Here is a 112,831-nt window from a genome sequence, read left to right as displayed (position 1 = left end):
CCCAGTCGACGGTCGTCGACGCCTGTGCGTTGCCGTTCGCGTCGGTGGTGACATCGAGCCAGATCTCGTTCTGGGGATTCGCATAGGCCGGATCCGACGACGGAGCATTCGGCGTGGCCTTCGGGTCGACATCGTTCTGATAGTGCGGCCCCGAATCCGACGGCTGCGGCCCACACAGTGCCGTGTGCGCGTGGACACCGAAGTCGCGGTTGGGGGCAAGGCCGGTTGCGTTGAACGTGACGGTGGTGCGGCCACCCTCCTCCTCGGATTCAATGTTCACGGAGGAACCCACCGGAACAGCGGCTTCGCCATAGGTGAAGGCGTTGTCGTCGCCGGCGCTGTCGCCCGGCAACTGGAAGGCTCCTTCAGACCCGGGCAAGATAGGCATGCCGGTGGTCGTCGTTTCGACAGAGTCGGGGGGCGTCTGCACGGTGGCCGAGACATCCGTCGATGAATCGTCGTTGCCGCATCCGGCTGCGGCGAGGACGGTGAGGGATACGCCGACGATCAGGGTTACGTGTCGTGTGTGCATGATTCGGCATTACCCCCAGGGTGGGGTGCTGAATCACCCACGACAGGGCTCAGTCCCCCGACGCTGCAGGTTCTCGCCGAGAGGGTCAACCCCGTACGGGGTTGAACTGCGGTTCTCTGCGTTCTGTCAACTCAGACAGCATTTCGACGTTGCTCCGATACTCCTGCCGGTCGCCGTTCTGATCACCTGACGTTGCTCTGTTGCGGCGGCCCATCGTCGTCCTCGGCCGCGGAACCTACTGGTACATCACGGCGCTGCCATCAGTTGGACTCGGACCCGCGCAGCGGACTGCGGTGCGGGGTCGGCAGTCGGTCCGTAGGCAGCCGGACGATTGGCGGGGCGGTACGGCAGGGTATTCGGTCGTCGTGAGTCATGAACGGGGTCTAAAGGTCGTCGGCAGCCGACCGGCAACGTCGGAACTGGTGTCGTTGCGGGGTCGAGCACAGACGCTGCTGTCGCCGAGGCCGTCGGTGCCTCGCGGTGCTGCGCCGGGTGGGTTGGTCCCAACACAACCTTTCGCCGTCGTCGATGTCGCCGCTGACGATGTCCCCACGAAAATTCATCCGAGACCTTCGAAGGGAGCACCACACCCATGTCGACCAGGACGATCGATGGGCACCGACTGCACCTGACGCATCTCGACAAAGTTCTGTACCCGTCCGTGGGAACGACGAAGGGCGAGGTGATCGACTACCTGGCGGAGATCGCTCCCGCGATGGTGCCGCACCTGGCGCAACGCCCGGTGACCCGGAAGCGGTGGCCGGACGGTGTCGACTCGGACTCCTTCTTCGAACGCAACCTCCCCTCGTCGACGCCGAAATGGGTTCCGCGACTGACCGTGCAGCACAAGGACCGCAGCGTCGACTATCCCCTCATCGACTCCGCCGCAGGTTTGGTGCTGATGGGGCAACTCGCCGCGTTGGAATTGCACGTGCCGCAATGGACGGTGGTCGACGGCAAACCGGGACCGGCAACACGATTGGTGTTCGATCTCGATCCCGGTGAAGGTATGGACCTTTCCGACTGTGCCCGTGTCGCCCTGGCGGTCAAGGAGCAACTCGACGACGCCGGGCTGACGTCGTTCCCGGTCACCAGCGGCAGCAAGGGTATTCACGTCTACGCGTCGCTCACCGCGAAGAACGACATCGACCCCTCTCCGTTCGCCCGGACGCTCGCAAAGAGACTCGAGAAGGACTCGCCGGAATCGGTGACCGCCACCATGGCCAAGACCGACCGCCGGGGAAAGGTCTTCCTCGACTGGAGTCAGAACAACGTCGCCAAGCCACCGTTACTCCGTACTCGTTGCGCGGGCGCTCCGAACCGACGGTCGCCGCGCCACGGGAATGGAAGGAGCTCGAGGCAACCGATCTGCGTCAATTGCGGTTCGACGAGGTACTCGACCGATACCGCAGCGAAGGCGACCTACTCTCGGCGTCCCTGGACTCCCTTCGGACGTACCGATCCAAACGAAAGCGCGGCAAGACACCCGAACCGGTCCCCGCTCCCACAGCCGATTCACCATCAGCGGACTCGGGCCGGGCCCTGAGCTTCGTCGTCCACGAGCACCACGCGACCAACCTGCATTGGGATTTCCGCCTCGAACGCGACGGGGTACTGGTCTCGTGGGCGGTACCCAAAGGCGTCCCACGTTCTGCGTCGAAGAATCGCCTCGCCGTCCAGACCGAAGACCATCCCCTCGACTACCGCACGTTCTCCGGGACCATCCCGAAGGACCAGTACGGCGGCGGCCGAGTGGACATCTTCGACGAGGGAACCTACGTCCCCATCAAGTGGGAACGCGACGAGATTCTGTTCGAACTCCGGGGCCGACGCCTTCACGGGCAGTACGTGCTGATCCGCACCAAAGACGACCAGTGGTTGATGCACAAGATCAAGAAGGACAAGGAACGGCCGCTGCCGCACAGCGAATCCGACCAGGAACCCGCGAGCGCCTCGTCGAAGCCCGCCGACGAAACACCGATGCCGCGGGACCTGAAACCCATGCTCGCGACACTCGGATCCGATCAGGATCTCCCCGACATGCCCGCCGACCTCTGGTCGTTCGAGGGGAAATGGGATGGGATACGGGCGATTGCCGAGATCTCCGACGGGAAGGTCCACCTGCACAGCAGGTCCGGTCGCGACCTCACCGCGACTTACCCGGAACTGGCCTCGATCGGGGACACACTGGCCGATCACGATGTCGTCCTCGACGGCGAGATCGTCACCCTCGACTCGGCGGGCGTGACGAGCTTCGCCGCCCTGCAGAACCGGTCCGGGCTGCAGAAGCCGGCGGCGATCACCGCTGCCGCGCAGAAGTATCCGGCCGAGTTCTACGTGTTCGACGTGCTCTACCTCGACGGCGCCTCGCTGCTGCGTCACGGGTATGCGGATCGGCGCCGGGTGTTGGAGGAATTGGCGTCGAGCACCGGTCTCACCGTCCCCGCCCGTTTGCGCGGCGATGCCGCCGAGGCGTTGGCGGAGAGCCGTCGACGCGGGTGGGAAGGAATCGTCGGCAAGAAGAACGACTCGACCTACTTGACCGGCCGGCGGGGCAAAGCCTGGATCAAGGTGAAGAACCAGCGCACTCAGGAGGTGATCGTCGGTGGCTGGCGACGCGGCAAGGGATCACGCAGCGACACGCTGGGATCGCTGCTGCTCGGCATCCCGGACACGGACGGGCTCCGGTACGTCGGCAGGGTCGGCACCGGATTCACCGAACCGATGCTCGAGTCCTTGACGCGAAAACTCGAACGGCTCTCACGGAAGACGAGCCCGTTCACCGACACCCTGACGACCGCCCAACGCAAGGACGCGAATTGGGTCACTCCCCGGCTGGTCGGCGAGGTCGGGTTCACCGAATGGACCACGGCGAACCTTCTCCGGCACCCGACCTGGCGTGGCCTGCGCACGGACAAGAATCCCGAGGACGTGCGGCGGGAATGATCATCGGGCGGCGCCCGAAGGGGAGACCGAACTCAGTCGAAGACCCCGACGATATCGAGCACCAGCAGGACCGCGATCGCCACGAACACCACGACGATCACACCGATGACCACCATCGTGGCAATGCCTGTCGGTGGAAACGACCAACTGGTGCGCGGTTCGTGCTCGGACAACCCCGACGTCTGGGCGGAGTCCGGAGGCGTCGAACCTGGTCGGACACCGCCGCCCGATTCGAGATCGGGAGTGTTCGCCGGATCAGGGTCCGGAGGTTGAGCGGTCATAGTAACGGCCCTCCGTGGAATACGGCTGCTCGGCGTTCGAGCGGACGGCTGTGACATGCGGGTACCCGGATTTGCCACACCCACACGGCGGACGCGTATACCGAGTTTCGCGCCAAGGGGTCAGCTGGTGGCGAGAAGTGCCACCGCGGACGCGGCGGCGAGAAGGCCGACCGACTGTTTCGGGATCAGGCGTTCTCGAAGAACGGTGACACCGAGCACGACGGGGACGACGGGGTAGAGGGAGGACAACACGACGGCGACGACGGCGAGTTGCTCCCTCGTGGCGAGCAGATACGCGATGAGCGCAAGTGTTGCTGCCGCCCCGGTGACGGCTGCCGCCGGCACGGTGTGAAGAGACCGCCGCATGTGTGCGCGTCCCACGGTCGACAGCAGCGGCACGATGGTGAGGATCGCCGCGACCCGCCCGGCGGCAACGGGCCACAATCCTGCCCCCGACCCGGCCTGCGCCAGCGAAATATACTGCACGGCAATGCCGATTCCTGCGATGAGACCATCGAGAGCGGCTGCCGGCAGCGCGGGTCCAGCGCGAGTACCGGTGTCCGCGACAAGCCACAGTGCGGGAACCGAGATCACGATGCCGAGCCAGGACAGCGTGGACGGGCGCTCACCGAGAGCGGCGACTCCGATCAGGACCGGCAAGGCGATACCGCAGACCGCGCTGATCGGAACCACCACACTCATCGCCCCATGACTGAGGCCACGGAACAGGAACAACATCCCCACTCCGGTACCGACCCCCGACAGGGCGCCCCAGGCCAGGTCGACCGGCGCCGGCACACCGGAGGAGCCGACCGCTGTGGCAGCGACGACGGCGAACAGGAGCCCACCGACCTGACCCACGGCCGCGACAACCAGGAAATGGGCGCGACGGGACAGCAGACCGCCGGTGAAGTCCGAGATGCCGTAGAAGAGTGCCGAGGTGAGCGCGAGGAGAGGTCCCATCCGGATTACTTTTCGGTCGCTCTTTCGGCGTTGCCGACCGGACAGACCGCGTCGGTGGTGCATGCCCGGCGATCACAGAGCCGGCAGAGCAATTCCGAGTCACGGACATCCTGGTAAATCCGGGCCAACAATTTGTCCAGCACACCGGCCAGCGCCTCGCGTTCTTCGTCGTCGAGTGCCGCCAGCAGCGAGGCCAGTCCATCCCCGCGGGCCCCGAGGGCGGCACGCGCTGCCCGCTGCCCTTCCGAAGTGAGGGCGACAGCCCTTTCCCGTCCCGCACCGCGTTTCCGTTGCGCCAAGTTCTTGCCCTCGAGTGACTCGACCATGCGTGCCGCGGCCGATTGAGTCAGGCCCACGCGCCGGCCGAGTTCTGTCACGCTCAGGTCGGGGGTGGCCGACAAGACCACCAGCGCGGCAGCACCGCTCGGGCTGACCTGGCTGACGCGGGTGACCCTCGTGAGAACGAGATCGCTCACAGCCAGCGCCGCGGCCCCGAGGAGGTTGGCCGTGCGACTTCCATGCATGACTCATGCATACCATTCGGTGAGGGTGGCCGTCCAGACCTCACGACGGGGACGGTGTCGCGATCTCGAGAGGGGTCCACAGACCTACCCGGTTGTTCCACAACGTACTGATGCACCTATCCGAGACCGGGCGGGCTTGCGCAGTTCTGCCGCGCAAATCGGGTTCGGCGAGACCGTGCGCGCACTCCCGACCTCGTGCACCGGACCGCAGGACCCCGACGCGTGTGCAGGGTTTCCTTCCGCGCGAAGACGCGTTATCTTCTGATCAGAGGTTGAGATCACAGCCTGGCAGACAACGCCGCCACCGGTTTGGGATCGCCGACTTGTGTGTCGAAGACCCTTCATTCCAGGGTTTGGTTCGGTTCCGCGGCCGGTCACACACCGGGAGCCACCCATGGCCAATTTTCGCACCATCTTCGATTCTCCCGGTCTGACGCGGTCATCGTTGTCCGGGACCGACCTGTGCAGCAACGCCGATCACGGCTTCCGCATCGACATCGACGAACCCACCGGCGGCCCCGGGGTGCTCCGGGTGCGCGGCGACGTCGACGTCGTCACCGCCCCGGTGCTGAGCGCGTGCCTCGCCGAGGCGGTGCTCACCGGCCACAGCGTCGTCGTCGACCTTCTGCGCGTTCCGTTCGTCGGCTGCGCCGGACTGGCTGCACTCGACTACGCCGCCACCCGATTGTCCGAGCAACGATGCCGTCTGACCGTCGCCGCTCCGGCCGGCCTGCACGCGGTCCTGGACCGAATCGGGCTCAGCACGGCGGCGCCCTGCTTCGACACCGTCGCTGAAGCGTTCCACGCAGCACTCGCCTACTCTGCTTCCACCGCAGATCACACACCGACATTTCCGGTCCTCGACCGATCGCGTTCGCTGCATTGCTCTCTCGCGACCCTCCCCTCCCCTACAGCGCTCAACCGGAAAGGCATCGCCCGATGACGAACCAGTACTCAAACCCGCCAGCGTGGTCGACCGCATGGATCAAGCACCACCTCGATCGCATGGAGCACGGCGACGGCGGCAGCGAGGTCGGGAACATGGAAGCGGACGCGGCACGACCCTCGCAGAAACTGCGATAACCGTGGGAACCACTGCGGTGAATCGGATGGTGGCGTTCGAAGTTCGGTGGTGCGCCCTGGGCGGAGGCCCCGCTGAGACGATCATGGCCGACTTCGGCATGGACGCCGCGGCGTTCTTCCGATACCTGGCCGAATATCTGGAACTTTCCCCGCCCACCCCCCTGCGCCCCGACCTGCTCGAGCGGATGAAGGCCGTCGCGCGACGACGTGTGTGGCTGGCCACCTGAGAAGCCTCGCCGTGGTTTGAGGTGCCCGGGGCACGGGCAGGCCACTCGAACGAAGGAAGGCGACCCACGTCTCCAATGCTGCAGCGAGTCGTGGCCGCAAGAATATCGGACAGTCACAATCCTCCGAGGACTGGGCGGTCGACGACCCGAAGAAGCGTGCCAAAGATCTGGATTGGAAGGTTATTCGAAGCTGAACAAGAAGTATCTCATCGACGAGCTTCGCAATCACTAGCCGGGCGAGCGTACATCAATCCACCTGAAACAGAGAACGACGACCGACCACATCGACATGAACTTCGGTCGGTGCCCTCGGTCGCCTCTCACCTGCGTCGGCGATGACCATTACCCGATCCGCGGAGCGTCAATCATTGACGCCGGCACCAGGGTTGGTGCGGAGCGTTCGCTGCTCGTCCGGTTGCCGGACCTGAATCCGTCCGCCCCGCACCCGGGCCTCGAACACCTGCCGCGGTCGGGGCGCAGGACCGCGCATTACCCGTCCGTCCACGACACGGAAACGGGCCGGTTCAGCAGAGGGCTCCGTCCATCAGTGCACTCGAGCCCCGAGCCCCGAGCCCTGCCGTATCCAATCGAATTGTGAATCGTCTGGAGCCAGAGGTCGGCCATGACGTGCACCCTGCGGGCACACGTGGAGGGTGTGCAGTGCGTTGGGCCGTATCGCGGAGCAAAACGGCGGTGCTGGTCGGCACGGCCGGCGTTCGGTCAACGCCGAAAGCGAGCGCGGGCAGCAGCGCTGAAGGCCAGGATGTGAGGTGTGCCCACACCGCGAGACTATGACGCCGACCCTGGCCGGTTTCGGCGCCCTGTCCGTCTCACCGCGGCCCATGTCCGGCCCGGAGCGGACCTGCACGCCCGGATCGTGCGTCTGCTGCTCGACGCCGGGGCCGCTCGCGTGCTGGACATCGGCTGTGGTGACGGGGCATTGGCCCGGTCCGCGGTCGGCAGCGCGTTACGGGTGTTCGGCATCGATGCCGCGACGGCGATGACAGCAGCGGCGGTGCGGCGCTGCCCGGTGGCGCGAGGCGATGTCATCGCACTGCCCGTCGCGGACGCCGCAGCCGACGCCGTCGTCGCGGTCAACGTCTTGGACCACCTCGACCGGCCCGAGCTGGGCCTGCGCGAGGCCTACCGTGTGTTGCGCCCGGACGGGCTGTTCATCGCCGGCACGATCTCCAGGGTGGATTCCCCGGAGTTGGCGCCGTTCTGGCAACCGGAGCCGACACCGTTCGATGCAGAGGACGCTCAACAGCTGGTCGCCGCCGCCTTCGGGGCGGCTGAGACCGAGCCCTGGGACGCGTCGCTCATCACGCTGCCCGACCGGGACGCTGTGCGGGACTTCCTTCAGGCACGCCTGGTGCCGCACCACCGGGCAGAGCTTCTCGCCGATGCGCTGGCCGACCGCGGGCCCCTGCCGCTGCCGTTGACCAAACGCTGAGCACTCATACTCGCCCGACGCGCATCGTGACCGCCTCATGCGACAGATTCATGACGACGTGCTGTCCCGCAAGGGATCGTCATCCGGGTGTTAGTCGTGTCGCTCTGTGAGGAAGTATCCGAGGGCGAGGACGGGCAGGACGGCCCCGGTCAGTGCGGCGGCTGTCCATCCGTGGTGGGCGTAGACGAATCCGCCGAGTGCTGAGCCGACTCCGCCCCCGACGAAGAATATGGCCATGTAGAGGCCGTTGAGGCGGGCCCGTAGTTGGGGTCCGAGGCTGTAGATGGCGCGTTGTCCGAGCACCACATTGGTCATGACACCGAAGTCGAGCAGAATTGCCGCACCGACGAGGATTGAGAGCCCGAGGGCGGATCCGGCGGGGGCGAGGGCCGCGGCCAGCAGTGCAATCAGGACGCAGCCGATGGCGATCCGCGTCCATGACCGGGTTCGGTTGCGGTCGGCCATTCTGCCGGCGATCGGTGATGCGATGGCTCCGGCGGCTCCGGCGAGGGCGAACAGTGCGACTCCGCTCTGGGACATCTCGAACGCGTCGCTGGTCAGCAGCAGCGGAACGACGGTCCAGAAGAGGCTGAACGACCCGAACAGGCAGGCGTGGTAAAGCGCGCGGCGACGCAGGACCGGGATGTCGCGCACGAGGCGAGGTAGGGATGCCAGCAGTGCGCGGTAGCCCGCGGTGTGTTCGGGCCGCCGGGCGGGCATCGTGAATCGGATCGCGGCGCCGATCATCACGACGAGGAGGGCGGACAGCACGTAGACGGCCCGCCAGGACCACAGGCTCGCAATCAGGCTCGCGGCAGGGCGGGCCAGCATGATTCCGATCGTGAGTCCGCCCATGACCGTGCCGATGACCCGGCCGCGCTGGTGTTCGGGGGCATAGTGCGAGGTGAAGGGAACCAACACCTGGACTGCGACCGCGGCGAGCCCGATGAGTGCGGAGATCACCAGGAAGACAATCGGCGCCGTCACGAGGGCCGCTGCGATGAGGACCACCGTTTCGGCGGCCAGCAGGACCGTTACCAGGGTGCGGTTCTCGTAGAGATCACCGAGTGGCACGACGAGGAGAAGCCCTACGCCGTAGCCGATCTGGGTGAGTGTGACGATCAGCCCCGCTGACTGGGCAGGTAGGCCTAGCGATGCACTGATCTCGCCGATCAGGGGCTGCGAGTAGTAGAGATTGGCGACCACCACTGCGCAGGCAGTCGCGATCAGCAGCACCAGCCAGGTCGGCATGGCCGCACGGGTCCCGGTGGCCGGGGTGGTATCGGCTCGGGGCATCGAGGTTCCTCTCGGCAGCGACAGGTGTGCACGCCGTCGGACAGTTATTCACGGAAGGTGGTGCGCGCACCACGCAGCCCAGAGGTCGCCCTCAGGGGGCGGTGCAGGCGACTCACCGGCAGGCAGCGATCAGGCGGAGGTGATCGCCGGGGTGTTGGGGGGACAGGCTGGCGGGTTTACCTGAACGTGGGCAGATGGGTGCGGCCCTGGCCGCTGCCGTTGGCGGTTCGCATCGCGTCGAGTAGCGATTTGACGTCGGCGGTGTGGGTCGCGCTGTCGAAGACGAACCAGACGCCGCGGGCGGGAACCGTGCCCGGGTTGTAGAACAGGTGTGGCCGGCTCGAGTCGAAGCAGAACGAATCGCCGGGGCCCAGATCGTGTTCGTCGAAGTCGAGCCGGAGCCGCAGCGTGCCTTCGAGGATGTACGCGAACTCGGCTCCGTCGTGGCGCATCTGTTTGCCGTCGACCGAGCTGGAGGCGCCGACCTCGTAGGTGACGTAGAGCGGTTCGATCTCGGTGCGCCCCCCGGTGGCCAGCCGCTGCCAGGTGACCCCGTTTTCCATTTCGAGGACGGGATTGTCTGCGGCGCGCTGGATACCGGCCGCCGCGTCGCGGTTCTGCGGGAGCTCGACGTCGAGACCGCTGCGACCGGACACTATTTGGTCGAGGGAGACCTCGAGCACGGTCGCGAGACCGAAGAGCGTTTTCACCGACGGCTGGGTTTTTCCGTTCTCGACCTGCGAGAGCAGGCTGGTGGAGATGCCGAGCTGATCGGCGATCTGGCGCAGTGACAGTTTCTTGTCCAGGCGGGCCCGCTTCAAGGCCACGCCGATTTCCTCTTCCACCACTGTGCCCCGTTCTGTGTGTCTGACGCTCGATATCCACTCTGGCTTAACTCCGGCAGTGGTGCAACACCGCAGTTCATCGCCCGATGTTGACATTCACACTACACGACTTGCATGATTGGAGTCACAGATTTAAGCCAGGATGAATTATTGAGTTGGTCGGTCTGGCATCGTCGTAAACCTGCGCTACGTCGCAGGATGCAACCCATCCAACCCCCTCTGGAAGGAAGAATTGATAGTGAGCAAGATCGAATTGATCGCTGGAACGTGGACGACCGCTGGTGACGCCGACGCCGGCAACGCTGAGAACGATCGCAGTCCGCACAGCTTCCAGGAGCGCATCGAGGTTGCCGCGAAGGCCGGATTCACCGGCGTGGGCATTGGTTACCTGGATCTTCTAGACGCCGAGCAGCAGTACGGGTTCCCCACCGTCAAGACCATGCTCGCCGACAACGGCATCGCTCACCTCGAGCTCGAGTTCCTGGAGAACTGGTTTCTCACCGACGACCGCCGGGCGGCCGCGGACGAGATTCGCGCGAACATGTTCCGGGCCGCCGAAGCCCTCGGCGCCCGCCACATCAAGGTCGGCGGCGACTTCAGCGGTGGTGAATTCGATGCGGACCACATGGCGGCCGAGTTCGTGAAGCTCTGCACCGACGCTGCAAATGCCGGTACCACGGTGGTGTTCGAGCCGATGCCGTTCGTGAACATCAAGACGCCGCAGCAGGCACTCGAGTTCATCGCCAAGGCCGATCATCCCGCTGGCGGGTTGTTGATCGACATTTGGCACGTCGCCCGCGCCGGCGTCGACTTCGACACTCTCGCCGACATCCCGGCGAAGTATATCTTCGACGTCGAACTCGACGATGCTCCATTGACGTTCGAAGGTGACCTCATCGCCGACACCTTCAACGGTCGCCGGCTTCCCGGTGAGGGCGAACTCGACATCCAAGGCTTCGTCGACGCCATCCGTAAGACCGGCTACGACGGAATCTACGGCGTGGAGATCCTGTCCGCCGCGTACCGCAAGCTCCCGATCGGCGAGGCCGTTCCCGCCGCCTATGAAGCGTCGATGAAGTACCTGCGCTGACCTGGCCTGATACGGATCGAATACCGAAAGAAGAGGACATCGCAATGGCGCGGTTGGATCAGAAGGTAGCTATCGTCACCGGCGGAGCTCGCGGTATCGGCCGCGCCACGGCGGAACTGTTCGCCGAGGAAGGCGCGAGGGTGGTGGTCGGCGACCTGCGCGAGCCGGAGCCGTTCGATCACCCGAACATCACCTTCACGCCCCTAGACGTCACCCAACTCGACAGCTGGCAGGGGTTCGTCGACTCGGTGATCGCCGCGCATGGGCGGATCGACATCCTGGTCAACAACGCCGGCCTGGTCGGCTCCTACGAAGCGATCGCCAAGATCGACCTCAACGACTGGCACAACATCATCGCGGTCAACCAGACCGGGGTCTTCTACGGCATGCGCTCGGTCCTGCCGACGATGCAGGCCCAGCACGCCGGCTCGATCGTCAACGTCTCGTCGATCTGGGGCATCGTCGGCGCCGCCGGAGTCTCGGCCTACCAGGCCAGTAAGGCCGCGGTGCGGATGATGAGCAAGAACGCCGCCCTGTCGTACGTCGACGACGGCATCCGGGTCAACTCCCTGCACCCAGGTCTGGCCAGCACCCCGATGATCGACGCTCAGGACGAGGCGATCACCGCCGACGTGATCGCCGCCACCCCGATGAAGCGTGCCGCCAATCCCCGCGAAATCGCCTACGGCGCACTGTTCCTCGCCAGCGACGAGGCCAGCTACGTCACCGGCATCGAACTGCCGGTCGACGGCGGCTACACCGCACCGTGAAAGGAGTTGAACCGATGACCGATCGTGGACTGTTCACCGAAGGCCGCTCAGCCGAGGTGGTGATCGACAGCCTCGGAGCCGACACCGATCCCCGGCTGCGGCAGATTCTGACCTCCCTGATCCAGCACCTGCACGACTTCGTCAAGGACGTCCAGCTCACCGAGTCCGAGTGGGAGAAGGGCATCGAGTTCCTCACCCGCACCGGGCACACCTGCAACGACGTACGTCAGGAATTCATCCTGCTCTCCGACGTCCTCGGGGTATCGATGCTGGTCGAGACGATCAACCACCGCGCCCTCGATCACGCCACCGAGCAGACCGTTCTGGGCCCGTTCCACATGGTCGACTCCCCGCCGCGCGAGCTCGGCGACACCATCGCCCTCGACGACGGTGGTGAGCCGTGCCTGGTGACCGGGCAGGTCCGCAGCGCGGACGGCACCTCCTTGGCCGGGGCGAGCGTGGACGTGTGGCAGGCCAACGCCGAAGGCTTCTACGACGTCCAGCAACCCGGCATCCAGCCGGAACTGAACCTGCGCGGGTTATTCACCACCGACGACGAGGGCAAGTTCTGGTTCCGCTCGATCGTTCCCCGGTACTACCCCATCCCCGACGACGGACCGGTGGGGGAACTGCTGGCGATCACCGGACGCCATCCCAACCGGCCGGCGCACGTGCATTTCATCGTCACCGCACCCGGCCACGAACCGGTCACCACCCACCTGTTCGTCGACGGCACCCCCTATATCGACTCCGATGTCGTGTTCGGGGTCAAGGAAAGCCTGATCCGGGAGTTCCCGGTGGTCGATGACCCGAAACGGGCCCGCGAGCTCGGGTTCGGCAATCCTTTTCGCACGGTCCATTTCGATGTGACCTTGCTCGAATCCGAGGTACGAGAGGCGGCCGGACTGTGACCTTCACCAGCTCCTTCCACTATCAGGCCCTGCCGATGCGGGTGAGCTTCGAAGTCGGCGCGGTGACCAAGGTCGGGGAGGAACTCGACCGACTCGGGCTGAGCCGGGCGCTGGTGCTGTGCACCCCCGAGCAGAACCACCTGGCCGATCTCGTCATGGATCACCTCGGTGACCGCGGTGCCGGCATCTTCGACCAGGCCCGCATGCACGTGCCGGTCGAGACCGCGGACCGCGCCCGGGACCGGGCCCGCGAGCTCGGCGCGGACAGCTGCGTGGTGATCGGCGGTGGTTCCTCGATCGGCCTCGGCAAGGCGATCGCCCTCGAACACGGGCTACCGATCATCGCGATCCCCACCACCTACGCCGGATCGGAGATGACCCCGATCTGGGGTCTGACCCGCGACGGGCGCAAGCAGACCGGGCGCGACGCGAAGGTACTGCCGCAGAGCGTCATCTACGACCCACAGCTGACCGCCACGCTGCCGGCGGAGATCTCGGCCGCCAGCGGTCTGAACGCGGTCGCGCATGCCGTCGAGGCGCTCTATGCCCCGGACGCCTCGCCGATCATCTCGCTGATGGCCGAAGAGGGAGTACGCGCCTTCGCCGAATCTCTGGCTGCGGTAGTCGCCGACGGCAACGATCTCGACGCCCGATCGAAAGCCCTCTACGGAGCATGGCTGTGCGGCGCCTGCCTGGGGGCGACCACGATGTCGCTGCACCACAAGCTCTGCCACGTCCTCGGCGGATCCCTCGACCTGCCGCACGCCCAGACGCACGCGATCGTGCTGCCCTACGTGCTGGCCTACAACGAATCCCACGCCCCGGCAGCGCGGGCCGCCTTGCAGCGGGCCCTGGGCACCGACGGTGATCCGTCGACCGCGTTGTGGGACCTCGAACAGCAACTGCAGATCCCGCACTCGCTCGAAGAACTGGGCGTGCGCGAAACCCAACTCCCTGCCGTCATCGACGAGGTCCTGTCCAACCCCTACTCGAACCCGACCCCGGTCACCGAGGACGGGCTGCGCCACCTCCTCGGCCAGGCTCTGCGCGGCGATCGGCCCACCCGCCGATGACCCGGTACGACACCCACCCTCACCCACCCTGAACAGCACAGGAGCCGACGTGACAGCTACCCACGACGCGACGACTACCATCCGGGATCTCGAAAACGCCCGGTACCGGGCGATCGTCGACCAGGACCTGGCCCGGTTCGCCGAGCTCAGCCACCCCGACCTGGCCTACTCGCACTCCTCCGGCGACACGGACAGCCTCGACTCCTACCTCGACAAGGTGCGGTCGGGCTACTACGTCTATCACGACATCGACCACCCGATCGAGTTCATCCGGATCGTCGACGACGTCGCGCTCGTCATCGGTGAGATGAACGCCAGCATCACCGCCGGCGGACGCGAGAAGAAGCTGCGTAACCGGTGCCTGGCCGTATGGAAGTACACCGATGATGCGGGCTGGCGATTCCTCGCCTACCAGCCCACCCCGGTGCCCACCGCGTAAACCCCCTCACCCGACTCCCCCGTGCACCGGTGTGCCGGCGGAGCTCACCCCACCCGAACACCAGATTGGATTCCCCATGTCCACCCTCGAGAACAAGATCGCCATCGTCACCGGAGCCAGCCGCGGACTCGGTGAGGGCATCGCCGTCGAACTCGCCCGGCGCGGGGCCACCGTCGTCTGCGCCGACCTGCACAGCGCCGAGGACACCGCCGCCACGCTGCAGTCCGCCGGCAGCCCGAAGAGCAGCTCCGCCAAGGTCGACGTGTCCAGCGCGGCGTCGGTGGACGAGTTGGTCGGTTCCACTGTCGAGACGCACGGGCGCCTGGACATCATGGTCAACAACGCCGGCATTTACACCTACGGTGCAATCGCCGACGTCACCGACGAAGACTTCCGCCGCACCATGGACGTCAACATCGGCGGCGTCTTCAACGGATCCCGTGCGGCCGCCCGGGTGATGAAAGAGCAAAAGTCGGGGCGGATCATCAACACCGCCTCCCAGCTCGGCAAGCTCGCCCGCCCCAACGAGGGGGTCTACTCCGCATCGAAGGCGGCCGTCATCTTGATGACGCAGGCCCTCGGGCTGGAACTGGCGCCCTACAACATCACCGTCAACGCCATCTGCCCCGGCTGCATGCACACCGAGATGATGGAGAAGTCGTTCGCGGAAATCGCTCAGAGCGAGGGAATTACGCTCGAGCAGAAGCTGCAGGACTACCTCGACGCCAAGATCCCCACGGGACGTTTCGGCACTCTCGAGGACATGGGCAGGATGGTCGCCTGGCTGGCCTCCGACGAGGCCTCGTTCACCACCGGTTCCGCTCTCAACCTCACCGGCGGCGAGCAGGTCTTCTTCTAGACCTGCGGCCGCCTCGGCGCAGACACCGCGGTGGTAACCGGTCGGGATCCACCCGATCGGTTACCACCGCGTCTGTATTTAGCGATAATGAACATTTATCGATATGACCCGAGCAATTCCGTGGTGTTGACAGTCACGCTGAACTAAATGCTATGGTAGGCGTCACACGTTTAAGTAACGATGAAAGCCGTCTGGGGCGTCTCCACCCCCGAGCCCCGCAGTACCACGTTATTTCCCAGCCTGTATCAGGAGCCCTCCGTGACCTCACAGATTCCCGCTTCGTCACCCGCTGCCATCGAGGCGACCGGGGTCAGCAAGCACTTCGGCGGTGTGCACGCGCTCAAAGACGTGAGCATCCGCATCGACTCCGGTACCTGCCACGCCATCGTCGGCGCGAACGGCGCCGGCAAATCCACGCTGATGAAGGTGCTCGCCGGCCTCTACAGCCCCAACGAGGGTCAGGTGCTGGTCTCCGGGCAACCGCTGTCCGGGGGAACCGTAGCGTCCAAGGCCGCCGGCATCGCACTGGTCCATCAGGAACTGAGCCTGTGCCCGGACCTCACCGTTGCCGAGAACATCTGCGTCGGAACCACTCCCACCAAACACGGACTCGTCGACCGCAAAGCCATGCGCTCGATCGCCGCCGCACTGTGCGCGCGGCTGGGCGTGAACATCGACCCCGACACCCTCGTCGGTCAGCTGCCGGCGACCCTGCAACAGTTCGTCGAGATCGCCAAGGCGTTGCGCCTGGACCCGCAGATCCTCATCCTCGACGAGCCCACCGCCTCCCTGACACCCCAGGAGACCGACCAGCTGCTCGAACTGCTCGAGTCCCTGCGCGATCAGGGTGTGACCATCGTGTACATCTCGCACCGGCTGCGGGAGATCTTCGAACTGTGCAGCCGCGCCACCGTGCTCCGCGACGGCCGCCTGGTCGAGCACCTCGACCTCGCCGAAACCACCACGGATCGGCTGGTCGAAAGCATGGTCGGGCAGAAACTGCTCGACCAGGAACAACACGAGCGGGAAGAGAAAACCGACTCATTCGGTGAGGTGGTGCTGTCCGTCGACAACCTCTGGGCGCCGGGGGTGTTCGGCACCAGCCTCGAGGTCCGTGCCGGCGAGGTCCTCGGTCTCGGCGGTCTGATGGGCTCGGGCCGCAGCGAACTGGTTCGGGCCATCCTCGGCCTCGAACCCCGCTCCCGCGGATCGGTCACCCTCAGCTACGACGGCCACCGCCGCACCATCAGTTCCTACCGCTCCGCGGTCCGGTCCGGCGTCGCCTTCGTCCCGGAAGACCGCCGCACCGAAGGGGTGCTGCTGGCCCGGTCGGTGCGCGAGAACCTGGCGCTGCCCTCGCTGACCGCGCTGAGCCGGTTCGGACAGATCCGCACCAAGGCACTGAAAAAGATGGCCACCGGCCTCGCCGGCGAGGTCAACCTGCGCCCCGCCAACACCTCGGCCACCGTGAAACTGCTCAGCGGCGGCAACCAGCAGAAGGTCGCTTTCGGCCGGTGGCTGCCCACCAATCCGCGATTGTTCGTCCTGGACGAGCCGACCGCCGGCGTCGACGTCGGAGCCAAGGCCGAAATCCACGAACTGGTCCGCAACCTCACCGCGAAGGGCACCGCCGTCATCGTCGTCTCCTCCGACCTCGAGGAACTGCTGTCGTTGTCGGACCGGATCGCGGTCCTGCGTGACGGCACGATCACCGGCGAACTGTCCGCCGCCGAGGCCGACCAACAGGCCATCGTCCGGCTCGGCACCCATCACGACACCACGCACCAACGCAAGGAAGCCGCACATGTCTGACACCCAGATCGCGCCCGCAGGGAAGGTCGCACCTTACGTGCCGCCCCTGCGGCGCAAATTCGATGAGAACCCCACCGCCATCGTGGTCACCGGGGCGCTGATCGCACTACTGCTGTTCGCCGCGGTCGGACTCGACGGTTTCTGGTCCGCACAGAACCTCGGCACGCTGCTGCGTAACAGCGCCTTCCTCGGATTCGTCGCACTGGCAATGACGTTCGTGGTCATCTCGGGCCTGATCATCGACCTGTCGGTGGTGCCGCAAATCGCCCTCGCCGCCATCGTCGTGATCGCGTTGAGCCCGCACGGCATCGCCGTGGCCGCACCGGCCGCGATCCTGGCGTGCCTGGGGTTCGCGATCGTCAACGGCATCGGCGCCGGACTGATGCGCGGCAACGGAGTCATCGTCACCCTGGCCACCGCCACCGCCGGCATGGGCGTGCTCAACTACATCACCGGTGGGGCCCAGTACTCCGGAAACACCACGCTGCTGTCGTGGATCGGCAACGCCTCCGTCGCCGGCATTCCGGTGGTGTTCCTGATCTTCGCCGTCGTGGCCGTGCTCGCCCACAACCTACTCTCCGCCACCAGCTTCGGGTACTCGCTGCGGGCCACCGGCACCAACCGCGGTGCCGCCCGGATCGCCGGCCTGAACACCACCCTCACCCTCACCCTCACCTTCGCCGTCTCCTCGCTCGGGGCCGCCGCGGCGGGCATGGCGCTGGCCGGCTACAGCTCGAGTGCTGTCTCGACGATGTCCGCCGGCTACGACTTCAACGCCCTCGCCGCCGTTGTCATCGGTGGCACCAGCCTCTTCGGCGGCCGCGGGTCGATCCTGGGCACCGTCCTCGGTGTCGCGTTCGTCCAGGTGCTGCTCAGTGTGCTGTCCCTGGCCGGGTTGCCGTTCCAATGGCAACAGTTCGTGCAGGGCTTCATCATCGTCGCGACCCTCGCGGCGGACGCCATCCTGCGCCGACGTGGAGGTCTCAAATGAACGGCCACACTCTTCTGACCCAGTTCAAGAGCTGGACCGCATTCCGGGCGGTGATCCTGCTGGCCCTGGTCGTCGTGGTGCTGCTGGCGGTACAGCCAACCGCACTCGGCTCCTACGGCATCGCCCTGTCCCGCATCGTCGACGTGTGGCTGGTGGCGATCGCGCTGGTCCCGGTCCTCGTCCTCGGCGAGATCGACCTCAGCGTCGGATCGACCATGGCCGTCACCGCGGCCGTCGCCGCGCAGGTCTCCGGCAACCTCGCCGTCTCGATCCCCCTCGCGCTGATCACCGGTGCGGTGGTGGGACTGATCAACGGTCTCCTCGTCGTCAAGGTCGGCATCAACTCCTTCATCACCACCCTCGGCATGCTGATCACCCTGCAAGGTCTCGCCCTGGCGATCACCGACGGCGCCCCGGTGCCGCTGCAGGACTCCACCCGGGCCCTGGAATTCAGCGTCCCGCTGATCGGGCAGATCACCCCGGACATCATCATTGCCGTCGCCGCGACCGCCGCCCTGTGGTTCTTCATGACCAAGATGCGTACCGGCCGTGAGCTCTACATCATCGGCGGCAACGCCGAAGCCGCGGCGTCGGGTGGGATCTCGATCGACACCCGCAAGATCCTCGCCTTCATCATCTGCAGCTGCGTTGCCGGCCTCGCCGGTGTCGTCGACACCCTCAACCTGGTCGCCGCCTCACCCACCCTGGGATCGACGGTGATGCTGCTGGCGATCGCGGCCGCCGTCGTCGGCGGTGCAAGCCTTTCCGGTGGCCGCGCCAGCGTGATCGGCGCCGTCATCGGGGCGGTCGCACTCGGCGGCATCAGCATCGGCCTGCAGATGAGCGGGCTGGACTCGAGCGTCGAGAGCATCGCCATCGGCGCGATCCTGTTCGCCGCGATCGTCTTGACCAAGGAGGGTGTGCGGGCCCTGCGGCTGCCGTCGCTGCTCGGTCCCCTCACCGGTGCATCCTCGGACCACACAGCTGCCGCAGCAGGAAAGGCACGATGATGGCGCACAAGAATTCACTGTTCCGCCGGGCCGCACTCGCGATCGCCGTCTGCGCGGCCACCGTGCTGACCGGCACCGCGTGCGGCGCTCCCGGCGCGGCAACCGACAACGAGGACTGGCCGACCATCGCTTTCCTCGTGCCGATGGACCGCAACCACGAGTACGGCCGCAACTACGTCTCGTCCCTGCGGAAGGCAGCCGAAGAACACCACGTCAACGCGTTCGTGATGAACTCGAACTACGACGCCTCGGTGCAGGCGTCGCAGATGAAGATCGCGATCGCCAAGAAGGTCGACGGCATCGTCATCTGGCCCGCGCTCTACGGCGCCGAACAGCCGATGCTGATCCAGGCCCAGCGGGCAGGAATTCCGGTCGACATCAGCAACTCCCAGCCCCCCGAGGACCTCGACACCAGCCTGTACCACGCGTTCACCGGACCGAACGACCAACGAATCGGCGAACTCCAGGGCAAGGAACTCGCGAAGCTGCTCGGCGGCAAGGGAACCTACGTCTACATCGGCGGCACCCCGGGCAACGCGGCCGCGATCAACCGTCAGATCGGCCTCGAACGCGAGATGGCCAACCACCCCGACATCAAGCTCCTCGGCTCCCAGCCGGGCAACTTCGACAAGAACCAGGCCCAGACCGCAGGGAGCTCACTGATCAGCCGATTCGGCAACCAGATCGATGCCCTCGTCACCCCGGACGACATCATGGCCTCCGGCGCCGCCCAAGCCCTCGACGCCGCGGGGATGGCCGGACAGGTCAAACTCCTCGGCCATAACTATGCCCCGGTCGCCCGGTCCCTGCTCGAGAACGGCTCCATGGCGACGACACTGTTCCAGTCACCATGCTGGGACTCCACCCACGCCCTGACCACCATGATGGACGTCCTCGCAGGCAAGGACGTGCCGCCGGTCAGCTACATGCCGCTGCCGGTGGTCACCAAGGACAACCTCGACGAGTTCACCCCCAACGGCTGCCTGCCCGAGGGGTACTCCGAACCCGCCACCAACTAACGACCCACGCCCGAGAGGAAACACGATGGAAACCGGACTAGGGGACAAGGTCGTCGTCATCACCGGCGCCGGCTCCGGAATCGGAGCCGCATCCGCACGCGCCTTCGCCGCGGAAAACGCCCGCCTCGCCCTGCTCGACCGCGACCGGCACGGTCTCGACATCCTCGTCAAGGAACTCGAGCAGGTCACCGAGGTGCACTACGCCGTGGCCGATCTGAGCACCGAGACCGGAGTGACCGGCGGCCTCGACGAGGTCCTCGCCCCTTACGACGGCCGGGTGGACGTATTGTTCAACAACGTCGGCGCCGGCAGCCTGGGAACCTTCGACAGCCTCACCGACACCGACTGGGTCTCCACCCTCGAACTGAACTTCCTCAGCCAGGTCCGCGCCGCCACCCACGTGCTGCCGGCCATGCGGGCCGCCGGACGCGGTGTCATCGTCAACAACGCCTCGGACCTGGGCCGCCAGCCGATCGCCGCCGGACCGGACTACGCCGCGTCCAAGGCAGCCATCCTGTCGTTCACCAGCTCGCTGGCCATCAGCGAAGGGCCACTCGTGCGAGTCAACGCGGTCGCACCCGGGCCGATCCTCTCGCCGATGTGGCTGATGGAGGGCGGCCTCGCCGACACCTTCGCCGCCGTCCACGGCGTGCACCGCGACGAGTCCATCGACGTCGAGATGAAACATCGCGGACTTCCCTTGCAGCGCATCGGAACTCCGGAGGAAGTGGCCAACGTGGTGGTCTTCCTCGCCTCCGACCTCGCCTCGTACGTCACCTCCTCGGTGTACGGCGTCGACGGCGGATCATTCCGCAGCATCACCTGACCCACAGCGCACACGCGCACCGAATCGGGGCCTGCCAGAACATCGACAGGCCCCGATTCGTCGTGTCGCCACCTTCCTGGGCTGGGTTCTGCGCTCCACGCCGCCCTCCCGATATCTACTCTCACTAAAGTTGTGTGCGCATGGCGAACCGGCTCGTCCGCTCGGTCCGTGCTACTCCGCGATGTCGTTTCGACCGCGTCCGCGTGAACGCGGAACCCCGCAGGACTGAACGATTTACGGTTCACGCAAACGTTGCTCGTCCATACCGGCTCGCTGAGCGCATCGACTGACCGACGGTCGAGGACGGGAGGGTCGGATTCTTGCCAGGCGTGACCTGCACGAGAAGTGTGTTGACAACCACGGACGCACCCGCGCCATTGCCGCCGCCATCAGCACCGGTCTCGCGCGCGGTGACGATCCTGACAGTATCGAGGAACCGATCCGGTGCGCCGAACCGGCTGGCCTTCCCCTCACACTCTGGCAAGGCTGGCAGCCGTCTTTCGTTTCCGCCGTTGCGGCGGATCGGGTCTCGGTGCTGCCGTGTTTGCCCTACTCAGTCAGGGATGGATTCACCACCGCCCGTCATCTGGTCGAGGATCGCCTGCTGCGCCTGCATCTCCTCTTCCTCGGTGATCTCACCACGTTCCCGGGCCTCCTCGAGTTCCTCGAGCGCCCGGCGGGCACGCGCCGGATCGTGCAACTCCTGCTCGACCTGCCGCTGGATCAACTCCGCCAGCGAGATCACCCCTTTGACCGGTTGCAGCGGCAAGGTGACGATGAATGAGAACAGACCCATGCCTTCAGCCCTGCCCCTCAGGCTTCGGGGTGACCACGAAGTCGTATGCCGCTTGCGGTCCGAGCAGTTTCATCTCCACCCGCCCGTCCCACTCCTGGACCAGCTCACTGAGCACCTGTTCGAGCTCGTCCTGACGCTCGACGTCGGCGAGCAGCGCCACCTGCACGGCCTCCTCCTCGTGCGTGGGTTCGCGCACGTTCACGGAAGAGGCGAGGTCGTCGAGCGCCTCGACGACCCTGCGGGTGTCCTGTTCGCGTTTGGCTGCGATCGCGTTGCTCACCAGTTCCCCCAAGGCCATCCGTGCCTGCCGGCCCGCGTCCTCCGACTTGTCGCGGATCTCCTCGCGCAGCGCCGCCGCCTGATCGTCCTCGTCGAGGATCTCCCGCAGGATCGCCTTCTCCACGTACCGGCCCTTCACGATGTACTGGGCCTTGCCCGCCAATTGCTCGAGCGCAGAACTGAACTCGTCCGCGTGCGCCGAGAGCAGTTCCTCCTGCACGGCGTCGGCGCCACTGAGCACCGCACCGAACCGCAGCGGTAGCACCGGTGCCACCCCGGCCACCCCGTCCAGCAGGTCCGCATGCGCCCGCAGGTCCCCGGGCGCCCCGAGCGCCCGATCCACCGACAGGCCGCTCACCAGGGCGGCAATGTCACCCTGAGTGATCACCTCCACGGTGCCGTCCGCGACCCCGGTCGCATCCTCGGCGACCTCGACGTCGGCCGGGACGATGCCGTAGACATACACGCCGGTCGTCTTCTTCGTCTGCTCCGAGGTGGCCATCACCGGTCACCTCGCGTCGACCTGCGCGACACTCGTTCTCGCTCTGGTTCTTCCTCTTCCTCCCCGCCCCCGAGGAGGCCGCCGAGCTTCTCCCCCGCCGATTCGAGCGCCCCCTTCGTCTTGTGCTTGGCACCGCCCTCGGTGGCACCCGAGACGATCTCGGACAGCCCCTTCGGCTCGCTGCCGATCTCGAGCCGGTTCACCGCCTCCGCGAACCGCAGGTAGGTGTCGACGCTGGCGACGACAACGCGGGCGTCGATCGTCAGCAGTTCGATGCCGACCAGCGAGACCCGCACGTACGCGTCGATCACCAGACCCTTGTCGAGGATGGTGTCGATGACGTCGGCGAGACTGCTCGAGCTGGGTCCACCGGCCGTGGTCATGCGCGTGCTCCTCTCCTACGCCGCGGCGTTGCCTTCTTCGCTGCGGTCTTCTTTGCAGGGGTCTTCTTCGCTGTGGTCTTCTTCGCTGCGGTCTTCTTCGCTGTGGTCTTCTTTGCGGGGGCCTTCTTTGCGGGGGCCTTCTTCGCGGGGGCCTTCTTCGCGGGGGCCTTCTTTGCTGCGGCCTTCCGGGGACGACGCCGCCGCGGCTCGGGACGCCGGCGCGGCGCGGGCTCCTCCTCGGGTTCTTCCTCCTCGTCCTCGGCGGTCTCTTCCTCCGGCTCCTCGTCCTCGTCCTCTCCGGTCTCGTCCTCCGGCTCCTCCTCCTCGTCCTCCGGCTCCTCCTCCGCCTCGGCGGTGTCTTCCTCGGGTTCGTCCTCGTACTCGTCGGTCTCGTCCTCGGGTTCCTCCTCCTCGTACTCGGCGGTGTCTTCCTCCGGCTCCTCCTCCGCCTCGGTGGTGTCTTCCTCGGGCTCCTCCTCGTCCTCGTACTCGCCGGTCTCGTCCTCCGGCTCCTCCTCCGCCTCGGCGGTGTCTTCCTCGTACTCGCCGGTCTCGTCCTCCGGCTCCTCCTCCTCCTCGTCCTCGCCGGTCTCCTCCTCCGGCTCCTCCTCCTCGTACTCGTCGGTCTCGTCGTCAGCTGGTTCCTCGTTGTTGTCCTCGGCATCCTCGGGTTCGACTACCTTGCCGTCCCGGATCTCCCCGCGCCAGCCCTCCACCTCGTCAGGATGGAGAACGGCCTGCGTCATGACATGGCGTGCAAAGTGTTTCAATTCCAGCCGTGCTCGTCGCCCCTGTGCACGCCACAGGTTTCCCGTCTTCTCGAACAATCCCTTCGGGTGATACTCGAGGATCAGAACGATGCGGGTGAGATCGGGAGTCACCTCGTGGAACGTCACCGCCCCGTCGATGAAACCCTTGGCACCCTTCGAACGCCACACGATCCGCTCATCCGGGACCTGCTCGATGATCGACGCTTCCCAGGTCCGGTGCGACAAGAAGATCTGAGCCTTCCACTCGAGCTTCTCGTCCGCCTCCTGCTCCACCCGCTCGACCTTCTTCATGAAGGAGGGAAAGTCGGCGAATTGGGTCCACTGGTTATACGCCAGTTGGACCGGGACACCGACATCGATCGTTTCGACGATATTGGTCAACTTGAGCTTCTTGCCCTTACCGCCACCGCCACCACCGGTGACCGCGTCCTTCACATCCGACGCCCTCTCCTTCACCTTGTCGGTCAGCCCGGAGAACAGTGACTTGCCGTCGCCCTTCTCGTCCCCGTTGCCGTCACCCTGCTGCTCTTTGCCGGTGACCGCGGACAGCAGGCTGCCGCCGCCGCCCTCGGCGTAGTCGGTGAGCCGGCCGGACGCACCCTGCACCTTGTCGGACACGGTGGACATCGCCTTGTCGGTCACGGTGCCGAGCAGGCCCTGCGCCGCCTTCTTCAGCGGTGACAGCGATGCGGCCTCACCGGACGCACCGGACACGTTCTGGCGCAGCTTCTTCGCCGCGCTGTCGAGATTCGAGGTCATCGCTGATCACTTCCGGGTGCGTCGTCGTACGGGTACAGAATCGGTCGTCGCCTTCGCGCGCGTCCTGCGGGCCCTGGCTCGGGCCAGATCGTCTTCCTCGTCGTCGTCCTTCGACGACCGCGACCGGGACCGGGTGGGCCGGGAACTACCGCCACTCGACGAGCGGCGGCGCGGGGCCGGCCGCCTCCGGCCGCGGGGCGCCTGTTCGGAATCGTCGTCACCGGTCTCGTTGTCGCCCTCGTCATCGGGTTCGCCTTCGTCTTCCGCGTACGCCTCGCCCTCGTACTCGTCCTCGGGTTCCTCGACACGGGCCCGCTTGGACTTCTTCTTCCCGCCCACAGCCTTGCCGAGGCCGCCGACCAGGTCCTCACCCGACTCCAGCCGGGTGTTGAGCGAGTCGATGCGCTGGCTGGCCGCAGTCACCGCGGCCGCCTTCACCGCGTTCATCAACTCCTTGCGCACCGTCACACCGAGCTTGGCGACCTCGGGAGAATCGGCGAGCAGCTTGCGGCCCTCGTTGAGAACACCCAGCGACCCGGTGGGAAAACGTCTGCTGGCTCCGAACCCGGCGAGCATCAACGCCAGCTTCATCTTGTGCGTACGGCCCAGCATGTAACCGGCACCCACCGCCATAGCCATCTGACCCTTGCCTGTCATCGCCCAACCCCTTGTTGTCGAGAAGATGTGGTGCACCTCGGCGCCGGCGTCGGCGAAAAGGATGGGGGCCGTGGTCGGTGGGTGGTGCCTTCGTTCCCGCCGACTACCCCGGGCTGGCGACACTCAATCTGCGCGAAGCCCTCGAGTTCCGGGAGGGCGGAGGCGAACGCGCCGTCGTGTTCGGCGAGCAGTTCGTTTCGTCACCGCGTCACGATCGGACAGGACCGCACCGAATGACCGTGGGATCTGCCGGTCCTCGGGATACCCGTGTACCGCGGTTGTCTGTGGGTACCCGCTGAATACGCTGCCCGCGCCGCGAAGGCGGACCGGGCAGCCAGCCCCGCTCCGGCCGCCGAACCCCTTCGGCCGGCGGGGCGCCCCGTCGCGAGCGGACCGAGGTCGAGTGCTCGCCCACCCCGACCTCGGCCGCGCGCGGCCACGGCCCTCTCACGTCGTGGATCACGCAAATACACGCGAGAAGCACATGCGCCGACTTTTGAAGTCACCCCCATTTCCTAAATCGATTGCCCAGGAACATCATGGGCGGTTGTTAAATTCATAATGTGATAAATTCGCTTTTCGCGAAACGCTCCTCGTTCTGAGCGCGATAGGCATCGCAAGCGGGGATCGACGATCCCGTGGATTCAGCACCAGGAAAGGCGCGGATTCTTATGGGTTTGCAGGAATCGACTTCATCGTCCCGTTCGAGGTAGGTGGCTGAGCGCCGCCTTCGGCGACGGCATCGGACCGAGTAATCAGGCCGCGGTGGCCCGGCTCACCTGAGGGCGTCCGGGCCACCGCCCTGATCAGCACGATCACCGGCCAGGTCCCCCTGTCCTGACCGCCATCCTAGGCCGTGAGATGGGGCTCGGTCTGCGGGGGGTGCTCGGTCGGCGGGCGACCGGGCAGTCGAGTCGACATTGCCTCCCCGAAATCGGGCCGGTCGAACACGGAATAGCCTTGCGCGAAGCGTGGTTCGAGAAGGTGGGCCTCCTAATGTCTACACAAGTTTTGCCAACATCGGATATCCGAGAGTCCCGTGTCTGCATATTCATCTCACCGTGCACGAGAGTGACCGGTCTCGGAAATTCCCGGCCGCATGGACAAAGGAGGTGAACACCGACTCTTCGAATCCTGCACGCCGGAGATCCTTCGTCAGTCCTCCCGCTTCGGTCTCACCACAAAGTCGTAGGGGGCCGTGGGACCGAGCACCCGCATGGTGACCCGGTTGTCCCAGCGTGCGGCCAGGTCCCCGACCGTCTGCTCGAGTTCCTCTTGTCGGTCGACCTCGAAGAGAACCGCGATCTGCACGGCATCCTCGTCGTGGGTGGGTTCGCGGACGGTGACGGTGTCGGTCAGCGGTGACAACGCCTCGAGCGTGGTGCGGGTGTCTGTCTCCCGCGTGTCCTCGAGGCTGTGGCCGATGAGCTCGCCCAGAGGAATCCGGGCATCGCGGGTGAGCTCCTCGGGCTGGTCGCGGATCGTTTCGAGCAGTGCGGACGCCTCCGGGCTCTCGTCGACGATCTCCCGCACGATGCTCTCCTCGACGTAGCGGCCCTTGATCATGTATTGGGCGAAGCCCTCGAGCTCATTGAGGGCGGAGGCGAACTCGTCGTGATGTTCGGCGAGCAACTCGCGGATTACCGCGTCACGATCTGACACGACTGCACCGAACCGCAGCGGCAGCACCGGGGCGACGTGCGCGGTGCCGTCGAGAATGTGGGCGTGGGCCTGCAGGTCCGCGGGGGCGCCGAGGCGTTGGTCCGGGTCGATCTCGCTGACCAACGCCGCGATGTCGCCGTGTTTGACGATCTCGATCGGGGCATCGTGGACGCCGGCGGCGTCCTTCTCGGGTTGCACGTCCGCGGGCACGATGCCGTACACGTAGATCACGGCCGCCGAAGCACCCTCGTCGGTGTCGTGGTCGGCGGTGTCGTCGGCGGAGGTCATTTCCGCCTCCGGCGGGGTGCCGGTTCGCGGTCGCTTCCGGATCCGCCGAGCAGCTCACCGAGCGTCTCCCCCACGCCCTCGAGGACGCCCTTGGTCTTGGACTTCGTACTGCCGCTGCCCTTGACGTCGGACACGAGGTCGGACAGGCCCTTGGGTTCGCTGCCGATCGCCAGTCGGTTCGCCGCCTCGGCGAAACGCAGGTAGGTGTCGACGCTCGCGACCACGATGCGGGCGTCGATGACCAAGCCCTTGTCCAAGATGGTGTCGATGACGTCCGCCAGGCTGCTCGAACTCGGACCGCCCGCTGTGGTCATCGCTTCGCTCCTCGCTCCCCGCCACCACCCACCCCGGAACTTGTCGTGTGCGGTCCGCTCGGCGCCCCGGCCGGGCTCGCCCCCGCGCGGGCATACCCCGAAAACGGATGCCCGCGCGGGAACTACCGGACTTCCCGCAACGGCCGCAGTTCGATCCGCCAAAACCGCTGGAGCCTGGGCGATTCGGCCCGTGCGAAACGGTCCGACCCCAACCGAGACTGGTAGCCGCTGCCGATGACCACGCCCCCACGGGGCCGTGGCGGTTTGGAGGGAGCACCTCTTCCGGGTGTTGTCAGGGGGTGGGGCGGTCGACGTCGCCGCGCCAGCCGCCGGTTTCGGCGCCGCGCTCTTCGATGAAGTGCTTGAACTTCTTCATGTCGGCCTTGACTCGGTGGCTGAGGACGCCGAGTTTGTCGGCGGCGTTCTCGACGAACCCGTCCGGGTCGATGTCCATCTGCGCGGTCACCCGGGTGTGGGCGTCGTCGAGACGGTGGAAGGTGATCACCCCGGCATGATCAGGGCCGGCGTCCGAATGCCATGCCACCCGCTCGTCCGGATGCTGTTCGGTGATGGTGGCATCGAACTCACGGATCTGCCCTGCGATATCGAGAACCCAATGCGTGTGGGTGTCGTCGAGCTGACGGATCTCTCGCACGCCCTCCATGAACTTCGGGAACGTCTCGAATTGCGTCCACTGGTCGTAGGCGACCCGGACCGGAACATCGACGTCGACCTCTTCGGTGATTGTGCTCATGCCCCCTCGCGTACCCGGCTCTCGCCGATCCCACACGAAAGCCGCGTGCATTCGGACGGACTGGGTGCCCACGGGGACGCCCACAGGGTTGGCGTGGAAAGCGGGCGAGTACCGACCAGGTCGGCGGCGTGGTTACCGGACGGTGGCCGCGCCAACTAGCGTGAACGTATGTCGGTGTCGGTGATTCTCGCAGGTCGGTACGAGCTGCGTGAGGTGCTGGGCCGCGGCGGAATGGCCGACGTGTACGACGGGTGGGATCAGCGCCTGGTCCGGGCGGTCGCGGTGAAGGTGCTGCGCCCGGAAATGGCCTCGGTACCGCAGACCCGGCGGCGTTTCGAGTCCGAGGCGCGCCTCGCCGCGACACTGAACCACCCGAACGTCGTCGCCGTCCACGACAGCGGCGACGACCACGGTGCCCCGTACATCGTGATGGAACGCCTGCCCGGACGGACCCTGCTCGACGACCTCCGCGCCGGCCCGCTCCCCGCACCGCGAGCGCGGACCATTCTCGCCCAAACCCTCGACGCCCTCGGTGCCGCACACGCGGCGGGAATCCTGCACCGGGACATCAAACCGGGCAACATCCTGTTCGACGCCGACGGCACCGTGAAGGTCACCGACTTCGGCATCGCCAAAAGCGCCGACACCGACCACACCACCGCCGGAGAGGTCCTCGGCACCGTCGCCTACCTGAGTCCCGACCGCATCACCGGACACCCCGCCACGGTGACCGACGACCTCCACGCGGTCGGTGTCGTCGGCTACGAGGCCCTCGCCGGACACCGCCCCTTCACCGGGGACACGATCATGTCGCTGGCTCACGCGATCGTCAACGGTCAATACGAACCGCTCGCCGCGGTGCGCCCCGACCTCGATCCGACGCTGATCGCCGTGATCGAGCGCGCCCTCAGCCGCGACCCCCAGCAGCGGTTCGCCAGCGCGGCGCAGATGCGTGCGGCCCTCACGAATCCGCGCAAGATTCCCCCAACCCGGGTGTTCACCCCCGTCCCGGTCGCCGCTGATCCCCCGCCTCCACCCGCACAGCCGCGACGGTCACCCGGTACCGGGGTGATCATCGCCGCGGTCGCGGCAGTACTGGTGGCTATCGCGCTGCTGGCACTGGCCGTCGCGTCGCAGGACGAGGGCAGCACCATAGGGTCGACCTCGGTCCTGTCGCCGTCCGCTCCCACCCCGAGCAGCAGCCTCGCCCCGGCAGCGCCGCCGCCGGCCACGATGATCAGCACGGAACCGATCGCCCCGGCACCGGACATTGTCGCGCCGGACGACACCGCACCGGGCGGAGGCGCGGGCACCGGCGGCGGGAACGGCAACCAGGGCGGCGGCAACCGAGGCAACGGCCAGGGCGGTCCGGGCAACGGGAACCAGGGAAACGGCAACGGAAACGGCAACGGGGGCAACAACGGTGGCGGCCGCGGCAACGGCGGCGGGAACTGAACGGACCGCCCACGCACTTGCCTCCACCACGAGGAATGGACATCGCCGCTTGCTGGGGCGTCAGAATGGAAGATGAAACCTCATCGCACCCAAGGTGACGCCTGGCCTGACCCTGGCCACCGAATGGCACCGACGCTCGGGATCCACACGCTCATAGGCGATTCCCTCACGGTCGTCGTGCTGACGTATCCTCACCCGTCCCCCGGACATCGACCAACCCCCGTTTTCGGGCACACCGTTCCACCATCGACGAGCACAAAGGGTGGGTCGTCGAGTCTCGTCGATTTTCTACATCGGGCGGCACTCCACCCGGACCCGCCGGACGCCCTCGGCGCATCTCACCAGTGGCCGAGATTGCCTTGCCAGAGTGCCACGAGGATGTACAGCGCAACAGCCAGTGGATAGTACAGATTCAGATTGCTCATCAACGATCACCTTCACGAGGGGCCTCTCGACATTCCCTTGCCCCACCCGGATCGGGTACCCGCGTCGATGCGGCGGTACGCCTGCCACGCCGCTCACCTCACTGGTCAATCCCGCCGCCGCATCGGCGGCTTCCTTCCCACGTCCGAGTAGAAGTACCGCGTGCAACGAAGGACGCCGATGGGCTCGGTCCGGGTTGGGGCGCACGTGAGCTGGGCGTATTGGGTGGCACACCGAGCGTCGAGGTGCGCCGCATGGCAAACGACCGACACGGAGGTAACGATGAACAGACCGCTGAGCGGCCCGGGACGCGATGAGGACCCGCGGCGCATAGAGCCTAGGGTCGACGAGCGCCCTGTCGACGACCAGCCTGCCGCTGTCGAGGAACGCGTGGTCACCAGGCGGGCGCGCACCAGCGCGGCCGCGGCCTTCGCGCTCGCCTTCGGGGTGGCCGCGTCGTGTGTGTGCTGATTGTGATCCTGTCCCCGGTCGGGCTGCTGGGCATCATAGGGTTGATCCTCGGAGTGATCGGCCGGCGGGCTGCCGCCAGGTGGGGATCACCGGCAAGGGGGTGGCGGTCGTCGGCCTGGTGCTGAGCGCGCTGGCGATCGTCATCTCGATCGCCTTGCCGCAGGGGTGGTCACCGTCCTCAGCAACGACAGCGCCGTCGACCGGATCGAGCAGGAAGTGGACAAGATGCGCGACAATCTCTCCGACAACGTCGAGGTCCCTCAGCCCTGTTACCGCCCACCACATCGTGAACCGAGTACCGACTCGAGCAGTCCACCGAGGAGTGAGGACTCATCTGCCCTCGATCCCTTTGTTATCCGAACGCGCGTCGGCAGCGGTCGATCATGTCATCGGCACGGCGCCGGAAATCGGTCACGTCCGCGCCCTCGAGTAGCTCACCGAGGACGTCGAGTTCGGTGAGCCACCAGCCCTTCTCTTCGATGCCGCCCTCCCGGCTGGGGCAACAGTGGCTGAACTGCAGAACCGACCGCGAGCGACCGTCGCCGGTGATGTCTCACCGCAGCACGATTGCCCCGCTCGCATACTCGAGCAGACTGGGCGCCTGAAGACGGCACGCCATGTCCCCTGTCTGCGCACGCGGGATGCAGCAGGCAGAGGACCCGCCACACCTCGTCACGCTCGTGGTGCAAACGGCGCTCGAGATAGCCGACAGCGCCCACTTTCGGTGACGGTGACTGTATCGGTCATCGGTGGACATCTTCCGCGCCCGGCCTTCGGATCAAAGCAAGTCTTTCGTCGCGACTACCCAGGTACGCACACGCTTAACCGAGCTCTGCCACGGTCTGGTCGACTTTCAGGGCGGGTATCTTCCAACCCGAAGTGATCGCCCAATTGCCTGTAGCGGTGCGCGCCGCGCAGGACAGTAGCTACAGCGTGGGTTGTGTGCTGGCCGACACGATTTCGTCGCGACGTCGATGGTCGATGGCTGATAATTTCAGCTCCCGAGTTCTGGATGTGGGTGTTCGACCTCGTTACCGCCGCTCCGTTGCGGTATGCCGACTTGGCGCACACGCAGGCGATCCTGGGGACCCGGCGGGGACCGACGAGCAGGCGTTCAGAGGAACGGCTTTGTAAAGGAATCAGTCAACCGATTGGGAGGCAGATCGAGCCAAGATTCAGTCCGGTTGCCACGGTGACGGCTGTGCTGCCCTCCGAGTTGTTGAAGCCTGCCGCTGCTTTGAATTTTGCGCTGATGACGTGCGCGCCTGGCGCGTTGAAGGTGTGGTTGGCGGTCGCGGTGCCGTTCATGACGACGGCGGCGGGAACGATCACGGTGGGGCCATCCTTGAACTCCACCGTGCCAGCGGCGTTTACAGGCGTTACCTTCGCGGTCAGCGTGACCGGACAGGTGGTCGCGACGGTCCCCTGCACGGACACAGTCGTCGTGGTATCGGCCGCTGCTGCGGCGGGTGGAGCCACCAGCACCATCACCGAAGCAGCGGCTCCCAGGGTGAACATTGCCGCTCTCCCCCGTGGGGCCGGGCGGCGTGGCATGTGCGTGCCCTGCCCTGCCGAACCCGAACCGATACTTGAACTTACGAATGTGATCATGACCGTGCTCCTTCAATTCGCGCTTGTGTGACACGCGAAGCGGACGACCACGCATCCGAAGTTTTGACGGCCGCCCGGACCGCTGATTTTGACGCTACTCGTAGCAGGCATTTGCCATCAATACCCGACAACAGACTGCTTGGCCGCCAGAGTTTCGGCCCACACCACTTCCGTGGTTCACCGAGGTGTTATCCGATCGGGCGCCCTCACCGGCCCGGTGCATGGCGGGGTAGGCCCGATTCGCGCCAGCAACGCTGGCACAGACGATTCGGCGGCGCGCGCCCAGTCCACCAGGGGTCTCACGCCACGCCGGATCGCCCCCTTCCCCTCCCTGAAGCACCGGGGGGATCACACATTTTGAGCAGTCGTCCATTTTCCTTTTTGATCGCTCGTCCACCTGAATTGGTCTTTTGTTCAGTGTGAAGGGGTGCAGTCTCCCGGACTTTCCATGCGATATGCAGCCTGCTTCTGATTTCGGCTCGAGCTCAACTTCCAGACCGCTGCGTTTGGGCCTGAGGGTACGGAAAAACGCCCACGGGGTTCGGGATGGGAAGCGCGATCGCCTTCTGCTTCGGCGCACGGCCGTTCTTCTTCCACCGGCAGCATGGCGGTGAGGTAACCCAAATTCAGTCGGACCCACAGGGACAAGGTCTCGGAATGGTCCTCTTGCCTCCAGAGTCAGACTACCCGGCAGATCCTGGCGTGCGCGGGTCGGCGCTGAAGTCGTCGGTGTCGGCAAAGATCGGCGTCAAGAGCGACAGTCCACGATGCACCAGCGCCCAGGCATGCCCGCGCTGCTCCGTGTCGGGCAGCTCGTGACACCACGTCAGGCGAAATCCCCGTCCCCGATATCCCGATGCACCAGTTCGAACCATGCACTGGTTCCGCCGCGGATGTGCGGATCCGGGTAACGCAATGCCAGGCGTTGCCCGTCGAATGCGGTAAACCATTCATGCCAGGAAATGTGCTCGAGTCCCACCGCGTGACCGGGGACGGCAATGCGCAGGACACCGGCGCTACCGGCGGTGGCCGTGTACGCCGTCCGCGCCGGTGAGCCGTGGTGCCCTTCGACCAACGGCGAATCTCGTCATGATCAGTGGTGATGTGGCGGTGTGAACTCTGTATGGTCATCGATCGGTTCCTGGTTGGCAGCCCCCGGCAAGGGTTCTCGCTAGGGATAGATGGATTCCCGGCTTACCCACAACAGCAAGAGACGAATCGACATCGACTCAGCCGCAGAGTTAGATCACTTCCCTTAGGTAGCGTCCTAGCGGGATCCAGGTCGTGCTGGCCGACGGGGTGGATCATCCACGAGTGCTTAGAGCGCCGAACCAACGGTGACATCCGCAGTTGTTGAGAGGAGAATGAAACAGACCAGTCGGACTCTGTTCCGGCGTTGTTGCGCGCGGCGGGAGCCGTGCACGGAGAGCGGGGTGCCGCACAGCGTTCCCGATTCCCGTGCCGCCAGCACGCTCGTCCCGGCCACGCGGGATCCGGGTCCGGATCTCGGGTAGTGCGGTCGCCTCGTCTGAGGTGATCAGTGATGCAGAAGAGGGCGGAAGTCACTCGTGCGGCGCTGCTGCAGGCAGCGGCAGTGGTGTTCGCCCGAGTCGGGTATGCCCATGCCCGGCTGAACACGATCACCACCAGCGCTCACGTCAGCAAGGGCGCTCTCTACGACCACTTCAACTCCAAGGAAGAACTCGCGCGCGCAGTCATCGACGCCGGCAGCGCCCGCTTCACGATCGCGTGCAACCCCTTCCGCACCTCCCACATTCCCGCGTTCGAAGCACTGATCGGCATCTCGTGCACCCTGCTCGATCCTGTCGTCAACGACGCCACGGTCCGAGCGGCGTTCCGCCTGATCACCGAAGTTCCCGACCGTCCAGATACCGGCACGCCGCTGCTCACCACCTGGCTGTCCGACTACCAACAACTCGCCCGCCGCGCCATCGCCGAAGGCGACCTCCACCACGACGATCCCGACGCCATTGCTCTTCTCCTGGTCGAAACCCTCTCCGGAGCCCGCCTACTGGCCGCAGCCACCGGGCACCTCGACGATCTGCCCGTCCGGCTGACCACAACCTGGCACCTGCTTCTACCCGGCCTGGTCGGTCCCACGAGCATCGACTACTTCCGTCAACTTCTCACACGGCAGATCGCCCGTGTCGGCCACCGCGGCACGACACCACCACCGGCACCCAGCGCCCCACCACAGTCGATCACGGGCGAGATCGTCCCCGCGAAACCGCCACGGAGGGACGCGCGGCGAGCCGCCGGAATTAGCTCGTCGCGCAGCCCACGGTCAACGTCCACTTCGCGCACCCTCCAACCGAAACCCGTTCGGTAGGAACCTAGCTGAACGCCACCCGCATCGGCGGCACGAATGCCGCACACCGAACCAGGGGAACCTGCCAGAAGCCCCTCAGGCAGGTTCGCCCGTCCAGTGTTCAGAATCCGGGATGCTGTCGCACGGAACGGTCGGCTGATGGGAACGCTCAGCAGTGGCCGAGATTGCCCTGCCGCAAAGCCGAGATGGTGTACAAGACGATGACCAGCGGATAGTACAGATTGAGCACCACAGATTGAGCACCGCACTTCTCCTCCAGGAAAGGGAGGGCGAGAGGTTGTTGCCCCGCCGAAGTTCGACGTACCCGACCTGCCGACGAGTACACGGCCACAGCTGCCTCCGTGTCATCGGTCGCTGCATTCTGCGCGGACAGCATCGTGCTGCCCGTCGGTGCCCGAAGCCACAACCACCGCGTGCCCGGATCACGCGTGTCCAACCGGGACGCGGTGGCCCGACCAGTTTCGTTATCGGTGGTGTGGGTGCTGACGGTCCGTCGGCGAATCTGCGCACACGGGACTCGGTTCGACTGTGAGGAGGGCGGAGCACGTCAGCACGACCGCCGTGACCGGAGATGTCAGAACAACCTCGTCTCGACGCCGCCTGGGACGCCAAGAACTCGAGACGGGGTCACGCCCCCGCTCACGGGCACGACGGGACGCACCCGCCGCAGCGCCGCGGTGGTCGAGTCAGCAAGATAGCCGACCACGACCTGACGTGCGTCTGCATGGCCCCGAGGATGACTCTGTGTCGCAACGTCGTTGACACGTCGGAAGTACGCGGCTGGGGGATCCATATCCATGCCCCTTCGCCTAATCTGCACGACGTCAGCGGTACCTTCAGAAGTCCTCATCGATGCAGGCCAGACATCACCGACCATGCCGGCCTGCCCCGGACCGGTGGTGTGCTGTGCGTGCAGAACCGCGGAGTTGGCTTCTCCGTCACGAAACTTCCAGTGGACGGTCGTCGACGCCTGGGCGTTGCCGTTCGCTTCGGTGGTGACATCGAGCTAGATCTCGTTCTGGGGATTCGCGTAGGCCCGATCCGACGACGGAGCTTCCGGCGTGGCCGCAGGGTCGACGTCGTTCTGATTGCCGGCGGGGTTCTTCACGCGCGGCCGCGAGCGCGGCTGCGTTTCGCAGTCGACCGACTCTCTCGAATTCGTCGAGGACGCGCCTGAGTTGCGGCAAGGGGTGTGGTCGCCTGGCCTCGAGTTCGACCCCTCCGTCGTTCCCAGCGCACAGGAGGCCTGGACACCACGCCGCGACGGAGGATTGAGCTTTCACGCCTCGCCGGCATTCAATGTCCGCCCGCCACGAGCGTCACCCGTCGCTGTGCTCACCGGGCACCCGCTCGGTCGGCCGGCAACGCCAAAGGTCGGCCTCGATACCATCCCCGCATGCTCACTGCCGTGTTGTATGGACTGGGAACTGCATTACCGTTGCTGATCGGGGCCGGCGTCGGCCTGCGATACCACCTGCCCAAACCACTACTCGCCGCGCTGATGGCCTTCGGAGCCGGCACCATGGTCGCCGCGGTCTCCACCGAACTGTTCCAGCCGGCGTTCGAAACCGAAGGAATCTGGGGCGCAGGCGCGGCCCTGTTCGCGGGCGCACTGGTCTACGTCGTCGCCGACCACCTGATCGAGAACAAACTCGGCGCCGGCGCCCTCGGATGGGCTCTGATGCTCGGTGCCCTGCTCGACGGCGTGCCGGAAAACACGGCACTCGGGGTCACCCTCGGCGGCAGCGGCGGAATCGTGCTGCTCGTCGCGGTCGCAGTCGGCAACGTCCCCGAAGCCGTCGCCGGAGCGGCGTCGATGCGCGCCCAACCCGGTTTCAACCGGCCGCGAGCCTTCGCCGTGTGGGCAGCAACCGCAGCGTTACTCGTCCTCGTGGTGATCGGAGCGAACCTGGTGTCCGACCAGATCTCCCACGGTGCGATCGCCACCATCCAGGCCTTCGCCGGCGGCGCGACCATCGCCGTACTGGCGGATTCGTTGATGCCCGAGGCCTACCGGGAAGGTGGTTGGTGGGTGGGCCTGTCCACCGCGTTGGGATTCCTCGTCGCATTCGGTCTTGGAGCATAGACCGAATACGACGGCGTCCTGGCCCTACCGCACCATGGGTGCGGCCGGTGACCGGGGGTCGGGCGGGCCGGTGCCCTGCCGGAACGATCGTGGCTCGCAGCAGGTCCCGGGCTCCCGCGACGGACGCCCTAGCCGAGGCACCCCTCGCCGACCCGGTGTGTACGATCCTGCCATCCCGGCACCTACCAACGGTACCGGTGGAGAACCACACCACGTGACGGTCGATCCGGGCCGGTACCGCGTGGAAGTATGCGGCCGCGGCTTCGTGGCCCTCGGTTGGCCCGGCACGACCGAACCGGGAGATACGTGGCGCCTCCGCTTATGGCCTGCCACGTCCACAACCGATGACCTCCCACCGAGGAAGCTCTGGACCGAGACCGACACCACGACGACTGATGCGGATCCTGCAGAAGCTCGGCCAATCGACGCCTGCATCGGCTTCTCGGACGACACCCCACAGCCCCGAGCTGTCGCCGGATGACGATTTTGCGATCTGGGGAGGTAATCCCCCGACAGCCGAGCTTCTCGCAGCCGGGTCGATGGCACCGAACCTTTGTCTCCTGGACCGGACCGTCGCGGAAGCGATCGCATCGACATCGCCCACCACTCAACGCTCGATTGCCCGGTGGGCTGCCCGGACAGCGATCGATCGAGCGGACCTGAGCAACACGCAATGGGTCCAGGACGGACTTAACGCGCTCGCGGAACAAGTCGCGCTTCCTGCGCCGTTCGCCGGTCTCTTCAATGCGCGGCAGCGGGTCGAGACCGCCCCCGCCCTTCGGCGGTTTCGTGCTCGCGCGACGCCAGCCCTCAGAAACCAGCAGCTCGCGCGGCAAGTCTTCGCTGTCAGTTCACTCACCAGCGCTGGGGCTGCCGATCCCGCGCGGGCGGCCCTGGACGCGACCTACTTCGCGGTAGTCGACGATGAGGACACCCAGCTGTTGTCAGGTGAAATTCGGTCGAAGTTCCTTCCTCGAGAACGTGGCCGGGCCCGTTCGGGTGTTCGGCCGCCCGAGGCGGGCATGTTCATCGCTGGTCCAGGTCCACGGTGCGCTCAGGATGATCGGCCGCGGTCAACGCCCGGTAGTTGTCATTCGACCACTGAATTTCGCGGCGCCGCACCCGGTCGTACTTACGTAGCTGAGTGGCCGTCGTCGTCTCCATCAGCCCCCCGTCCTTGATGAACCCGACCGCCGACCACTCCGCGTTCATCTCACGCGCCACGAACCGGGCCGCGCGACCGGCCGACGGCAACCGCGACGACGCGTTCAACACCGTCTCCAGGCTTGCCGCGGACGCATCCGGCAGCGAATCGGGACTGGCGTAATGCTGGCAACTGCGCCACACAGCAAACATCGAAACTCCTCGAAGTGGTGCGGAAATGCTGTCCCACCAAGTATCTCGGCGATCCGCAGAAACGACGAAGACAGAACGAATCCCTAGGTCGTGACGGATCAGTTTGCGAGCCATTTGACTAACTCAGGCACACGCCCGCCCCCACGACGTCAGGCCGGCGGATCGAGTAAATTTCTACGCCGCGGCTACACGAACCCGGTGCCCATCAGGCTCCGCCCCAGACTCGACGACCACGTCAGGCGCTTCATTAACGACGGGACCATCACGGCACCAGCGATCCGCCACTCGCCGTCGTTGGTTTCCCGAACGACGGCGACGGTCGGGCGCGCGGTGGTGGCGCTACGTCTCGGACGATCGTGGTATCGCCCCGATCGGTATCGATCGGCTCATGGACGAATTCGTAGACGTGCGCGTCGCGGACGGACCCGCTTCGCACACACCGCTCGAACGCGGTGCCGCTTCTCGACTCCCGTCTTGCGTCGAACTCACCTATCGGATGGTCAGGTCGAATACGTGCCCTACTGACGGGTCGGTCGACCCGTTGTGCAGATCGGTGATTACAGCGGGTGCATCATCGAGACCCGAATGCTCGACGAGCATCATCCATGGATGTCGAGGGTCGGCGATCCGCTCGAGGAAGACCCGCTCGTCGCGCAGGTAGCGCTGCATGAAAGAAGGCAATTCTCCCGCTGCCTTGTAGGAGTCAAGTTGCAGCGCAGCGAAGAAGAACACCGGGTCGGGTCCGGGGAGGTCCCTATCCCGCTCTGGAAAGCTGGTGGACTGGGTGGACCCGACCAGGCAGTCGAACGCCAATCGATCGCGGAAGTGCTCGTGAACCCTGCGATGGAGCATGTCGTCGCCGGACAGATCGACGTAGACGGTCGATTTCGACGGATCGATGTCCGTCATTTCTTCGTACTCATAAGTGGCGTCGTAGCATCCCAGTCCCTCGACGAACGACTTGTTGCGCCGCGAAGTTAGACCGATCTTGGGCGTCGCAACGTCGGAGAGGCAATGTGCGATTCCGTAAGCAGTCTTGCTGGAGGCACTCGAGATTACGAACTGCTCAGCTCCGAAATACAGCCGTTCCGCCAGATAGTCCTCGGCTGTGTATGAGGTGATGAACAAGGCGCGGAAGAGCGATATGAGGCTGTCCATACGCGGATCGGGGCCTTGGGGCTGAAATTCGTACAGGTTGTATACCTTGGGAGTGCCTGTGCGGTGGCTGGCGCCGTCGACGAAGCTGCGAGAGGTGACCGCCGTGGGCTTCATCGCCAGGTGGGTCGCGATGGGAAAGTACCCGAATACGCGAGTGCCCAAAGGGATCTCAGATACACGCGACTCGACGATCTCGGCGTACCCCCACGCCGGAATGCAACCATACCCAGACTGGTTCGCGGGAAACAGGTTCCAATATCCAATTGAATCGCCATAGACTGCATAGGTCATGTTGTTGGTCGTCAGCGCAATGCGTTCGATGCGCGCCAAGACCTCTCCGTCAGCCAGCGGTGACGTCGGGAACTCCACGGTCCCTGTCACTCCCAGATCACTCTTCAACGACTCTATGCGAACAATTTGAGCCATGGCTCATGGTCCTTTCATTAATTTCGAGGGGTTGGGTGTTCGTCGCGAGAACGAGTGCGCTAGAGCCGTCATTGGGGACCTGACCGGTCGTACAACTGCTCGATCCTGTCGGCATATTTCTCCATGATCGGCTGACGCCGGAGCTTCATCGTCGGCGTCAACTCCACTCCACCGGGGAGCCACTCTGCATCCACGACGGTGAACGTCTTGATCTGCTCCACTCGGGCCAGGTCGGCATTGGCGCGGTCGATAGCTGAAGCGATTTCGGAGTGCACCTCCGGGTCGTCGGCTGGGCGTCCGGCCAGCGCTTCGGAATCAGGCACGACCAAGGCAACGTTGTACGGCCGAGCGTCACCGATGCACACGACGTGCCCCACGAGTGGCGAGGCGGCCTTCAGGACCGATTCGATGTTCGCCGGTGACATGTTCTTGCCGCTCGCGTTGATGATGATGTCCTTCTTGCGATCGACGATGCGGACGTAACCGTCGTCATCGACCTCGGCCAGGTCGCCGGTGTGCAACCAGCCTTCCTCGTCGAGGGCCTCGGCGGTCCTGGCCGGATCCGCGCGGTAGCCGCGCATCACCATGCCGCCCCGCAGGAGCAGCTCGCCGTCGGAGGCCGTACGCAACTCGACTCCGGGCAAGGGAAGTCCGACCGAACCGGCCTTGATCCTCTCAGGGGGTGTAGCCGTAGCGAGCCCTGCCGTTTCGGACATGCCCCAGACGTCACAGAGCGGCAAACCTAGTCCTGCGAAGAACTCGATTACCGAGGGTGGTGTCGGGGCTGCACCGACGATGCCGAAGCGGCAATCGCCGAGGCCGAAGCTCTCGAGCGGGCCGGGTTCGCCGGCATCACGTCGCAACCCATCCCTTTCGATGGCGTCCTTCAGCTTCTCCCAGGTTCGCGGCACTGCCCCGAAGTACGTCGGCCGGACCTCTTTCAGTGTCGCTTGAAGGGCGCGGGGTTCCGGTACGCACGTCACCTCTGCGCCCAAGAGCACCGGCCAGTAGTGGTTGGCCCACCTGTCGCCGATGTGCGCTGCAGGCAGATGGGACACCGCACGTCCGCCGGGCTGCATCGAAAACCGTTCGGTCATCGCGCACAGGACTTGCAGCACATTGGCGTGGGTGAGCTCAACGCCTTTCGATGGACCCGTCGTCCCAGAGGTGTAGATGATGGTGAGCAGGTCCTCAGGATCGACGGCGCGCCAAGACTTCTCGACATTGATTCCATTTCCAAGGGGTGCCTCGAGTTCCTCCAATCTGAGGACGCCGTCGATATCTGAGTCGGCATCGACGAGGACGACGTGCTCGATGTTTGTCATACCCAACTTCACCTGCTCCAGGAAGCGCCGCTCGGTAACGACGACCCGTGGGCCGGCGTTGGCGCAGACCTCCGCGATCTGTTTGGGAGAAAACGTGTTGTACACCGAGAAGGGCGTTGCGCCCAGATGCAGGGCCGCCATGTCGACGATGTGGAACTCGGGTCGATTGGTCAGCATCAGCGCAACAGTGTCCCCGCGCTCTACGCCCAACGCCGCAAGGCCGGAGGCGACGCACCCCACTCTCTCGGCGTAATGTCGCCAGGTGAGCACGACCCCGCCGCCCGAGGTTCGCAACGCCACCTCGTCGCCTCTGGCCCGCACAGTCGTCTGAAAGGCTTCACACAGCGTAAAAGCAGAGAGGGCGGGGATGTCACGGCCTTGCTGTCGAGGTTCCGGCGTCGTTGCATTCATCATGACCGCGCCTCGAAGTATCGACGCGGATTATCGATCAGCATCGTTCGGATCTGCTCGTCGCTGATGCCGCGCTCCTCGAGAGCCGGCAGCACGTCCTCGAGGATGTGCAGGTAGTGCCAATTCGGCAGCGCCTTACGTACCTGTTGCTGCATCATCTCTCCCGAGAAGTAATCCATGTAGCAGGCCACGTCCTGGGAAAGGACGATGCTGTCGACGTAGCCTTGACGACACAACGTTGCGAGTGTTTCGATCCGGTTGGGGTCCGGATTGAAGACGTCGATTCCGAAACGATCGCAACCGATGACGGCGCCTTGGTCGGCGATCCAACGGAGGTAGTCGAGGTCGTTGGAATCCCCTGCATGACCCACGACTTCCTTACTCAGGTCCACGTCCTCCTCGCGAAACAGGTCCAGCGCGGCGCGGCCAGTTTGGTGCGCCGCATTGGTGTGCACCGTGATCGGCGCGCCGGTCTGTCGGTGGGCCGCGGCGATGGCCTTGGCAACTCGGGTCTGGTCGCGTGTCAACCCACGCTCCTCCACCACGCACTCGAGGAAGGCGGCCTTGACCCCGGTCCCGCCGATACCCTCTTCAATGTCCCGCACGAACATCTCGGTCATCGGCTCCGGCATGTCGAACAGCGCGCCGGGGCCACGGTAGGAGAAGTAGTGCGGGATCTCGTCATAGGTGTAGAGGCCGGTTGCCGCCACGATATTGATGTCGACCTCGGCATTAACCTGCTGGATCCGCGGGATGTCGCGGCCCAGGCCGACCACCGTTGGGTCGACAATCGTGTCGATTCCAGCGCCCTTGAGTGTCTTGAGCTTTGAGATCGCGTCGGCGATCCGCTTATCCTCGTCCCAGTACTCGTCGCCGTAGTTCTGATGCACGTCGGGAGTGAGGATGAAGACGTGCTCATGCATGAGCACCTTCCCCAAGGATGCGAGGTCCCGTGGCCCCCGCACCGTCTCGAGCATGGACATCCGGGACCTCTCGTGTGGGAAATGATTGGCGACCACCAGAGTGTCAGCGCCGTGGGCCTGTGGGAATGGAGCCGCGGACAAGTCTTACAAGGCTTGCGTTGTCGCCGGCTCCAAAGAAGGGACCATCCCGTAGAGTCAGGGCCGTGGCAGCACCGCGTCGGAGGACCGGACAGGACGAAACCAAAAGCATGCTTCTCGAGCTGGTACGCCAGCGGCTGGAGCCGCTCGGCCGGCGGATCGTCCAACGAATGCAGGACGAGATGCCGGCGTACGCCGAGTTGTCGGTCGATGAACTGTTGCCAGCGGCATTGCTGAACATCCAGTTGATGCTGCCCGCCATGTCGTCGTCCCGTTCTTTCACCGATGCCGAAGTTGCTGCATTCGTAGAGCACGGCGAAGCCCGCGCCCGGCGGGGAATCGCAATCGAAGAACTCTTGCGGGGGTGGCGTCTCGGAACCCGGGCCTTGGTCGACGAGATGCTCGACCTGGCGCGTCAGGAGACGTTGGACGAGGGCATCGTGCTCGAACTGACTCGAAACGTTCTCGCGGCCTCCGACGTGGCCATGGTGTTCGCCGCGCGCGGCCACCGCAATGCCGAACTGCTGTGGGACCGGGCAGAACAACAGCGACGAGTCGATCTCTTGCGCAGCATCTTGTCGGGAGCGATCAACACCGCTCAGGTCCGTGAGGACATGGAAGCCCAGGGGCTCGACCCTGATGCGCGGTACCTCGCAATACGCGCCTGCCCCACCCCCGAGATGCCCGCCGACAGCGTGGAAAGGCTGCTTTCCGTCGGGCCGTGGCGCCACGCGCCACGCGGACTTACCGCAATGATCGACGGCGACGTGTGCGGGTTCGTCGACCACGTCCCTGCCGACACCACCGAAGTGTCGGTCGGCGTTGGCCCGCCGACGCTGCTCGACGGTCTACCAACCTCGTTCCGAATCGCCAGCAGAGCCGCTGCGACCGCCGCCGCGTTTGGACTCAGCGGCGTCCACAGCCTCGATCAACTCGGCTTGCTGCCGGCTGTGCTCGCCGACGACGAGGTGGGCGACGAGATGGTCCGGCGCTACGTCGCCCCACTCGACGACGGACAGGGCGGCCCAGACGTTCTGGAGACCGTGCGACAGTATCTCGCCAATCACATGAAGGTGGACGTCACCGCCTCGGCGCTCTTCGTCCACGAAAACACCGTCCGTTATCGGTTGCGCCGCTTCGAAGACATCACCGGCGCAGACTTGCGCGACCCCAGCAGCGCGATCGAGGTGTGGTGGGGTCTACAGCGCTCCAGGATCGCAACCGGACGGACCTGACCCGGGGTTACCGCAGCGCCGTCGGACCGCAACTGCATAGTTCCACTGGACTTGACCGCAGAAGGGCCGAATCGCGGCCAGCAGCGGGATACGCATCCTGCCTCGGGCCGAAGGTCACCACGACCGTGGACGATGAAGATGGGGGGATGTGCGCGACGGGATCAGGTCGACAGGGGGTCACCTCAAGCTCGCCCCGTACCGTTGCATGCCACGGATCCACCGATCCCGATCAACAGTCTTGCGCTGGTGCATTTCGAGTACCTCAGGGTGCGGCAGGATCAGGAACCGCTCCTCGTCAATGGCCGCCATCACTACGTCGGCGGTGTCCAGTGGCGAGAGCACGCCGCCGGCATCGGTGACCGCCCGGGAGGCGACCCGCTCGAGTTCATCGCGTGACTGCATGCCGGCGCGGAGCATGTCGGTGTCGACGCCCATCGGACACACGCAGGAGACCCGCACGCCGGCTGCGCCGTACGTCACCGCGAGCCACTCCGAGAACGCGACCGCGCCGCCTTTGGTGACCGAGTATGTCGCGGAGCCGAGTTGAGTGAGCAAGCCGGCAGCAGAGGCGGTACTGATGAAATACCCTTCGCCGCGCTCGAGCCAGTCAGGCACCAACAGCCGGGCGGCACGCACATGCGCCATTAGGTTCACATCGATGGCGACTTGCCACTCGTCGTCAGTAGCCTCGAGCCCGGGGCCGCCACCGACTCCGGCGTTGGCGAAGTAGAGGTCCACGGGCCCGTGAGTCTGCGTGGCCAATGCGAGCAGGCTGGCAATGTCCTCGGCAACTGAGACGTCCGCGGCGCATGCAACCACGTGATCGACGAACGACTCGGCAAGGGCACAGGCGGTCTCCTGTAGGCGGCTGTCGTCCAAGTCGGTAAGCAGCACGCGGGCGCCACTTTCGAGGAGTCGTTGGGCAAGTGCGGCGCCGATCCCACCGGCCGCTCCGGTCACCACTGCAGTCTTGTTGCGTACATCCATCGGTCACGCCTTCCTTTTTCGGGACTGAATTTCCCGCCCGCGCAACGGCGAATGACCGACGGGGCGGGCACCCACCAGCGTGTGGCCGACGGGCGAGTCGGGTCGTGGCCGGCCGAGAACTGGCGCCGGACCACGATCGAAGTATTAGTCGCGCGGCTCCCCGGCGACGTAGATGACCTGGCCAGATAAAATGCCCTCTCACTGGCGAGGAACGAGAGGAGCCGCGCAGATACACGTTCATCACGGCGTCCCGCTAGTCGACGCGTCTTGAAGCGCAGGTTGGCGCGATGATGCCAGCGTTGTCGACGGGCACCGTCGGGTTCCAAGCGCTTCGGTAACGCGGGTGAGGGAAGCTCCCACTGTAGTATATGAACTTGAATTCAAGACCAAGTTTCCGTTACAATTCGGTCGACGTCAAGGACTCAACACAAACTGATCGACCGCAGCCGCCGAAGGCGAAGCTCGACACTCGTCATTGCTGACCACTCCGTCGTAGAGCAACCGTAGCTGGTTCGCCACGTCGTGAGGGTCTGCGAACCTGGCCTCGGCGGTAAGGGTGAGGGGCAGGTCGGCGAGCCAGTCCCAGGCAGTGCGTAATGCTTTCGCTCCCACACTGCCTGAGAGGGCTTCGGCGTTTGCGTTCGCGAACGGGCACCCGTTATAGACGGGTGAGGTGACCGCTTCGTGGAGCAGCAACTCCGCTTCCCGCGGCGACCATGCTACGGTCGGGCTCCGGCGGGGTGGCGCGCTCATTGCAGCACTGCCACACCGCATCCCGCCTCCTGCAAAACATCGACCCGCCATCTGCACGTTTCGGTATGGCCACCTCCGTGGTATGCCGCATCCAAGGCTGCCGTTGCCGCGTTCAGCGCGAGGGCCTCAATATCGAGCCTGCAAGCTTCGGGGTCGCAGTCAAGTCCGTCCTACCTGGTACCCATCCGACCGCGATCTTCTCGAAGATGGATATCGCTTTCCAGGCTCCGGACGACTACCGCGTCGACATGGATAGATTCTTCAACTACCCGCGGGCGAGTTCGGGTTCCGCACCGGAAGTCACGGCCGACGTGATCTATCGTGCCGTAACCGACGGCTGCTCCGGCCGTCAAGTGGTCGTCCTCGCCGCCGGCGCCGCCCGCACCCACCACCAGAACTGGAGTCGGCACCGAACACCTGCCCGCCCCAGATCTTCGACGCCGGCGGCCCCGGAACGGCAGCACTGACTCTCATGGGGTCTCACCGCCCCGGCACCCGAGAGCAAGCTCGACGGTGCCAGCGCACCGGCAGGCTCCGCCCCGGCCGCGGGGCACATCCCGAACACCGGCGAAGACGAAGAAGGTCCTCGAGGGCAGCCTGCGCCAGACCGCCCTGCTCGGGCACGAGGAGATCGGCACCGAACACCTCCTCCTGGCGCTGCTCGACCACCCCGTCTCCACCGGCGCTCACATCCTCACCGACCTTGCATCCCTCAGCATCGGCGACATGCGTGAGCACCTCAGACGCGAACTGGCCCAGCAGCCCACTCCCGGCCCCGCCCACCGAATCCCCATCCGGCTCAGCGACGACGAATACACCTGCGCCCACGCTGCCGCCCGCACCCCCGGCCAGAACCTCGAAACCTCCGGTCCACGACCGCATCACCGACGCCGTCGAACAACCCGAATAACAGGTTCAATCGGGGGTGAAGAACAGCGCCATCGACACGAAGAACCACACCACCAACGGCACGAACGCGCACACCAACGGGCAGGGCGAAGTCCATGCTCGGATCGGCCGCGGCGATGCGGCCCGTGACGGCGACGACCTACGGGGTCATCTGTTCCCCGGTGACGAGGAAAATCACTCTGCGTCCGACCACGACGGTGTGGTCGCCGAAGCGCTCGTAGAAGCGGCCGAGCAAAGTCACATCGACCGTGGCCGGGATGGTGCCGGTCCAGGCCGGATCCTCGATCAGGGTGAGCAGCCGGCGGTGCAGGTCGTCGAGCTCGTCGTCACGTCTACCGATCTCGGCGGCCAGTTCGGGATCGTGCGTGCGCAGGACCCATTCGGCGAGAGGCCGGCCAACTCGGCCGCCACCCGCCCCATCTGGGAGAGCAACTCCTCCGCCTCACCGGAAGCGACGTGCTCGGGATGGCGGCGGCGGACGCTCTCGGCCACATGCTGCACCAGCCCGCCCATCCGACTCAGATCCGTCACCAGGTGCACACCGGTGACCACCTGACGCAGATCACGCGCCACCGGGCCCTGCAACGCCAACAGCGCCATCGCCAGGTCCTCGCACGGACCGCGCAACTCCTCGATCTGTTCGTTGAGGTCGAACACCCACTCCGCCAGGGGCAGGTCAGCCAGCACCAGGGCCTCGGTCGCCGCCTGGACCGCATCCCCGGCCAGGTGGCACATCGACGCCAACCGGTCGGTCAGCGCGTCGAGCTGCTCGTGAAACTTCATCCGCATGCGCATCATCCTCGTGCACCTGCCGAAGACAGCACCGGGACATCTCATATTTCCCGGTCAGAACGCTCGCCCAGGCCGCGATTCTTCCCCGTCCATCCACGCGATCACACCGAACACCCGCAGTGCGGAGATCTCGTCGGGGAGGCCGGCCTCCTTCCGAGTCGAAAGCCACCGGTGATGCAACGTCCCGTAATCCGCCCATAGCGCCTCCCGCACCGGCTTCAGATGTGCCCGCTCGGCGCCCAGCACCTGGCTGACGACCGAATCCCAGATCGTGTACAGCCGGGGGCGTTTACGGGCGATCAACTTCGTTGCCTTCATCCCGGCCGATCCCCGGCAGCGCCCACAGGGCCGTTTCCAGCTCCCAGGCGGGCCATCCCGGGGCGAGCGGCTCCGGTTCGTCGAAACCAGGTCCCGGTCCGGGCCTATCGCCGTCAGAATGGCATTCAACGCCGCAATTGGTTGACCAGGGATTTCGTACGCGTCAGGGGCAAGTGGGTTCCGTCAACGTCACCGGGCGGTCGCTCGACGGCCCGGCTCGCCAGGAGGAGGCGGATCGGTCCAAACACCTCCTCAGCCCTGCCACGATGTGTCATCTCCCCAGGTGAACGGGGCGTCCCACAGCAGCGGATCAGTGTTCGGCAGGCGCATCTCGATGCCGTCGTGACGGCGGAACAGTGTGGTGGTCGGGCCGACCGAGCGCGGGATACCGCCGTGCCGGCCGCCGCCCTTCGGGCCGATGCCGGGGCGGGAGAACACCAACCACCTCCATGACCAGGGCGGCGCCGGGGGTCGGAGGTGTCAGGGTCGGGTCGGTGTAGCGGTAGGTCGAGCGAATCAGCGCAGGCATGTCATGTCCTTTTTGTCGTAGCAGAAGTGGGCGCGCGAGATCGGCGGCCGTCGAGGGCATCTCGCCGAGGCTGGGCGCGCGGTGTGGTGGTTGGTGCCGCGTGTCGGGCGGCGGGGTCGACGGGTTCGAGCTTGGCGCGGGTGACGACGGTCTGGTCCTGGTCGCGGAACGTTTCGTGGTCCTTGACGGTGGCGCGCAGGATCCGCACCCGCTGGCCGGGTTCGTAGTCGCGCACACCGGTGGCGAACCACTTGATCAGCTGGTTGCCGTCGGTGCGGAGCACCAGGAGGGTCTTGGCGCCGTAGTGGCCGTCGATGATGCGGGAGACGGACGGTCACGGTGGCGCCGAGGTCGGTGACCTTGGCACCGGTCGGGGCGAGGAAACCGGGGACGAGGGTGGCGCGTTCGGCTCGCAGCTGCTGCTGCCGGGCGTAGACCGCCACCAGTGAGGCGGCGATACCCAACGACTTCGCGGACACGTACTCCCCGGCGAGCAGGGTGCGCAGGTTCATCCCGCAATCCCTGGCCGCATCGATGGTCTCGGCGGAGGCCAGGACGCCGTCGATCAGCTCGGGCTGCTCGGCCCGGATCCGGCGGGCCTCCGCCGCGCCGTCGTCGAGTTCGCGGCGCACCGCCGGGTCGCGGATGAATGCCAGTCCCCACACGGCGGTCGCGATGGTGTCCACGGTCACGGGAATCTCGCGGTCACGGGCCCGGGCGCGGGAGATGTAGCCGCGGCCGCCCTCGGAGAACGCGCGGGCGAGGGCGATGGGGTCGAGCGTGTGCAGCGACCGGTCCACACCGGCCGCGAACACAATCTGACGGGTTACAAAGTCATCTCAGCGATGGTCAGATCGGTCGACGCCAGAGCCGACGCGCGACGTCAGGATCATCAGCCGTGTCGAGCCAGAACAGGGACCTACCGTCGTTCGTCACAGGCTGCCGCGCAGCACGCGCTACCCGCAACAGCGTGTGACACCGACTCGGATTCCGACGCACAATCGAGGAAGGAGGAGAAGCGAAGTCCTAACGGGGGTAAGCGATGCGTCCGAACCAGTCAGCACCGGTGCCGGTGCCCACAACGATCCGGTGGTGGCGCCTGCGGCCGTGGAGCCGCAACCACCTGATGCGCAGCAGCGACCGCGTCGAGGCCACCCTGGTCCTGCTCGCCTCGATGCTGGTCCAGCTCATGGTTCCCGTCGCCGCCGCGTTCGGCACCTCAACGCACACCCGACTGCAACACCAAACCGAGGCACTGCGCGCCGACGTGGACCAGGTGCCGGCCGTCCTGCTCGAGGACAGTTATCCCGCACCCGACACCACCGGATACTCCTGCGCGCCACCGGCACCCGGGAAACGGCCCGCGCCCGGTGGCCGACACCCCACGGGGACCGCACCGCCGCAGTGCCCACCCATAGCCCGGCGAAGGCCGGTCAGACGGTCACCATCAGCGTCGACGCCGACGGCAACCTCACCGGCCCCCTCCCCAGCACCCGGGACAACACCGTGGTGGCGGTGACCGCTGGATGCGGAGTCTGGGCACTCGCCGCCGGTGCCATCGTCTTCCCCACCGTCCTCGCACACCTACTGTTGAATCGACACCGCTTGCGGCACTGGGCACACGAGTGGAAACAGTTCGACAAGCCACCGAGATAATCCTCGATATCGGCCGGATATCCGCGAGGGAGGCGGGGCGCCGCACCGCCCACACCGCCCGCGAGTGGTCTACTCAGCGTGAGGACCGCACGGATCACCGAACCGGAGGTCGGTCTCAGCTTTCGTCCGGTGCAACAAGTTCGATGTCACCATCGTCGGCGAACACCAGAGTGCCGTCATCCGTCGCGACGGCCCACCGGCGCACCGGCGCCCCCTCGTGACGGGCACCAGTACCCACTTCTGCGGCGTAGTCGTCGACCACCACACCGGACACCCACGCCGAACGAGCACCGCCGGCCCGGACCCGGACCCGTGCCCCCGGCACGATCGGGCCACGATTCTCCTTCGGCGTGTCGGCCATGGAAATGATTGTGACATCCCCACCCCAGTGGCGCCGGCCGAGCACAACCCCCGCCGGGATGAGTGACAACGTGAGACAAAGCCCCAGCCCCACGAAGACGGCAGTGTGTACCGCAGCCCGCTCCCTGCACCACCGCGCCCCGCCTGCGATGCGGCGCGCCCGGCGACCGTGACCCCCGAGCTGTGCCCGCGTCCGGTCGGTGCGCCGGGTGTCCCCGCTGTCAGCGTGGCTCGCAGTTCCCGCACCCGGAGCCCGGTCAGGACGTCGAAAGAGTGTGCCTGCACCTCGCAGGACCGCAGAGCATCCACAAGCTCGGGTTCGTCGTCGACGAACGCCGACAACCACCGCCCCACCGCCCGGCAATGGCTGGTCTTGACCTCGACGGCCGGACGATGATCACCACGAGACCGACACAACAGTGTGCGTCCGGACGGAAAGCCGTTCTCTCCGAGTCACATCCGGGTCTGCTCCGCGTACGTGACGGGCCGTCGAATACACCACCACGAACCCCAACACCGCTGCCGCCTCCACCAGATCCCGGCCGTGCCGACCACTGCCGCCCGTCCGACATGTCGAAGAACCGCTGCCACCTCCTGCCGGCGGCTCCCACCCGTGTCACCGGCGGTCAGCAGGTGTGCGAATGCCGACAGGTCCCCCAGGTCATCAGCGGCGACCTGGGGGTGCCCGGACGGAAGTCGGACCAATTGTCCAACCTGGCCTGCCCTAGCCGCAGCAAGCTGGTCCATTGGTATGAATAACTCAGAGGCATTGGCAATTGAGGCGCAAGAAACGCTACCGTTCGTGACCAGTGACCTGAGTCACTCCACAAACTTCCGTGATCGGCACAGCCCCGCCGGCACGGCGCAGGAGGCGAACGTGAAAATCAAGGATGCTGTGCCCGGCACGGAGGCGACGGAGTCGACCCGAAATGGGTCCTCCCGCGCCCAGATCTTGTCCATGCCCTGGCCGTGGTACCTCGTCCTCGTCGGGGTCGGTCTGGGTGCTGTCTACACCGGCACGCTCCCGGAGAACATCTTCGGTGGTCTGGCCATCGCGATGATCATCGGCTGCGGCCTGTTCTGGATCGGGGACCGCACCCCGGCATTGTCCGCGATCGGAGGCGGGCCGCTGTTGTGCGTCTTCGCGCCGGCCCTGGCCGTGTACTTCGGAGTGGTTCCGGAGAGCTTCTCGGACATCGTCAAGAACTGGTTCACCGGGTACGGATTCGTCGAGATCCTGGTGGCGTCGATCATCGCCGGCAGCATCCTCGGGATGGACCGTCGGTTCCTGATCAAGGCAGGTGGCCGGTTCTGCGCGGTGATTGTGGTGGCATTCGCGCTGGTGGTCACCATCATCGGGACGATCGCCGCGGCAACCGGTTTCGGATTCAAGACCGCAATCCTCGACGTCACGATCCCGATCATGGCCGGCGGCATCTCCGGGGGTGCGATCCCGCTGTCGCAGATGTACGCCGACACCATCGGTGGTGACGCCCAGCAGTACATGTCCAGCATCGTGCCGCCGATCATCTGCGCGAACCTGCTGTGCATCGTGCTGGCATCGGTGTACGCCAACCTGACCCGTCGACGCACCAAGCTGTTCGTCGGCTTCAACGGCCACGGTGAGATGCTGCGGATCAAGGCCACCCCGGAGCAGGTCGCCGCGCTGACCGACAAGCGTCCGCTGACGATCAGCGGCCTCGGCACCGGCCTGCTGATGACCGGTGCCATCTACCTCGTCGGCGCGATGCTGCAGGCCGCGGTTCCGCCGGTGCACCTCTACGCCTGGGTCATCCTGCTCACCGCGGCGATCAAGCTGTCGGGTGTGCTGCCGCAGGAGGTCGAGGAGTCGACGACCGAGTGGTACCAATTCGTGGTCAAGCTGTGGGTGCCGGCAGCGTTGGTCGGCATCGGGGTATCCCTGATCGACATAGAGCAGATCGCCGAACTCGTTTCCCGCCCTGCCTATCTCGCATTCACCGTCGCCACCGTGCTGATCACCGCGTTGACCGCCGGGTTCGTGGGTTGGCTGCTGAAGTTGTACTTCGTGGAGTCCTCGATCACCGCCGGCCTGTGCATGACCGACCTCGGCGGGTCCGGCGACATCGCCACCCTTGGCACCACCCGGCGCATGCACCTGTTGCCGTTCGCGCAGATCACCTCGCGCCTCGGCGGCGGGCTGGTACTGCTGTCGGCTTCGGGTTTCCTGGCCTACTTCTACGGCTGATTTCTGCGGTCTGCCGATGTCGTCGGCGCGAACGTATTCGATGAGGAGAAAGAAAACACATGGGTAAGACGCTGGCCGAGAAGGTCTGGGACACACACATAGTTTACCGAGGGGAGGGCGAACCGGACCTGCTCTACATCGACATGCACCTGCTCCACGAGGTGAATACACCGCAGGCGTTCGACGGTCTCCGGGCGAGCGGTCGCACGGTGCGGCGCCCGGACCTGACGCTGGGCACCGAGGACCACAACACCCCGACCGTGGCCGTGGACAAGGAGATCGTCGACCCCGCGGCCCGCGAACAGGTGTCGCTGATGCGCAAGAACTGCGCCGAGTTCGGGATCGAGTTGTTCCGCCTCGGTGAGGAGCATCAGGGCATCGTGCACGTCATCGGTCCCGAACTCGGCCTGTCCCATCCGGGTTCGACGATCGTGTGCTGTGATTCGCACACCGCCACCCAGGGCGCGTTCGGGGCGCTGGCGTTCGGGATCGGTACCAGTCAGGTCGAGCACGTGCTGGCGACGCAGACCCTGCCGATGGGACGGCTGAAGAACATGGCGGTAACCGTGAACGGATCGCTGCCCGAGGGAGTGACGGCCAAGGATCTGATCCTGGCGATCATCGCCCGCGTCGGCACCGCGGGCGGGCAGGGCCACATCATCGAATACCGCGGCCAGGCCATCGAGGAGCTGTCGATGGAGGGCCGGATGACGGTGTGCAACATGTCCGTCGAGGCCGGATCCAGGGCAGGGATGATCGCCCCGGACGAGAAGACCTTCGAGTATCTGCACGGTCGTCCCGCCGCCCCGACCGGGGCCGCATGGGACGCCGAAGTGGCGTACTGGCGCACCCTGTTCAGCGACGACGACGCCGTCTTCGACAAGGAAGTCGTCATCGACGCCGCCACCCTGACCCCGTTCGTGTCCTGGGGCACCACGCCCGCGCAGGCAGGTCCGCTCGGTGATCCGGTCCCGCATCCGGACCAGTTTCCCGACCCGGTCGAGCGGGCCGCCGTGCAGCGCGCCCAGGCCTACATGGACATCACCCCCGGACGCCCGGTCCGCGGGCTCCCGGTCGATGTCGTGTTCATCGGATCATGCACCAACAGCCGCATCGAGGACCTGCGGGAAGTCGCACGCGTCCTCGACGGAAGGAAGGTCGCACCCGGGGTCGAGTTGATGATCGTGCCCGGATCGATGAAAGTGCGTCAGCAAGCGATCGACGAAGGCCTGAACGAGGTGTTCGAGGCCGCCGGGGCGGGACTGCGGTTCGCCGGGTGCTCGATGTGCGCGGCTCTGAACGAGGACCGCCTCACACCCGGTCAACGGGCCGCATCGACGAATAACCGCAACTTCGAGGGCCGCCAGGGCAAGGGCTCGCGCACCCACATCGTCTCGCCAGCGGTTGCCGCCGCGACCGCGGTGGCCGGCCACCTGGCCGCACCCGCCGACTTGAACTGACTCCCCCACCGTTTTCGAATCGAGGACCATCGTGCAACCGTTCACCGTGCACACCGGCGTCGCCGCACCCCTGCGGCGCACCGACGTCGACACCGACCAGATCATCCCCGTCCGCTTCCTCACCCACAGCTCCCGGACCGGGTTCTCCGACAAGCTCTTCCACGACTGGCGCGAAGAGCCCGACTTCGTCCTCAACGACCCCGCGTACGCCGGATCGACCATCCTGATCGCCGGCCGGGACTTCGGCACCGGATCGTCGCGGGAATACGCGGTATGGGCGTTGCAGAACTACGGATTCCGGGCTGTGATCGCGCCACGGTTCGGGGACATCTTCCGCGGCAACGCCCTCACCAACGGCCTACTCACCGTGGTGTTGCCGACCGAGATCATCGAGCAACTCTGGTTACTGCTCGAGGCCGACCAGGGCCACCAGGTCACCATCGACCTCGTCGAACGGCGGGTGCGGGCGGGTGAGATCACCGCGGCGTTTGAACTCGACGACAACACCCGGTGGCGGTTGCTCGAGGGACTCGATCACATCGACCTGACCCTCACTCACGCCGCCACGATCAGCGACTTCGAGCATCAGCGGCGCCCCGCACTGCCGGCTACCACCCTGCTTCGCTGACCACAGCGATTCGTTGACCACAGTGTTGGACGGGCCGAGACCCTCAGGGCGTCTCGGTCCGCTTCTTTTCCAGCAACGGCACGATCCGCGGGGCGATACGGCGGCTGAGTACCAGTTCCGACTGGGTACGCAGGACCCCCTCGGTGGCGATCATCTCCTGCAGCACCCGCTCGAAGTCTTCGTGATCCTTGGCCACCACCCGGCACAGCAGATCACCCTTTCCGGCAACGGAATTGACCTCGAGCACCTCAGGGATGGTGGCCAGATGCTGACAGGTGGCGTCCATCATCGACTGCGCGATGTCCAGGTGCACGAACGCCAGGATGGAGTACCCGAGCGCGGTCGGTTGCATCTGCGGGCGGTAACTGGTGATCACCCCCTCGCGGGAGAACTTGTCGAGCCGCGACTGCACAGTGCCGCGCGCGACGTTGAGGCGGCGGGCGTACTCACGCACCCCCGCCTTTGGTTCCTCGACGATCAGCTTCAACAGATCGAGATCCAACTTGTCCAAGGGAGTGGTCAACTGCATCGCCCCATTGTGCCCGCTACAACGCTCAGACAGAACCCGACCGGACCGATTGCTCAAACTTTGATTCCAGTCAACTACCACTAGCCCACCGGGGGCAGATTCCTACACCGCCCCCTATTTTGAAGTATGGAGAACTCGATGTCCCAGCAAGCCTCTCCGGTCTCGCCGGCCCTCCACCGCCAGGCGCCTGTCACGGCCGTCCAGCGCGATCGTGCCGCGCTGTTGACGTCCCTGTCGCAGGTTTCCGATGTCTCCTGCGCGGTCGCCGACGCACTCGACCAGCTGGGTGTCGGTGCCGCGATCGGTGCCGGTACCATCGCACCCCTGCGCCGAGGGCAGCGGATCTGCGGGCCAGCGGTGACGTTGCGGTACCGGCAACTGACCGGCGACGTCGCCTACAACAGGGCGGACGGACTCGGTACCCGCCTCGGCGACCGAGACCTCTACAGCAGCGCCCGCCCCGGTGACGTGGCAGTGTTCGACTGCCCCGCCCCCGCCGACACCGCGGTCGTGGGTGCGCTGTCGGCACAATGGGCGCTGCTGGCCGGACTCGCCGGGTGCATTGTCGGTGGCGCGGTGCGTGATTCGGTATCCATCGTCGACAGCGGCCTGCCGGTCTGGTCGATGGCCCGGGCCCCGCAGGCCGCCCGGTTCCGCTACGCCACCGAATCGATCGGCGAACCGGTCCGGCTGGCCGGACGCCTGATCCACCCGGGCGACATCATCGTCGCCGATGACGACGGGGTCGCCGTCATCCCGGCCGACCGCTTGTTCGACGTGGTGAAGATCTGCGTGGAAGCCGACCGGGTCGAGCACGAACTGCTCGCCCAGTTGCGGTCGAGCGACTCGATCGCCGACCTGATGGGCAAGCTGCGGCAACGACCGGTCAGCGTGTTCGACCGCTGACCCGCGGCCGACTCTCAGCACCGCGGAAGGTAGTTGTCGACATTGCGGAGTTTGACGTCCTCGTAGCCGCGCACCAGATCCGCGGCCTCCGCGGCGGCGACCGACGTCTCGTACGTGCTCGCATCCAGCGCACGCGCCAATCCCAGCACCATCTGCTCGTACTGGGCGACGAGGCGTCGTTCGAGCCCCCGCACCAGGGCGTATCCGAACGGATCCCACCGCGTGCCCCGCAGCCGCTTACCCTTCGCCAGCACACGGAGTGCAGCGTGGCTGCGGGGGCCGAGACCGACTTATTCTTCCGGCCCAACGCTTCGAGGACCGGGGGATGCAGCTTGTAAGTGAGGTTGCCGCCGCCGGGCACCTCGGCTCGCACGGCCTCGCGGAAGGCGGGGTCGGTGAGCATGCGGGCGACCTCGTATTCGTCCTTGTAGGCCATCAGCTGATATTCATCGTTGGCGGGGGCTGCGCTTGGCTGTCCCCCAAGACAACCCACGCCGCCACTGGCAGCCACAGATGCTCTCGGCCCGCGACTTCCGGCCGACGGTGTCACTCACGAAACAGCTGCAGCTGTGGTCACCCCTCGGGGGGCGCGGCCCCTCAGTGGTTTTTCCACCGCCCAGGGTCGGTCTACCCGGCGGATCCTGGCGTGCTCGGGTCGGCAGTGAGGTCGTCGGTGTTGGCGAAGACCAGGCGACCGTCGTCGAGGGCGACAGCCCACCGATGCACCGGAGCCCAGGCGTGCCCGCGCTCCTCGGTGTCGGTCAGCTCGGCGTAGTCCTCGACGATCCGACCGGTCTGCGCCGATTCGGACGGCCGGCGCACCAGCACCCGTGCGCCCGCGCCGAGCGGACCGGGTTCGGGTCTCGGACTGTGATCCTTCTTCTCGGACATCGGTCTGCGCCTTCCCGTCGGGCTACACGCCGCGGCTGCCGGCGTGCTCTCCCTGACCTCCGCCAAGGTCGGCGGACTGACGGGCGTGTTCATCTCGGTCACCACCGTCCCCGCCGCGGGGAACATCGCGCTCGGGGCGGCGTTCGGAGTCGGCTCGGCGATCTGGGGCAGCACCCTGCAGCTATTGCTGAACCTGACCGGAATGGCACTGGCCGGATGGGCCACGCTCAGTCTGCAGCAGGCGGTGTGGTCACGGATCTCGGTGCGCCGCGCCAAGGCCCTCACCCGCCCACACCGCATGCTCTAACCCACCCCCGCTCCGCCCGCCCGCCCGCGCCTGCTAATTCCCACCCCGCGCCGGCATACCGCCGCCGTCCGAGTCACCATCGCCCGCCACCAACGGCGGATCCACGAGGGCGTGATCCTTCTGGGCCAGCAACGGGCACGATTCCACCAACGCAGCCCACACCCCCAGAGCACCGGCCCGGCCTGAACCCTGTCACCACCGCCTGGGCAGGTCGCTCACGCTGTGGCGATGCCCAGCGTGAGCATGTCGAGCTGCCGCACACGCTGGGGTGACGCACCGGAAGGAGGTGACCGCCGACGCCGCCGAACGCGCGGAAAGCGAGCACTGGGCGACGATGTGAACGTCCCGGCCGAACGTCTCCGGGCGGAGGTTCCGGCGCTGCAGGAGCAACCGTTCGAGGCGCGTCGGATGGCCGGCCCACTGATTGCCCGATACCCGCTGTCGGTGACCCGGAAGGACGCCTCGGCGAGGTGACTACCGGGCATCGGCCGCCCTGCACCTTCAGGACTCCGTCCTGTCGATTGCAGAGTGGGTTCGGCGGAGCGGACAGCGAATCCCGTGGCTCCGCCGTCGAATGTCGGTGCCGCAGGCTAGCGTCGAGTGGGTACCCGGCAGCTGAGGAGCAGCGATGAGCGCGGTCACGACGAATCAACCACTCGGCACCCCCACCTGGATCGACCTGGGCATTCCCGACCTCGACCGGGCGATGACCTTCTACGGGGCGGTCTTCGGCTGGGAGTTCGACGTGGGGCCCGAGGAGTACGGGCGGTACACGATGTGTCTGCTCGGCGGCAGGAAGGTTGCCGCGCTGATGCCGAATCCCGACGAGAACGCCACCGAGTTCTGGTGGAACGTCTACCTGGCGACCGACGATCTCGATGCGACGGTCGCTCGGTCCGCAGACGCGGGCGGCACGGTGCTGATGGAGCCCATGGACATCGCCGAGCAGGGTCGGATGGCGATGGTGCGGGATCCGTCCGGTGCGCAGTTCGGCCTGTGGCAGGGGCGGGCGCACGTCGGCTGCGAGCTCGTGAACGAGCCGAACACGTTGTTGCGCAACGACTTGGTGACCCCGAATCCCGGCCCGGCGCGGGACTTCTACGCGGCGGTCTTCGACTTCACGCTGGACGGGAACGACGACCTGCCCGGAGTGGACTTCACCTTCCTGCGCAGACCGGATGGGCACGAGATCGGTGGCATCGTGGGCGACCCGGCCGCCTCGGAGTCCTCCTGGGGCACGCTCTTCCAGGTTGCCGATGCGAACGCCGCCGTTGCCGCCGCCCGGGCCAACGGGGGCACCGCGCAGGACCCGACGGACATGCCGTACGGGCGGACCGCGGATGTCACCGATCCGTTCGGGGCGACGTTCACGGTAGGTTCCCCGCTGCCGGGTAGGCAGGGGTAGAGGGGTCTCGGAGAGGTAATTATCCGGTTCGGGAAGTGCGGGCGCTGGTCGAAGCGTCGCGTCCGACTGCGGAAAGGACGTGCCGGTCTGTCGGTGGTTCCCGAGGTGAAGTGGGCTCCCGCGGTTGGGGCAGTCGATGACAACCTCGGTCTGACGTGCAAATCCCGCAAAGCGAACTGCGCGAACGGCACTGAACGCGATGCTGTGAAGTCCCATCACCCGCCCCGGTGTCGCGCAGGTCGGCACCGACGGCTGTCCTACATCGCTGCTCCGTGTGTGGGATGGGCGGGCCAGCCGCGCCGGCGCGCGGTGCCGACGGATCGGGCCAGGTCACGGCGCAGGAGCCGAGTTGGTGACCAGTCAATGAACGACGCCATGTCACGGTGACTCGCCCGCGATCGGGCGCAGTGCACGGACAGCCAGCGGTCGGGGCGTCCGCGATCATCGCCGGCCACGTGTCGGCGTCTTCAAATCGATCCGGTCGCCCCCGTCGACGGGGTCTCCCTCGAGCACCGATGTGAGTTTGTCGAGGTCGCCCGCAAGTGGCCGGAGCAACGGTGTCGGGGACGTCCCCAACGCGGCGTCGAGCTGGTCGGCGAGCACGTCATCGCCGGTCCAGTCCCGCACGCGCAGCGCCGCCGCACTCGGTGGCCACCTCCCGCGCACCGCCTCGACGATCGTCGATCACGATGGCGTCGCCAACCATCTGCACCACCTCGCCGGTCAGTCGGCCGGCCGCGCACCGGGTCCACGATCGCGGGCGGGCCGTGCGACCTCAACGGAGCCCCGAGCAACTCACCCGGATGCCGAGCGGGAGCCGGTCGTCGAAGATACACACGAAGCTCACGTGAAGATCTGATCAACACAAGGACATCATCCGACCCGAATGGTTAAGCTCTGCATGCTTTTTCGTTTCGGTTGCAGTACGGACCGAATGGGGATTCGCATGACGAACATCAGCACAGCTCGACCCGGATACAAACCCTTCACCCGCCTGGCGGCGGTCTTAGGTATCGCCGTACTTGCCATGGTGATGGGTGACGGCACCGCCTCGGCAGGAGTCGACAACTCCAGCTCCGTCATCGACGCGGACGGCAACCGCATCGAGGTCCTGCAGGGCGACACCCAGTACCATGCCGTCCCGCCACTCGACGGCGTACCGACCAGCGTCGAATTCTTCCACAACGGCTACGCCGCGGTGAACATCAGCGGCCCCGACGCCGCCGACTTCGAGGGCACCAAGCTCACCGTCGGCTACCAGATCGGCTACCCGATCGCGCTGGCCGGCGCGACCATCGTCCTCAATTCGCCCGGCCTCGGATTCGCGATCGGGTCGGACACCGGCATCGACCTGGGGCTCGTCCCCGACTTCACCCTCGATCTGAGCGCCGGAACCAACGCCGAGCTGGCCGGTGACATCATCCCGTCGCAGGAGCTGGACATCGACCTGGAGCCGGGCGGTATCACCGAGATCCCGCTGCTCGAGGATCAGGAGTTCGACGGACCCGAGGCGCTGGTGCGGATGCAGGGCGTTCACGGGTCCATCTCCGGCGCCATCGGAGCCGTCACCATCCGGCCATACGCGAAGGCCGTCACCGAAAACGGTGACACCGTCATGACATACGGTGTGCCGCAGAAACTCAACTAGGTATGAGGTGGCCGCACGGCCGGGTGCCGGGTTGCGGAGGGCCGTCGGGGCAAATCCGGCGGCCCCTTCCGCGCGAGTCGCGTCGAGCGGGCCGCACATATCTGCACACGTGCGCACGGCGACGAGCGCCTTCGTGGCCAGTGCAATTCATACAGCTCGGCGCGCAACCGGTGGCGAGGCAGTGGCCACCCCAGCGCATTCGGCGAGTTGGCCAAGGGAAGATCGCGCCTCCGCCACATTGGTGCCGCGCCACCGCGTCGAAAGTCATGCGTCGAGCAACGCGCCGAGCTTCGCGGTCGCCGCACGCTCGACGAGCAACGGTACGAAATCCCGAATCGGGCATCCGACGAAGTAGGCGACCGCCTCCCCTACCGCGGTCCCGACCATCTCCCGCGACGCGGCCGGGAACTTGTTCAGCAACCGTACGGTGACCTGCGAAAGCTGGCGTTCTTCCTCCGCGGAGTTCATACCCAAAGCCTGCGCGCCCCCGGTCGCCCCGTCAATCCGTCACGTCGCGGCGCCGGAACCGAGTGCGGGCCCGGCCCGCCGACACGCGGGAATCCCCGCACACCGGGTGTGCGGGGATTCCCGCTGAGTGGTGGCGTCGCCTAGTCGATGCCGACCACCTCCTGCGCGATGGCGGCCAGCCTGGTCTGGGCGGCGGAGACGACGCTGTGCCGGTTCTTGTGCGCCTCCTCGTACGCCACGATCGCCCGCACGTCGCCCGGCTCGGTGAGGTCCTGGATCGCGGCGGCCGCCTTCGTGACGTTGAGTTCGTCGTAGTCGTCGATCGGCAGCTCCCCGGGCTCGAGGACACCGGTGGCGGTGCGGGCGGAGTGGATGACCCCGGCGACACCACCGGCGCCCTCCCGGCGGGTGACCTGTTCGGCGGTCTCGAGGGCCGCGTCGCGGGAGGCGGTCAGGGTCTTGACCGCGACGTCCCCCGCCCGGGCGCCGCGGCTGAGGAGCTCGTTCAGGGCGGGTGGGGTGGTGCGGACGGTGTCGAGGGCGCGGTCCAGGCCGCGTGCGGACCAGGTGACGGGTCCCTGGACCAGCCGCACCGCGGCGCCGGCGGCGGCCTGCAACGGGGTGCGGCGCAGCGCGGCGGGGCCACCGAGGGCGTCCTCGGCGAGCACGGTGGTCAACCAATCCACGGTGGCGGAGTGGGCGGCGATCAACCGGGACGCAAGGTTTTCGATGTCGCTCTCCCCGGCGGCGACGGCGAGGGCCTTGATGTAGCGGGCACGGTCGAGGAGCTGGTGTTCGAGGGCCAGATCGCCGAACAGCGCTTCGTCGAATGGTTGGGCCTGCTCGGTCAGGGCCTTGACCACGGCGGCGGCGCGGCCGAGGAACGGGCCGATCAGCTCGGGGACACCGCCGAGTTGGCGGATTGCGGCGTCGATGGCCTCGGCCCGGGAGCGGCCGTTGGCGGCGTTCTCCGACAGTTCTCGGCGTACCGCGTCGGTGCGGGCCTGGACGACGCGGGTTTCGGCGACCTGGATTTCGGTGTGGGTGAGATCGAGGACCGTGCGCAGCTGGGCAAGCAGGGTGGTCGTGTCGGGTGTGCTCATGCGGGTGTGCCCCTTCGGAGTTGATGGCATGGACGGTTGCACCCTGGCCGCGTACCCCGCCGAGGCCGACGGCAGCCCGGGCCGGGCCACTGTTCAACCGTTGTTAGCACCGCCGACCGAGCATGTTCAACCCGCGTCCGCACCATCGGTCGATTCCCGCGTCGGCAAAAACGAAAAGCGGGTGACACACCATTTCCGGCGCAACCCGGTCCCACGAGTAGGACGCTCGGGGTGGGCGACAGTTGACGCCCCGCCCAGGGCCAGCGCAGCACCGCAGCGGGTCCTCGGTCAACGTGGTCCTGATTATTCGACGGGCCTGGCGGGCAGTCTGGATTCATGAGCACGGCGCAGCAAGAACGGGAAGACAAGTACGACGTCGGCGCCGACTTCGCGGTACCGAACCTGGACGACCTCGTCCCACCGGGCGGCCGGGTCGACGAAGACACCGTCACCCTCGACAACCAATACTTCGACACCGCGGACCGAGACCTGCTCCGCCAGCACGTCACGTTGCGGCGCCGATCCGGGGACACCGACGAAGGCTGGCAGCTGAAGGTCCCCGACCGCAAGGCACGCACCGAAATCCGATTTCCGCTCACCGCGGACGACTCGATGCCCGATGAGCTGGCCGCCCTGGTCTCGGGGGTGGCCCTGGGCAAACCGGTGCACCCGGTGACGTCGATCTCGACCGTCCGGCTCCGCCGCCGGATGCTCGACCCGGACGGAAACCTGCTCACCGAGGTCGCCGACGACACGGTCCGGGCCACCGCGGCCGCCGCGGCGGCCGGGGACGGCGCGGTCGCCAGCGAGTGGCGCGAGGTGGAGGTCGAACTGGGCGAGAGAGGCGACGGGAAGCTGCTCGAGGCGATCGGTGAACGGTTGACCCGGGAAGACGCCCGCCCGTCCCGGTATCCGTCGAAACTGTCCCGGGCACTGAACCCGAACGGTCCGGGCACCGTCGACGACGACTCCGGCGCGGAGGTGGTTCGCGAGCTGTTGACCGGCTACCTCGACACCCAGGTGCAGGCGATCGTCGGCGGCGACGTGTGGCTGCGCCGCGGGTTGGACCCGATCCACGCCACCCGGGTCGGGATCCGGCGGTTCCGCAGCACCCTGCGGGTGTTCAAGAAGGTGCTGGACCCCGCCGCCCGGACCCGGCTCGACGAGGAACTGTCCTGGTACGCGGGGGTGCTCGGTGAGGTCCGGGACCGGCAGGTTCAGCGTGCCCGGTTCGCCGCCGCGGTCACCGACCTACCCGACGAGCTGGTACTCGGTCCGGTCGCCGCCCGGATCGAGAACGACCTGCTCGCCGAGCAACTCCGATACCGGGCCGAGGTCATGGAAACCGTCGACAGCGACCGGTACCGGGCGGTGCTCGCCGCGCTGGCGCGGTGGCGCACCGCACCGCCGCTGACCGAGGACGCCACCGCCGGGGCCCGGGTGCTGAAGAAGGCCGCCCGCAAGGCCCGCCGCAAGGCCGACAAGAGGTTGGTTGCCGCCGTCGAGGACGGCGACGACGAGGCCCTGCACCGCGCCCGGAAGGCCGCGTAGCGGGCCCGCTACGCCGCCGAGCTCACCCGCGGGCTGGTCGGGAAGAAGACGAGCAAGAAGAGGATCGCCGAATACAAGAAGATCCAGAAGGTTCTCGGGGAGCACCAGGACAGCGTGGTGGCCCTGGGCACCCTCCGCGACCTCGGTGCCCGCGCCGGGAGCACCGACGGCGAGAACGGATTCACCTTCGGGCTGCTCTACGGGCTCGAGCTGCAGGCCGCCCGCCGTGCCCGCGACGACGCCGCCCGGCTCGCCACCTGATCCGCGTTCCGCAGTGCGCACCGGCGAGGATGCGGTGGCCCGTCGTTTGCGGACCGACACACTCCGGTACCGGGCGTCGCCCGACCCGCGCCCGCCCATGCCCGGAGCCGACGACGGTGCATCACCGTCGGGGGGTCGCGGGCGGGCCATTCAGCCGGGCAGATCTCGCGCCTCGGCACGGAGGCCGCCCGGACAGGGATGTGAGAAACGGACATTTCGGGAACACCAGGTGGGCAGTGTCCAGTACCGGCCGGGCGGCAAGTACCTCGATCCAGGCCCATCCTGATCGCGGCACCTCGCGTCCCAGCCACGGGTGACCGATCCATACCGAGAACAGCGGGTGGGAGATGTCGGACGGCAGTGACGATCGGGCGCGGGACGACGACGAGTGGAACTATCGCGCCCGCCACGAGGCGGAAACCCAACGACTCGACCGAAACTGGGCGGCGCTGCTCCAGGAACTCCCCGTCGTGCGGACCGGCGTGCAACTGCTCACCGGGTACCTGCTGACGTTGCCGTTCCAGCAGCGATTCACGGACCTGACGGACTTCGCGAGGTCGGGACCTACCCCGTTACCGTCGCCCTGTCGGTCCTATCGACGATGCTGCTGACCCCGGGATGCCGTCACGTCAGCAGCGCGGTGACCCGCAGCGAGGTCCGTCACCATCCACGGCGGTAACACCGGTAGTGACACACGTCACACAGATCTGAGGTTGGCTGGTGTAACGCTTCCGGCCCTCCCCGACACCGTTCGAGTAGCCGCAGACGCTGGGCCCGCGGCACTCGAATGAGGACCACCCACCATGATCGCCACACAGCTTCACCCGATCACCCGCTCCGCCACCAGCACCTCCTCCTGGAAGCGACTGGCTGCCGTCGCCGCCGCGACCGTCGCACTCGGCCTCGTCCCAGTGGCCGCCGCCGCCGCCACCACCGCACCCTCGAACGCCGCGCAACCCGTCGCCGCAGCCGTCACCCACGACAGCCCGCTCGACCGCGACAACGACATCCAGCAGCAACGCCAGCACGACCGCCAACGTGACCAGCGGCAGGACCGTCGCGCCGAAACCATCGTCCTCGACGAGATTCTGGCCGGCTGGAACAGCGGCAGCTCCCAGCTGTAGCAGCCGCCTATCCCGGGGGTGCCAGCGGCGACCAGCTGCTCCCCCATCAGGGCCTGACGGCCTGACATCCGACGTCACCACTGTTTGAGAAACCGGCGAGAAGGCAACCATGAGCACCATCGACACCCGCACCACCGAGACGAACACCAGCACGGCAACAACATTCGGCAGAACCGTCGACCTGACCGGTGCGCTGATTCGCGCAGCGATCGCCCACGGCGAACACGAGAAGCGCACCGGTTCAGCGGACCCGAACTGGCCCCACTGGTACGCCGCCTACATGGTCGCCGAACAGGCGGGGACGGAGCCGCCCCGCTAACCGCCCTCGACACCACCCACCGATCAACCCGTCACCCCTGCACCACCCACCAAGGAGAACGTCATGTCCACGATCCACCTGCACCAGACCACCACCGCGACACCCGAACAATTCCTCGACGCACTCACCGACTTCGGGCCCGGCCGCGAGGCGGTCTTCGGCAACAGCGCCGACAACTACCTCCAGGTACACGAACTCGGCACCACTCAGGCCGACGTCACCGAGGGCTCGGGCGGGGCCTGGGAACGCCTGCGCTACGACTGGACCGACCCCCACCGCATCGTCATGACGACCACCGACTCCAACCTGTGGGGCGGCAACTCCGGCCACACCTACACCCTCACCCCGCGCCCCGACGGGACCACCGACGTCGACGCCGTCGTGGTCCGCGACGGCAAGAACCTCAAAGGACGAGCGCTCGGGGCCGTGCTCGGCGTCTTCGGCAGCCGCGTCCTGGGAAAGGCGTTCGACAAGACCGTCGCGGCCATCGAGGCCCGCAACCACACCCCGCGGACGGCGAACAACATTTAGACCCCACGGTCGCGCCGTCGAGCACCGCAACCACGGTGCCCGGCGGCGCCACCGTGTCCGACATTCCGTAGCAGTGGAGGTAGGTAGGCCGGCGACGTCCGCGTCGGGCCCACCGTCACGGTGTCGACGAGGGCGGTGTCTTCGCCGGCGTCCGGCGTCCCCGCACCGGCTTCGCCGCAGGGGTGGGAGTCTTTGCTTCGGCCGCGGTTCCGGGTCCGGTCGACGGCTCGCCGGTCCCTTGCTTATCCGGTCTGGTGCCGAGTTTGAGTTGATCGAGGACCAGCGCCGTCCCACCGACCGCGGCCACGATCGGCCACTGCACCACACCGGTCACCGCGACCGCACCCATGGTCAACACGGCCGCAGGCGTCGAATGACTTCCACGCCGGGCACCCTCCGCAGCCCCGACGGCCGCACCCTTCATGCTGCCGACCAGACCGCCGACCGCGGCCCCACCGACCGCGCCGAGGGTGGCCGTCGCAGCCTCACCCGCTCCGGTCACCGCCCGTGCCGTTCCGTTGACCAAGTTCATGACCTTTCGCCCCGCTCCACCATCGCCGAGATCGACGACGCCGCCGATCCTGTCCGACCGGAAGTACCCACCGATCGTCCGCCTGAACAGGTCGCGGGCCTGTCTGTCCGCCTCTCACTCCCCCGGGGATGTGACCGGCTTGGGCGCCAACTCCGGTTCCGCAGGGCGGCCGGAGCTGGGATCGATGGTGAGGTCCTCGGAGTCGGCGAAGATCAGGCGACCATCGTCGAGCGCGACCGCCCACCGATGCGCCGGCGCCCACTCGTAACCAGTGCCCCCGGATTCGGTCAGCACCGCGAAGTCCTCGACGACCTCACCGGTGACGTCCGCTTCAGCCCTCCTGCGGACCAACACCCGGGCACCGATCGTCAACTCCGGGCCGCGAACCAGCCTGCTACCGCTTCTGTGGGCCATCTGCTGCACCTCGTTTGCTCGGTGAACCCGGGGTTGGAGCATAAGCACCCTCACCTCCAGCAGGCGACCCGAAAACCCGGCCCCTCCGACCATCGCCGGTTACTCACCGGTACAACCGTTTTGGTTCGTCTCGCCGCTCTTGCCAGGTTCCCGGTGGTGGTGCACCATCACTTCCGTGCGCAGTCCACGCTGGCCCTCGACCGCCCCACCGCCGTGCGCCGGTGACCGGGTGCACGGTCACCGACAGCTGAGCGCACACACCCACCTGACCCTGGAACTGGTGCGGATCACGGCGTACCCGTCCGGGCTCCCGGTGCAGCTGGCCCTGACCGCGACCGGTCGACCGGCACGACGCGCCCTGCACCAGACCCGGCCGCTGACCGACCTCGCGGTCCCGTCGGGCCCGGTGGTCCTCTCTGAACGTGTGGGCCGGAACCGCCGACCTCGCGGTCGCGGACCCATACCTTGCCCCGCCCGGATCTGCAGGCCACCGCCACCGGCATCTGCACCTACCGCAGCGAGCCGCTGTATTGGCTGCCCGTCCCGCCACCGGTACGGACGGTGACCCTGACCGCCGAGCGGCCGCAGATCGGGTTACCCGCCAGCATGACCACCGTGAACCTGGCGGTGATCGCACCTCTATCGACACCCCGCCGCACCTGATTCACGATTCCGGTCACCGGCCGGACGGTCGCCTGATACCGCGCAGTTCCGGGGACTTGGCGATCAGTCGGGCCACCAGCTGATGCGCCTCGGCGACTTCTCAGCCGTGATCCTCAGAGGACCTGCCGTCAGTGTCACCCTGGTGCGAGTGTGCGAGTTTGCGAGTTGGAGTGCTGTCGGCGTCGTAGGACCGGGCCAGCGCCACCGGCGCAAAGCTGCTCCCTGATCACGTCCATCTCACGGCACTACATTCGAGGGCCCCTAACCGAACACCGACACTAGTCGGGATCGGAGAGCCTACTTGGCAACCACGCTGCCGCCTGCGAATCGCAGCGATACCCGACTCTTGCGCCGTAGACGCCCATAACTCTGTCACCGGGGTCGACGTTCAGGGACCGCCACTCCGCTACCGGGGTTTCTTCTCGGCGACCGCGGTCGCCGGGTGCACGGCGACCAGGCCGAGGCCTTGGCGTCGCTTGCAGAGCCGAGCCAGCTCCCGATACGCGGCCTTGCCGAGCAACTCGGTCAGCTCCGGCGCATACGACTGCCACACCGGTTTAGCGCCGACGTGCGCGTCCGGCGAGCCGGAGCAGTACCAGTCCAGATCCGCGCCGCCCTCACCCCACCCGCGCCGGTCGTACTCGCTGATCGTCGTCTTCAGGACCTGCTCGCCGTCGGGTCGCTCCACCCATTCCTGGGTGCGCCGGATCGGCAGCTGCCAGCACACGTCGGGTTTGACCTCGAGCGGCTCGATGCCGCGCTCGAGTGCCATCGAGTGCAGTGCGCACCCGATGCCACCCTCGAAGCCGGGACGGTTGAGGAAGATGCATGCACCCTTGTATCGGCGGGTCCGCAGCGCCGGCTCGTCGTCGAGCTCGTCCTCCTCGATGTACCCCTTCTTCCCGAGACCCTGCTTCATGAACTGCCAGTCCTCGGGTCTGAGCAGCTTCACCGACTCGTGCAACCTCGCGACATCCTCCTCGTCCGAGAAGAACGCGCCATGCGAGCAGCAACCGTCGTCGGGTCGACCCGCGATGATGCCCTGGCAGGCCGGGGTGCCGAACACGCAGGTCCAGTGCGAGAGCAGCCACGTCATGTCCGCGGCGATGAGATGCTCGGCGTCGTCGGGATCGAGGAACTCCACCCACTCCCGAGCGAAGTCGAGCCCAACCTCGGGGCTCGGCGTCATCTTGGGCGACGGCCCCGGAATACCTGCTGCCACAAACCCCCACGGTAGCCGCCCCACATAACAAACAAGGACTAATCCGATCCCCGTCCGAAAGCGAACGACGCCCGACCCGAATCTCGCCGACACCCCCATGAAGACCACCGCCGTGATTTCCGGTCGGTCACCCCCGGACCCGGTGCCTCGCAACGGAAGCAACGCTCATCGGCACGGACCAAGACGTCCGGCACCCGGTCAGCCCGCGAGGACCGTTTCAAGAGCCCGGCGGGGCGCGGCTACCCCATGTGGAAGCGCAGCTCCCGGTGTGGCCCGGTGCGAAATTCGCCGGACCTGTGGACGCAGGTCCGGGCTGTTCCACGTAGCCCGCGCTGCGCGGCCCACGCCTGCATGCGCTCCGAGATCACCCGGGGCCGCAACCGAGCGACGACCCATCCTCACCGAGGCGACTCATCGTTGCAGGCTCAGCGCCCCCACACGGAGACTGGAAGGGCGCCAGCTCTCCACCCCCGCGCAGGGCACTCGCCGAGGGAGTGATCAAACGGTGTTCGACAAATTCAGCGACCAAGCACGCCACGTCGTCGTGCTCGCCTCCGACGCGGCCCGCACCCACCACCACAACCACCTCGGCGAACACCTCCTCACCGGCATCCACGCCGCCGGCGGCCCCACCGGTGCCACCCTGGGGAATCACCGGCCCCCACCTCGACACCGCTCTCGACGAGATCCCCGCCTACCCGAACACCGACCCCGGATGTGCCGGTCCCCCCTCCACCCCGACCCTGAAAAAGACCCTCGCCCAAAGCCTGCGGGAAGCCTCCCTACTCGGACACGACACCATCGGCACCGAACACCCCCAACCCCACGAGTAGACCCGCACACCCCAGCGACATTCTTGTGGTCGGCCGCAGTCCCGGATCGGGGGGCAGCGCCTGCAGGAGGTCGGCGAACGGAACCTGCCGGCGGCGGTCACGCAGACGTGCGGGTGGCCTGCGCACCGCCCCATTCCACTCGGTGATGATCTCGCTGGTCGGGGAGTACGGGTCTCTGCTGCGCGTCCGCTCGGAGCCGACAACAACGAAGTGTCGTGCGGGTTCGAGTTGCTCACCGGCGCCGATCTCGGGTCCGAGCCCGTCTCACTGTCTGACGAGGCCCGCGGTTTCCGGATCCTGGTGCTCGCCGCAGTCGCCCAGGACCACCCCCGCCGCCGTGGGCGCCGGGGACCGATGTCCACGGGTACGGACTGCACCCACGGTCGGATCGCGGCCTCGTCGTCATGCCCCCGGCGTCCTCTCCTGTCCGGGCCCTGCCACCGACAAATCGCCAGCGCCCGACTTCCGTGCGCAGCCGGCGCATCCCGCCCTCGCCGAGGCACCGCTCCCCCAACCGGGAACCGGCGGTCCGTCACCGCCAGAACGGCCCGTGCGCGGCGGGGCCGGTACCGAGCCGGTAGACGACAGTGGGAACCGGAAAACTGTCCGGGCTCGATATTCGCGGTGCAGCAGGTCGGCGACGAGCTCGTCAGTTCGGTCGGCGATGTTCTCGGGTTGCGGGCGACGGCCGATCCCGAGCCCGGAAATGATCAGGACACGATCGCAGCGCGACCCTCGATTCCCAACGACCACCCGAAATAGTGGTTCCACGCGATCAGGATGTCGCGTCCGCTGTAGTGCCGGAACTGCCTCGACACCACGACCACCGCATCGAAACTGACCTCGTCCCATCGGCGGATCGTGTCGGCGTTTTAGTGCCCGCGCGACCGCGAACACGTATGCATTAACGTCGGGGCTTCGCCGACGCCGGCGCCGTGCTTCCTCGTGAGCGCTTTTCTCCGTCGCGGATCATCTACCTGTCCGCGGTGACGTCGAAACTACTCCGTCAGCGCTGGTCAAGATAGAGATCGTAAGCGATTCCGTCGCCGGGTCCAGCAGCTGGTGGAGGCGTACAAGTGTGAGTTCGGACCCGACCGGGCACGACCGAGAGGAACCCATTCCCAAGATTTCGGCGGAGGTGTCGTCGATGACAGCATTGCACAGTCAGACCACAACCAATCCCCGCGGTCCGGGAGCTCGTACCCGCGCCCTCGACACCGCCGAGGGGGTGCTCATCGGGATCCGCCGGATCGAGGCCGCAGACGCTTTCGACGAACTAGTGAATGCGGCCCGCCGTCACGGCTGTCCGTCTTCACCCTCGCCGAGGCCCTGGTCGCCCTCGCCAGCGGCAACGAGTTGCCCGAGCCCACCGCCGCCCGCGCGGCCCGCACCGAATGGGGCGCACTGTTCTGGCTGAACACCCGAACAGCACCGTTTCCGAGACATAAGCCCTCTGGGTTTCGATGGCCACGTCGGCGGATACTCTACTGACGCTACCTCCCGAGTTCGTTCGGACACACAGCGATTCGGGTGGTAGGGCCCACCAGCTGCGGTGACCGTTGGGCGCTCACTCCGGTTGGTGGGCCACCTCGCCCGCCGCAACCATCGCACACGCAAGAGACACAGCGTGGGGGTCGCAGGGAAGCAACGACCACCGTGCGTGGAACTCGAGCTGCACCAGCAGACCCGGCACCGTGACCGGTCAACGGAAGATCGTCCACACCGCGGCAGCGGCGAGCGCTACGACAACCATGACCATCACAACGTTGACAATATCTTCGTGGTCGGCGAGAAGTTGTTGCATGGCACGAGGTCTCCAGTTCCGGCGGCGATCAGAGCGAGTGAGGGCAAGCGCGAGCGCCGCACGGATCGCTGACCGTATGGACACATCGGCACCGACCATGGCGCACCAGGTTGGCCACGCGGCCGGGATCATGGACCCTGCGTTGGCCCCGAGCGCACCGGCCAGCATGGCGGCGCCGAGAGGAAACCGGCGGCGGTGAGGTCAATGCCACCCTCCCCACCGCCGGGGCGCCGCCGCGAGCACCCACAACGGCCACCGAGCGGAACGGTTGTCCACCGGGACACCTCCGTGGCACTCAGTGTAGAACCACCGAACCGACTTCGCCCCGTTGCCGGACCGCTGGGTGGCGGTGCCGAGTCAGCATTTCCGCGGACGCCGGAGCCGGGCGTCGTCGACCGCACTCCCCGTGTCGAGGGACTGAATCAAGCCAGATCGGTTGGCCCTGACCGGTTTCCGGAAGGGTGTCGATCGCATCCTTTGATTCCGCTGCGGTGTGTTCCCGCTTTGCTTCAGCTGGCGTGGGCGTGCCGCTGTGGGAGTTGGGTGAGTAGTTGCTCCCATTCGTCGAACCGGACGGCGTCCGGTGTCCGCCGACGGGTCGGGGATCCGGCGGCGAGGTCGACCAAATTCCGGGCGGCACCGAGGACGGTCAGGTGATGACGGCGGGAGACGTCGAGGAGTTCGTCGAATGCCTGGGCGTCGCTGCAGCCGCGGGCGGCCATCAGGATGCCCTTCGCGCTGGCGAGTAGTTCGCGACCGTCGGGGCGCCGGCGGGAAAGAAGGCGCGTCGGGCTCGGAACCGGGGTGGGGGGTGATTCTGCAATGTCCTCGATCATGTGATGTGTCCTTTGCTCTCGTGCATCGACCGGAACGTGCCGGTGTGCCGACAACCATCCCGACCGTGACGTGAATGTGAGCCACGTCACTGACGATGCGTGATCAGTTCTAGCACACCGGCAGCAACCAGCGATCTGCACAAACGTCCAGATACCGGTCGTCGCCCCGCACAAACCTTCGTGGTGGTCATGCGCAACGTGACGGCGTGCAGGTGGCGGGGCGTGGCGTCACCACTGGTCAGGTGGGTAGGGACGAGAGGAGAGTCAGCGCACCGAGGGCCAGTGTGACGATCAATCCCCCGGCGATGGCTCCGCCACTGTCGGCGCGGAGAACGAGGACCTCGCGGTCGCGGGGAACGGGGCGCGGAGGGTGTGCGGTCATCGGTTCTCCTTGACGGTCTGGCTCGTCGCAACGAATTTATCTATGTCGGCGCATATAGATTTTGTTGTACATGTCGGCAGTGAAAAACTCAAGCCGACATTGGTAACCGTGCGGCTCGCTCCTCAGCTCTGGCTGGAGACGTGCAGTGCCCATTCAGTCCAGTGCCGCGCTGTCGACACGCGCATCCCCACGCCCCGATGCTCCGGTGTCATTCGTTCGAATGACATGGGCGACCACGGGTCGCGAGTAGCACGCCCGGTAGGACTGGACACCCGGCTGCGGACCCAATCCCACCTGCTGCCGCAGAACGGGTCCCGGCCACCCACTGGGCTCGACCCCGGAAGGTCATATCACCTACCAGAGAACGACAATGGGAGACACGCACCACGCAACCGGACCGCGCTCACGACCACCCACCGACCGAAGCGGTTGAGTCCACAGCACATTCTGCCCCCGAGCGCATGTCGCGGCACCGGACCCTCTCATCTGACGGGTCCGAAGACCCAGAACTCACCGTCCGCGTCATCCCCAAGCAGCCGGACGAATTCACCTGCACCAGTTGCTTCCTCGTCCACCACCGCAGCCGCCTCGCCGACGCCGCGCAACAACTCTGCCGCGACTGCGCCTGAACACGGTCGGACCGACCGAGAAGCGCGGCCGCCCTCAGATTGGCCCGCATCGCACACCCTCGATCGCCGCCGCCACGGCCTGATTCGCCCTCCACGGACCTCCCTGCGGCCTCGCAGGCGACACGAGGTGGGGCGGGCGGGGCTCGAACCCGCGACCAACCGATTACGAGTCCACGGCTCTAACCGACCGAGCTACCGCCCCATCACTGCACTACCCCACTCTCGCGGGACCTGGCGACGGTATCTCCACACCGCCGACCGTCCCCGCTCACGCTCCGGGGGAAGGTCTTCACACGCGGCCAAAGAGCTGCCGCACCCCACCGTTGTCATCAACGGCATACAGCGCCATCCCCAACAGATCGAGAATCCGTTGTGGTGCCCGCACCGCCGCTTCCACCGATCGCGGCTCATCACGCACGACCAGAGCAAACGACACCGACTGATCCGGTTCGCTCGGCATCCGCCGCACGAGCTGCCCGATGGCGGTATCGACATCCAACCCCGGCGCGGAGCTCGCACCCTTGACCTCGACATAGAGCCGGCGTCCGTCCTTGTCGGCAACGATGTCGACGACATCCGTATCGGTGCGGACCGTCCACCCCTGAGACGATAACCACCCCGCGAAGTCCCGAGCCACGCGAGCCTCATCACGTCTCATACCCGACACGGTAAACCGGAAGCCTCAGTTCCGAACAACACCACAGCGCAAAACACATCCGGTGCGGCTATGCCACGACTGAGGCATACCCCGACCGATCATGCGGTGAGATCGACGTCCCCTTCAGGACCTCATCCACGTGATTCATGTAATCGACTGACTGCTAGCGCAATTCGTGTGCACGATGTTTGACGCCGACCAGAACTGGCCACGAAGCGGCTGCCGCCGATCATTCTCCCCGGTGACGGCCGGGTGTCCGCGCAGCCGAATCCGGGTTCGGGTTCGGGGCGGAACGGTAGGAGCCCGGATCGATGGTCAGGTCCTCGGTGTCGGCGAAGACCAGCCGCCCGTCGTCGAGCGCGACCGCCCACCGATGCACCGGCGCCCACTCATGCCCACCACCGCCCGGATCAGTCACCGCCGCGTAATCCTCGACAACCTCACCGGTGAGATCGACCCCGGAACTCCGGCGGACCAGCACCCGGACACCAACCGTCAACTCCGGGCCACCTACCGGCCGGTTGCCACTGTCTCGGGCCATGCTGACACACCTCTTCGCTCGGCGAAACTCCCGAAATCGAGCATAAGCACCACCCGACCCGGTACGCGACCCGACCACCATCCAAGATCGAGAACACCGCCGAAGCAGTCGGCTGTCATGGACCGCCGCCGCCCGACGGCAGCTCCGGGTCACCGAACTGTGGCGGATTCCCCCTTTTCGTCTGACCCTCGCTCGCCGCCACCCTCTTCGCCGGAGCCGCCGCAGCGGCTGCAGCGGTCGCCGCACATGCTTATCTGACTCTGCGGCTCATGGTGGCCGAGGCCAACCGGTGTGGTTGACCGCGTTCACGCCGGTAAAGCGGGCAATGCCATTTCCCGAGGTCACTTGCAGCGTGGGCGGTGCGGGAAGCCGCGCCTGCGCTATCGGGTGTGCACAGTGCCGCCGAGTCCAACGTGAAGCGGCGGGCACAGCGCGATCGACGGCAGGGAGGTGGGCACCGCCGGCCCCCACACGGAAAAGTCCATATAGGGGAATCCTCCGAGCAGATGGCACAACACCTCCACCTGATGGGATTTCACCGAACTCGGTGCACACGTCGACAGCCCGCCAATGACGAAACTCTGCCATGCGCATCCACTCGGGACGGGCGGTGCTGCGTGTGCGGGTGCTGCGGTTAGGGACATCGCTGCAGCCGCTGTTGCCGCCGCGGCGAGGGTGAGGCGCAGAAACCGAGACATGGGTCCTCCGGTGGTGCGGGCCCGACCCACCGTCCATTCTCGCAGGTCAGGTGTCACTGCCGCGGTCCATACGACGGATCTTCTCGCGGCGGGCAGGTTTGGCCAGCATGTGCTTACGGTTTTTCGGGCCGCGGAACATTTCGTCGAGCCTCCAGTTCTCGATGTTGCCGCGGAACCGGGGGATGCGTTTGGCCGCCAGATACACCAGCTCCTGGCGGTCCGAGCCGAGCCGGTCGGCGAGGGCGTCGACGTGCATGAGGAGTTCGTCGTCGAGGCGACATCGACCCGGACGGTGGGCGGTGGCGGTCACAGGTCGTGCACCGGCGCAACGATCTTTAGATCGCCCGCGAGGTCGCCAGGGTTGTCCAGGAGCCGGCGCACCGCGACGCGCATTAACGCTGAACTCAACCGTGCGCCTTGCCGGTACGGCATCCATAGCAGGTCGGCGGGTCCGATGGGGCTTGGTGCCGCGGCTCTCAGGTGCACTACGAGTGTGATCGAGCCGGCGAGGGTCGCTGTCCAGCCAGGGTCTCGTAGACCTGCTGTAGCCCGTCCCGGAAAGCGACGAATTCGCTCAGGATCAGTTCCGCGGTCAGATCACCGGTGAACCCCCACCCGGATCGCGATCGGCACCCTGGCGAACGCCGGAACAGCTCGTCAGGGCCGGGCATTTGCCCCGAGCGACAACGCGATGTGCTCGTTGGCCTCGCTCCCGATCACAATCACGTGTTCAACCCCTATTCAGTGGAAACCCGCACGCGGACATTCACGCAGGATGTCAAAGAGTTAACCAACGCTGGGGCGCTGTCGCCCATCCCGATGGGGTATCGGGGCGCCCCATCGGGGTGGGCGACAGTGACCCTCGGGTGCCTGTCCCGTCGTCCGTCGGGGCCGCAGGATAAGGCCTGTCATCCCATCCCGTACCCCCTGTTGGAGGCACTTCATGGCTCGAAACACCGGCGCCCGCATCGCGATCGGCGCCCTCGCGGCGCTGTCAATCTCCCTGGCCGCGACGACTGCCATCGTCCTCGCGGACGACGATCTGAGCGGCATTCCGCTTCCCGGCCGGGAACAGGGCACCACAGTGCAGGTCGTCCCTGGAAGCGCACCACAGACCGGCAGAGACATCGCGGACGCGCGGACGCAATTCCCCGGCAACTTTCCCGCTACCGTCGGGCCCGACGGTAGCGCGACTGCGGGAGGAGCCGTCGGGGCTGACCCGTCCGGTGACGGCGCCGCGAACCCCGGCTCAGCCCCTGCGAACCCGGGCACGATCGTCGGCCCGGCCCCCGCGGATCCCGGTTCGCCCCCATCCCCGCCGGTCGCCGATCCGCCGGTCGCGGAGCCACCCGTTGTCGATTCGCCGGTCGAAGAACCCCCCGTTGCCGATTCGCCGGTCGAAGAACCACCCGTTGCCGACCCGCCGGTCGAAGAACCACCCGTTGCCGACCCGCCGGTCGCAGAGCCGCCGGTGATCCGCGACCACCGCGACGAACCCGTCATCCGCGACCACCGCGACGAACCCGTCATCCGCGACCACCGCGACGAGCCCACGGGTCCGGTCGTCCGCGACCACCGCGACGAACCCGTCATCCGCGACCACCGCAATTAGTCCGAGGCGTTCCCCGAACTTGTGCGAACTTTCGCGTCTTCGAACGCATCTCACTAATAACAGCACGAATTCGACAGCCCGTTGAAGGAGCTCCCAACTATGTACCCGACATCGTCGCCCATGTCCGGCCAGTCGTTCCCCGCCCAGTCCATGCCGACCTATGGGGCGCCCCAGCCCGCGCCGCCAAAATCGAACGCCGGCTGGGCTGCCGCAGCCATCATCTTCTTCTGGCCGCTCGCGTTCGCCGCGTTCAACCACTCCTCCCGGGTGTATCCGCTGTGGGCGACCGGCGACTACCTGGGCGCGGCGCATGCCTCCCACCGGACGAAGCGCCTCGGCAAGACGGCCCTGTGGATCTTCATCATCCTCAACACGACGTTGATCGCGTTCTACGTCCTGACGATCGCGATGGTCGCGGGAGCCAACGACTACTCCAGCTACTAAGGAGCATTTGCGCTTTGTCCATGCCAGGAACGTTCACTACGCAGCGCGTGAGCCCGCCCATGCCGGTAGCACGGTGTGGGGGCGGTTGGCGGTGCCCGCTAAGGTCTACGCCGCGGTGATCGGTCGTCGGCGCACCGCTGTCCCAATAGGACTTGCCGTCCCAGTAGGACCTGCCGTTTCCCGAAGAGTGTTGGAATGGACAATGTCGGAAGACACCGAACGCCTGCGTCGCCGGCTGTTCGATTGCGGCGATCCGGAGCTGGGAGCCGCCCGCGCCCGTGAGCACATCCCGTCGGTCGAGGTCGAGATCTATCCGGGCATCGGGCACGACCTGTTGTGGGCGAATCCCGAGCAGGTGATTCCCCGCTTCCTCGACTTCACCGACAGCCACGATCCGGTCCGATCGTGAATCACGTGTCATAGGCCGATCGGTGTGCGATTCGGCTCTGCCGACTTCGCGCACCGGCGATGGTCCAGGCGTGCGCACGCTCGTGCCGGGTAATGAGCCAACGAGCGAGCGCGGACCTCGACCAGATCATCGCCGGTTGTTCACAACGGGTACCGGGCATTCCCCTCGCGATGACCGCCAACGCCGTCGGCCTCGAACATCGCGCACACCGGCTCGCCGATGCGGGACTGACCCGAGTCAACGTCTCACTCGATACCATCGACCGCGCGCACTTCGCGTCCTTCCCGCCGGGACCGACTGCCGTCGGTACTCACCGGAATCCGCGCCGCCGTCGCCGCCGGACTGGAACCGGTGAAGATCAACGTTGTACTCATGCCCGAAACCCTGAGCGGCGCCGGAGATCTGCTGCAGTGGCGCCTACATGAGGTTGTCGCCCTGCGATTCATCGAGAAATTGCCACGTCCCCACCGCCGCCCACAACCAGGACACCTGGTCATGACGCGGCACCTCCTATCATCTGATCTCTACGACGGAGGCGCCGGCCAGGGATGATCGGGGCTGATGATCTTCACGATCTCGGCGAAGAAGTTCCACACGCTTAGCGGGTCGACGTTCGTGTTGACCAGCATTACCACCGTCTTACCTTCGGGCGGAAGGTAATACGCGTAGGTCTGGTAGCCCGCGATATTTCCGTTGTGGCCGATCCAGCCGTTCTGGTACTCGACACCAAGTCCATACAGCGAACCCGCACCTTCCGACGGCGCCGGCTGAAACTGCTCCCGCTCGCGCTGAGTCGCCGGGGAGAGCAACGCGCCGGTCGCCAAGTCGCGCACCCACACACGCAGGTCGTCGAGGGTGGAAATCATGTTTCCCGCACCGAATCCCCACGACGGATTCCAGTCGGTCGCGTCCACCGATTCGCCGTCAGGTGTTTTCGTGTATCCGTGAGCGTGCGGCGACGGGAAGGCCGCATCGGTCGGGACCGAGGTGTGGCCGAGATTCTCGGGTCGCGTGATGTACTCGTCGATGTACGCGTTCAGCGGCTGGCCGGAGACCTTCTCGACCACGAGGCCGAGGAGCGCGGTATTGGTGTTGGAGTAGTCGAACTCGGTGCCCGGTGCGAACAGCGGTGGACGGCTGAAGCTGATCTCGAGCAGTTCCTGAGGCGTCCATTGGCGCTGCGGCTGACTCGGGAGCGCCGGGATCACCACCTCCGAGTAGTCCGGAAGCCCACTGCGCATGGCCGCCAACTGGCGGATGGTGATCGTGTCCCCGTTGGGGACGTCGGGCACATACCTGTCGATCGGATCATCGAGGCCGACCTTTCCCTGATCGACCAGTTGCAGCACGGCGGTGGTGGTGAAGGTCTTGGTTACGCTGCCGATGCGCATGAACAGGTCGGGTGCCATGGGGTCGCCGGAGGCCGTGTCGCCCACCCCGAACGCCTGGACGTAGGGTGCGGCCCCGTCCTGCCAGACACCGACGATGGCCCCGGGAATCGCGGCGTGCTCCATCGCCCCCGGAATCGTGGCGTCGAGCTGTGCGTCGGGCACGGCCGGTTGCACTGCCGACTCACCGCACCCCACGAGTCCGGTCATCGAGATCGCCAACACCGCGACGATTCGGCGTCCCGCGAATGTCTGTGACACCCCGCTCCCCAATCCAAGCCTCCACTGTCGTCTGATGGAAGCTTGCCTCATCTGCTTCGACTTGGATCGGTTTCCGGCGCCCGATTTGAGGCAAACGCCCCATGCGACGACATAAGCGGCCGACCGATGATCGGGGCATGACAAAGCGAGTTCAGGAATCACCGGTCATGACCGGATCGACCGTCGAATCACCGACCGTCGGGCGCGTCGACGCGGTCGACGTGAGCCGGCATGTCGGGGCACGGCAGATCCTTCAGGAGCTGTCGCTGTCGGTCGAGCCGGGCGAGTTGGTCGCCATCGCCGGCGGCAGTGGAGCAGGAAAGAGCACATTGCTGGAGATCCTCGCGGGACTGCAACCACCGTCCGCCGGGGAGGTCCGGCACGACGGCGTCGTTCGCGGTGCCCGAGTCAGCGCCGATTCGCGCATCGGCTACGTCCCCCAGGACGACATCATCCACCTCGAGATGCCCCTGCGCCGCACGCTGCGCTACGCCGCGCGGCTCCGGTTGCCCGCGGGCACATCGGCGGCCGAAGCGGACCGGATAGTCGAGGAGACCATGCAGGACCTCGACCTGGCCGATCGAGCCGAGGTGCCGGTCCGTGCGCTGTCCGGCGGCCAGCGCAAGCGGGCGAGTATCGCCGTGGAGCTACTGACCCGGCCACACCTCTTCTTCCTCGACGAACCCACCTCCGGGCTCGACCCGTCGACCGCAGCTGACGTGATGCGCCTACTGCGCCGACTCAGCCGGCGCGGGGTCACAGTCGTCCTCACGACGCACGAGCCGGCCGGCATCGATCGGTGCGACCGGGTGGTGTTCCTGGCTCGCGACGGCCACCTGGCCTTCACCGGCAGCCCGACCGAGGTTCGGCGCTACTTCGGTGTGGAGGACCTCGCCGACGTGTACGACCGGCTGGCTCGTGAGCACACCCCCCAGGTCTGGGCGGAGCGATTCGCGGACAGCGGCGGGACGTCGGAATCCCGGCCCGGCTCGGCGCTACCGCCCATCCCGCCCGTCCCCGCCACCCGGTCCGACGTGGGACGCACCGGCATGGTGCGGCAATGGTGGCTACTCACACAACGCAATGTCGATGTCCTCCTTCGCAACCGGCTGACCCTGGCGGTGCTGCTCGGCTCACCGGTGCTGGTCACGGCGATGATGGCGACGCTGTTCCAGCGCGGCGCGTTCGATCCGCATGGCGCGGCCGACCTCGGCCCCGCCCAGATCGTCTTCTGGATCGCATTCGCAGGCTTCTTCTTCGGCCTCACGTACGGCCTGCTCCAGATCGTCGGGGAGATGGCCGTCTTCCGGCAGGAGCGCCTGGCCGGGCTCAGTGTCGGCGCCTACGTGGCCTCCAAGATGACAGCGCTGCTTCCGGTGCTGGCTGGAGTGAGCGCGCTGCTGCTCGGTGTGCTGCGAGCGCTCGGTCGACTCCCCGCCGTCGGATGGGACGTGTCAGCCGTCCTGTTCGTGACGATCGTGATCGAGGCGACCTCGGCGCTGGCCCTCGGCTTGCTCGCCTCGGCCGCGGTCTCCAACGCCGCGCAGGCCGCCCTCGCCCTGCCGATGCTCTGCTTCCCTCAGGTTCTGTTCGGCGGAGCCATCGTCCCGGTTGACGAGATGGCCCTCCCGGGACGCCTGATGAGCCTCGGCCTGTCCAACCGCCACGCATTCGAAGCCTTGGGTCGCGACCTGGATCTCGACCGGTACAGCGCCACTCTGCCGGCCATGTCCGCGTACGGCGACACCTTCCGCGGAGGCACCGGTGCCAGTCTCATCGCGCTGGCCTCATTTGCCGTCGCTCTCATGCTGGCCACCGTGTGGGTACTGGACCGGCGGTCCCGGCCCGGCGCATCCCGTCGATGACCGCCCGCACGGCCGGTCCCGCCAGAAGGCGGATGCTTCACTTCCCCACGACCGCATTGACCGGGAAGCCCACCAGACCCCGGTCGATCGCGGCGAGACTGGCCTGCGTGCGGTTGTTCACCCCGAGCTTGGCGTAGACACGCTCGACGTGGTTGCGTGCCGTTTTCTCGGCGATGAACAGGTCGGCGGCGATTTCTCGGTTCGACCGGCCCTGCGCGACGAGGCGCAGGATCTCCACCTCGCGGTCGGTCAGCCCGGCGGGCCAGGGCGTCCGCCGCGACACCCGTTGCCCCGCCGCCGCCAGCACGGCCGCCACCGACTCGGCGTCGAGGCGTCCGGTGCGCGCCTCCTCTTTCAACCGATCGGCAGCGCCGCGAGGATCGAGCGCCGGCCGGTGCGGACGCGGCTCGAGCAGTCGCTGATAGGCATCCGCCGCGGCAAGCAGCCGATCCTGCGCGGTCAACTCCGCGCCGGCGATCCCCCGGGGAAAGCCGGACCCGTCGATCCGTTCCCGGTGCTTCATCGCGACGGACACCACCGACTCCAAGCCGTTGACTCGGCTCAGTATCCGGCCGGTCAGATCCGGATACATTCGCACCCGTTCCCATTCAGCCGTGGTGAGCGGACCCTTCTTCTCCCAGATCTGGTTGGACACCCCCATTTTGCCGAGGCTGTGCACGAGGCCTGCGCGGTAGAGATGAGTGATGTCCGACGGCGACATGCCCAGGTGCCGGGCCGCCCCGGCCACCAGATTCGCGACGCCACGCGAATGCCCCAGGGTGAACGGAGACTTGAGATCGACGAAATCAGCCATGGCCCCGAGTAACTCGTCGCTCTCCTCGGCCCTCAGGGTTCGGTCGCGATCCGGAGCCCGAGCCAACGCTGCGACCCAGACGTCCGTTTCGAACAACCCGTCCACGATCGCCGCCGCGTCACGTTCGAACACCTCCACCACTGCCGGGCTGAACTGACTGCCACGCCGGGAACGGAGAACGTCCTTCGCGTGCCCCAGCCCACCCGTCCGCAGGTGCACCTCGGCGACGTCCGCCACGTGGGAGATGTGGATCTCGACCGGGATACCCTCTCCGCGACAACCGTTGGGCAACCCCCGGCCGTCCCAACGCTCAAAGACGTAGGCGAGCGCCTTTCCGACCTGCCCGTCCAAGCCCATCCGATCGGACAGAACCCCGGCGGAACTGCAATGTGAATGGATCAGCGTGGCGACCTGGCTACGCGCTGCGACCAGAAAAACAGCGGCCCGGATGCCGCGCTCCCAGCCCGGCAGGCCGCGTCCCACGTGACTCGTCATCAGCCGCAGAAACGGCAGACCGGTCATGTCCACCGCGTAGGTGTCGGCCCGGAAGGCGATGTCGTCGCCGAAGAGCGCCGAGAGTTCGTGGGAGTCCGCGTGACAGCCGATCCACCCGACCAGATTGGCGTAGTACACGGTCGCTCGCTGCTGGGGGTCGAGTCCCATCCGCTCCGCTATCCGTGTCGCGATCAAGGACGACCGAAGCATGTGTTCCATCGGTTGACCCAGACCGAGATCGATCGCCAGCGATACCGCGGCCAGCAGTTCGGCTCTGCTCAGACCTTTTCCCGAGCCGGGCAGCGTCCCGTGCGGGTGCATCTTCCCATTGTCCACCTCAACGTGACCGGACCTGGAGGCAACCCGAGAAGACAGGTACCCACATACGCCGAACGCCCCATGCGCAAGCTCGCAGGTCAACCCACAATTGTGACCAACCCGATACGCCGACCCACAGCAAGGAGGCCGCCGGACAAAGCTTCCGACCCACAACTTCACTCGCAATCACGCAGGCAGCACACCCCGCGCAGACAGGCAACTTGCGCCCCCTTATGAGGGACCAGTGCTGCACCCCAAGGACGCACCGTCGACCGGTGCGTGTCGGGGGATGGCCCGCCCGTGCGAAGCACCCTCGCCCGGGCGGGCCGACTCCTGTCGGCCGATAGGAGCAACATTGTTGCCGAACGACGGCCCGACGACGCGGCCGCCTTCAGCCGTGGAACGAGCACAGCGGATCGCCCGACGCCCGATCGTTCGTCGCCGAAACTTTGTTCTCCCACGAGTCGATCAGCAGACAGCCCCACCACTTCAGACGCCGGTGGGGAGCCAGCTCCATCCCGGCTTTCTCACCTGCCCGCGGACGAGCTCGTAGGACGCGCCTACCTGAAGCAGTGTTGCCTCGGACAGTGGCCGTCCGATGAGTTGCATTCCGATCGGCAGCCCATCGGACGACACGCGGACCGGCACGGACAACGCCGGCAGACCGGTGAGGTTCGCCGGAGCCGAGAGACGGACGTAGGTGTCACTGATACCTTCACTGCTCCCGTCGGGCCAGTCGATGGTCTCCTGACCCGCCCGTGCGGCTACCGATGTCACAGTCGGTGCGGCGAGCACGTCGATGTCGTCGAACAAGTTCGCCCAGGCCTGGCGGATCAGCGCGCGGGACCGTTGCGCCCGGAGATAGTCGGTAGCAAGCAGGTGCTGCCCGGCTTCGAGGAGGAGACGGACGTCGTCCGAATACAGCTCGGGGTGGCTGTTCAGGGAATCCTGATGGTAGGTCGTGGCTTCCGGAACCATCAGACCCCATTGCGTGGCGTGCACGAGGTGGGTGAGCGGGACTTCCACCTCGACGAGCGTGGCACCGAGCCCGGCGAGTACGTCGATCGCCTCCAGAACGCGCGCTTGCACCTCGGGTTCGACGTTGTCGAAGTAGTAGTTCGTCGGAACGCCTACTCGGACGTTCGTCAAGTCCCTCCCGGAATCGGGAACGTAGCTCCCCTCGTTGTGCCGCAAGCTGGCGGGGTCTTTGTCGTCGTATCCGACGAGTGCATCGAGTGCGACCGCCGCGTCACGCACGGTGCCGGCGATCGGGCCGACGTGATCCAACGACCACGACAGTGGGGTGACGCCTGCGCGGGAGACCAAGCCGAATGTGGGCTTGAGCCCGACAACCCCACAGAGCGCGGACGGAATCCGGATCGAACCTCCGGTGTCACTGCCGAGCGCGATACCCACGATCCCCGCGCTGACCGCAATCGCAGATCCGCCGCTCGAGCCACCGGGCACGCGGTCGACAGCCCACGGATTCCTGCTCTGCGGTGTGATCGTTCCGAAGGCGAACTCGTGCGTGTGGGTTTTGCCCAGCGAGATCGCGCCTGCCGACTGCAACTTCCGCACTGCGGTCGCGTCGCGGTCGGGAACGTGAGTTGCCCGCACCGCAGAACTGGACGTGGTGAGAACACCGGCAGTATCGAAGAGATCTTTGATCGCGATCGGAATGCCGTGCAGCGGACCGCGATATCGGCCTGCGGCGATGTCCGATTCGGCGATCGCCGCCTCCTCCCGCGCCGCGCCGGCCGTCACAGTCACGAAGGCAGACAGGTGCGGATCGACGCGGTCGAGGTGATCGAGCGCGGAGTCGATCAGTTCGACCGGTGACAACTCTCGGCGGAAGATGGCGTCGGCAGCGGCGGTGAGGTCCAATTCATGCGGTTGCATCGGGTGTTCCGTTCTGCGGGTGGGTAAGCGCGACGAAGGAAAACGCCGGCGGAGTCTCCGCGTATTCGACGCCGTCGAGAGCGCTCAGGACACCGCGGATGCCCATGACGGTGGCCGCCACGGCTGCGGCGTGCTCGCGATTTCGGTGTCCGGAATGTGTGGTCACGGCGAAGTCCTTGGTTGTGGGTGAAATGCCTACGGGATCGCGGCGGCCGAAACGAGCACGAAACCTGTTGCGGTGCTGCGCACGCGTCCGGCGGTGGGGTGGGTGAAATGGCTACCGAGCAAGAGTGTTTCGGTGTCGGCGATAGTCGACAGGATCGTCTCTCGTGTGCGTTCCGACAGAGCCGGGTCGATGTCCACTCCGCAGCACAGGCGCGGGTGGGCGAGCTGGATGGGGTGGTGGAGGAAGTCCCCGGTCACCAGTGCGGTCTCGCCCGCGGAGCTGATCCGGACCGATACGTGCCCCGGGGTGTGCCCGGGAGTGGGGAGCAGTTCGACTCCGTCGGCGATCTCGACAGGTGTCTCGGCGTCGACGAGTTCGTATTGACCGGCCTGGCGGATCGGGGTGATCGAATCGGCGAACATTCGCTGCTGGTCTTCGCTCAACGCTGCCGCCGACCAGTAGTCCCATTCGGTGCGGGCGACGAGGTAGCGGGCATTCGGGAAGGTCGGCTCCCACACCCCCTCTCGCAAGGTGGTGTTCCACCCGACGTGATCGCGGTGGATGTGCGTGTTGATCACGAGGTCGACCGAATCCGGGTCGAACCCGGCGTCGCCCAGTCGCGGCAGGTAGTCGCCGTCGAGGTTGTTCCACGCCGGGTTGTCCCGGACCTTGCCGTTACCGACACCGGTGTCGATGACGATGCGGGTTCCGGCGATGTCCACGACGAAGCTATGCACCGACAGGCGGATGTCACCGCCGTCGTCGGTGGCCGACGGGTCCAGCCACGGTTGGCCGGCAACGAGTTCGGCTGTCGCGTCGGGCAGGAGCCAACGGCCTTGCCCTTCGAGTACGACTTCGTCGACGCGACCGATGGTCGCGTCCCCTACCGTCCAGTGCGCTGATGTTCCGGACACGATCAGCTCCCTACGCTCGTTGCGGCAGCCTGGCGGTCGATGGTGGCGTTCCGGTGCCAGGTTTCCGGCGCCGCGAGCAGATCAGCGAGTCGCTGTGCGCACACCGCCAACAGTTTCTCGCCCTTGTCGGCCGTGGCGAGTCGTGCGTCGCCGGCCACACCGGATTCGGTGATCTCCTCGAACGAGCGCCAGAGGTACACGGGGACGTTGTCGGATTGCAGTCCGCATTCGGGGCCGTGTGCGTCGGAGAGGCGGCCCAGGACCACGAGCTCGGGGTGCGCGGCGAGCATCATCGACGTCTCCCCCTCACACGCGTGCATCACGCCGCTCTGCCCCGCCAGGATGTGCGCGACGTCGTCCGCCGCCGCGGTCAGGTACGTCGTCACGGCGATAGTGACGGGCAGTTCCGCGGTCAGTTCGTTGACGATGGCATTGAGCGCCGAGATGTTCCCGCCGTGCCCGTTCACTATCGCGATCCGGGTGAACCCGGCGCGCATGATCGACCGGCAGACGTCCCGGAGCACGGCGTGGTAGGTGGGCAGGCTCAGAGTCAGCGTGCCGCCGAAACGCATGTGGTGTTCCGCCAGACCCCACCACAGTGTCGGTGCGACGACGACGGAAAGGCTCTCCGCCAGTTGGGCTGCGACTCTGTTCGCCGCCTCGGTGGCGAGCAGCGCGTCCACCCCGGTGGGCAGGTGCGGGCCGTGCTGCTCGATCGATCCGACCGGGAGCAGCACCAGACCGCCCAGTCCCGCCCGCTCTCGCAACTGCTCCGCGGTCATCTTCTCCCAGGAGTACTCCATGGCGCCCTCGTCCTCCATAACGCTGTCAAGCCTCGACCAAAGTTAGATTGGACTGTACAGTACACCCCTATCGGTAGCGGTCGCCAGAGCCCAGGCCGGCAATGGCCAATCGCTGACGTTTCGGCACGAACCCCATCGAGGAGCCATGGATACACATACCCCCAGCCCCGGCGTTCCCTTGACCATCGCCGCCCGGCTGAATCGCCTCCCGGTCACCCGGCGGCACAAGAAGATCATCGCCATCATTGCGTTGGGCAACTTCTTCGAGATCTACGAACTGTTCCTCGCCGGTGTACTGGCGGCCACCTTGAAGACCAAGTTCGCGCTCACCGGCTTCGACCTGTCGCTGGTGCTGGCCTCGGCGTTCGTCGGCGCCTTCGTCGGCGCCGTCCTGATCGGCCGGATCGCTGATCGTCTCGGCCGCCGGCGCGCGTACATGATCACCCTTGGCTTGTACTCGGTGTTCACGCTGTTAGCCGCCTTCTCCACCGATCTGTGGATGCTGGTGCTGTGTCGCTTCATCGCGGGCGTCGGACTCGGCGGCGAACTGCCCGTCACCGACTCCTTCCTCGGCGACATCCTGCCGTCGAAACGACGCGGCTACTTCGTGGCGTGGGCCTTCACGCTTTCGTACACTGCGGTCCCCGTCGTCGGGTTCGTCGGCATGATCGTTGTCGATGCCAGCCCGCTCGGGATCGACGGCTGGCGATGGATGTTCGCCCTGGGTGCGCTCGGCGCCCTGATCACCTTCGTCCTGCGGCGGCACCTACCCGAGTCGCCGCGCTGGCTCGAATCCGTCGGCCGGACAGACGAAGCCGAAGCCGTCACCCGCGAACTCGAGGATGCCGCACGTACGGAGGGCTGGGCCGCCCCGGCCGAGGACGAGGCAATCTCTCCCGTGAGCACCGGACCGGTGAGCGCGTCCGCGATGCTGCGGAAGCCGCTGTTGCGCCGCACCATCACGATGGCGATCGTCTGGATTCTGGCCGTCGTCGGGTACCACGGATTCAGTAGCGTTGCGACGCTCGTATTGACGGGGAAGGGAATCAGTGTCACCAATTCCCTGCTGTATGTCTCGCTCGCCTTCGTCGGATACCCGGTCGGCTCACTGCTCTCGATGCTCGTCATGGACAGGTTCGAGCGCAAATGGCTTCTCGGTGGCTCGCTGATCGTGATGGCCGCGCTCGGCCTGGCCTACGGAAATGCCGTCACACCGGTGTGGATCGTGCTGTGGGGTTTCACGTTCACGGTGATCGCGAACCTGATGTCGAATGTCACCCACGTGTATCAGCTCGAGCAATACCCGACCGCCATCCGGACCACCGCCACGGGCCGGCTCTATTCACTGGGACGCCTGTCGACCGCCGCCGCGCCGCTCTATCTGATCCCCATGCTCGAACACAGCGGTGCCGGAGCGGTATTCACCCTCGTCGCCGCAGCCCTGGCGGTTGCTGCGGTCGTCACCGTGGGGTTCGGTGTTGCCACCACCGGGCGGACCCTCGAGGAGATCTCGCCCGGTGACGCGTCGGCGGCAGTTATCCCGCAGCGGGCGCGTACCGCGCCATGAAGGTGGCGACCGACTCCTCGACAATCTCGTCGGCGGGCGGGAGATCCGTGACGAACTCGACGATGCCCATGACCTGAGGCCACAACGTCACTTCCTGGAGTAGCCCGAAGAACTGGTGGGCGGCCAACTCGGTCGAGCGGCATTCGATGTGTCCGTCGGTGACCAATCGGTCGAGTTGGCCGACCAGCGCCTTCAGCAGAGGCTCCTTGCCGGCCCGGTAGAACTCCTCGGCTATCCACGGCAGCCGCCGAGATTCGGCCACCACCAGGCGGATGAAGCTCACTTGGTCGGTCTCGGCCACGAACGCGAGGATCGCCTGAGCGAAGCGCCTCAGTACTGCTTCCGCCGACTGCGGCGCACCGTCCACCAGATCGTCGATGCGCCCGGTCTGCAACAACTTCGACCAGTGCCGATCCAGCATCGAGCGGAAGACGGATTCCTTGCTGCCGAAGCGGTTGTACAACGTCTGCCGCGCCACTCCCGCCGACTTCGCGATCCGATCGAGGTTGACCCCCGCGTATCCGTCCCGCAAGAAAAGCGCCTGCGCGGCGTCGAGGATCTTGCCGGTCGTCTCGGGCTCGGCCGCCGCTGAACCCTCCACCGTATTTGCCACACTGCCCTCCGAACGTTCTGCTGCACAGCAACCTGCTGCGAAGTCAACCCCTCAGTGGTATGGACTGTACTGTACAAGCCACAGGAGGTTCGTTCCGCCGCGCAGGAACGGCGAGGGGCCGACCGAAATGGAGCGAGCCGCAGCAGAAGGCGGACTTTGGTGGGATGTGACAGCTTCACCAACTCCCCTCAGCGGCAGTCAGTGTGCTGTCACTCCCTCATTCGGACTGAACTGTGTTGCCGAGCGCGCAGTCAGATAGGGGGAAATCAATTCCTGGATGATCGCGTGATGCTCCGGATGACCCGAGTACGCGGCGAGTGCGTCCATCGAGTCGAAGACTGCCGCAATCGCGAAGTCGGCGTTGGATTCGTTGTGGCCCAGGTAGCACCACACCTGTACGACAGAATCCCAGAGCGCTGTCGTACAACTCGGTGAGACGCTTCTGCAGCTGCGGCAGAACATCGCCGGGAACGTCGGCGGACAGGCTCAAAGTGACGATGTGACAGACAGACATGTAATTCGTCCTACTCATTTCGCGATCGTGAGATCGGCGCGCTCGATCAACGCGGGCGCAACATCGGGCCCTGCGGAAAGGGTGCCGTCCTCGATTCTGGTCGCGATGTCGACGACCGCACTGTTGACAGGGGCTGTCCCGCCGAGTCGGCTTTGCTCACGTACCACGTGTCCGTTGAGCTCGTGCACTTCGCTGCGACGGCCTTTGAGCCAGTCCTGCAGCACGGTGGTCTTCTGTCCAGGGATCGAGTACACATCGTGCACCACGTCGAGCAGCGCAGCGGCGAACTGTTCCGGCCCGGTGAGATCGGATTCGATCATGCCGATGATCGGCCGCAGGCTGTGCCCGAGTTGCAACGCCGTTCGTACTGCTTCGTTGCCGGCCTCGACCATGAGGTCGCGCATGCCCGGAACCTGCACGGCTTCCATGACGGTCATGTTCAGCACGGCGGAGGTAACCAGTTCGGTGCAGTTCGCGACCAATTTCATCCACTTCGACGAGCGGATGTCGTCGGAGACCTCAGCGCGTCCTGCGTGGGTCAGGATTCCGGCGATATCGGCGGCACGTGCGTGGGCATGCGCCTCGACGCCACCGACCGCGAACCAGGACTGCTCGCGGGGGGTGTCCCGATTGACGATGCCTGGCTCGAACATGTTCGAGGCCACTTCGATGACACAGCCGAGCATGCGATGGGCGCCGAGGACATCGGCCATCGGGTCGATGGTCATGCCGTTCTGAATTCCGACGACGATGCCGTCGTCGGCGAGGACGGGTTTGATAAGTTCGCTGGCCCAGCGGGTGTCGTATGCCTTCATCAGGATCAGGACGACATCGAATGTGTCGCGGAAGGTGGCGACGTCGCAGAGGTTGAACGCGCGGACGGGCGTGAGTTCGGTGCCATTGTTCGATCAGGGTGACGTCGAGTCCGGCTCGGGTGAGGTCGGCGCCGATGGAGGCGCCGTTGGCTCCGCTGCCGAGTACGGCGATTTTTGGTGTCGGCCATTGCTACCTGTCTCTTCGTCACTGGGTCATCGAGTGGGTGCCGGCCATCAGTCCGGCGAGGTCGTCCGGGTTGATGAACGACGGCGGCGGGGGTGGCCCCCAGTTGAAGAGGCCTTTGGCTCCCTCGAGGATCTCGGGGGTCCACAGCTGTTCGTCGACGATGCAATCCATGTCGGAGAAGTACTCGCTGAAGTTGCCGGCGGGATCTTTGAGGTACCAGAAGAAGTTGCTACCGGCGTGGTGCCGGCCGAGCCCCCAGACGTGCCGTTCGGGATGGTCTTCGAGCATGAGGTGGGCACCGCGACCGATCTCGTCGATGTCGTCGACCTGCCATGAGGTGCGGTGAAGGTACGTGACCGGTGAGTTGAGGACCAGCAGGTTGTGGTGATCGTTCGAGCAGCGGAGGAAGGCGCCCTTGTCCTTGATGAAGTCGCTGGCGCGGATTTCATCTAGTTCGCACATGTCTGGGCACCCTACGGCGGAGCACCCGACGAAGAGATCTTCGTCAGATTCGGAATGTCCACGGACCGCTTCGTCGAGGCACTCTGGCGAATACTCGAGAATTGCGTTTTCGCACCCCCGTTCATCGACGAGCTCGCAGAGGTCTACCGACCCCCGCACAGCTGACGACCCACCAGTTCGTCGAGAAATCGTGCCCACCCACGATCGCCGCCCCTCGCGTGGAGGTTCCACGGCCCGATGTTGCCCCATTCGGGCACTACCCACCTCGCGCACTGGGTAGGGTCCGATTCCATGGCTGACCAGGGGAAGATCCGGACCGTGGTGTGGGGCACCGGGAATGTGGGGCGGGCCGCGATCCGCGCGATCGATGCACACCCCGGACTCGAGCTGACGGCGGTGATCGTGGCCAACCCGGAGAAGGTGGGACGCGATGCCGGCGACCTGGCCCGCCTGGGCCGCTCGCTGGGGGTGGCCGCAACGGACGACGCCGATGCCGTGCTCGCGACCTCACCGGGCGCTGTCGTCTACGCCGCGTCGGGCGAAATTCGCCCGGACGATGCGGCGGCGGACATCATCCGCGCACTCTCCGCCGGGGCCGTCGTCGTGACCCCGTCGATCTATGCGCTCTACGACCAGCGCAACGCGCCGGCCGAGTTGCGCGACCCGATCGAGGCGGCCGCGAAGTCCGGCGGCGGCGCCCTGTTCGTGTCGGGCGTGGATCCGGGATGGGGCAACGACGTCCTGCCGATCCTGATGACGGGCCTGGCCGGCACGATCGATCAGATCCGTTGCCAGGAGATCTTCGACTACACCACCTACGACCAGCACGATTCCGTGCGATACCTCGTCGGCATGGGCCAGCCGATGGACTACGAACCGCCGATGGTCGCGGCGACCGTGCCGACGATGGTGTGGGGCGGCCAAATTCGGCTCGTCGCCCGGGCCCTCGGTGTGGAGCTCGACGAGATCCGGGAGACGCTGCTGCGCCGGCCGCTGGACGAGACGATCACCACCGATCTCATGGGCGAGTTCGAGGCCGGCACCCAGGGGGCGCTGCGTTTCGAGGTGCAGGGCATCGTGGGCGGCGAGCCTCTGATCGCCATCGAGCACGTCACGCGGATCCACCCGTCGTGCGCCCCGGACTGGCCCGTGCCGCCGGACGGCGGGGACGGCGCGCACAAGGTGATCATCGAGGGCCGGCCGCGCATCGAGGTGAACGTGGAGGCCACCGACGAGGGCGGCAATCGAGCGGCTGGCGGCAACGCCACCGCGGTGGGGCGCCTGGTCAACGCGATCCCGTGGCTGAGGACGGCCGCGCCGGGGCTCTACGACGCCCTGGACGTCCCGCTCACCCCCGGTCACGGCAAGCTCGGCTGACACCACCCACATCAGTTAGCTCTTGCGCTAACCATTGTTGCTGTGAATACTTTGCCTTATGGCTCAGTATCCGGAGCAGCTGAACGGCATCTTCCAAGCGCTCGCCGACCCCACGCGGCGGGCCGTGCTGGGCCGCCTGAGCCGGGGCCCGGCGACGGTCAGCGAACTGGCGAAACCGTTCGACATGGCCCTGCCCTCCTTCATGAAGCACATCCACTTCCTCGAGGACAGCGGATGGATCCGGACGCACAAGGAGGGCCGCGTACGGACGTGCGCGATCGAGAAGGAACCGTTCACGGCCGTCGAGGCGTGGCTCGCGGAGCAACAGGAACTGTGGGAGAGCCGCACCGACCGACTCGAACAATTCGCCACCGAACACACCGTCACGACACCCGCAAAGGACACACCGCAATGACCGACACTGCGAGACCCGATCTCGACCTCACGATTTCGCGCATCATCCGGGCACCCCGTCCGGTCGTGTGGCGCGCCTGGACCGACCCCGCCAGCTTCGAGCAATGGTGGGTCCCCGCGCCGTCTCGGTGCCGGGTCGTCGACATGGAACTACGCCCGGGCGGGGCGTTCACGACCCAGATCAGTGAGGACGGGGGTGAATTCGCACCACACATCGGTGGCTGCTTCCTCGCCGTCGACGAACTCGAACGCATCGTGTTCACCAACTCGCTGGTCGGCGGCTGGCGACCCGCCGAACAGCCGTTCATGACCGCGATCATCACGTTGAACGACCATCCGACGGGCACGGAGTACGTCGCCCACGTGATGCACAAGGACAACGCCGACCGCAACACGCACGAGGAAATGGGCTTCTACGACGGCTGGGGCACCGTCACGGAGCAGCTCGCCAAAATGGCCGAGCGACAGGCGTAACGGAGGAGGCCGACAACGAACAGGTCATCGTGGCCACCGACAATGAGCTCGCAACCCACCTCGAGGAGCTGAAGAGACAGCCGGACACGGACATTCACCTGTCCGGAGGATCGTCCTTCGCGCGATCGGTCCTCGCGCTGGCTCTGGTGGACGAGTTCTACTTCTTCGTCTATCCGGTCGTGTCGCCGGGCGTTCCCTGGTTCTCGGAGACATCCGACCAGCGTGACCTCCGACTAGTGGGCACCGAGGCGTACGGCAACGGGGTGGTCGAAGTGCATTACGTGCCCAGGGAACGCGCCGACGCACCCAGGCCGGACAGCTTCACCGACATGCTCGCGTAACGCGGATCAGCCCACCGTCGCGAACTCCCCTGCCGCAGACCATCGTTGCCGCTCGGCGGCGAACGCGACGGCCTGCTCGGCCCGGAAGTCGCCGATCGATTCGGCGTTCGCCGTGAGGAACTGCTGGTGCTCGGCGAGCGAGAACGTGCCCTCGGTGATCTCGATACCGCCGCCGCGACCGGCTGCGACGTCGGATCGCAGGTCCATCAACTCGTCAGGTTCCACGGGGTACCAGGAGATCCGGTCGAAGAAGCGCAGCAGCCAGGGGGTACCGTCCTCGAACGGTCCCGACTTCTCGGGATGCCGATGGTTCCACACCTGGGTGGTTCGGCCGACGAACTGGTAGCCGCCCGGACCCTCCATTCCGTAGATGCACAGGTATGCCCCGCCGATACCGACCGCGTTCTCCGGCGTCCACGTGCGGGCCGGGTTGTATTTCGTCGTGACCAGCCGATGCCGCGGGTCGAGTGGTGTCGCGACGGGTGCGCCGAGGTAGACGTCGCCGAGCCCCAGCACCATGTATTCCGCTCCGAAGACGGTGTCGAAGACGTCGTCAACGCTGCCGAGCCCATTCATGCGGCGGATGAACTCGATGTTCCACGGGCACCACGGTGCGTCGGAACGGACACCGTGCATGTAGCGCTGGATCGCCTCACGCGTCGAGGGATCGTCCCACGACAGCGGCATCCGCACGGACCGGCTCGGCACCACGAGTTCGTTCGCCGCGGGTAGCGCGTCCTCCGCCTCGCCGAGCAGCCCCATGAGCTTCGGGATCGGCAGCACGTCGGGGTCGACCCGGACCTGCAGTGAGCGGATGCCCGGTGTCAGGTCGAGGAGCCCGGCCGGCTTCTCGATCTCGAGACGCTGGTGCAGCGCGTGGGCGCGGGCCCGTAGTGCGAGGTCGAGGGTCATGTCGCCGTACTCGACCAGGACGTTGTCGTCGCCGGAGCGCCGGTACGTCACGGCGGTCTCGCCGTCGCGCCGGGCGATCACGCCGTCGTCGCGATCGCCGGTGGTGGAGAAGACCGTCGAGTGCGCGGCCCGCCGTGCGGGACCCAGCGTCCGCGCGGACGCGGCCCGGTCGGCCTTGATCGGCACGAAACGCACCGTATCGCCGGGGGCCAGTTGTCCGAGCTTCCAGCGTTCCGCGGAGACGACCGTGACAGGGCACACGAACCCACCGAGGCTCGGTCCGTCCGGGCCCAGGAGGATCGGGGTGTCCCCCGTGAAGTCCAGGGCGCCGACCGAATACGCGTTGTCGTGGATGTTGGACGGATGCAGTCCCGCCTCGCCGCCGTCCGTGCGGGCCCAGTCGGGCTTGGGTCCGATCAACCGCACCCCGGTGCGGTCCGAGTTGAAGTGCACCTCGTAGTCGGTCCGGTACAGCGTGTCGATGTCGGCGCGGGTGAAGAACTCGGGTGCGCCGTGCGGGCCCTCGGTGACCGCGATCTCCCAGCGACTGCACAGGGCCGGAACGTATTCGGCGGGAACGGCGGCCGCGCGGGCGCCGGTGTGCTCGCCGACCGCGAGAACGTCGCCCTGCCGCAGCGTGCGGCCCTGATGTCCGCCGAACTTGCCGAGCGTGAACGTCGAGGCGCTGCCGAGGAAGTCGTCGACGTCGAGCCCGCCCTGGACGAGTACGTAGATGCGGAGGCCGGGTCCTGCCACCGCGCCGACGTCCAGGACCGCGCCTGCCGGAACCCGTACCGGACGCCACTGCGCCTGCAGCACTCCGTCGACGGTGACCGGGGCGGGCGCGCCCGTCACACACACCACCGTGTCCTCGTCGAACTGCAGTGCGGGACCGGACATGGCGCATTCGATTCCGGCGGCGCCCTCGTCGTTGCCGAGCGCGGTGTTGCCGAGCCGGAACGACAGGTCGTCCATCGGCCCCGACGGCGGCACACCGACGTGCCAGTACCCGGTCCGTCCAGGGAAGTCCTGCACCGTGGTGAGCATGCCGGGCCGGTGCACGGTGATCTTGGCGCTCATGCCTGCGCTCCCGTCGGCCGGGTCACGATCATCCGAACCGGGGTCGGGTCGAAACCGTTGCAGGGGTTGTTGATCTGCGGGCAATTGGACACCAGTACCAGAACGTCGCGCTCCGCGCGGAGTGCCAGGCGGCGGCCGGGTGCGGACAGGCCGTCGACGATTCCGAGCGTGCCGTCGGCGTCGACGGGAACGTTCATGAAGAAGTTGATGTTCGACACCAGGTCCCGCTTGCCGATCCCCCACCGGGATCCTTCGGCGAGGAAGTTCTCGACGCAGGCGTGCTGGTGCTTGGTGTGGTGGCCGTACCGCAGGGTGTTCGACTCCTGCGAGCAGGCGCCGCCCACCGTGTCGTGGGAACCGACCTCGTCGGCGACGAGCGTCATCAGCGCGTCGTGATCGTCGGTGCGGAGCACGCTCCCCGTGGTCAGGAACAGATTTCGCTGCGCCGACACCGTCGCGGCGGCCGAGTAGCGTTGCCGGTGATCGTCGGCCGCGTAGATCAGGGTGTCCACGGCCTGGTTGCCGCACAGATCGACGATGGTCAGGACGTCACCGGCCACGACGACGGTGGACCAGGGTCCGCGGGCGCCGACTTCCTCGTCCAGGATCACCGTTCCCGGTACCAGCGGTGCGGTCTCGATGGTGGTGGTCATGCCTGCTCCCGTCCCTGGCGCTGCGCTGCAGCCCAGACGTCTTCGGTGTTGAGGAAGGCGCGTCGGTACTCCGGATCGGCGTCGACGGGCTCGGCCACGTCGGCGCCGGTCCAGGCGAGCACTTCGAGCGCGGTCGTGTCGTACGTCGGCGAAGGATCGAGCGGGTGCGCCGTGTTGGCGATCAGGACGATCACCGGGAGGTGGATCACGAGGTCGATCGCGGTGTCCGCGCCGGCGGATCCGATGCTGCTCAGCGACCCGTCCTCCCCCACCCGCACCCCGTGGAAGAACGACAGCGAGGGCGGGAGGTCGCGCCGCTCGAGTCCGTGCTTCGCCGCCGCCACGGTGAAGAGTTCACGGCCGGCCGGGGACGCCGAATGCAGGCTGCCGTCACCGTATCTCGCGGTGTTCGAGGCGAGCGACGTGGTGCCACACAGGGCGTCGTGCCGCCCGGACCCGTCCGACACGAGCGTCGCGAGAACGCGCCCCTGATCGGAGAGCAGCGGATGCCCCGCCCCCAGGTACGCCTGCCACGGCACCTTCACGGTGTCGGCAACGTTGAGCCGCTCCCACGGCGCGTCCGCCCGGTACAGCAGAAGGTGGGCGCAGGCCCGGCCGTCGAGGTCACGCAGCCGCAGTCGCGTGCCGCGGCCCAGCACCTTCGTGGTGTACCGGCCACCGGGAACCGTCTCCGCCCACGTGAGCTGTGCCGGAGCGATGTCGGACGGTGGGGTGGGCCAGGACGACGCCGGGACCACCGGCATCGAGTCGGTGACCACTCCCGACTGGGCACGCGCGTGTTCCTTCGCGGCACTGGTGGTCGAGGTGTCCACTGAGGTCATGTCAGGCTCCGATCGTGACGGGGTTGGGGGTCGTGCGGCCGCGCGGGAAGCACGCGACTCCGAGCGCGACCACGGCGGCGACGGTGACGGGGGCGGCCCACCGCAGGAGGGGGTAGTCGCCGCTGGGGTCGAAGATCTCCGCGCGCGGCCAGGACAGGTTGACGACCATCAGCGCGCCGTAGCCGACGGCCAGGATATTGACGGGAAGGCCGAACCGTCCGAGCGAGTACAGCTTCCGTCCGTCCGCGTCGACCTGCGGTCCTCCGTGCGGCCAGCCTTTCAGCCTGCGCAGCAGGAGCGGCACCGTGACCATCAGGTAGGCGAGGTAGATCAGGATGATGCAGACACTCGAGAGGGTCGCGAAGATGGCGGAGTTCCCGACGTTGACAGCGAGGATGCCGATGCAGACCAGGCCGATCAGGACGGAGGGCGCGATGGGTGTTCCGGTGCGGGTGTTCACCGTCGACAGAATCTGCGAGGCGGGCAGCCGTCCGTCGCGTGCCATCGAGAACACCAGCCTGGACGCCGCCGTCTGGATGGCGAGCGTGCAGACGAACACGGCGATCGCGACGTCGACGAGCAGGAGTGTGCCCCAGGGCGAGCTGAGGATCGACGAGAGCACGTACGGCAGGCCCTCGGCGGCGAGCCGGCCGTCGGTCAGGCTCGGTGCGGCCATCAGCGCGCCGATGATCATCAGTCCACCGCCGAGCGCCGACACGGACAGCGCGAGGCGGATCGTGCGCGGCGCGACCCGGCGCGGGTTCCGCGTCTCCTCGGCGAGTTCGCCCGCGGAGCCGAATCCGACCATGACGTAGGCCGCCATCAGACCCGACACGATCCACGCCCATCCGTACCCGGGTGACGCCCCGGCGGTGCCGGTGTCGAACACGACCTCCGGTCCGCGCTGGGCGTGGGTGAGGAACATGCCGATCACCGCGATGACGCCGACGATCTCGCAGGTCACGCCGATGTTGTTGATCCTGGACATCCAGTTGACGCCGATGCAGTTGATGAACGTGGTCACCACGAGGAGGACGGAACCCAGCAGCACCGCGTTGGCGGCGCCACTCGCGGACGTCAGCGTGCTGTCCTCACCGATGATCTGAAATCCGCTCCACACATTCGGGAGCACGACCTGCAGCGCGATGGCCGCGGCGGATGCCGTCACCATCTGCGCGAGGATCATGAACCATCCGGCGAACCAGCCGACCACCTCGCCGCCCATCCGGCGTGACCACTGGTAGATCGCCCCCGAGATGGGGTACCTGGCGGCCAGTTCGGCGAAGTTGAGCGCCACCATGAACTGGCCGACGAACACCACCGGCCACGTCCAGAAGAAGGCGGGTCCGGCGAATCCGAATCCGAGCCCGAAGAGCTGGAAGATGGTGGTGAGGATGGAGACGAACGAGAAGCCGGCGGCGAACGACGCGAACTTACCCAGGGAACGGTGAAGTTGCTGCTCGTAGCCGAATTCGCCGAGGTCGCCCGTGTCGTCGACGCCGGTTCCGCCGGACGGGCGGGGAGGTGCGGCCGGCGCGGTCAGCACTTGCGCAGTCCTTGTGGGTGTACTCAAGGGCTTACTCCTTCGGCGAGAGCAATATCTGTCGCTCGATAGTTTTCTCGCGGAAGGGCCTCGATGGGTGACGCCCGCGTATCCAGATCGCCGCCGGCCGTAACAGCATCGTTGCCTACGTTTCGGGAGCGTGACGAAACCCTCACTGCGGGTGGAGACCGTCGATCCCGAGAGCGACCTGACATCATGGAGCGGTGACCACAGGGCCGGGACGACCCCGACTGACCAGTCAGCGCAGACCAGGGCAGACCACTCCCGAGGAGATACTCGACGCCGCCGGAGAGTTGTTCACCACCAAGGGTTTCGCGGCCACCTCGACCCGGCAGATCGCCGAGATGGTCGGTATCCGGCAGGCATCGCTCTACCACCACTTCCCCAACAAGGAGGAGATCCTGGTGGCGCTCCTCGAGGAGACGGTGTCCCCCGCGCTCGCCGCGGCGGGGCGGCTCGCCGACGCCGCCGCGCCCGCCACGGTGCGCCTGCACGCGCTGGCCACCTACGACGTCACGCAACTCACCGCCACCACATGGAACCTCGGTGCGCTGTATCTTCTTCCGGAACTGCTGACCGATCGATTCGAGCCGTTCCGCGCCCAGCGAGCCCTGCTGCGCCGGCACTACCGGCAGCTGGCGGACCAGGCCCTCACGGAAATCACCGACGATTCAGGTGACACCTCCCCCGCCCTGACCGACCTGCCGTTCCGAATAGTCGAGAGCGCCATCGCAACCCGCGCCGACATCGAACGCGGACTGCTTCCCGGGCCCGAGAACGAGGGTGCCGCCGGACTCCTCGCCGACGCCTGCCTCCGCGCCCTCGGATGGACGAAGCCGATGGACGAAATCCGGGCGAAGTCGCGGGCACTGCTCGCCGAGACGGCGGGCGGAACACCCCTTCGCCTCTAGCCGTGCACGTCGGGCCCGTGAGATAAAGTCTGGCGAACGCTTATCACTGGGGGGTTATCTTGAGCGATGTCTTTGTCGTCACGGACGGCATCAGGAATTACGGCGCCACCGCTGCGCAGGCCGCCGAACAGATCAGCAGCGCCGCCGCACTCGATCTCGGCGCGAATCTCGCGGCACTCGCGCCCGTGTTCGGCCCGATCGGCGCCGACTTCCTCGCGTCGTTCGCCGCCGCACAGGCAAATCACGCCAGGTCGGTCGCCGAACTCGCGTCTCACTACGCGCAGACCGCGATCGCGGCGCATGCCACCGCCGATTCCTACGACTCCGTCGACGGCGCCAACGGCGCTGCGCTCGGCGGCGTCCGCGACGGAATCGGGGGCCTCGCATGACGTCCCCCGAACCCGCCGGGCACCCTGTGGAGCACGGATCGATCCTCGACCTGATCCAGGGAACGCCCGTCGGCGACGCCCTCGCGACGCCACTGCCGAGCACTCCGCTCGAGGCCCTGCAGAACTCTCCGCTCGGCCCGTTCCTCGATGCGCCGCTCGGTGACCTGCCGCCGCTACCGGCCCTTCCGCCGCTGCCTCCACTGCCGCCGAACCCGGTGGAGGCGCTGCTGCAGGGGCACGGGCTGCCCGGACTGCCGGGTGTGGACGAATTGTTCAAGCCGCTCACCGATCTCGCCGGGAGTTTCGGCACCGGCACGTTCGGCTCGTTCGATCCGACGTCGCTGCTCGACATGTCCTCGGGCATGGTCGACCAGGCGATGTCGATGAGCCTGTCGGGGCTGAAGGTGCTCGACCAGATCTGGCAGAGCCAGGCAGCGCAGGCAGCGCAGTCGCAGGGCCTGCAGGCTCAGACGAGCGGCACGGAACTGAGCGAACGCGGCACGGAGATCTCGGCGACCACGCAGACCGCCGCTGCGTCCGTGGCGCGGGGCAACGCGAACCTCATGACGATTTCGGAATCGTTCGCGGCCACCGCGGTCGCTGCCGCGCCGATGGTGATGACGCCGCCCGGGCAGGCGATGCTGCTCGCGTCCGCCGCCGAGCACCTGAAGGCGGCCATCGGGGTCGTGACGCAGACGCGCACCGAACTCAACGAACAGACCCTCACGATGAACGGTCTGGCCGCGCCGGTTCCGGTACCGCCGCCCCCGGCGCCCGGAGCCGTGTCGGGAGCCGCACCGGCGTCACCGTTCGCCATCGCGTCCACCGTGATCGAGGGTGTGGGCAAACCAATGATCTCCACCGTCACCGACAGTGTCGGCGACCTGGTGTCGGCGAGCACCCAGGCGGCGAGCGTCTCCTCGTCCGATCTGCCTGCCGACGCCCTGTCGGCGAAATCCGCCGTCACCCCCGCACACGGGGCGTCGGGCGGAGTTCCGGGTGCAGTGGGCATCGCCGGCGGCGCGGGCATCGGCATGTACGGCGGCGGCGCGGGCGGAAGCGTCTCCGCGGGTAGCGGTTCCGTACCCCGCGGAACGGTCACCGGGCCGGTGGTTCCCCCGGCGACACCGGGGACCACTCCCACACCCGGCGCCGCTCCGGCCGCTGCCTCGTCCCCTCTCGCACCCGGCGGAGCCATGGGCGGGATGGGCGGTGCCGGGATGGCGGGTGCCGGGATGGCGGGTGCCGGGCGCGGCGGCGACGACCAGCTGAGCGGCCGGTCCACACCGAGCTACCTCGTCAACGCCGGCGAGAACAACGCGTTCGCCGGCGACCTCCCGATGGTCGCGCCCGCCGTGATCGGCGGCGAGGATCTCGACGACACTCCGTTCGGCGACCAGAGCTGATCGCTCAGTCGAGGAGCGCTGCCACCTCGTGATCGGTGAGCGTGGTGGTGGGCACGCGGCCTTCCGAACGCACCAGTTCCACGGCCCGGAACAGGGGGCGTTCGGGAAGGGCCGCGCCGCGGGCCTCCGCACGTAGCTGCTCGATGAGCACCGACGCGATCGCGGCCGCCGGCACCAGTTCGCTCGTCGTCAGGGCGTCGGCCAGCCTCCGGAGCCCGAGGATCTCGAGTTCACGGCCGCCGTCGGTCGTGTAGAGGGCGAGCGGTATCGCGAGGCTCCCGTCGGGGTCCGTGATCCGGACGCTCACCTCGCTGACGCGAGCCGAACGGACCACCAATTCCGCCGCGACCGCCCTTGTGACGTCGACGTGCCTGCTGCGCAGTCCCCCCGTCGACCGGATTCGCCCGGTCTGCAGTGCGATTCGTCGCCGCAACGTGAGGAGCGCGGAGGCGGCGGTCGGGACCGCGATCACGGCCCCGACCGTCACACCGACCCACACGGGACCGAAGAACCCGACGATGACGCCGACCACCACACCGATCAGCACGGCGATCGCCGCGACCCGCTTGAGCCGCGGTGCGATCAACTCGATCGGAACGAGGTCGAGTGACACCGGCGCGGTGTCGTCACGCGCCAAGGATGGCTCCGACGCGTGCGACGACATCCGCCGAGGAGACCGATTCCTGGTCTCCGGTGGCGAGATTCTTGATTCCCACCGTCCCGTCGGCGATGTCGCGGTCGCCGAGCACGAGTGCCAGCGCGGCGCCGGATCGGTCCGCGGCCTTCATCGCGCCCTTCACCCCGCGGTTGCCGTACGCGAGGTCGACTCGAATCCCCTGGGCGCGCAACTGCTGAGCGATCACCACCAGCTTCGCCTTCGCCTCGTCGCCCAGCGGAACGCCGAAGACCTCACAGCGCGCAGTCGAGCCTGCGGTCTTGCCCTCGGCAGCGAGCGCCAGGACGGTCCGGTCGACGCCGAGCCCGAAACCGATGCCGGACAACGGCTGACCGCCGAGCTGCGCCATCAGACCGTCGTATCGTCCGCCGCCGCCGATACCCGACTGGGCGCCGAGACCGTCGTGGACGAATTCGAACGTCGTCTTCGTGTAGTAGTCGAGGCCGCGGACCATTCGCGGGTTCACCACGTACGGCACACCCAGTGCGTCGAGGTGTGCGAGGACCTCGTCGAAGTGCGCCTTCGCCGTGTCCGAGAGGTGGTCGAGCATGAGCGGTGCGTCCGCCGTCATCTCGCGCACCTCCTTGCGCTTGTCGTCGAGAACCCGCAGCGGGTTGATCTCCGCCCGCCGGCGCGTCTCTTCGTCGAGGGGAAGGGCGAACAAGAACTCCTGCAACCGTTCCCGGTACTGCGGCCGGCACGTGTCGTCACCGAGGGAGGTGATCTCCAACCGGAACCCGTCGAGGCCGAGGCCGCGGAACCCGGCGTCGGCGATGGCGATGACCTCGGCGTCGAGGGCGGGGTCGTCGACGCCGATGGCCTCCACCCCGACCTGCTGCAGCTGGCGGTAACGACCGGCCTGCGGTCGCTCGTAGCGGAAGAACGGTCCGGCGTAGCTCAGTTTCACCGGCAACTGGCCGCGGTCCAGTCCGTGTTCGATCACGGCCCGCATGACGCCCGCCGTGCCCTCGGGCCGCAGGGTCACCGAACGATCACCGCGGTCGGCGAACGTGTACATCTCCTTGCTGACGACGTCGGTGGACTCGCCGACACCGCGGGCGAACAGCCCGGTGTCCTCGAAGATGGGAAGTTCGATGTGGCCGTATCCGGCCAGTCGCGCAGCGCGCGTGAGTCCGTCACGGACCGCGACGAACTCGGACGACTGCGGCGGGACGTAATCGGGGACGCCCTTGGGGGCGGAGAAGGTGCTGGCTTTGCTCACTGTCGTTACTTTTCCTTATTTCGATCCCGAGAGTCCAACGAGGAACGGGTTCGACCCACGTTCGGCGCCGACGGTGCTCGACCCGCCGTGCCCGGGGAGGACCGCCGTGTCGTCGGCGAGGATCAGAAGCTTGTCGGCGATGGACTGCAACAGCTGTTCGTGGTTGCCGCCGGGTAGGTCGCTGCGACCGATCGACCCCTGGAACAGGGTGTCACCGGTGAGGGCGATCTCGACGGGACCGTTCTCGGTGGCGACCCGGGTCCGGAAGACCACGGACCCCTGTGTGTGGCCCGGGGTGTGGTCGACGGCGAACGACATCCCGGCCTGCTCGATCACGTCGCCGTCGGCCAGCGCGATCACCTCGCCGGGCTCGACGAACGTCATGCCCTCGATGAACGGCTTCATCGTCGGGCCGATGCCGCGGCCGGGATCCGACAGCATGTACCGGTCCTCGGGATGGATGTACGCGGGGATCCCGAACTTCTCGCAGACGTCGTAGGCGTTCCAGACGTGGTCGAGGTGACCGTGGGTCAGGAGCACCGCGGTCGGCGTGAGATTCGACTGGTCCAGGAACTCGAACAGCGGTTCGGCGGCGTCCTGTCCTGGGTCGACGACGACGCATTCCTGGGCATCATCCTGCGCGAGGATGTAGCAGTTGGTCTGAAACATCCCGGCCGGGAATCCTGTGACGAGCACCTGTGAGGCTCCTGTTCGAGTGGACATTGCAGTCGCTACAGCCTAAGCCGCCGCCCCGCCAGGATGTTCTCAGGTTCGGATGGCAGACTCTGGAGGTCGTGTGCCGGGGGTAGTTCGCACCGACCAACTGCTATATCGACCGACTGCCAGACAGACCGATACGGGAGGACCACCGCAGTGCCGAGCAACGAGCAGCGCCGGGAAGCAGCCAAACGAAAGCTCGAGCGTCAGCTCGAACGCCGCGCCGACAGAGCACGCAAGCGTAAGCAGCTGACGATCGCCGGTTCGGTGCTCGGTGTCGTGCTCGTGGTGGCGGCGGCCGCCGTCGTCTTCGCCCTCACCAGCGGCGACGACGACGCGACGGAAGCGTCGGCGGCCGAGTCGGTGTCGGCGTCGCCGCAGTCGCCCGGTGTGATGCCGGCGGGCCGGTCCGAACCGCTGCCCGAGAAGGTGTCCTGCACGTACACCCCCAGCACTCAGCCGCCGGCGAAGCAGGTGAACCCGCCGCGCACCGACGACATCGACACCACGCTCCAGGAAGTCAGCGTCAGCATGCAGACGACGCAGGGCAACATCGGCCTGATCCTGGACAACGCCGACTCCCCGTGCACCGTCAACAACTTCCTGAGCCTGGCGAGCCAGAACTACTTCGACAACACCCCATGCCACCGGCTGGTCACGTCCGAGGGGTTGAAGGTCCTGCAGTGCGGTGATCCCACGGGCGCAGGCACCGGCGGCCCCGGTTACGGATTCGCGAACGAATTCCCCACCGACCAGTACGAGGCGTCGGATCCGTCGCTGCAGGTGCCGGTGACATACCCGCGCGGCACCATCGCGATGGCCAACAGCGGCCAGCCCGACAGCAACGGCAGCCAGTTCTTCCTCGTCTATGCCGATTCGCAGCTGCCCCCGCAGTACACCGCGTTCGGGAAGGTCGACGAGACGGGCCTGGCGACCATCGAGAAGGTGGCGGCGGCCGGCGACGACGGATCGATGCAGGCGGGCGGCGGCAAGCCCAACCTGCCAATCGACATCACATCCGTCCGGATGGACTGAGGTCTCGTGTGAGGATGGACCGATGAAACGCACCTCGATCCTCGTCGCAGGCGTGAGCCTCGCGGTCCTCCTCGCCGGCTGTTCGGATTCGTCCGACTCCGGCGGCTCGTCGACCGGCACCTCGTCGAAGGCGGCCCCCACGAGCGCGGCGGAACAGTCGCTCGATCTGTCCAAATTCGGCACGCTGCCGCCGGTCCCCGCACCGGCCGCGGCGACCGTGGACTGCACCTATCCGGCAGGGCAGCCCGCTGCCAAGGACGTCACCCCACCGCCCACGTCCGGGGTCTCCACCGAGGGCACCGTCCCGGTCGACCTCCAGACGAGCGCCGGACCGATCGGCCTGGTCCTCGACCGCGCCGAGGCCCCGTGCACGGTCAACAGCTTCACGAGCCTGGCCCAGCAGGGCTACTTCGACGACACACCCTGCCACCGGCTGACGACGGAGCTGGGTCTGCAGGTCCTGCAGTGCGGCGATCCCAGCGGGAAGGGCACCGGCGGACCGGGCTACGGCTTCACCACCGAGTACCCGGAAACTGCGTTCGCGCCGAACGATCCGGCACTCGCGAATCCGGTGGTCTACCCGCGCGGCACGGTCGCGATGGCGAACAGCGGGACACCTGGCAGTAACGGCAGCCAGTTCTTCCTCGTGTACGCCGACTCGGTGCTCCCGCCCAACTACACCGTGTTCGGGACGATCTCCGAGGAGGGCCTCGCGACCGTCGAGAAGATCGCGGCGGACGGCGACGACGGATCCATGTCCGCGGGGGGCGGCAAGCCCAACACCTCGGTGCAGATCGAGACCGCGAAGGTCGGCTGACCTCACTCCCGCGGCTATACGAACGGGACGGTCGTTCGAACAGATCGAACGACCGTCCCGTTCGTCGGTGCTACGCGGCGGACGTCACCCGGTACACGTCGTACACACCCTCGACGTTGCGGACCACGTTCAGCACGTGCCCGAGGTGCTTCGGGTCGCCCATCTCGAACGTGAACTTGCTGATCGCCACCCGGTCACCGGACGTCGTCACGGACGCCGACAGGATGTTGACCTTCTCGTCCGCGAGCGCCTTCGTCACGTCCGACAGCAGCCGGTGCCGATCGAGCGCCTCGATCTGGATGGCCACCAGGAACACCGACGACGGCGACGGCGCCCACTTGACCTCGATGATGCGCTCGGACTGCTCCTGCAGGGAGCCCGCGTTGGTGCAGTCGGTGCGGTGCACGCTGACCGCGCCGCCCCGGGTCACGAAGCCCATGATCTCGTCGCCGGGAACGGGTGTGCAGCATTTGGCCAGCTTGGCGACCGTGCCCTCCGCGCCGGGAACGAGCACACCTGCGTCGCCGGTGCTCCTCGGCCGCATCGGCATCGTGGACGGAGTCGACCGCTCGGCCAGCTCCTCCTCGACGTCGCCGACGCCGCCCAGATGTGCCACCAGACGCTGGACGACGTGCTGCGCCGACACGTGGCTCTCGCCGACGGCCGTGTACAGCATCGACACGTCGGTGTAGTGCAGTTCGTGCGCGATGGACGCCATCGATTCGGCGTTCATCAGGCGCTGCAGCGGCAGGCCGACCCGGCGCACCTCCTTCGCGATGGCGTCCTTGCCCGTCTCGAGCGCCTCTTCACGGCGTTCCTTGGCGAACCATTGCCGGATCTTCGTCTTGGCGCGCGGGGAGACGACGAACGTCTGCCAGTCGCGGCTCGGGCCGGCGTTGACGGCCTTGGAGGTGAAGACCTCCACCACCTCGCCGTTCTCGAGCTTGCGTTCGAGCGCCACCAGCCTGCCGTTGACCCGGGCGCCGATACATCGGTGCCCGACCTCCGTGTGCACGGCGTACGCGAAGTCGACGGGTGTCGACCCGGCGGGCAGCGTCACCACGTCGCCCTTGGGGGTGAAGACGAAGATCTCCTTGACCGCGAGGTCGTAGCGGAGCGACTCGAGGAACTCCCCCGGGTCGGCGGCCTCACGCTGCCAGTCGAGGAGCTGACGCATCCACGCCATGTCGTCGACCTCGGCGACGTCACCGGAGTGCCTGCCCTTGGTCTCCTTGTACCGCCAGTGCGCGGCGATACCGAACTCGGCGGTCCGGTGCATGTCGTGGGTGCGGATCTGCACCTCGAGGGGTTTGCCCTCCGGTCCGACCACGGTGGTGTGCAGCGACTGGTACACGCCGTAACGCGGCTGCGCGATGTAGTCCTTGAACCGGCCCGCCATCGGCTGCCACAGCGAGTGGACGACGCCGACGGCCGCGTAACAGTCCCGGACCTCGTCGCACAAAATCCGCACGCCGACCAGGTCGTGGATGTCGTCGAAGTCGCGGCCCTTGACGATCATCTTCTGGTAGATCGACCAGTAGTGCTTGGGTCTGCCCTCGACGACGGCGTTGATGCGGGACGCCGTCAGGGTCGCGTTGATCTCGGCACGCACCTTCGCGAGGTAGGTGTCGCGGGACGGCGCCCGGTCGGCGACGAGCCGCACGATCTCGTCGTACTTCTTGGGATGCAGGATCGCGAAGGACAGGTCCTCGAGTTCCCACTTCACGGTCGCCATGCCCAGCCGGTGGGCCAGGGGCGCGATCACCTCGAGGGTTTCGCGGGCCTTGCGGGCCTGCTTCTCGGGCGGCAGGAACCGCATGGTCCGCATGTTGTGGAGCCGGTCGGCCACCTTGATCACCAGTACGCGGGGGTCGCGGGCCATCGCGATGATCATCTTGCGGATGGTCTCGCCCTCGGCGGCGTTGCCGAGGACCACCTTGTCGAGTTTGGTGACGCCGTCGACGAGGTGGGCTACCTCTTCGCCGAACTCGTCGGTCAACTGCTCGAGGGAGTACCCGGTGTCTTCGACGGTGTCGTGGAGCAGGGCCGCCACGAGCGTGGTCGTGTCCATTCCCAGTTCCGCGAGGATGCTGGCGACGGCGAGCGGATGCGTGATGTACGGGTCGCCCGACTTGCGGCGCTGGCTGGCGTGCCGCTCCTCCGCGACGTCGTAGGCGCGCTGCAGAAGCGCCAGGTCCGCCTTGGGATACAGCTCGCGATGCAGGCTGACGAGGGGTTCGAGAACCGGCCGGATGGTCGTGTTCCGCTGACCCGTGATGCGCCGGGCGAGTCGCGCTCGTACCCGGCGCGATGCGGACGCCGGAACGGCGAATCCCTGTGCTCCACGGTTGTTACCGGAAGCCGGGTTCGCTGCAGGTGACTCGGCATCGGATTGCGCAGACGAGGTTGATCCCGTGTTCTGCGACCGATCAAGATTCGAAGTCATGCCGTCACCTCCTACCACTGAAATGGCTCGGGCCGTGCGGCCCTGGTTGGTCTCGGGCATGCGCCCCGGTGGCCGTGACGACCACCAGGCACAACTTTAGTACTCAGACCGTGACGAGGGACGTGAGCGGGTACTTTCCGAGCCGCTCTCGGCCGCCCAGCGCGGCGATCTCCAGGACCACGGCGACACCGATCACCCGGGCACCTGCGGATTCCACCAGTCGCGCCGTGGCGTCGAGGGTTCCACCGGTGGCCAGGACGTCGTCGACGACGAGCACGGAGCGCCCGTCCAGACCGATCGAGCCGGCCGGAATCTCCAGCGTGGCCGTTCCGTACTCGAGGGTGTACGACTGCGACAGCACCGGCGGCGGCAATTTGCCCGACTTCCGCACGGCCACCACACCGGAGCCCAGTTCCCGGGCGACGCCGCCACCGAGGAGGAACCCTCGTGCGTCGACGGCGGCAATCACATCCGCCTCCGGGGCGCAGGCGGCGAGCGCGTCGACGACGACACGGAAACCGTCCGCGTCGGAGAAGACCGGCGTCAGGTCGGCGAACCGCACCCCGGGTTGCGGAAAGTCGTCGGCCCATCGGGTGAGCCGGGTGACGGCGTCACGGGCCGGAGAATGGTCGATCACCTGCGCAGAACCCACCTGTCCATGTTCCAGCCGGCGCCCGATCGCGTCGGATTGACTGCTCCCGCCTGCAAACCTGTTGCGAACGCGACGGTCCGCGGCTGATCGAACAGCGGCACCGTGGGCACGTCCGACCACAGGATGTTCTCGGCCTCGGTCGACAGCGACAGCTGGGTGGCGGTGGAGCTGTCGACCGCGAGTTGGTCGACGATCTGGTCGACGCGGCCGTTGCTGTAGTCCCCGAAGTTCGATCGGATTCCGCTGCGGAGGGCGTACATCGCGGTGGTGGCCGCCGCGGTGCCCGCGGCGCCGGGAGCGGAGGCCGTGCCCGCGAGGACCACATCCACCTGCCCGTCGCGCAGCATGGTCGGGGTGAACTCGGGCGACGCGACATCCTGCACCGTGATACCGGCCGGGGCACACGCCGCCGCCACGGCCGCCACGATCTCGGCGCGGCGCGGGTTCGGTCCCAGATATCCGACGCGGACGGTCGCCGACGTGTTGCCGGTGTCGGCCAGTGCGTCCGCCGCCGCTGCCGTGTCCGCCGTCTCGTACCGCCCGCCGACGGCACCGGCCACCGACTCGTGAACGAGACTGTCGGGGGCGGTGACCCGGGTGTCGACCGGGCCCCCGGCCGCCGCACCGGCCTCGCCCGACTCCGTGGCGATCCCGAACTTCGACGCCAGCTCCTCCCGGGGCAGGCACGCCGCGAACGCCCGCCGTCCGGCTGCGTTCTCGAACAGACCCGAGGTGGACAGGACGAACTGCTCGACGCTGCGCGAGGGCACCTCCGTCACGTCGAACCCGCCGAGATCCAGGTCCGGCGCCGATCCGGCGGCGACGTCGACCACCTCGACCGAACCGTCACCGATCCGCGCGCTCACGTCGGAAGACTTGGGCCACACCACGATCCGGGACGTGGCGGGACGGTTCCCCCACCAGCGGTCGTTGGCCACCAGCACGAGGCCCTCGTCCTCGGAGAACGATTCGACCTTGTAGGGGCCGGACGCGGGGAACTTGGCGAGGTCGAGGTCGCCGGGCGCCATCGTCCATCCGTTGTTCCAGAAGTCCGCGACGCGCGTCAATGCATCCGCGTCCGAATTCTGCACGGCGGCCACGACGTCGGGCACGCCGGCAGCGCCGGCGACCACGTGCGCCGGCATCATCGACGTCGCGCCGAACAGCGACTTCCAGTCGGTGACATTGCGTCCCGCCTTGAACGTGACGACGGCATCCTTCGCGCCGGTCTGGCAGTCGATCCGGTCGATGTCCGAGTAGCCGGCCGTACTCGCCGCATCGAACATCGGGAAACGGCCACTGTTCGCCGCCCACGTCAGCACCAGATCGTCGCAGGACATCGGCACACCGTCGGAGTAGACGGAGTTGGGATTGAGCTTGTACTGGATCGTCAGGGCATCCCCGGGCATCGCGTTGGCGGTGCCGATGTCCGTGTCGGCCACCGGTCCGCCTTCCGGTCCGGTGTAGTTGAACCCGGGCAGCACCCGCGCGAACGCCTGACGCGCCCCCGACACCGCACCCGCGACGCTGTTGGCGTTGTAGGTGGTGACGGTGTTGTCGATGGCGTACCCGATCGACGGGATCTGCTCACCTTCCTCGGAACATCCGGCGAGCGAGCCGGCGAGGAGCACGGTCGCGAGGAGGCCGGCACCCGACACGGCCGCCGTACGGCCGTGTCGGGTGTGCGCACCGCGCCGGGTGCTGTGCGATGCGGGCATGTCAGTGCCTCTTCTTGTTGCGCTTCCCGGTGGGACGTGAGCCCGGTGTGGGTGCGGTCGCCGCCGACCGGCGGCGCGGGACGGCGGTGTCCGCCGTGGACGCGGCGACCTCGGCGGCCGGGGTACCGGCCTTCTGCGCACTGCCCTGTGCCAGGGTCGCGCGGCGAGCGAGGACCTTGCGCGTGTGCGCGGCGACCGGACCCCACCGCTCCTTCAGCGTGACCAGCAGGGGCGTCGCGAAGAAGATCGACGAGTAGGCGCCGACGATGATGCCCACGAGCTGCACCAGCGCCAGGTCCTTCAGCGTTCCGACACCGAGCATCCAGACCGCGACCACCATCAGCGCGAGCACCGGCAACACGCTGATCAGGGTGGTGTTGATGGACCGCATCAGCGTCTGGTTGATCGCCAGGTTCGCCTGCTCGGCGTAGGTGCGACGGGTCAGGTGCAGAATCCCGCGCGTGTTCTCCTCGACCTTGTCGAACACCACCACCGAGTCGTAGAGCGAGAAACCGAGAATCGTCAGCAGGCCGATGACGGTCGCCGGGGTCACCTCGAATCCGACCAGCGAATACACGCCGGCGGTGACCGCGATGTCGAAGAACAGCGCGACGATCGCGGCGATGGCCATGTCCCGCTCGAACCGGACGGCGATGTACACGCTCACGATCACCAGGAACACAAGCAGCGCGATCAGCGCCTTCTGGGTGATCTGCCCGCCCCACGTCTCGCTGACGTCGGCGACGCTGATCACGTTCTTGCTGACGTTGCCGTCACTGTCCTTCGGCTGGAACTCGTCGTACAACGCGTCCTGAAGCGTCACCACCTGCGCCGCGTCGAGTGCCTCGGAGCGGATCTGCACGGTCGCGCTCGACCCCGAGCCCACCGTCTGCACCGAGACGGGGTCCATGCCGAGCGCCTCGGAGTAGACCTCCTCCACCTGTGCGGTCTCCACCCCGTCGCCGGCGGGGAACTGGATCCGCGATCCACCCTCGAAGTCGATACCGAGCGTGAACCCGCGGACGAGGATGCTCAGCAACGAGATCAGCACGATCGTGCCGGTCAGGATGTAGTAGAAGCGGCGACGCCCGACGACCTCGAAGGCGCCGGTTCCGGTGTACAGCCGCGACAGCAGGCTGTGCTGGGGCATCGACGACTGGTTGACGCCCGAATCGGACAGCGAAGACTCGGGGTCCGCCTGCGACGCAGACTGGGACGTGGTCGATTCGCTCATACTCGTGACTCCTTCGCCGACGCTGCGGCAGCCTTGCGTTCCTTGGCGATCTGCTGCACGGCACCCAGCCCGTTGACGCCCGGCTTCGACCAGAACGGCGACTTCGAGGCCAGGTGGACCAGCGGCCACGTCACCAGGAACACCACGACGACATCGAGGATGGTGGTCAGGCCGAGGGTGAACGCGAAGCCGCGCACCTGCCCGACCGCGAGGATGTACAGCACCGCGGCGGCGATGAAGCTGACCGCGTTACCGGACAGGATGGTCCGGCGCGCACGGGCCCAGCCGCGCGGAACCGCGGACCGGAAACTGCGTCCCTCCCGCATCTCGTCCTTGATTCTCTCGAAGAACACCACGAACGAGTCGGCGGTCATACCGATACCGATGATCAGACCGGCGATGCCCGCGAGGTCGAGGGTGAAATTGATGTACCGGCCGAGCAGCACCATGATCGCGTAGACCATCACACCGGACAGCACCAGCGACAGCGCCGTCAGCACGCCGAGCATGCGGTAGTAGAGCAGGCAGTAGAGCAGCACCAGGACCAGACCCACCAGTCCGGCGATGAGACCGGCCTCCAGCGAGGCGAGACCCAGCGTCGCCGACACGGTCTCCGCCTCCGACGCCGCGAACGACAGCGGCAGCGAGCCGTACTTCAGGGTGTTCGCGAGTTCCTTCGCGCTTTCCGCGGTGAACGAGCCGGTGATCGACGTCGAACTGCCTGCGGGTGTCGCGCCCTGGACGACCGGTGCGCTCACCACCTTGGAGTCGAGCGTGAACGCGGCCTGCTTGCCGATGTTCTGCGACGTGAACGTGGCCCAGGTGTTGCTGCCCTCGGACTTGAACGTCAGGCTCACCTCGTGCCGCGACTGCTGGGAGTTGTAGCCGGACGTCGCGTCGGCGATCTCCTGTCCGTCGATGATCGCCGGTTCGAGCAGGTACACGGCCTGACCGTCGGTGGAGCACGCGACGAGCGGCAGGGCCGGGTCGTCGTTGCCGCGCAGTGGGTCGGGCACGCTGCAGTCGAGTGTCGCCATGGCCTGCTGCTGCACGGCCGGGTCGGTGCTCTGACGGGTGGCCCGCGCTGCCGCGATCTCGTCGGCCGCCTCGGCGGTCTCGGTGCCGGACCCGTCGGCCGGCGCCGGAGTCGGCTCGGGAGAGGTGGACGGATCCTGAGCCGGGAACGGCCGGTTCTGGGGCGCGGGAGTCTCGGTTCCGGCGGGAGTCTGGGCGGGCGTCTCACCGGCGGCGGGTGCCTGTGTGCCGGCAGGAGCCGCGGCCTGCGACGTCTGGACGGGACGGACGTACAACCGCGCCGTCTGTCCGAGCGAACGCGCCTGTGCGCTGTCGTCGCCGGGGACGGTGATGACGAGGTTGTCGCCGTCGATGACCACCTCGGAGCCGGACACGCCGAGTCCGTTCACACGGGTCTCGATGATCTCCTGGGCCTGCCGCAGGCTGTCCGGCGTCGGCTTGCTGCCGTCCGGGGTGCGTGCGGTGAGGGTGACTCGGGTCCCACCTTGCAGGTCGATGCCCAGCTTGGGTGTCGCGGACTTGTCGCCGGTGAAGAACACCAGGGCATACAGAACCGCCACGAGCACCGCGAAAACGGTGAGGTAGCGGACGGGATGCACCGATCCTGTGGAAGGTGCCACGATCTCTATGTCTCCTCAGTACGTGCAGTTCGGGTGGGAACGTTCACAGCGCACCGGGCCGGCAGACGCAGGGCTGTGCCCCGGCTGCCGCGCCCGGGCGCCTGCGACGCGACGGCTGCGGAATTACGCCGCGGAAGCGTCGATCAATCCTTGTTCAGCCGCGGCGTGCTGTCGCCGCCGTTCTCACGATCCTCGCGCACGATGTCGGTGGCGGGGGCCTCGGCGTCGATCGACTCGTGGTCGAGGGAACCGTCACGCTGCAACGGGGCGTCGACGATCTGCTCGCGGACGACGAGACGCGACCACGTGGTGACCACGCCGGGAGCGATCTCGAGGTCGATCGTCTCGTCGCCGAGTGCGACGACGGTGCCGTGCAGACCGGCAGTCGTGAGGA

At 66.8% G+C, this 112,831-nt stretch carries 109 protein-coding genes, 1 tRNA gene and 11 pseudogenes (2 of these 121 cut by a window edge); 54 read left to right on the top strand and 67 right to left on the bottom strand.

Annotated features, from left to right (window positions below; all coding sequences use genetic code 11):
• A protein-coding gene (locus ACLIVD_RS16750; RefSeq protein WP_491932717.1) for a superoxide dismutase family protein crosses the window boundary here: on the bottom strand, positions 1-532 show its 5' portion. 116 nt of this gene lie to the left of the window's left edge; the window shows 532 of its 648 coding nt (coding positions 1-532); it begins with the start codon at positions 530-532; the stop codon falls past the left edge of the window.
• A 592-nt stretch (positions 533-1,124) separates the two neighbouring features.
• Between ACLIVD_RS16750 and ACLIVD_RS16745 the strand changes: the two are divergent.
• Positions 1,125-3,478 (top strand): annotated as a pseudogene (locus tag ACLIVD_RS16745) (ATP-dependent DNA ligase).
• A gap of 32 nt (positions 3,479-3,510) precedes the next feature.
• Here ACLIVD_RS16745 and ACLIVD_RS16740 read toward each other — a convergent pair.
• The 3 genes from ACLIVD_RS16740 to ACLIVD_RS16730 all read right to left on the bottom strand — a co-directional run bounded on the left by ACLIVD_RS16740 (position 3,511) and on the right by ACLIVD_RS16730 (position 5,246).
• A complete protein-coding gene (locus ACLIVD_RS16740) occupies positions 3,511-3,759 on the bottom strand; it encodes a DUF6480 family protein (protein WP_005256658.1) in 249 nt (82 codons plus the stop codon).
• A gap of 120 nt (positions 3,760-3,879) precedes the next feature.
• Positions 3,880-4,722, bottom strand: a complete 843-nt coding sequence (locus ACLIVD_RS16735; RefSeq protein WP_283331781.1) for an EamA family transporter — start codon at positions 4,720-4,722, stop codon at positions 3,880-3,882.
• Between the two features lie 5 nt (positions 4,723-4,727).
• Positions 4,728-5,246, bottom strand: coding sequence for a MarR family winged helix-turn-helix transcriptional regulator (locus ACLIVD_RS16730; protein WP_283331782.1), 519 nt, complete (start codon positions 5,244-5,246; stop codon positions 4,728-4,730).
• A gap of 394 nt (positions 5,247-5,640) precedes the next feature.
• On the opposite strand from ACLIVD_RS16730, the gene ACLIVD_RS16725 reads away from it, so the two are divergent.
• From ACLIVD_RS16725 to ACLIVD_RS16715, 3 genes are all read left to right on the top strand, one after another.
• A complete protein-coding gene (locus ACLIVD_RS16725) occupies positions 5,641-6,189 on the top strand; it encodes an STAS domain-containing protein (protein WP_283331783.1) in 549 nt (182 codons plus the stop codon).
• A 166-nt stretch (positions 6,190-6,355) separates the two neighbouring features.
• Positions 6,356-6,556, top strand: coding sequence for a hypothetical protein (locus tag ACLIVD_RS16720; RefSeq protein ID WP_280783754.1), 201 nt, complete (start codon positions 6,356-6,358; stop codon positions 6,554-6,556).
• Positions 6,557-7,328: 772 nt separating this feature from the next.
• Positions 7,329-8,009, top strand: coding sequence for a class I SAM-dependent methyltransferase (locus ACLIVD_RS16715; RefSeq protein ID WP_283331785.1), 681 nt, complete (start codon positions 7,329-7,331; stop codon positions 8,007-8,009).
• 90 nt (positions 8,010-8,099) lie between these two features.
• Here the strand turns inward: ACLIVD_RS16715 and ACLIVD_RS16710 are convergent, their stop codons facing one another.
• The gene (locus ACLIVD_RS16710; protein WP_491932716.1) at positions 8,100-9,305 is read right to left on the bottom strand and encodes an MFS transporter; all 1,206 of its coding nucleotides are present in this window, start codon (positions 9,303-9,305) and stop codon (positions 8,100-8,102) included.
• Positions 9,306-9,481: 176 nt separating this feature from the next.
• Positions 9,482-10,132, bottom strand: a complete 651-nt coding sequence (locus ACLIVD_RS16705; protein WP_283331789.1) for a helix-turn-helix domain-containing protein — start codon at positions 10,130-10,132, stop codon at positions 9,482-9,484.
• Positions 10,133-10,388: 256 nt separating this feature from the next.
• Between ACLIVD_RS16705 and ACLIVD_RS16700 the strand changes: the two genes are divergently transcribed.
• The 11 genes from ACLIVD_RS16700 to ACLIVD_RS16650 all read left to right on the top strand — a co-directional run bounded on the left by ACLIVD_RS16700 (position 10,389) and on the right by ACLIVD_RS16650 (position 20,950).
• Complete coding sequence (locus tag ACLIVD_RS16700; RefSeq protein WP_491932715.1) at positions 10,389-11,240, top strand: sugar phosphate isomerase/epimerase family protein; 852 nt, start codon at positions 10,389-10,391, stop codon at positions 11,238-11,240.
• A gap of 44 nt (positions 11,241-11,284) precedes the next feature.
• A complete protein-coding gene (locus ACLIVD_RS16695) occupies positions 11,285-12,010 on the top strand; it encodes an SDR family NAD(P)-dependent oxidoreductase (protein ID WP_283331791.1) in 726 nt (241 codons plus the stop codon).
• Positions 12,011-12,024: 14 nt separating this feature from the next.
• Positions 12,025-12,921, top strand: a complete 897-nt coding sequence (locus ACLIVD_RS16690; protein ID WP_491932714.1) for an intradiol ring-cleavage dioxygenase — start codon at positions 12,025-12,027, stop codon at positions 12,919-12,921.
• Positions 12,918-13,994 (top strand): maleylacetate reductase, encoded by a 1,077-nt coding sequence (locus tag ACLIVD_RS16685; RefSeq protein ID WP_283331793.1) that lies wholly within the window; start codon positions 12,918-12,920, stop codon positions 13,992-13,994. Before ACLIVD_RS16690 ends, ACLIVD_RS16685 begins: the two co-directional genes overlap by 4 nt.
• 49 nt (positions 13,995-14,043) lie before the next feature.
• The gene (locus tag ACLIVD_RS16680; protein WP_159922185.1) at positions 14,044-14,433 is read left to right on the top strand and encodes a nuclear transport factor 2 family protein; all 390 of its coding nucleotides are present in this window, start codon (positions 14,044-14,046) and stop codon (positions 14,431-14,433) included.
• Positions 14,434-14,509: 76 nt separating this feature from the next.
• Complete coding sequence (locus ACLIVD_RS16675; protein WP_120661805.1) at positions 14,510-15,292, top strand: SDR family NAD(P)-dependent oxidoreductase; 783 nt, start codon at positions 14,510-14,512, stop codon at positions 15,290-15,292.
• 258 nt (positions 15,293-15,550) lie between these two features.
• Entirely contained in the window at positions 15,551-17,104 is a 1,554-nt protein-coding gene (locus ACLIVD_RS16670; protein WP_283331795.1) for a sugar ABC transporter ATP-binding protein, read from the top strand.
• Positions 17,097-18,095: an ABC transporter permease gene (locus tag ACLIVD_RS16665; protein WP_491932713.1), complete on the top strand. Its 999-nt coding sequence runs from the start codon at positions 17,097-17,099 to the stop codon at positions 18,093-18,095. The genes ACLIVD_RS16670 and ACLIVD_RS16665 overlap by 8 nt, the downstream gene beginning before the upstream one ends.
• Entirely contained in the window at positions 18,092-19,105 is a 1,014-nt protein-coding gene (locus tag ACLIVD_RS16660; RefSeq protein ID WP_283331799.1) for an ABC transporter permease, read from the top strand. The genes ACLIVD_RS16665 and ACLIVD_RS16660 overlap by 4 nt, the downstream gene beginning before the upstream one ends.
• A complete protein-coding gene (locus tag ACLIVD_RS16655) occupies positions 19,102-20,124 on the top strand; it encodes a sugar ABC transporter substrate-binding protein (RefSeq protein ID WP_283331800.1) in 1,023 nt (340 codons plus the stop codon). The genes ACLIVD_RS16660 and ACLIVD_RS16655 overlap by 4 nt, the downstream gene beginning before the upstream one ends.
• Positions 20,125-20,149: 25 nt before the next feature.
• Complete coding sequence (locus ACLIVD_RS16650) at positions 20,150-20,950, top strand: SDR family NAD(P)-dependent oxidoreductase (protein WP_283331801.1); 801 nt, start codon at positions 20,150-20,152, stop codon at positions 20,948-20,950.
• 553 nt (positions 20,951-21,503) lie between these two features.
• Here the strand turns inward: ACLIVD_RS16650 and ACLIVD_RS16645 are convergent.
• The 8 genes from ACLIVD_RS16645 to ACLIVD_RS16610 form a co-directional block, all read right to left on the bottom strand.
• Entirely contained in the window at positions 21,504-21,746 is a 243-nt protein-coding gene (locus ACLIVD_RS16645; protein WP_283331803.1) for a gas vesicle protein GvpG, read from the bottom strand.
• A gap of 4 nt (positions 21,747-21,750) precedes the next feature.
• On the bottom strand, positions 21,751-22,527 hold the full coding sequence (locus ACLIVD_RS16640; RefSeq protein WP_283331804.1) for a GvpL/GvpF family gas vesicle protein: 777 nt from the start codon (positions 22,525-22,527) through the stop codon (positions 21,751-21,753).
• On the bottom strand, positions 22,527-22,910 hold the full coding sequence (gene gvpJ, locus ACLIVD_RS16635; RefSeq protein WP_280783769.1) for a gas vesicle protein GvpJ: 384 nt from the start codon (positions 22,908-22,910) through the stop codon (positions 22,527-22,529). The genes ACLIVD_RS16640 and gvpJ (ACLIVD_RS16635) overlap by 1 nt, the downstream gene beginning before the upstream one ends.
• The gene (locus tag ACLIVD_RS16630) at positions 22,907-24,439 is read right to left on the bottom strand and encodes an SRPBCC family protein (protein ID WP_491932711.1); all 1,533 of its coding nucleotides are present in this window, start codon (positions 24,437-24,439) and stop codon (positions 22,907-22,909) included. Before ACLIVD_RS16630 ends, gvpJ (ACLIVD_RS16635) begins: the two co-directional genes overlap by 4 nt.
• A gap of 6 nt (positions 24,440-24,445) precedes the next feature.
• Positions 24,446-25,096, bottom strand: coding sequence for a hypothetical protein (locus ACLIVD_RS16625; RefSeq protein WP_283331807.1), 651 nt, complete (start codon positions 25,094-25,096; stop codon positions 24,446-24,448).
• A 1,155-nt stretch (positions 25,097-26,251) separates the two neighbouring features.
• The gene (locus ACLIVD_RS16620) at positions 26,252-27,046 is read right to left on the bottom strand and encodes a GvpL/GvpF family gas vesicle protein (RefSeq protein ID WP_283331808.1); all 795 of its coding nucleotides are present in this window, start codon (positions 27,044-27,046) and stop codon (positions 26,252-26,254) included.
• Entirely contained in the window at positions 27,043-27,360 is a 318-nt protein-coding gene (gene gvpJ, locus ACLIVD_RS16615; protein WP_280783773.1) for a gas vesicle protein GvpJ, read from the bottom strand. The genes ACLIVD_RS16620 and gvpJ (ACLIVD_RS16615) overlap by 4 nt, the downstream gene beginning before the upstream one ends.
• Positions 27,361-27,652: 292 nt before the next feature.
• Complete coding sequence (locus tag ACLIVD_RS16610; RefSeq protein ID WP_280783774.1) at positions 27,653-28,114, bottom strand: SRPBCC family protein; 462 nt, start codon at positions 28,112-28,114, stop codon at positions 27,653-27,655.
• A 168-nt stretch (positions 28,115-28,282) separates the two neighbouring features.
• Between ACLIVD_RS16610 and ACLIVD_RS16605 the strand changes: the two genes are divergently transcribed.
• Positions 28,283-29,569 carry a serine/threonine-protein kinase gene (locus ACLIVD_RS16605; protein WP_491932710.1) on the top strand — a complete coding sequence of 429 codons (1,287 nt, stop codon included), beginning with the start codon at positions 28,283-28,285 and terminating at the stop codon, positions 29,567-29,569.
• 705 nt (positions 29,570-30,274) lie between these two features.
• Complete coding sequence (locus ACLIVD_RS16600; protein WP_283331810.1) at positions 30,275-30,463, top strand: hypothetical protein; 189 nt, start codon at positions 30,275-30,277, stop codon at positions 30,461-30,463.
• Between the two features lie 1,143 nt (positions 30,464-31,606).
• Here ACLIVD_RS16600 and ACLIVD_RS16595 read toward each other — a convergent pair.
• Complete coding sequence (locus ACLIVD_RS16595; RefSeq protein WP_283331811.1) at positions 31,607-31,981, bottom strand: Ig-like domain-containing protein; 375 nt, start codon at positions 31,979-31,981, stop codon at positions 31,607-31,609.
• A gap of 919 nt (positions 31,982-32,900) precedes the next feature.
• A pseudogene (locus ACLIVD_RS16590) lies at positions 32,901-33,205 on the bottom strand (hypothetical protein).
• Between the two features lie 412 nt (positions 33,206-33,617).
• Between ACLIVD_RS16590 and ACLIVD_RS16585 the strand changes: the two are divergent.
• Positions 33,618-34,424: a TetR family transcriptional regulator gene (locus tag ACLIVD_RS16585; protein ID WP_283331813.1), complete on the top strand. Its 807-nt coding sequence runs from the start codon at positions 33,618-33,620 to the stop codon at positions 34,422-34,424.
• 836 nt (positions 34,425-35,260) lie between these two features.
• Here the strand turns inward: ACLIVD_RS16585 and ACLIVD_RS16580 are convergent.
• Positions 35,261-35,511: pseudogene (locus tag ACLIVD_RS16580) on the bottom strand (superoxide dismutase family protein); the annotation flags it as partial.
• A gap of 309 nt (positions 35,512-35,820) precedes the next feature.
• Here ACLIVD_RS16580 and ACLIVD_RS16575 point away from each other — a divergent pair.
• Positions 35,821-36,510, top strand: a complete 690-nt coding sequence (locus ACLIVD_RS16575) for a ZIP family metal transporter (RefSeq protein WP_283331814.1) — start codon at positions 35,821-35,823, stop codon at positions 36,508-36,510.
• A gap of 1,026 nt (positions 36,511-37,536) precedes the next feature.
• Here the strand turns inward: ACLIVD_RS16575 and ACLIVD_RS16570 are convergent.
• From ACLIVD_RS16570 to ACLIVD_RS16555, 4 genes are all read right to left on the bottom strand, one after another.
• Positions 37,537-37,866, bottom strand: a complete 330-nt coding sequence (locus tag ACLIVD_RS16570; protein ID WP_283331816.1) for a hypothetical protein — start codon at positions 37,864-37,866, stop codon at positions 37,537-37,539.
• A 489-nt stretch (positions 37,867-38,355) separates the two neighbouring features.
• A complete protein-coding gene (locus ACLIVD_RS16565) occupies positions 38,356-39,354 on the bottom strand; it encodes a DUF2855 family protein (protein ID WP_283331817.1) in 999 nt (332 codons plus the stop codon).
• A gap of 164 nt (positions 39,355-39,518) precedes the next feature.
• Positions 39,519-41,189, bottom strand: coding sequence for an AMP-dependent synthetase/ligase (locus tag ACLIVD_RS16560; protein WP_283331818.1), 1,671 nt, complete (start codon positions 41,187-41,189; stop codon positions 39,519-39,521).
• A complete protein-coding gene (locus ACLIVD_RS16555; protein WP_283331820.1) occupies positions 41,186-42,169 on the bottom strand; it encodes a phosphotriesterase family protein in 984 nt (327 codons plus the stop codon). The genes ACLIVD_RS16560 and ACLIVD_RS16555 overlap by 4 nt, the downstream gene beginning before the upstream one ends.
• Before the next feature lie 65 nt (positions 42,170-42,234).
• Between ACLIVD_RS16555 and ACLIVD_RS16550 the strand changes: the two genes are divergently transcribed.
• A complete protein-coding gene (locus ACLIVD_RS16550) occupies positions 42,235-43,482 on the top strand; it encodes a PucR family transcriptional regulator (RefSeq protein WP_491932709.1) in 1,248 nt (415 codons plus the stop codon).
• A 177-nt stretch (positions 43,483-43,659) separates the two neighbouring features.
• On the opposite strand, the gene ACLIVD_RS16545 is transcribed toward ACLIVD_RS16550, so the two are convergent.
• Positions 43,660-44,469: an SDR family oxidoreductase gene (locus ACLIVD_RS16545; RefSeq protein ID WP_283331822.1), complete on the bottom strand. Its 810-nt coding sequence runs from the start codon at positions 44,467-44,469 to the stop codon at positions 43,660-43,662.
• An 818-nt stretch (positions 44,470-45,287) separates the two neighbouring features.
• Here ACLIVD_RS16545 and ACLIVD_RS16540 point away from each other — a divergent pair.
• Positions 45,288-45,689 carry a hypothetical protein gene (locus ACLIVD_RS16540; RefSeq protein WP_491932708.1) on the top strand — a complete coding sequence of 134 codons (402 nt, stop codon included), beginning with the start codon at positions 45,288-45,290 and terminating at the stop codon, positions 45,687-45,689.
• 46 nt (positions 45,690-45,735) lie between these two features.
• Positions 45,736-46,260 (top strand): Clp protease N-terminal domain-containing protein, encoded by a 525-nt coding sequence (locus ACLIVD_RS16535; protein WP_283331824.1) that lies wholly within the window; start codon positions 45,736-45,738, stop codon positions 46,258-46,260.
• Between the two features lie 10 nt (positions 46,261-46,270).
• Here ACLIVD_RS16535 and phoU read toward each other — a convergent pair.
• The 4 genes and pseudogenes from phoU to ACLIVD_RS16515 all read right to left on the bottom strand — a co-directional run bounded on the left by phoU (position 46,271) and on the right by ACLIVD_RS16515 (position 48,570).
• A pseudogene (gene phoU / locus ACLIVD_RS16530) lies at positions 46,271-46,920 on the bottom strand (phosphate signaling complex protein PhoU).
• A gap of 57 nt (positions 46,921-46,977) precedes the next feature.
• Positions 46,978-47,370 (bottom strand): DUF6308 family protein, encoded by a 393-nt coding sequence (locus ACLIVD_RS16525; protein WP_283331825.1) that lies wholly within the window; start codon positions 47,368-47,370, stop codon positions 46,978-46,980.
• A 123-nt stretch (positions 47,371-47,493) separates the two neighbouring features.
• On the bottom strand, positions 47,494-47,679 hold the full coding sequence (locus ACLIVD_RS16520) for a hypothetical protein (RefSeq protein WP_283331826.1): 186 nt from the start codon (positions 47,677-47,679) through the stop codon (positions 47,494-47,496).
• Between the two features lie 78 nt (positions 47,680-47,757).
• Positions 47,758-48,570 (bottom strand): hypothetical protein, encoded by an 813-nt coding sequence (locus ACLIVD_RS16515; RefSeq protein WP_491932706.1) that lies wholly within the window; start codon positions 48,568-48,570, stop codon positions 47,758-47,760.
• A gap of 172 nt (positions 48,571-48,742) precedes the next feature.
• On the opposite strand from ACLIVD_RS16515, the gene ACLIVD_RS16510 reads away from it, so the two are divergent.
• On the top strand, positions 48,743-49,426 hold the full coding sequence (locus ACLIVD_RS16510) for an Rv1733c family protein (protein WP_491932705.1): 684 nt from the start codon (positions 48,743-48,745) through the stop codon (positions 49,424-49,426).
• A 115-nt stretch (positions 49,427-49,541) separates the two neighbouring features.
• Here the strand turns inward: ACLIVD_RS16510 and ACLIVD_RS16505 are convergent, their stop codons facing one another.
• On the bottom strand, positions 49,542-49,787 hold the full coding sequence (locus tag ACLIVD_RS16505) for a hypothetical protein (protein ID WP_283331828.1): 246 nt from the start codon (positions 49,785-49,787) through the stop codon (positions 49,542-49,544).
• 876 nt (positions 49,788-50,663) lie between these two features.
• On the opposite strand from ACLIVD_RS16505, the gene ACLIVD_RS16500 reads away from it, so the two are divergent.
• Genes ACLIVD_RS16500 through leuD form a run of 3 tightly spaced genes read left to right on the top strand, consistent with a single transcriptional unit; the run spans position 50,664 to position 54,101 of the window.
• On the top strand, positions 50,664-52,013 hold the full coding sequence (locus ACLIVD_RS16500) for a 2-hydroxycarboxylate transporter family protein (RefSeq protein ID WP_283331829.1): 1,350 nt from the start codon (positions 50,664-50,666) through the stop codon (positions 52,011-52,013).
• A gap of 59 nt (positions 52,014-52,072) precedes the next feature.
• The gene (leuC, locus tag ACLIVD_RS16495) at positions 52,073-53,473 is read left to right on the top strand and encodes a 3-isopropylmalate dehydratase large subunit (RefSeq protein WP_283331830.1); all 1,401 of its coding nucleotides are present in this window, start codon (positions 52,073-52,075) and stop codon (positions 53,471-53,473) included.
• Between the two features lie 31 nt (positions 53,474-53,504).
• On the top strand, positions 53,505-54,101 hold the full coding sequence (gene leuD / locus ACLIVD_RS16490; protein ID WP_283331831.1) for a 3-isopropylmalate dehydratase small subunit: 597 nt from the start codon (positions 53,505-53,507) through the stop codon (positions 54,099-54,101).
• Between the two features lie 43 nt (positions 54,102-54,144).
• Here the strand turns inward: leuD and ACLIVD_RS16485 are convergent, their stop codons facing one another.
• Positions 54,145-54,630, bottom strand: a complete 486-nt coding sequence (locus ACLIVD_RS16485; protein WP_283331832.1) for an Lrp/AsnC family transcriptional regulator — start codon at positions 54,628-54,630, stop codon at positions 54,145-54,147.
• A 138-nt stretch (positions 54,631-54,768) separates the two neighbouring features.
• Here ACLIVD_RS16485 and ACLIVD_RS16480 point away from each other — a divergent pair, with 138 nt between their 5' ends.
• Complete coding sequence (locus ACLIVD_RS16480; RefSeq protein ID WP_491932704.1) at positions 54,769-55,536, top strand: RraA family protein; 768 nt, start codon at positions 54,769-54,771, stop codon at positions 55,534-55,536.
• 14 nt (positions 55,537-55,550) lie between these two features.
• Here ACLIVD_RS16480 and ACLIVD_RS16475 read toward each other — a convergent pair.
• Together ACLIVD_RS16475 and ACLIVD_RS16470 are read right to left on the bottom strand one after the other, a co-directional pair.
• Positions 55,551-56,005 (bottom strand): annotated as a pseudogene (locus ACLIVD_RS16475) (DUF6537 domain-containing protein); the annotation flags it as partial.
• Between the two features lie 158 nt (positions 56,006-56,163).
• On the bottom strand, positions 56,164-56,427 hold the full coding sequence (locus ACLIVD_RS16470; protein ID WP_283331834.1) for a hypothetical protein: 264 nt from the start codon (positions 56,425-56,427) through the stop codon (positions 56,164-56,166).
• Positions 56,428-56,470: 43 nt separating this feature from the next.
• Here ACLIVD_RS16470 and ACLIVD_RS16465 point away from each other — a divergent pair, with 43 nt between their 5' ends.
• Entirely contained in the window at positions 56,471-56,734 is a 264-nt protein-coding gene (locus tag ACLIVD_RS16465) for a DUF389 domain-containing protein (RefSeq protein ID WP_283331835.1), read from the top strand.
• A 628-nt stretch (positions 56,735-57,362) separates the two neighbouring features.
• Positions 57,363-58,139, top strand: coding sequence for a VOC family protein (locus ACLIVD_RS16460; RefSeq protein ID WP_283331837.1), 777 nt, complete (start codon positions 57,363-57,365; stop codon positions 58,137-58,139).
• A gap of 441 nt (positions 58,140-58,580) precedes the next feature.
• On the opposite strand, the gene ACLIVD_RS16455 is transcribed toward ACLIVD_RS16460, so the two are convergent.
• A complete protein-coding gene (locus ACLIVD_RS16455) occupies positions 58,581-58,805 on the bottom strand; it encodes a hypothetical protein (RefSeq protein ID WP_283331838.1) in 225 nt (74 codons plus the stop codon).
• A gap of 280 nt (positions 58,806-59,085) precedes the next feature.
• On the opposite strand from ACLIVD_RS16455, the gene ACLIVD_RS16450 reads away from it, so the two are divergent.
• Positions 59,086-59,787 carry an MspA family porin gene (locus ACLIVD_RS16450; RefSeq protein WP_283331839.1) on the top strand — a complete coding sequence of 234 codons (702 nt, stop codon included), beginning with the start codon at positions 59,086-59,088 and terminating at the stop codon, positions 59,785-59,787.
• 264 nt (positions 59,788-60,051) lie between these two features.
• Here the strand turns inward: ACLIVD_RS16450 and ACLIVD_RS16445 are convergent, their stop codons facing one another.
• Both ACLIVD_RS16445 and ACLIVD_RS16440 read right to left on the bottom strand, forming a co-directional pair.
• On the bottom strand, positions 60,052-60,255 hold the full coding sequence (locus tag ACLIVD_RS16445) for a three-helix bundle dimerization domain-containing protein (RefSeq protein ID WP_280783782.1): 204 nt from the start codon (positions 60,253-60,255) through the stop codon (positions 60,052-60,054).
• Positions 60,256-60,395: 140 nt separating this feature from the next.
• A complete protein-coding gene (locus ACLIVD_RS16440; protein WP_283331840.1) occupies positions 60,396-61,358 on the bottom strand; it encodes a DUF8129 domain-containing protein in 963 nt (320 codons plus the stop codon).
• Between the two features lie 336 nt (positions 61,359-61,694).
• Here ACLIVD_RS16440 and ACLIVD_RS16435 point away from each other — a divergent pair.
• From ACLIVD_RS16435 to ACLIVD_RS16415, 5 genes and pseudogenes are all read left to right on the top strand, one after another.
• A pseudogene (locus ACLIVD_RS16435) lies at positions 61,695-63,170 on the top strand (CYTH and CHAD domain-containing protein).
• A gap of 347 nt (positions 63,171-63,517) precedes the next feature.
• A pseudogene (locus ACLIVD_RS16430) lies at positions 63,518-63,780 on the top strand (DUF6328 family protein); the annotation flags it as partial.
• Positions 63,781-63,973: 193 nt separating this feature from the next.
• A complete protein-coding gene (locus tag ACLIVD_RS16425) occupies positions 63,974-64,294 on the top strand; it encodes a hypothetical protein (protein ID WP_283331841.1) in 321 nt (106 codons plus the stop codon).
• A gap of 109 nt (positions 64,295-64,403) precedes the next feature.
• Complete coding sequence (locus ACLIVD_RS16420; protein ID WP_283331842.1) at positions 64,404-64,613, top strand: glyoxalase; 210 nt, start codon at positions 64,404-64,406, stop codon at positions 64,611-64,613.
• Between the two features lie 63 nt (positions 64,614-64,676).
• Entirely contained in the window at positions 64,677-65,144 is a 468-nt protein-coding gene (locus ACLIVD_RS16415; RefSeq protein WP_280783787.1) for an SRPBCC family protein, read from the top strand.
• A 115-nt stretch (positions 65,145-65,259) separates the two neighbouring features.
• On the opposite strand, the gene ACLIVD_RS16410 is transcribed toward ACLIVD_RS16415, so the two are convergent.
• The gene (locus ACLIVD_RS16410) at positions 65,260-65,676 is read right to left on the bottom strand and encodes a hypothetical protein (RefSeq protein ID WP_283331843.1); all 417 of its coding nucleotides are present in this window, start codon (positions 65,674-65,676) and stop codon (positions 65,260-65,262) included.
• A 114-nt stretch (positions 65,677-65,790) separates the two neighbouring features.
• Positions 65,791-66,090, bottom strand: a complete 300-nt coding sequence (locus ACLIVD_RS16405; protein WP_283331844.1) for a hypothetical protein — start codon at positions 66,088-66,090, stop codon at positions 65,791-65,793.
• Positions 66,091-66,555: 465 nt separating this feature from the next.
• On the opposite strand from ACLIVD_RS16405, the gene ACLIVD_RS16400 reads away from it, so the two are divergent.
• On the top strand, positions 66,556-66,753 hold the full coding sequence (locus ACLIVD_RS16400) for a hypothetical protein (protein WP_280783789.1): 198 nt from the start codon (positions 66,556-66,558) through the stop codon (positions 66,751-66,753).
• A 406-nt stretch (positions 66,754-67,159) separates the two neighbouring features.
• Here ACLIVD_RS16400 and ACLIVD_RS16395 read toward each other — a convergent pair whose 3' ends face one another.
• Positions 67,160-67,942, bottom strand: coding sequence for a DUF3109 family protein (locus tag ACLIVD_RS16395; protein ID WP_491932889.1), 783 nt, complete (start codon positions 67,940-67,942; stop codon positions 67,160-67,162).
• 668 nt (positions 67,943-68,610) lie between these two features.
• On the opposite strand from ACLIVD_RS16395, the gene ACLIVD_RS16390 reads away from it, so the two are divergent.
• Both ACLIVD_RS16390 and ACLIVD_RS16385 read left to right on the top strand, forming a co-directional pair.
• Positions 68,611-68,808 (top strand): hypothetical protein, encoded by a 198-nt coding sequence (locus tag ACLIVD_RS16390; RefSeq protein WP_283354073.1) that lies wholly within the window; start codon positions 68,611-68,613, stop codon positions 68,806-68,808.
• Between the two features lie 1,660 nt (positions 68,809-70,468).
• The gene (locus ACLIVD_RS16385; RefSeq protein WP_491932703.1) at positions 70,469-70,684 is read left to right on the top strand and encodes a hypothetical protein; all 216 of its coding nucleotides are present in this window, start codon (positions 70,469-70,471) and stop codon (positions 70,682-70,684) included.
• Between the two features lie 437 nt (positions 70,685-71,121).
• On the opposite strand, the gene ACLIVD_RS16380 is transcribed toward ACLIVD_RS16385, so the two are convergent.
• Together ACLIVD_RS16380 and ACLIVD_RS16375 are read right to left on the bottom strand one after the other, a co-directional pair.
• Positions 71,122-71,448: an ANTAR domain-containing protein gene (locus ACLIVD_RS16380; RefSeq protein ID WP_491932701.1), complete on the bottom strand. Its 327-nt coding sequence runs from the start codon at positions 71,446-71,448 to the stop codon at positions 71,122-71,124.
• Positions 71,449-71,686: 238 nt separating this feature from the next.
• A complete protein-coding gene (locus tag ACLIVD_RS16375) occupies positions 71,687-71,830 on the bottom strand; it encodes a hypothetical protein (protein WP_491932700.1) in 144 nt (47 codons plus the stop codon).
• A 347-nt stretch (positions 71,831-72,177) separates the two neighbouring features.
• Between ACLIVD_RS16375 and ACLIVD_RS16370 the strand changes: the two genes are divergently transcribed.
• Entirely contained in the window at positions 72,178-72,459 is a 282-nt protein-coding gene (locus ACLIVD_RS16370) for a DUF4193 family protein (RefSeq protein ID WP_491932888.1), read from the top strand.
• 128 nt (positions 72,460-72,587) lie between these two features.
• On the opposite strand, the gene ACLIVD_RS16365 is transcribed toward ACLIVD_RS16370, so the two are convergent.
• The 4 genes from ACLIVD_RS16365 to ACLIVD_RS16350 form a co-directional block, all read right to left on the bottom strand.
• Positions 72,588-72,661: transfer RNA gene (locus tag ACLIVD_RS16365), tRNA-Thr, on the bottom strand.
• Positions 72,662-72,748: 87 nt separating this feature from the next.
• Positions 72,749-73,096, bottom strand: coding sequence for a hypothetical protein (locus ACLIVD_RS16360; RefSeq protein WP_283331847.1), 348 nt, complete (start codon positions 73,094-73,096; stop codon positions 72,749-72,751).
• A gap of 250 nt (positions 73,097-73,346) precedes the next feature.
• The gene (locus ACLIVD_RS16355; RefSeq protein ID WP_283354072.1) at positions 73,347-73,658 is read right to left on the bottom strand and encodes a hypothetical protein; all 312 of its coding nucleotides are present in this window, start codon (positions 73,656-73,658) and stop codon (positions 73,347-73,349) included.
• A gap of 744 nt (positions 73,659-74,402) precedes the next feature.
• The gene (locus ACLIVD_RS16350) at positions 74,403-74,612 is read right to left on the bottom strand and encodes a hypothetical protein (RefSeq protein ID WP_491932699.1); all 210 of its coding nucleotides are present in this window, start codon (positions 74,610-74,612) and stop codon (positions 74,403-74,405) included.
• Positions 74,613-75,299: 687 nt separating this feature from the next.
• Here ACLIVD_RS16350 and ACLIVD_RS16345 point away from each other — a divergent pair.
• From ACLIVD_RS16345 to ACLIVD_RS16330, 4 genes and pseudogenes are all read left to right on the top strand, one after another.
• Positions 75,300-75,968: a hypothetical protein gene (locus ACLIVD_RS16345; protein WP_491932698.1), complete on the top strand. Its 669-nt coding sequence runs from the start codon at positions 75,300-75,302 to the stop codon at positions 75,966-75,968.
• 99 nt (positions 75,969-76,067) lie between these two features.
• Complete coding sequence (locus ACLIVD_RS16340) at positions 76,068-76,412, top strand: CD225/dispanin family protein (RefSeq protein ID WP_317567442.1); 345 nt, start codon at positions 76,068-76,070, stop codon at positions 76,410-76,412.
• A gap of 202 nt (positions 76,413-76,614) precedes the next feature.
• On the top strand, positions 76,615-76,821 hold the full coding sequence (locus tag ACLIVD_RS16335; protein ID WP_491932697.1) for an alpha/beta fold hydrolase: 207 nt from the start codon (positions 76,615-76,617) through the stop codon (positions 76,819-76,821).
• Positions 76,822-76,934: 113 nt separating this feature from the next.
• A pseudogene (locus ACLIVD_RS16330) lies at positions 76,935-77,280 on the top strand (radical SAM protein); the annotation flags it as partial.
• A gap of 65 nt (positions 77,281-77,345) precedes the next feature.
• Here ACLIVD_RS16330 and ACLIVD_RS16325 read toward each other — a convergent pair.
• On the bottom strand, positions 77,346-78,419 hold the full coding sequence (locus ACLIVD_RS16325) for a serine hydrolase domain-containing protein (RefSeq protein ID WP_491932886.1): 1,074 nt from the start codon (positions 78,417-78,419) through the stop codon (positions 77,346-77,348).
• Positions 78,420-78,607: 188 nt separating this feature from the next.
• On the opposite strand from ACLIVD_RS16325, the gene ACLIVD_RS16320 reads away from it, so the two are divergent.
• Complete coding sequence (locus ACLIVD_RS16320; protein ID WP_491932696.1) at positions 78,608-80,335, top strand: ABC transporter ATP-binding protein/permease; 1,728 nt, start codon at positions 78,608-78,610, stop codon at positions 80,333-80,335.
• A gap of 37 nt (positions 80,336-80,372) precedes the next feature.
• Here ACLIVD_RS16320 and ACLIVD_RS16315 read toward each other — a convergent pair whose 3' ends face one another.
• From ACLIVD_RS16315 to ACLIVD_RS16295, 5 genes are all read right to left on the bottom strand, one after another.
• Entirely contained in the window at positions 80,373-81,965 is a 1,593-nt protein-coding gene (locus tag ACLIVD_RS16315) for an HD domain-containing phosphohydrolase (RefSeq protein ID WP_317567445.1), read from the bottom strand.
• 486 nt (positions 81,966-82,451) lie between these two features.
• Positions 82,452-83,861, bottom strand: coding sequence for an amidase (locus tag ACLIVD_RS16310; protein WP_491932695.1), 1,410 nt, complete (start codon positions 83,859-83,861; stop codon positions 82,452-82,454).
• Complete coding sequence (locus ACLIVD_RS16305) at positions 83,848-84,027, bottom strand: hypothetical protein (protein WP_283331857.1); 180 nt, start codon at positions 84,025-84,027, stop codon at positions 83,848-83,850. Before ACLIVD_RS16305 ends, ACLIVD_RS16310 begins: the two co-directional genes overlap by 14 nt.
• A gap of 29 nt (positions 84,028-84,056) precedes the next feature.
• Positions 84,057-84,941 carry an MBL fold metallo-hydrolase gene (locus tag ACLIVD_RS16300; protein ID WP_491932694.1) on the bottom strand — a complete coding sequence of 295 codons (885 nt, stop codon included), beginning with the start codon at positions 84,939-84,941 and terminating at the stop codon, positions 84,057-84,059.
• Positions 84,942-84,943: 2 nt separating this feature from the next.
• A complete protein-coding gene (locus ACLIVD_RS16295; protein ID WP_491932693.1) occupies positions 84,944-85,744 on the bottom strand; it encodes a creatininase family protein in 801 nt (266 codons plus the stop codon).
• Positions 85,745-85,889: 145 nt separating this feature from the next.
• Here ACLIVD_RS16295 and ACLIVD_RS16290 point away from each other — a divergent pair, with 145 nt between their 5' ends.
• Positions 85,890-87,311 (top strand): MFS transporter, encoded by a 1,422-nt coding sequence (locus ACLIVD_RS16290; protein ID WP_283331860.1) that lies wholly within the window; start codon positions 85,890-85,892, stop codon positions 87,309-87,311.
• On the opposite strand, the gene ACLIVD_RS16285 is transcribed toward ACLIVD_RS16290, so the two are convergent.
• The 6 genes and pseudogenes from ACLIVD_RS16285 to ACLIVD_RS16260 form a co-directional block, all read right to left on the bottom strand.
• Entirely contained in the window at positions 87,280-87,924 is a 645-nt protein-coding gene (locus tag ACLIVD_RS16285; RefSeq protein ID WP_280783808.1) for a TetR/AcrR family transcriptional regulator, read from the bottom strand. The genes ACLIVD_RS16290 and ACLIVD_RS16285 overlap by 32 nt on opposite strands.
• Before the next feature lie 198 nt (positions 87,925-88,122).
• On the bottom strand, positions 88,123-88,386 hold the full coding sequence (locus tag ACLIVD_RS16280; protein WP_491932692.1) for a Dabb family protein: 264 nt from the start codon (positions 88,384-88,386) through the stop codon (positions 88,123-88,125).
• 66 nt (positions 88,387-88,452) lie between these two features.
• The gene (locus tag ACLIVD_RS16275; protein ID WP_491932885.1) at positions 88,453-89,091 is read right to left on the bottom strand and encodes a ketopantoate reductase family protein; all 639 of its coding nucleotides are present in this window, start codon (positions 89,089-89,091) and stop codon (positions 88,453-88,455) included.
• Positions 89,071-89,274: pseudogene (locus ACLIVD_RS16270) on the bottom strand (ketopantoate reductase family protein); the annotation flags it as partial. The gene ACLIVD_RS16275 and the pseudogene ACLIVD_RS16270, both read right to left, overlap by 21 nt.
• 67 nt (positions 89,275-89,341) lie before the next feature.
• Positions 89,342-89,425: pseudogene (locus ACLIVD_RS16265) on the bottom strand (2-dehydropantoate 2-reductase N-terminal domain-containing protein); the annotation flags it as partial.
• A gap of 33 nt (positions 89,426-89,458) precedes the next feature.
• Positions 89,459-89,875 (bottom strand): annotated as a pseudogene (locus ACLIVD_RS16260) (VOC family protein); the annotation flags it as partial.
• 318 nt (positions 89,876-90,193) lie between these two features.
• On the opposite strand from ACLIVD_RS16260, the gene ACLIVD_RS16255 reads away from it, so the two are divergent.
• From ACLIVD_RS16255 to ACLIVD_RS16240, 4 genes are read left to right on the top strand one after another with little or no spacing between them, the layout of a single operon-like run.
• The gene (locus tag ACLIVD_RS16255) at positions 90,194-91,279 is read left to right on the top strand and encodes an NAD(P)H-dependent amine dehydrogenase family protein (protein WP_491932691.1); all 1,086 of its coding nucleotides are present in this window, start codon (positions 90,194-90,196) and stop codon (positions 91,277-91,279) included.
• Positions 91,280-91,337: 58 nt separating this feature from the next.
• Positions 91,338-91,694 (top strand): ArsR/SmtB family transcription factor, encoded by a 357-nt coding sequence (locus tag ACLIVD_RS16250; RefSeq protein WP_280783810.1) that lies wholly within the window; start codon positions 91,338-91,340, stop codon positions 91,692-91,694.
• Complete coding sequence (locus ACLIVD_RS16245) at positions 91,691-92,167, top strand: SRPBCC family protein (protein WP_491932690.1); 477 nt, start codon at positions 91,691-91,693, stop codon at positions 92,165-92,167. Before ACLIVD_RS16250 ends, ACLIVD_RS16245 begins: the two co-directional genes overlap by 4 nt.
• Positions 92,116-92,508, top strand: a complete 393-nt coding sequence (locus ACLIVD_RS16240) for a dihydrofolate reductase family protein (protein WP_491932884.1) — start codon at positions 92,116-92,118, stop codon at positions 92,506-92,508. The genes ACLIVD_RS16245 and ACLIVD_RS16240 overlap by 52 nt, the downstream gene beginning before the upstream one ends.
• Positions 92,509-92,514: 6 nt before the next feature.
• On the opposite strand, the gene ACLIVD_RS16235 is transcribed toward ACLIVD_RS16240, so the two are convergent.
• Genes ACLIVD_RS16235 through ACLIVD_RS16220 form a run of 4 tightly spaced genes read right to left on the bottom strand, consistent with a single transcriptional unit; the run spans position 92,515 to position 97,541 of the window.
• Positions 92,515-94,500, bottom strand: coding sequence for a 5-oxoprolinase/urea amidolyase family protein (locus tag ACLIVD_RS16235; RefSeq protein ID WP_164060316.1), 1,986 nt, complete (start codon positions 94,498-94,500; stop codon positions 92,515-92,517).
• A complete protein-coding gene (locus ACLIVD_RS16230; RefSeq protein ID WP_007298700.1) occupies positions 94,497-95,153 on the bottom strand; it encodes an urea amidolyase associated protein UAAP2 in 657 nt (218 codons plus the stop codon). Before ACLIVD_RS16230 ends, ACLIVD_RS16235 begins: the two co-directional genes overlap by 4 nt.
• A complete protein-coding gene (locus ACLIVD_RS16225) occupies positions 95,150-95,995 on the bottom strand; it encodes an urea amidolyase associated protein UAAP1 (protein WP_491932689.1) in 846 nt (281 codons plus the stop codon). The genes ACLIVD_RS16230 and ACLIVD_RS16225 overlap by 4 nt, the downstream gene beginning before the upstream one ends.
• Before the next feature lies 1 nt (position 95,996).
• Positions 95,997-97,541 carry an amino acid permease gene (locus ACLIVD_RS16220; RefSeq protein WP_283354367.1) on the bottom strand — a complete coding sequence of 515 codons (1,545 nt, stop codon included), beginning with the start codon at positions 97,539-97,541 and terminating at the stop codon, positions 95,997-95,999.
• A 221-nt stretch (positions 97,542-97,762) separates the two neighbouring features.
• Here ACLIVD_RS16220 and ACLIVD_RS16215 point away from each other — a divergent pair, with 221 nt between their 5' ends.
• The 3 genes from ACLIVD_RS16215 to ACLIVD_RS16205 are packed head-to-tail and all read left to right on the top strand — an operon-like array spanning position 97,763 to position 100,265.
• Positions 97,763-98,470, top strand: coding sequence for a TetR/AcrR family transcriptional regulator (locus ACLIVD_RS16215; RefSeq protein ID WP_491932688.1), 708 nt, complete (start codon positions 97,763-97,765; stop codon positions 98,468-98,470).
• Between the two features lie 59 nt (positions 98,471-98,529).
• Entirely contained in the window at positions 98,530-98,859 is a 330-nt protein-coding gene (locus ACLIVD_RS16210; RefSeq protein WP_317567454.1) for a type VII secretion target, read from the top strand.
• Positions 98,856-100,265, top strand: coding sequence for a hypothetical protein (locus ACLIVD_RS16205; protein ID WP_317567455.1), 1,410 nt, complete (start codon positions 98,856-98,858; stop codon positions 100,263-100,265). The genes ACLIVD_RS16210 and ACLIVD_RS16205 overlap by 4 nt, the downstream gene beginning before the upstream one ends.
• Positions 100,266-100,269: 4 nt before the next feature.
• On the opposite strand, the gene ACLIVD_RS16200 is transcribed toward ACLIVD_RS16205, so the two are convergent.
• The 3 genes from ACLIVD_RS16200 to ACLIVD_RS16190 are packed head-to-tail and all read right to left on the bottom strand — an operon-like array spanning position 100,270 to position 102,859.
• Positions 100,270-100,929 (bottom strand): hypothetical protein, encoded by a 660-nt coding sequence (locus ACLIVD_RS16200; RefSeq protein ID WP_280783817.1) that lies wholly within the window; start codon positions 100,927-100,929, stop codon positions 100,270-100,272.
• On the bottom strand, positions 100,892-102,163 hold the full coding sequence (gene hisS / locus ACLIVD_RS16195) for a histidine--tRNA ligase (protein WP_317567456.1): 1,272 nt from the start codon (positions 102,161-102,163) through the stop codon (positions 100,892-100,894). The genes ACLIVD_RS16200 and hisS overlap by 38 nt, the downstream gene beginning before the upstream one ends.
• 15 nt (positions 102,164-102,178) lie before the next feature.
• Positions 102,179-102,859, bottom strand: a complete 681-nt coding sequence (locus ACLIVD_RS16190; protein WP_005566972.1) for an MBL fold metallo-hydrolase — start codon at positions 102,857-102,859, stop codon at positions 102,179-102,181.
• Between the two features lie 177 nt (positions 102,860-103,036).
• Here ACLIVD_RS16190 and ACLIVD_RS16185 point away from each other — a divergent pair, with 177 nt between their 5' ends.
• Together ACLIVD_RS16185 and ACLIVD_RS16180 are read left to right on the top strand one after the other, a co-directional pair.
• Entirely contained in the window at positions 103,037-103,915 is an 879-nt protein-coding gene (locus tag ACLIVD_RS16185; protein ID WP_491932687.1) for a peptidylprolyl isomerase, read from the top strand.
• A 22-nt stretch (positions 103,916-103,937) separates the two neighbouring features.
• On the top strand, positions 103,938-104,732 hold the full coding sequence (locus ACLIVD_RS16180; protein ID WP_477954379.1) for a peptidylprolyl isomerase: 795 nt from the start codon (positions 103,938-103,940) through the stop codon (positions 104,730-104,732).
• Between the two features lie 70 nt (positions 104,733-104,802).
• Here ACLIVD_RS16180 and ACLIVD_RS16175 read toward each other — a convergent pair whose 3' ends face one another.
• The 6 genes from ACLIVD_RS16175 to yajC form a co-directional block, all read right to left on the bottom strand.
• Positions 104,803-107,178 (bottom strand): RelA/SpoT family protein, encoded by a 2,376-nt coding sequence (locus ACLIVD_RS16175; RefSeq protein ID WP_280783821.1) that lies wholly within the window; start codon positions 107,176-107,178, stop codon positions 104,803-104,805.
• A 103-nt stretch (positions 107,179-107,281) separates the two neighbouring features.
• Positions 107,282-107,815 carry an adenine phosphoribosyltransferase gene (locus ACLIVD_RS16170; protein WP_105419926.1) on the bottom strand — a complete coding sequence of 178 codons (534 nt, stop codon included), beginning with the start codon at positions 107,813-107,815 and terminating at the stop codon, positions 107,282-107,284.
• Entirely contained in the window at positions 107,812-109,548 is a 1,737-nt protein-coding gene (locus ACLIVD_RS16165) for an ABC transporter substrate-binding protein (RefSeq protein ID WP_491932686.1), read from the bottom strand. Before ACLIVD_RS16165 ends, ACLIVD_RS16170 begins: the two co-directional genes overlap by 4 nt.
• Before the next feature lies 1 nt (position 109,549).
• Positions 109,550-110,782 (bottom strand): protein translocase subunit SecF, encoded by a 1,233-nt coding sequence (gene secF, locus ACLIVD_RS16160; RefSeq protein ID WP_491932685.1) that lies wholly within the window; start codon positions 110,780-110,782, stop codon positions 109,550-109,552.
• Complete coding sequence (gene secD, locus ACLIVD_RS16155) at positions 110,779-112,437, bottom strand: protein translocase subunit SecD (protein WP_283354358.1); 1,659 nt, start codon at positions 112,435-112,437, stop codon at positions 110,779-110,781. The genes secF and secD overlap by 4 nt, the downstream gene beginning before the upstream one ends.
• Positions 112,438-112,580: 143 nt before the next feature.
• A protein-coding gene (gene yajC, locus ACLIVD_RS16150; protein ID WP_477954383.1) for a preprotein translocase subunit YajC crosses the window boundary here: on the bottom strand, positions 112,581-112,831 show its 3' portion. It continues 127 nt past the right edge of the window; only the last 251 of its 378 coding nucleotides appear in the window; its start codon lies beyond the right edge, outside the window; the stop codon is at positions 112,581-112,583.

The sequence above is a fragment of the Rhodococcus sp. G6(2025) genome, from assembly GCF_058628105.1.
Note: the sequence above shows the minus strand (reverse complement) of the source record. Positions and strands in the feature narration are given on the sequence as shown.

Bases quoted from the DNA above. Each gene is read 5' to 3' on its own strand.
- ACLIVD_RS16740 (WP_005256658.1), bottom strand. From the start codon at position 3,759: ATGACCGCTCAACCTCCGGACCCTGATCCGGCGAACACTCCCGATCTC.
- ACLIVD_RS16735 (WP_283331781.1), bottom strand. From the start codon at position 4,722: ATGGGACCTCTCCTCGCGCTCACCTCGGCACTCTTCTACGGCATCTCG.
- ACLIVD_RS16730 (WP_283331782.1), bottom strand. From the start codon at position 5,246: ATGCATGGAAGTCGCACGGCCAACCTCCTCGGGGCCGCGGCGCTGGCT.
- ACLIVD_RS16725 (WP_283331783.1), top strand. From the start codon at position 5,641: ATGGCCAATTTTCGCACCATCTTCGATTCTCCCGGTCTGACGCGGTCA.
- ACLIVD_RS16720 (WP_280783754.1), top strand. From the start codon at position 6,356: ATGGTGGCGTTCGAAGTTCGGTGGTGCGCCCTGGGCGGAGGCCCCGCT.
- ACLIVD_RS16710 (WP_491932716.1), bottom strand. From the start codon at position 9,305: ATGCCCCGAGCCGATACCACCCCGGCCACCGGGACCCGTGCGGCCATG.
- ACLIVD_RS16695 (WP_283331791.1), top strand. From the start codon at position 11,285: ATGGCGCGGTTGGATCAGAAGGTAGCTATCGTCACCGGCGGAGCTCGC.
- ACLIVD_RS16690 (WP_491932714.1), top strand. From the start codon at position 12,025: ATGACCGATCGTGGACTGTTCACCGAAGGCCGCTCAGCCGAGGTGGTG.
- ACLIVD_RS16675 (WP_120661805.1), top strand. From the start codon at position 14,510: ATGTCCACCCTCGAGAACAAGATCGCCATCGTCACCGGAGCCAGCCGC.
- ACLIVD_RS16665 (WP_491932713.1), top strand. From the start codon at position 17,097: ATGTCTGACACCCAGATCGCGCCCGCAGGGAAGGTCGCACCTTACGTG.
- ACLIVD_RS16660 (WP_283331799.1), top strand. From the start codon at position 18,092: ATGAACGGCCACACTCTTCTGACCCAGTTCAAGAGCTGGACCGCATTC.
- ACLIVD_RS16655 (WP_283331800.1), top strand. From the start codon at position 19,102: ATGATGGCGCACAAGAATTCACTGTTCCGCCGGGCCGCACTCGCGATC.
- ACLIVD_RS16650 (WP_283331801.1), top strand. From the start codon at position 20,150: ATGGAAACCGGACTAGGGGACAAGGTCGTCGTCATCACCGGCGCCGGC.
- ACLIVD_RS16645 (WP_283331803.1), bottom strand. From the start codon at position 21,746: ATGGGTCTGTTCTCATTCATCGTCACCTTGCCGCTGCAACCGGTCAAA.
- ACLIVD_RS16640 (WP_283331804.1), bottom strand. From the start codon at position 22,527: ATGGCCACCTCGGAGCAGACGAAGAAGACGACCGGCGTGTATGTCTAC.
- gvpJ (WP_280783769.1), bottom strand. From the start codon at position 22,910: ATGACCACGGCCGGTGGACCCAGCTCGAGCAGTCTCGCCGACGTCATC.
- ACLIVD_RS16630 (WP_491932711.1), bottom strand. From the start codon at position 24,439: ATGACCTCGAATCTCGACAGCGCGGCGAAGAAGCTGCGCCAGAACGTG.
- ACLIVD_RS16625 (WP_283331807.1), bottom strand. From the start codon at position 25,096: ATGACAGGCAAGGGTCAGATGGCTATGGCGGTGGGTGCCGGTTACATG.
- ACLIVD_RS16620 (WP_283331808.1), bottom strand. From the start codon at position 27,046: ATGACCTCCGCCGACGACACCGCCGACCACGACACCGACGAGGGTGCT.
- gvpJ (WP_280783773.1), bottom strand. From the start codon at position 27,360: ATGACCACAGCGGGCGGTCCGAGTTCGAGCAGCCTGGCGGACGTCATC.
- ACLIVD_RS16610 (WP_280783774.1), bottom strand. From the start codon at position 28,114: ATGAGCACAATCACCGAAGAGGTCGACGTCGATGTTCCGGTCCGGGTC.
- ACLIVD_RS16605 (WP_491932710.1), top strand. From the start codon at position 28,283: ATGTCGGTGTCGGTGATTCTCGCAGGTCGGTACGAGCTGCGTGAGGTG.
- ACLIVD_RS16600 (WP_283331810.1), top strand. From the start codon at position 30,275: ATGAACAGACCGCTGAGCGGCCCGGGACGCGATGAGGACCCGCGGCGC.
- ACLIVD_RS16595 (WP_283331811.1), bottom strand. From the start codon at position 31,981: ATGTTCACCCTGGGAGCCGCTGCTTCGGTGATGGTGCTGGTGGCTCCA.
- ACLIVD_RS16585 (WP_283331813.1), top strand. From the start codon at position 33,618: ATGCAGAAGAGGGCGGAAGTCACTCGTGCGGCGCTGCTGCAGGCAGCG.
- ACLIVD_RS16575 (WP_283331814.1), top strand. From the start codon at position 35,821: ATGCTCACTGCCGTGTTGTATGGACTGGGAACTGCATTACCGTTGCTG.
- ACLIVD_RS16570 (WP_283331816.1), bottom strand. From the start codon at position 37,866: ATGTTTGCTGTGTGGCGCAGTTGCCAGCATTACGCCAGTCCCGATTCG.
- ACLIVD_RS16560 (WP_283331818.1), bottom strand. From the start codon at position 41,189: ATGATGAATGCAACGACGCCGGAACCTCGACAGCAAGGCCGTGACATC.
- ACLIVD_RS16555 (WP_283331820.1), bottom strand. From the start codon at position 42,169: ATGTCCATGCTCGAGACGGTGCGGGGGCCACGGGACCTCGCATCCTTG.
- ACLIVD_RS16550 (WP_491932709.1), top strand. From the start codon at position 42,235: ATGGAGCCGCGGACAAGTCTTACAAGGCTTGCGTTGTCGCCGGCTCCA.
- ACLIVD_RS16545 (WP_283331822.1), bottom strand. From the start codon at position 44,469: ATGGATGTACGCAACAAGACTGCAGTGGTGACCGGAGCGGCCGGTGGG.
- ACLIVD_RS16540 (WP_491932708.1), top strand. From the start codon at position 45,288: ATGGCCACCTCCGTGGTATGCCGCATCCAAGGCTGCCGTTGCCGCGTT.
- ACLIVD_RS16505 (WP_283331828.1), bottom strand. From the start codon at position 49,787: ATGGCCGACACGCCGAAGGAGAATCGTGGCCCGATCGTGCCGGGGGCA.
- leuC (WP_283331830.1), top strand. From the start codon at position 52,073: ATGGGTAAGACGCTGGCCGAGAAGGTCTGGGACACACACATAGTTTAC.
- ACLIVD_RS16485 (WP_283331832.1), bottom strand. From the start codon at position 54,630: ATGCAGTTGACCACTCCCTTGGACAAGTTGGATCTCGATCTGTTGAAG.
- ACLIVD_RS16480 (WP_491932704.1), top strand. From the start codon at position 54,769: ATGTCCCAGCAAGCCTCTCCGGTCTCGCCGGCCCTCCACCGCCAGGCG.
- ACLIVD_RS16470 (WP_283331834.1), bottom strand. From the start codon at position 56,427: ATGTCCGAGAAGAAGGATCACAGTCCGAGACCCGAACCCGGTCCGCTC.
- ACLIVD_RS16460 (WP_283331837.1), top strand. From the start codon at position 57,363: ATGAGCGCGGTCACGACGAATCAACCACTCGGCACCCCCACCTGGATC.
- ACLIVD_RS16450 (WP_283331839.1), top strand. From the start codon at position 59,086: ATGACGAACATCAGCACAGCTCGACCCGGATACAAACCCTTCACCCGC.
- ACLIVD_RS16445 (WP_280783782.1), bottom strand. From the start codon at position 60,255: ATGAACTCCGCGGAGGAAGAACGCCAGCTTTCGCAGGTCACCGTACGG.
- ACLIVD_RS16440 (WP_283331840.1), bottom strand. From the start codon at position 61,358: ATGAGCACACCCGACACGACCACCCTGCTTGCCCAGCTGCGCACGGTC.
- ACLIVD_RS16425 (WP_283331841.1), top strand. From the start codon at position 63,974: ATGATCGCCACACAGCTTCACCCGATCACCCGCTCCGCCACCAGCACC.
- ACLIVD_RS16420 (WP_283331842.1), top strand. From the start codon at position 64,404: ATGAGCACCATCGACACCCGCACCACCGAGACGAACACCAGCACGGCA.
- ACLIVD_RS16415 (WP_280783787.1), top strand. From the start codon at position 64,677: ATGTCCACGATCCACCTGCACCAGACCACCACCGCGACACCCGAACAA.
- ACLIVD_RS16410 (WP_283331843.1), bottom strand. From the start codon at position 65,676: ATGAACTTGGTCAACGGAACGGCACGGGCGGTGACCGGAGCGGGTGAG.
- ACLIVD_RS16405 (WP_283331844.1), bottom strand. From the start codon at position 66,090: ATGGCCCACAGAAGCGGTAGCAGGCTGGTTCGCGGCCCGGAGTTGACG.
- ACLIVD_RS16395 (WP_491932889.1), bottom strand. From the start codon at position 67,942: ATGACGCCGAGCCCCGAGGTTGGGCTCGACTTCGCTCGGGAGTGGGTG.
- ACLIVD_RS16380 (WP_491932701.1), bottom strand. From the start codon at position 71,448: ATGATCGAGGACATTGCAGAATCACCCCCCACCCCGGTTCCGAGCCCG.
- ACLIVD_RS16375 (WP_491932700.1), bottom strand. From the start codon at position 71,830: ATGACCGCACACCCTCCGCGCCCCGTTCCCCGCGACCGCGAGGTCCTC.
- ACLIVD_RS16355 (WP_283354072.1), bottom strand. From the start codon at position 73,658: ATGGCCCGAGACAGTGGCAACCGGCCGGTAGGTGGCCCGGAGTTGACG.
- ACLIVD_RS16350 (WP_491932699.1), bottom strand. From the start codon at position 74,612: ATGCACGTCGACGCCCTCGCCGACCGGCTCGGCTCGGACCGCCAGGAG.
- ACLIVD_RS16345 (WP_491932698.1), top strand. From the start codon at position 75,300: ATGGCTCGAAACACCGGCGCCCGCATCGCGATCGGCGCCCTCGCGGCG.
- ACLIVD_RS16340 (WP_317567442.1), top strand. From the start codon at position 76,068: ATGTACCCGACATCGTCGCCCATGTCCGGCCAGTCGTTCCCCGCCCAG.
- ACLIVD_RS16335 (WP_491932697.1), top strand. From the start codon at position 76,615: ATGTCGGAAGACACCGAACGCCTGCGTCGCCGGCTGTTCGATTGCGGC.
- ACLIVD_RS16325 (WP_491932886.1), bottom strand. From the start codon at position 78,419: ATGACCGGACTCGTGGGGTGCGGTGAGTCGGCAGTGCAACCGGCCGTG.
- ACLIVD_RS16320 (WP_491932696.1), top strand. From the start codon at position 78,608: ATGACAAAGCGAGTTCAGGAATCACCGGTCATGACCGGATCGACCGTC.
- ACLIVD_RS16315 (WP_317567445.1), bottom strand. From the start codon at position 81,965: ATGCACCCGCACGGGACGCTGCCCGGCTCGGGAAAAGGTCTGAGCAGA.
- ACLIVD_RS16310 (WP_491932695.1), bottom strand. From the start codon at position 83,861: ATGCAACCGCATGAATTGGACCTCACCGCCGCTGCCGACGCCATCTTC.
- ACLIVD_RS16295 (WP_491932693.1), bottom strand. From the start codon at position 85,744: ATGGAGTACTCCTGGGAGAAGATGACCGCGGAGCAGTTGCGAGAGCGG.
- ACLIVD_RS16290 (WP_283331860.1), top strand. From the start codon at position 85,890: ATGGATACACATACCCCCAGCCCCGGCGTTCCCTTGACCATCGCCGCC.
- ACLIVD_RS16280 (WP_491932692.1), bottom strand. From the start codon at position 88,386: ATGTTCTGCCGCAGCTGCAGAAGCGTCTCACCGAGTTGTACGACAGCG.
- ACLIVD_RS16275 (WP_491932885.1), bottom strand. From the start codon at position 89,091: ATGTTCGAGCCAGGCATCGTCAATCGGGACACCCCCCGCGAGCAGTCC.
- ACLIVD_RS16255 (WP_491932691.1), top strand. From the start codon at position 90,194: ATGGCTGACCAGGGGAAGATCCGGACCGTGGTGTGGGGCACCGGGAAT.
- ACLIVD_RS16250 (WP_280783810.1), top strand. From the start codon at position 91,338: ATGGCTCAGTATCCGGAGCAGCTGAACGGCATCTTCCAAGCGCTCGCC.
- ACLIVD_RS16245 (WP_491932690.1), top strand. From the start codon at position 91,691: ATGACCGACACTGCGAGACCCGATCTCGACCTCACGATTTCGCGCATC.
- ACLIVD_RS16235 (WP_164060316.1), bottom strand. From the start codon at position 94,500: ATGAGCGCCAAGATCACCGTGCACCGGCCCGGCATGCTCACCACGGTG.
- ACLIVD_RS16230 (WP_007298700.1), bottom strand. From the start codon at position 95,153: ATGACCACCACCATCGAGACCGCACCGCTGGTACCGGGAACGGTGATC.
- ACLIVD_RS16225 (WP_491932689.1), bottom strand. From the start codon at position 95,995: ATGACCTCAGTGGACACCTCGACCACCAGTGCCGCGAAGGAACACGCG.
- ACLIVD_RS16205 (WP_317567455.1), top strand. From the start codon at position 98,856: ATGACGTCCCCCGAACCCGCCGGGCACCCTGTGGAGCACGGATCGATC.
- ACLIVD_RS16200 (WP_280783817.1), bottom strand. From the start codon at position 100,929: ATGTCGTCGCACGCGTCGGAGCCATCCTTGGCGCGTGACGACACCGCG.
- ACLIVD_RS16180 (WP_477954379.1), top strand. From the start codon at position 103,938: ATGAAACGCACCTCGATCCTCGTCGCAGGCGTGAGCCTCGCGGTCCTC.
- ACLIVD_RS16175 (WP_280783821.1), bottom strand. From the start codon at position 107,178: ATGACTTCGAATCTTGATCGGTCGCAGAACACGGGATCAACCTCGTCT.
- ACLIVD_RS16165 (WP_491932686.1), bottom strand. From the start codon at position 109,548: ATGCCCGCATCGCACAGCACCCGGCGCGGTGCGCACACCCGACACGGC.
- secF (WP_491932685.1), bottom strand. From the start codon at position 110,782: ATGAGCGAATCGACCACGTCCCAGTCTGCGTCGCAGGCGGACCCCGAG.